Origin of the sequence: Kribbella voronezhensis (assembly GCF_004365175.1) — a bacterium.
Classification (GTDB): Bacteria; Actinomycetota; Actinomycetes; order Propionibacteriales; family Kribbellaceae; genus Kribbella; species Kribbella voronezhensis.
The window spans coordinates 3,999,614-4,111,803 of the sequence record NZ_SOCE01000001.1; the positions used below are offsets into that span (position 1 = coordinate 3,999,614).

A 112,190-nucleotide genomic window follows, 5' to 3' on the forward strand; every position below is an offset into this window, starting at 1 on the left:
ACATCGGCGAACTGCCGTCGCAGCAGCCACCCGACTGGTGGAACATCAACGGGCCGTGCAGCTCGGTGAGGCGGCGGAGCAGGTCCGCCGCCTCCTCGGTCAGCGCCACCCGCTCGGTCATCAGAAGAAGCCGAGCTTGTTCGGGCTGTAGCTGACCAGCAGGTTCTTGGTCTGCTGGTAGTGGTCGAGCATCATCTTGTGGTTCTCGCGGCCGATCCCGGAGCCCTTGTAGCCACCGAAGGCGGCGTGCGCGGGGTACGCGTGGTAGCAGTTGGTCCAGACCCGGCCGGCCTGGATCTCGCGGCCCGCGCGGTACGCGGTGTTCATGTCGCGCGACCAGACGCCCGCGCCGAGCCCGTACAGGGTGTCGTTGGCGATCTTCATCGCGTCGGCGTAGTCGTCGAACCTGGTCACCGAGACGACCGGGCCGAAGATCTCCTCCTGGAAGATCCGCATCTTGTTGTCGCCCTCGAAGATGGTCGGCCGGATGTAGTACCCGCCGCTCAGGTCGCCGCCGAGGTCGGCCTTCTCGCCGCCGGTGACCACCTTCGCGCCCTCGGCCTTGCCGATGTCGATGTAGGACAGGATCTTCTCGAACTGGTCGTTGCTCGCCTGCGCGCCCATCATCGTGTCGGTGTCCAGCGGGTTGCCCTGCTTGATCGCCTCGGTCCGCGCCGTCGCGTCGGCCAGGAACGAGTCGTAGATGCCGGCCTGGATCAGCGCCCGGGACGGGCAGGTGCACACCTCGCCCTGGTTCAGCGCGAACATCGTGAAGCCCTCGAGCGCCTTGTCGTAGAAGTCGTCCCGGGCCGTCGCGACGTCGTCGAAGAAGACGTTCGGGCTCTTGCCGCCGAGTTCCAGCGTCACCGGGATCAGGTTCTCCGACGCGTACTGCATGATGAGCCGGCCGGTCGTGGTCTCACCGGTGAACGCGACCTTGGCCACTCTGTTGCTCGAGGCAAGCGGTTTGCCGGCCTCGACGCCGAACCCGTTGACGATGTTCAGGACACCGGGTGGCAGCAGGTCACCGACCAGCTCCATCAGCACGTGGATCGACGCCGGCGTCTGCTCGGCGGGCTTCAGGACGACGGCGTTGCCGGCCGCCAGCGCCGGGGCCAGCTTCCAGGTCGCCATCAGGATCGGGAAGTTCCACGGGATGATCTGTGCGACCACGCCGAGCGGCTCGTGGAAGTGGTAGGCCACGGTGTCGTCGTCGACCTGCGAGATCGCCCCTTCCTGCGCGCGCAGCGCGCCGGCGAAGTACCGGAAGTGGTCGATCGCCAGCGGCATGTCCGCGGCCAGCGTCTCGCGGACCGCCTTGCCGTTGTCCCAGGTCTCGGCGACCGCGAGCAGTTCGAGGTTGTCCTCGATCCGGTCGGCGATCTTGGTCAGGATGTTCGCCCGTTCACTCGCCGAGGTCCGGCCCCAGGCGGGGGCCGCGCCGTGCGCCGCGTCGAGGGCGCGCTCGACATCCTCGGACGTGCCGCGGGCGATCTCGGTGAAGTTCTCACCGGTCACCGGCGTCGGGTTCTCGAAGTACTGACCTTTGACGGGCGGCACCCACTCGCCGCCGATGTAGTGGTCGTACCGGGATTTGTACTCGGCCGGGCTGCCGGCCTGGCCGGGGGCTGCATAGATCGTCATCGGTCCTCCTGCGGAGTTGTGCCAGGTCCGCAACGTAGAGCTGACGACGTTGCATCGACGTTGCATGAATTCGCTCTTGTACGCCGCACGCTTCCGGGCGACGCTGGAGCGTGGACCCACGCGAAGAGGCCCGGCGGCTCACCGAGCTGTACGACGAGGTGCTCGGCGCGGGCCGGGTGTCCGGTGCGCCACGCCCGCTGGTCGCGGAATCCTGGGAACGTTCACTGGCCGCGGCCGTCGACCCGGAGTTGGACTCGCCGCCGATGGTCATCTCGACCGAACTGCTGGAGTCGCTGCGGGAGAAGCACCCGTTGCGGGCCGTCCTGCCCTTGCTGCGCCAGACGCTGACCACGATCGCCGACGAGGCTTCGCACATCATGATCGTCACCGATGCGCAGGGCCTGATCCTGTGGCGTGAAGGCGCGGCCGACGTACGCCGGCAGGCCGACCGGATCGCGCTGTCCGAGGGCGCGAGCTGGTCCGAGGACTCGATCGGGACCAACGGCATGGGTACGGCGCTCGCCGCTGACCAGCCGGTGCAGATCCACTCGGCCGAGCACCTGGTCCGCAGGATCCACGCCTGGACCTGTGCGGCCGCACCCGTGCACGACCCGGATACCGGGAAGCTGATCGGCGCCGTCGACGTCTCTGGTCCGCTGCGCACGGTCCATCCCGCGATGATGGCGCTCGTGACGGCCGCCGCCCAGTTGGCCGAAGGGCAGTTGCGGGTCCGGATGGCGGCGGCCGATGAACAGCTCCGCGCGCGGAACATGCGGCACCTGATCGCCCTTGGCGATACGCCCGGCGCGTTGCTGACGCCGAGCGGCCGGGTGCTCGCCGTACAGCCTCTCGAGTGGCTGCCCGACCGGCTGGAGATCGCGGACGGCGCGGACCGGGTCGAGCTCGGCGACGGACGCGAGGCCGTGGTCGAGCAACTCGATGAGGGTTACCTGTTACGGATCCCAGGCGTCGTACGCCGAACGCGCGCGTCGCTGCGGCTCAAGTTGCTCGGCGCCGACCGGCCGAGCGCGACGATCGGCGGCCGGGAGATCGCTTTGACACTGCGTCGCGCCGAAGTCCTCGCGTTGCTGCTGCTCCACCCCGCAGGACTCACCGCCGAACAGTTGATGCTGCAGTTGTACGGCGACGACGGCAACCCGACGACGGTCCGGGCCGAGATGCACCGGCTTCGGAACGTGCTGGGCGAAGGCATCCTCGACACCAAGCCGTATCGGTTCCTTGCCGAAGTGACCGGCGACGTCACCGATGTCCAGGCCGCCCTCCGCACCGGTGACCTGGCCACAGCGATCACGCTGTACTCCGGTTCGCTGCTGGCGCGCTCCGATGCGCCCGCACTCCGCGCGGAACGCGACGAGCTCGACGCGACCTTGCGCGGCGCGGTCCTGGAATCGAAGGATGCCGAGCTGCTGTGGCGCTTCGCTCAGACCCCGGTCGGTGCCGAGGACCTGGAGATCTTCGAGACGCTGGCCGATGTGCTGCCCGGGGTCGACTCCCGCCGGGCCGCGGTGAGCGCCCGGCTGCACCGGCTGGCCGTCGAGAGCTGACCGCATGGTGGACGGCGTCCTTTAAGTCGACTGAATTAGTCTAGTTTAGCTCGGGTGGATGCTCTGGTCCGGAGGTCGTCGTCACGCCCGGCTGGGTGGGGCGGCGACCGAGCCGCGCTCGATCAGGGTCGGCTCGACGGTGGTGCGGCGGACCCGGCGGTTCGTGTCGACGGCGGAGGTGACGCGGGCGACGACATCCGCGACCAGCTCGTCGAGCGGCCAGTGGAAGGTGGACAGCGGCGGAGTCAGCAGCTGGGACATCGGCTGGTCGTCGTACCCGAGCAGGGACAGGTCGTCGGGCAGCCGGATGCCGAGCTCGGCGCAGGCCGCGTACACCCCGAAGGCCATCGAGTCGGCCAGCGCCAGGATGCCGGTCGGTCGCGGGCGCGCGGTCAGGATCGTGCGGGCGACGTCGGTCGCGCCGGCCAGATCGTGCGGACACGGGACGATGCGGATCTTGAGCTTCAGCCCGAACGCGATCCGCTGGGCGATCTCCTCGGCCGGCCGCTCCACCTCGAACCGGCGGGACGGGCTGAGGACGGCGACGCTGCGGTGACCGGCCTCGGCCAGCCGGCGGAGCGCCGTACTGACGCCGCTCTCGTTGTCGAACAGGACCTCGGACTTCGCCTTCGCGGCCGGCAGTGCGTCGCCGATCGCGATCACGGCCGCCTGCTGGGCGATCCTGGCCCAGCCCTTGGCGCCCGGGTCGATCGGAATCACCACGATCGCGTCGGCGCGGTGGTCGACCAGGTGCTGGGCGAGCTCCAGTTGACGGTCGGCGTCACCGGCCGAGTCGATGATCCAGGCATTGCGGTCCGGGGCGAGCAACTCCCGGCCGAGAGCGGCCGCCAGCCGTTGCTGCCAGAGGTCCTCGAGCGAGGCGCAGAGGACGCCGATCGAGCCGCTGCGGCCGGATGCGAGGGCGCGGGCGACGGGGTCCGCCTGGTAGCCGAGCCGCTCGGCGGCCTTGTGCACGCGCGCCTGCGTCTCCGGCGTCCCTTGCAGACCCCGCAGCGCATACGAGACGGCCGCCATCGAGAGGCCGGTCTCCGCCGCGATGTCCTTGAGAGTCGGTCGGCGGCTGGTTCCGGACATGGGATCGACCCTAGGGCAAGGCTGGGACAAAAGCTGGCCGGTGCCGGTCGTGGGCCGGCGGCGAAGTTGACAAAGCAGGCTTTGAAGCGCTTCACTGTGACTAGCTTGAAGCGCTTCAAAGCGGCGCGGACTGCCAAGTTGGACCGAGTCGAGATCGAGTGGGAGGGGTGCTGGTGACCGGCGTGATCGATGTCCACCAGCACCTGTGGCCGGCTGAGTTCGTCGACCGGCTGCGGGCCCGCACCGAGCCGCCGTACTTGGACGGCTGGACCTTGCACACGGCCGGCGAACCGGCGTACGAGGTGGATCCCGCGGCGCACGAGCTCGGCAAGCGGGTCGCGATCGAGCAGGATGCCGCGACGGCGCTGGCCGGGGTGTCGCTGTCGAGTCCGCTCGGGATCGAGCAGCTCGGCGATGGCGCACTGCTCGACGCTTGGCACAAAGGCGCGGCCGCGTTGCCCGAGCCTTTCAAGGCCTGGGCCGCTGTCGACCTTCTCGAGCCGGACTTCGACGGCCTGGAATCCCTGCTGGGTAAGGGTTTCCTCGGTCTGCAGCTACCCGCCCACGTGCTCGGTACGCCGGCCGCTTGGGCCGAGGCCGGCGAGTTGCTGGCCGTTGCCGAGCGGATGAACAAGCCGATTCTCATCCACCCGGGTCCTGCCGCGTCGCCAGTTGGAGCTGTGCCGGGGTGGTGGGCGCCGGTGGTCGACTACACGCTGCAGTTGCAGGCGGCTTGGTGGGCGTGGCATGCCTTCGCCGGCCGGACGGCTTTCCCGCGGCTCCGGCTGTGCTTCGCCGCCGCGGCAGGGCTGGCGCCCGTTCACCACGAGCGGCTCGCTGCGCGCGGCGGTCGCCTGGGGACCATCGATCCGAATCTCTTCGTCGACACCTCCAGCTACGGACCGCAGGGGATCGACGCGGTTGCCCGGGTGCTCGGGATCGACCAGGTCGTCCACGGCACCGATCGCCCGTACGCGGGCACCGTCGAGCTCCGCCAGGGAGCGGCCGCGACCGCGGTGATCCGCTACAACAACCCGCACCGCCTGCTGTTCGGCGTCGACCCGGCGGCGGCGGAGAGATGAACCAGTACAGACTTTCCGGCCGCGGTCGAGCCGGAGACCCCGCGCTCCGTCGTACGGGGAACCACTATCAACCATGCCGAGTGTTCGGCGTCTTCTCCGAGAGGGGAGTGCAGTGACTGTTCAGCAAGTTTCCGACGCACCCGTCGTTCCCGCGCGTCAGGCCAGCCGGCTCGTGGAGCTCAATGGCTGTCTGTCATTGGACAACCTGCCGGGACGAGACCTCGAGCCCAGTGAACTGGCCGAGCTGGCCGGCGGGATCGCGGCCCAGCCGCACCTGTGGGAGGACAAGGTCGCCTACAGCGACGAGGAGCGTGTCTTCGCCTCGCTGCACCGCGACGCCAACGTGGACGTCTGGCTGATCTGCTGGACTCCGGTCAACGACACCGGCTGGCACGACCACGACGTCTCCTCGGGCGCGGTCGCCGTCGCGCGCGGCAAACTCGTCGAGCACAACCTGGCGATCGGCGTCGAGTCGGTCGAGACCGAGATCGAAGCCGGCGACGTGTACGGCTTCGGCCCCGACCACATCCACCGCGTCGTCGGCCTCGACAAGGGCAGCGTGACCGTCCACGCCTACAGCCCACCGCTGTGGCGAATGGGCCAGTACTCCGTCAGGGACAACGTCCTGCGCCGGGTCTCCGTGTCGTACGCCGACGAACTGCGCCCGCTCGACTGACCCGTCCACGAGCCGCCCGTCTCCCCTCCGGAGCCGGGCGGTTTCGCTGACCCGGCAGGTCATCCCGCGAGCTGTGCCGCGAGCTCCTCGAAGTCGGCCACGACGAGGTCGGGCGCGGTGAACGTCTTCGGGTACGGCGTCCGTCGCCGGTCGATGTACCACCCCTGGAGACCGGCACGCTTGGCGCCGTCGATGTCCCACGGGTGAACGGCCGCCAGCGCCATTCGATCCAGCGGCACTTTGCACACCTCGGCCGCATACTCGTACGCCGCTCGGTGCGGCTTCCAGCGACCCGGCTTCGTCACGTCCAGCCGCTGCTCGAGGAGCGGCAACACTCCCGCGTCGGTGAACATCTGCTCCGACATCCGCGCGGCGCCGTTGGTCAGTGTCACGAGCCGGACCCCCGCTTCGTGCAGACGCCGAAGTCCCGGTACGACGTCGGGGTGAAGTTTCAGCTGGGTCATCCCGGACAGCACACTCCGGACCGCATCGTCGCCGGAGTCCACTCCGGCGGCGGCGAGCTGGCCGGTGAGAATGTCGGCGGCGATCGCGCCGAAGTCCGCGGACGTCTCGACAGCGGTCAGCGCGAACCCGTCCCGGAGCACGGCGGCGAACCAGGTGTCGAGGCTGTCGCCGGGCAGTCCGGCGGCCTCGAACCGCTGCCGCATCGGGGTCAGATCTGACAGCGTCTCGTTGACATCAAGTACCAATACCTCAGGGCGGCTTGCAGCCATCACGACCCCTTCCATAAACTTGGACCAGTCGTTCCAAGATAAGGGGTGCGCGGTGCCGGATGTCAAACACTTCGAACCGGAGGGAGTCCTCGGTGTCGCCGAGTTGCTGTTCTGGCGGCAAGGCGTTGCGGCGACCGGGATCCAGGACGTGGTGGCGGCGACCGGCCTGAGCCGGTCGAGTCTCTACAACGCCTTCGGCGGCAAGGACGCTTTGTACGTCGGCGCTCTGCGGCGGTACGTCGAGCACCGCTCGACGCCGATGTTCAGTCGACTCGCAGAGGATCGTCGGGGCCTCCCGGCCATCGAGGACTTCTTCAGCCGGCTCGTCTCGGTGCGCTGCAGAGGCGAGTTCGCCGGTTGGGGCTGCCTCGTGTCGAACGCCCACCTCGAAAACCCTTCCGGTGAAGCAAAGACAGTCCTGGACAACCACCAGGCCGGCCTGAAAGCCGCACTGCAGTCCGCCCTCGAAACCGCCGCCGAGCTGAAGCAGCTTCGTCCTGGCCTCGACTTGAGCGCAACAGCGGAACACCTCACGCTCCTCGCCTACGCCATCAACCTCCGCTCCCGCGCCGGCGCGTCGCCTGATCAGCTCAAGACCGCGGTTGCTGCCGCACTGAGCCCGCTGGCGCGCGACCCGCGTCGACAAGGCCGGTAACGGAAGCTGTGGATCCAGAAGCCTGATTCCCGGCGGATCGGATGAACTGATCTGCCCCGGGTTGCCCTGAGGTGCCCCGGGATCTGGCCTGCCGCGTCGAAGCCGGCGCCTCGAGACTCGGCGGTATGACGACTTCTGTTGATCTTGAGACGCACTACACGAGCCGGCATGACGAGGGGAGCCGGCTGAGCTCGACGTTGAAGGGGCAGTTGGAACTCGCGCGGGTGCGGGACCTGTTGGAGCGGTACCTGCCGGAGCCGCCGGCCGTCGTCGGGGACATCGGAGGCGGCCCGGGCGTCCACGCGAGCTGGCTGCAGGGCAGGGGGTACGACGTCGAGTTGCTGGATCCGGTGCAGCGGCATGTCGACCAAGCAGTGGCGGCCGGAATCGACGCAGTACAAGGGGATGCGCGGCGGTTGCCGTGGGAGAACGAGTACTTCGACGCGGTGTTGCTGGCCGGGCCGATGTACCACCTGCCCGAGGCCGCGGATCGGCGGCTGGCGTTGCGGGAGGCGGTCCGGGTGATCCGGCCGGGCGGGTTCATCGCGGTGATCGCGATCAACCGGGCGGCGAACCTGATCGGGGCGACGCTCGCGAACAAACTGCAGCAGCGGGAGAAGATCGTCCGCGAGATTCTCGAGAGCGGGTTCAGTCCCGACAACGAGCGGATGGCCGAGACGACGTACCACACCGTCACGCAGTTGCGGACCGAGTTGACCAACGCCGGGTTGCGGGCCGTCACGGTGCACGGGCTCACCGGGCCGGGCGGCTGGCTGACCGTCGCCATCGACGCGCACTTCAAGGATCAGCCGTTGCCGGCCTCGCTGAGCGACCCCGATCCGTTGCAGACCGCACTGGCCTGCACGCGGATGGCCGATCAGTACCCCGAACTGATCGCTTCCAGTTCGCTCCTCTTCGCCGTCGGCCAGCGTGCTTAGGGAGCGACTCCGGCGACGTGCAGTCCGGTACGTCGAGAACGGGTGGACCGTGGCGCCGCTGGTCGTCCCGAGAGACGGCGTGTGCCTCTGCATTCGTGGTGACTGCGTCGATCCGCACCTGGCCGGGTCGGTCGTCCGCAGCGTCCGGCAGGCCGATGCGATCTGGAGCGAGCATCCGTGGGACATCGCGTTGATCACCGACGCGTACGACGTGGTCGACGTGCCGGCGCAGTACGGCGCGTTGCTGAACCAGTTGCTCAAGGCAACGTGTCCGACAGCGATGGCGCCGGCTCGGCGACACTGGTGGTTCTTCGTCGTGGGTGGTTCGGTGCCGGCCGCCAAGGTCGCGGCGGCAGGCGGCGTACTGCGCTCCGGGCCGGGTGAGTGGGTGCCGGCACCTGGCACCTCCACCGAAGCCACCGGGCGCATCCGCTGGCTGGTTCATCCGCACGTCACCAAGTGGCGGCCGTACCAGCGCCGGGATCCGATCGATGTCGTCCTCCCGACCTGACGGTTCTCTGACTATAGTCAGAAAATGGGGATCGCCGATGTCCGGAGATTCAACCGGACCGTGACGCAGCGGATCGGTGCGCTCAACGACGCGTATATGTCGCGCGACCGGCCGCTCGGGCAGGCGCGGGTGCTGTGGGAGATCGGGCCGGACGGCTGCGACGTCCGGGCGTTGCGGGCGCGGCTCGATCTCGACTCCGGCTATCTGAGTCGTCTCCTCCGCGTGCTCGAGAACGACGGGCTGGTCGAGGTGAAGCAGAGCGGTGACGACGGCCGGGTCCGCATCGCCCGGCTGACCGAGCACGGCCGGACCGAGCGGGCTGTGCTCGATCAGCGGTCGGACGAACTCGCGGAGTCGATCCTCGATCCGCTCAGCGAGCGGCAGCGCCAACGACTGATCACCGCGATGGGCGAGGTCGAACGGTTGCTGATCGCCTCGACCGTCCAGATCGGCATCGTCGACCCGCGACGCCCGGAGGCGAAGTTCTGCGTGCAGTCGTACTTCGAGGAGTTGGGCACCCGCTTCGACGGCGGCTTCGACCAAGCGCGGACCATCTCGGCCGACGTCGACGAGTTGACCTTGCCCGCCGGGCTGCTCCTGGTCGCGACGCTGCATGCCGAGCCGGTCGGGTGTGGTGGGTTGAAGTTCCACGCGGGCGAGCCGGCCGAGGTGAAGCGGATGTGGGTCTCCCCGGACGTGCGCGGTCTCGGCCTCGGCCGGCGGTTGCTGACAGAGCTCGAAAAGCAGGCGTCGGCCCGAGGTACCGCAGTACTGCGGCTCGAAACCAACCGCAGTCTGACTGAGGCGATCGCTCTGTATCGCGCGGCCGGCTATGTGGAGGTCGAAGCCTTCAACGACGAGCCGTATGCGCATCACTGGTTCGAGAAGCGGCTGGCTGAGTAGTCCCCTGATACTGCTCAGCCAGCCGCGACGCCTCCAGAGCTAGGGGTGCCGCAGCACGCCCAGCAGCCCGTGGGTCTCGTCGTCGATGCCGGCGGAGAACCAGACGGCGTCCGTGCCACCGGTGGTCGCCGTACCGGGCAGCAGGGCCCAGAGTCCGGGGATCACCAGGGTGTGGCCGTGGGTGTCCTTGACCTGGCCGGCGATCTTGCCGGCGAAGCGGCCGTGGGACTTGGCCTTGACGACGTTGATGCGGCCGTCGCCGAAGTTGCCGATCAGGAGGGCGCCGGCCTGCTCGCCCCACGAAGCAGGCGCGATCGCCAGGCCCCACGGTGCGTTCAGCGAACCCCGGGAGGCGATCCGGTCGACGAAGTGACCGTCCACGGTGTACTCGTCGACGAATCCCAAGCCGCGACCGGCGGCTTCCTCACCGGTCTTCGGGTCCACCTTGGCGTAGGCGACGAAGATCCGGCCGTTGAGCGTCTGCACGTTGAAGGGCGCGTAGCCCTTCGGCAGGAAGAAGTCCCGGAACGCCCACCACGGTTGCTTGACCGGGTGGAAGGCGTTGTCGAAGACGTCGATCCGGCGCTGCGCGAAGTTCGCGGCGTACAGCTGGTCGCCCTTCTTGGCGGTGGCGATGGCGAGACCGGTGTAGACCGCGCCCGGCGTGGTCGCCTTGATCTCGGCGGCACCGATCAGCGGGCTGACCGGCGGGCCCCAGGCAGCGATCTGACCGGTCAGCGTGGCGAAGATGAACCGCGCCGGCGCACTGACCGTGCCGTTGGTGAGCACGAAGCCGGTGCCCGAGTTGTTCACCTGACCGGTCGGGTGCGGTACGCCGACGCGGACGGTGGGGACCTTCGTCGCGGTGGTCGAACCCGCGGCCGAGGAGTACAGCGTGGAGGACGAGGTGCCTTCGTTCGACGCCCAGATCGGCGTGGTCGCGCCGAGCGAGAGACCCCACGGGTTGACCAGATCGGGATCCTGCAACGCTGCCTTGCCCGGCAGGTCCGACACGAGGTTGACCTGCTGTACGGCGAGGTCGTGGTGGTGACCGTAGGACTCGTGCGCGCTGGCAGTGCTCGGTGCGACCAGGGCCAGTCCGCCGATCAAGGCGGTGGCGACGGCGAGTGGTCGGCCTTTGGTACGTAGCGACATGACACTTTCCTGTCGGTTGGGAAGTGGAACATCGCCTATACGGACGAAACGTGGCGCCGGTTCAGCCCTTTCGCAACGGAATGCCAGTCGGTCGGAACTGGGTATGGATCGTGCGCTCGCCGCCACTTAGCGTCAGGGAATGCGGATCAGGGTGGTGGATGCGTTTACCGATCAGGCGTTCGCGGGCAATCCGGCCGGCGTGTGCCTACTGGCGGCCGGCGACTGGCCGGACGAGACCTGGATGCGGGCGGTGACCGCGGAGCTGCGGCATTCCGAGACCGCGTTCGCCCGGCCGTCCGAGCAGCCGGACGTCGACTGGGATCTGCGCTGGTTCACGCCAGTGGTCGAGGAGAACCTCTGCGGGCATGCGACGCTCGCGACCGTCCACTCGATGGTCGCCGAGGGGCTGGTGGGTGAAGACGGGAAGGTGCGTTTCAGTAGCCGGAGTGGAGTCCTGATCGCGGAGGTCGGTGCGGACGGCTGGATCACGCTCGACTTCCCGATCGCGGAGCTCACCGAGAGGCCGGCGCCGGACGGACTGGTCGCGGCGCTGGGCGTAGTACCGGAGGCTGTCTTGGGGACCGGTGGGCTGCGGGATCTGCTCGTGGTGCTGCCGGACGAGCAGACGGTTCGTGGGTTGGCGCCGGACTTCGACGGGCTCACCGAGCTGACCGAGCGGGAGGACCTGCGCGGCGTCGTACCGACTGCGCCCGCGGCCGACGGAGCGGAGTACGACTTCGTCTCGCGGTTCTTCTCGCCGGGGGACGGGCTGCCCGAGGATCCGGTGACCGGGAGCGCGCACACCGCGCTGGCGCCGTACTGGGCGAAGCGCCTCGGGCGGGACGACCTGGTCGGTTACCAGGCGTCCGCCCGCGGCGGCCTCGTCCGCGCCGTCCCGGCCGGCGACCGCGTCTACCTCACCGGCCGCGTGGTCACCGTCCTGGACGGCGACCTGCTGGTTTAGTGCCCCGCACTAGGCCCAGGTCTCGGCGTGGGTGACCACGCCGTTCGGGGCGCTGATCTCGGTGGCGACGTCGTCGGCGTCGGCCTCCAGCGGCTCGAACGGATATTCCGGTACGACGTACGCGCGTGCTCCGGCGACCAGGTCGACCCCGGGGAGCTCGAACCACGCCTCGCCCATCTCGCGGCTGATCTCGTAGATCGCCTGCTCGGCGGTGTCCACCGGGTCCGGCTCGCCGGAGTGCTCCAGCTCGGCGGGGTGCCGCTCCTGGGCAGCCCGGCCGGCGTCGAGCAGCGCGTCCAGGTCGACCACCCGCAGGTCGAACCGCGACACCACGCTGATCACGTGGTCCTGCTCCTGCAGCTCCTCTTCCTCGTCGGCCTCCCCGGTCTCCTCCTCCAGCAGCAGCGGTGCCGTGCCGGTGTACTCGAAGACCGCGTCGTTCCAGCCCTCGACGAGCTCCTCCAGCGCGACGTTCTGCTCGTACAGCGCGTCCTGCTCGTCCGGACCGCCGTTCATCGCCAGCAGGGCCTGGGTGTGGGCCTGGAGGCGCTCGGCCAGCAACTGGCTTGCCTCGGCCAGAGCCTTGCGGCCCTCTTCCGAGAAGAACTGGTCCCCGGAGAACTGCGGCTCATCCACTTCAGTCACTGCGTCATTCCCTAACTATCCGAGGGCGTCTCATTGCCAGGCGTAAGTATGCGCAACTCCGGCCGGAGACCGAAGTCGAGTCCACGAACTGTCCGCATGAGAGGACTGTGAGAGCTGCCGCGGCCGGTGTGAGAGACCTGCGAGAAGACGGCTGACCGAGCAATCAGCGGTGTGCAGTGAAGGCATGAGTACTTCTGCCCAGCGGGAAACCCAGTGAGCGCCGAGAACATCGCAGGCCTCGTGGTCGCCACGGCCCTGGTCCTGTACCTGCTTGCCGCCCTGGTCTTTCCCGAGAGGTTCTGATGTCCGACACCGCCGCCGGCCTGCTCCAGGTCGGCCTCCTGATCGCGCTCCTGGCCGCCGCCTATCGGCCGGTGGGCGGCTATCTGGCCCACGTCTACACCACCGAGAAGGACTCCCGGACCGAGCGTGGCATCTACAAGCTGCTCGGTGTCGACGCGAAGGCGGAACAGACCTGGGCCGTCTACGCCCGGTCGGTGATCGCCTTCTCCGTCGTCGGGGTCGTCTTCCTCTACCTGCTGCAGCGACTGCAAGCACACCTACCGCTGTCCCTGGGGCTGCCGAACGTCGGGTCCGGCCTGGCGTTCAACACTGCCGCTTCCTTCGTCTCGAACACGAACTGGCAGTCGTACTCACCCGAGGCGACGCTGGGCCACCTGGCCCAGTTCGCCGGTCTCGCGGTGCAGAACTTCCTCTCCGCCGCCGTCGGCATGGTCGTCGCGGTCGCGGTGATCCGCGGCTTCGCCCGCTCGACAACGGACCGGCTCGGCAACTTCTGGGTCGACCTGGTCCGGACCGTACTGCGAATCCTGCTGCCGCTCGCCGTCGTCGGAGGCCTCGCTCTGGTCGCGATGGGTGTCGTCCAGAACTTCTCCGGCGGTCATGAGGTCACCTCGGTGATCGGCCAGACCCAGACGATCCCGGGTGGTCCGGTCGCCAGTCAGGAGGTGATCAAAGAACTCGGCACGAACGGCGGCGGCTTCTACAACGCCAACTCGGCGCACCCCTTCGAGAACCCCAACGGCCTGTCGAACCTCTTCGAGATCTTCCTCCTGCTACTCATCCCAGTAGCCCTGACCCGCACCTTCGCCCTGATGGTCAACGACAAGCGGCAGGGCTACGCGATCCTCGGCGTGATGGGCACCTTGTGGGCGGCCTTCACCTTCGCCGCCACCTTCTTCGAAACCCAGGGAGCCGGTACTGCGACGCAAGCGGCCGGCGCCGCGATGGAGGGCAAGGAGACCCGGTTCGGTGAGTGGGCCTCGGCCCTCTTCGCCTCCTCGACGACCGGCACGTCGACCGGCGCGGTGAACTCGGCCCACGACTCGTTCACCCCACTCGGCGGCGGCACTGCTCTGTTCCACATGATGCTCGGTGAAGTCAGCCCCGGCGGAACGGGCACGGGCCTGTACGGAATGCTGGTCCTTGCTGTCCTCACGGTGTTCGTGGCCGGCCTGATGGTCGGCCGGACCCCGGAGTACCTGAAGAAGAAGATCACCGTGCGCGAGATGAAGCTGGTCTCGCTGTACATCCTGGCGACGCCGACCGTCGTACTGGTCGGTGCCTCACTGGCGATGGGACTGGCGAGCGCGCGGGCGTCGATCTTCAACACCGGCAGCCCGCACGGGTTCACCGAAGTGCTGTATGCCTTCACGTCGGCCGGGAACAACAACGGCAGTGCGTTCGGTGGCCTCAGCGCGAACATCCCCTTCTACAACACGGCTCTCGGGCTCGTGATGCTGATCGGCCGGTTCGTGCCGATCGTCATCGTGCTCGCCTTGGCCGGCTCCTTCGCGCAGCAGACGCCGGTGCCGGTGACTCAGGGCACGCTGCCCACCCACAAGCCCCTGTTCGTGACGCTGCTGATCGGCGTCGTCCTGATCGTCACCGGGCTCACCTACTTCCCAGCACTCACCCTCGGACCCCTCGCGGAGGGACTGTGACCACCGCCCTGAAGACCCCCGCAACGCCGCCCCTGGCCGAGCAGGTCGCGACCAAGACGCTCTCTGGCCTGTTCGACCCGACGATGCTGCTCACCTCGCTGCCGGACGCCCTGCGCAAGCTCGATCCGCGGGTGATGGTGAAGAACCCGGTGATGTTCGTGGTCGAGGTGGGTGCCGTCGCGTCGACGGTTCTCGCCTTCACCGACTCCAGCGTGTTCGTCTGGTGGATCGTGGTCTGGCTCTGGCTGACCGTCGTCTTCGCCAATCTGGCCGAGGCCGTCGCCGAAGGGCGCGGCAAGGCTCAGGCGGCGACGCTGCGCCGTGCCAAGACCGAGACAACCGCCCGCAAACTGTCCGCGGACCGGCTGACCGAGCAGGAGGTGCCGGCCGCGTCGCTCCAGCTGGGCGACCTGGTGGTGGTCGAAGCAGGTCAGATCATCCCCGGCGACGGTGACGTGGTCGAAGGCGTGGCCAGCGTGGACGAGTCGGCCATCACCGGCGAATCGGCGCCCGTGATCCGCGAGTCCGGCGGCGACCGGAGTGCGGTCACCGGTGGCACGAAGGTGCTCTCGGACCGGATCGTCGTCAGGATCACCACCAGGCCGGGCGAGAGCTTCATCGACCGGATGATCGCCCTGGTCGAAGGGGCCTCCCGGCAGAAGACGCCGAACGAGATCGCCTTGAACATCCTGTTGGCGAGCCTGACCATCGTGTTCCTGATCGCGACGGCGACGCTGCCGACCTTCGCGGCCTACGCTCACACCGACCTGAGCCTCGTCATCCTGGTGGCCCTGCTGGTCTGCCTGATCCCGACCACCATCGGGGCCTTGCTGTCGGCCATCGGGATCGCCGGGATGGATCGGCTGGTCCAGCGCAACGTGCTGGCGATGTCCGGACGCGCGGTCGAGGCCGCCGGTGACGTGAACACCCTGCTGCTCGACAAGACCGGGACGATCACGCTGGGGAACCGGCAGGCCGCCGAGTTCATCCCGCTGGCCGGAATCACCGAGACCGAACTGGCCGACGCTGCACAGTTGTCCAGCCTGGCCGACGAAACGCCGGAGGGCCGCTCGATCGTGGTCCTGGCGAAGACGGGGTACGGGCTGCGGGCGCGGCACACCGGTGAGTTGCCGCAGGCAACGTTTGTCGAGTTCACGGCGCAGACCCGGATGAGTGGGGTGGACCTGGACGGCCGGCAGATCCGCAAGGGTGCGGCCGGCGCGATCGCTTCCTGGATCGACGACCAGGGCGGCGCTGTCGTGTCCGAGCTCGGGGAGATCGTCGACGGCATCTCGGCCTCCGGCGGTACCCCGCTGGTGGTTGCCATCAGCAAGGAAAGCGTGGCCCGACCGCTCGGCGTGATCCATCTCAAGGACGTCGTCAAGGAAGGCATGCGGGAGCGGTTCGACCAGCTGCGGGCGATGGGCATCCGGACCGTGATGATCACCGGTGACAACCAGTTGACCGCCAAGGCGATCGCCGAGGAGGCCGGGGTCGACGACTTCCTGGCGGAGGCGACGCCCGAGGACAAGCTGGCGCTGATCAAGCAGGAGCAGGAAGGCGGCCGACTGGTCGCGATGACGGGAGACGGGACCAACGACGCTCCCGCGCTCGCGCAGGCCGATGTCGGGGTGGCGATGAACAGCGGTACGTCGGCCGCCAAGGAAGCCGGCAACATGGTCGATCTGGACTCCAATCCGACCAAGCTGATCGAGATCGTCGAGATCGGCAAGCAGTTGCTGATCACCCGGGGCGCGCTCACGACCTTCTCGATCGCCAACGACGTCGCCAAGTACTTCGCGATCCTGCCCGCGCTGTTCGCGGCGGCGTACCCGGGGCTGGACGAACTGAACATCATGCAACTGCACTCGCCGGAGTCGGCGATCGTGTCGGCCATCGTGTTCAACGCGCTGGTCATCGTGGCGCTCGTGCCGCTGGCGCTGCGAGGCGTGCAGTACAAGCCGTCCTCGGCGTCCGCGATGCTGCGCCGCAACCTGCTGATCTACGGCGTCGGCGGCCTGATCACCCCGTTCATCGGCATCAAACTCCTCGATCTGGTGATCTCGCTGATCCCGGGTATCCGCTGACTGTGCCGAGCTGAAAGGGCAACAGACATGACAAGCAGACTCCCCGCGACGATGCGGCAGATCGGGGTGGCGACCCGGGCGCTGATCGTGTTCACGATCGGCCTGGGGGTGATCTACCCGCTGGCGATGACAGGAGTGGCGCAGGTGCTGTTCCACGGCAACGCCAACGGCTCGGTGATCCAGGTGAACGGCAAGGATGTGGCCTCCGACCTGATCGGCCAGGCGTACACCGAGCAGGCGACCAAGGACGGCAAGCCCGAGGTCGATGCCGACGGCAAGCCGGTGATGGTTGCCGACCCGCTGTGGTTCCAGACCCGGCCCTCCGCGGTGGACTACGACGCGATGGGCAGCGGCGCCTCGCAGTACGGGCCCAACAATGACGAACTGCTCGCCGCGATCCAGCAGCGCCGGAAGGCTGTGGCCGACCTGGAAGGGGTCGATCCGGCCCAGGTGCCGCCGGATGCGCTCACCGCCAGCGGCAGCGGGCTCGACCCGCAGATCAGCCCCGCGTACGCCGCGTTGCAGATCAACCGGGTTGCGAGGGAGCGCGGACTCGGCGTCGCCGAGGTGCGACAGTTGGTGAAGGAGAACACGTCGGGGCGCACCTTGGGCTTCCTCGGGGAACCTACGGTCAACGTGGTCACGTTGAACGCCGACCTTGCCGCACTGAGCTGAGACGATGGGGACATGAGTAGCAGCGGCCGTGGGCACCTGAGGGTCTACCTCGGTGCCGCGCCCGGCGTCGGCAAGACCTACAAGATGCTGGGCGAGGCGCAGCGCCGGCGGGAACGCGGGACGGACATCGTGGTCGGCCTGGTCGAGACGCACGGCCGCGAACAGACCGCCGCGATGCTCGATGGTCTCGAAGTGGTGCCGCGCAAGATCCTGGACTACCGCGGCGCGAGCTTCACCGAGCTGGACCTGGACGCCGTCCTGGCCCGCCGGCCCGAGGTCGTGCTGGTCGACGAGCTTGCCCACAGCAACGTTCCGGGCAGCCGGAACGCGAAGCGCTGGCAGGACATCGACGAGTTGCTGATCGCCGGGATCGACGTGATCTCGGCGGTGAACATCCAGCATCTGGAGTCGATCAACGACGTGGTCGAGAAGATCACCGGCGTACCGCAGCAGGAGACCGTGCCCGACCGGGTGGTCCGGGCCGCGGACCAGATCGAATTGGTCGACATGACGCCCGAGGCGTTGCGCCGCCGGATGGCGCACGGCAACGTCTACGCGGCGGACAAGATCGACGCTGCCCTGGGCAACTATTTCCGGGTCGGCAACCTGTCCGCGTTGCGCGAGCTGGCGCTGCTGTGGCTGGCGGATCGCGTCGACGCCGGCCTGCAGCAGTACCGCGCCCAGCACGACATCGACTCCACCTGGGAAGCGCGCGAGCGCGTCGTGGTCGCGCTCACCGGCGGGCCCGAGGGCGAGACCTTGATCCGGCGTGCCGCCCGCATCGCCGCCCGCTCGTCCGGCGGCGACCTGCTCGCCGTCCACATCGCCCGCTCCGACGGGCTGACCGGCGCCAACCCGGCCAAGCTGGCCCAGCAACGTCAGCTCGTCGAGAGCCTGGGCGGCACCTATCACCAGGTCGTCGGCGAGAACGTCCCGGAAGCGCTGCTGTCCTTCGCGCGAGCCGAGAACGCCACCCAACTGGTGCTCGGCGGCAGTCGCCGCTCGCGCTTGGCCGCGCTGTTCACCGGTCCCGGCATCGGCGCCAGTTCGCTTCGGGACGCGGGAGACATCGACGTCCACATCGTCACCCACTCGGAGATGGGCCGTGGCAGGCTGCCGCGGGCGCAGGGCAGCCTTTCCAAGCGCCGCCTGATCTACGGGTTCGTGCTGGCGGTGCTGCTGCCACCACTGCTGGCCGTGCTGCTGGGTATCGGTGGCGATGCGCTCAATCTGACCAGCAACGCGCTCGCCTTCCTGTTCGCGGTCGTTGTCGTCGCTCTGGTCGGCGGACTTTGGCCGGCGATCCTGACGGCAGTCGCGGGCACGTTCGTACTGAACTGGTTCTTCACACCGCCCGCGCACTCCTTGACGATCACCGAGCCGAACAACGTGCTCGCGCTCAGCATCTTCGTGCTGATCGCCGGCCTGGTCTCGTCGGTGGTCGACCGCGCGGCGCGCCGGACCCGCCAGGCGGCCAGATCAGCAGCCGAGTCCGAGACACTCGCGACCCTGGCCGGCTCCGTACTCCGCGGCGAAACCGCCTTGCCCGCCTTGCTCGAACGGGTCCGGGAGGCGTTCGGGATGACCGGTGCCTGCCTGATGGAACGACTCGAGACCGACGAGCTGACCGAGACCTGGCGACCCATCGCCTCAGCCGGTACGCCGACCTGCCGGCGCCCGGAGGACGGCGATGCCGAGATCCCGGGCCGGGACGACCTCGTCCTGGTCCTGCAAGGCCGGTCGCTGGCCGCCGACGAGCGCCGCCTGGTCGGTGCCTTCGCGGCCCACGCAGCAGCGTTGGTGGACAAGGCCCGGCTCAGCGAGGCCGCTGCCGAGGCGAAGCCGTTGGCCGAAGCAGACAAACTCCGTACTGCGCTGCTTCGTGCGGTGGGCCACGATCTTCGGTCCCCGCTGGCCTCCGCCAAGGCCTCGGTGACCAGCCTTCGCAGTTCCGACGTGGACTGGACTCCTGCGGAGCGGGAGGAGTTGCTCGAAACAGCAGACGAATCACTGGACCGGCTCACCCGGCTGGTGGACAACCTGCTCGACCTCAGCCGCCTGCAGGCCGGCGTACTGCCGGTGTTCACCCGGCCGATGGCGCTGGACGAGATCATGCCCGGCGTACTGGCCGAGGTGGGTGCTGTCGCCGCTGCGGTCAGCGTCGATCTGCCGCACACGCTGCCGTTGGTCGACGCGGACGCGGCTCTGCTCGAGCGGGTGATCGCGAATCTGCTGGCCAACGCGGTCCGGCACTCGCCGCAGGGACGGCCGCCGCTGGTCACCGGGAGTTCGCTGGGTGACCAGGTCGAGGTCCGGGTGGTGGATCGCGGGCCGGGGATCCCGCGGGTCGACCGCGACCGGGTGTTCGCGCCGTTCCAGCGGCTCGGGGACACCGACAACGCCACCGGGGTCGGTCTCGGCCTCGCGCTCGCGCGTGGGCTGACCGAGGCGATGAACGGCTCGCTGCAGCCGGAGGACACACCGGGCGGTGGGCTGACCATGGTCGTATCGTTGCCGGTGGCAACTGTGCGGCCCGGGGACGCGCCGGTCCCCGGCCGTCGTGAGCGGTCCGCGTCCGGTCCGGAGGTGCAGGGATGACCAGGATCCTGGTGGTCGACGACGAACCACAGATCGTCCGCGCGCTGCAGATCAACCTGAAGGCCAGACGGTACGAGGTGCACGTCGCCGGCAGCGGGACGGCCGCGCTCAAGGTCGCCGGGCAGTACCCGCCCGACCTGGTGATTCTCGACCTCGGGTTGCCGGACCTCGACGGCGTCGATGTGATTCGCGGGCTCCGTGGCTGGACCGAGGCGCCGATCCTGGTGCTGTCCGGCCGGACCGACAGCACCGACAAGGTCGAGGCGCTCGACGCGGGCGCGGACGACTACGTGACCAAGCCGTTCGGCATCGACGAGTTGCTGGCCCGGATGCGTGCGGTACTGCGCCGGAGCAACCTGGCCCAGGACCAGCCGGTGGTCGTCGTCGGCGGTGCCCGCGTCGACCTGTCGGCGAAGCGGGTGACGCTGGACGGCGGCGAGGACATCCGGCTGACCCCGACCGAATGGCACCTGCTGGAGGTACTGGTCCGGCATCCCGGCAAGCTCCTGTCGCAGCGGCAACTGCTGACCGAGGTGTGGGGGCCGGGGTACGAGTCGGCCGGCGGCAATCTACGCTTCTACATGGGCCAGCTCCGCCGCAAACTCGAAGCCGACCCGGCCCGTCCGGCCCATCTGCTGACCGAACCCGGGATGGGCTACCGCTTCGAGCCGTGAGAATCCGCTAGGCGCCGCGGCTGAGGAGTTCGTCGAGGATTTCGGGTTCGCGGCGGTAGGGCTCGAAGTGGCCGAGATCGCCGAGTTCGCGCAAAGTTGCTGTGGGCAACTTGTCGACCAGGCGCCGGGCGGCCGGGAACGGGCAGTTGCGATCGGCGACGCCGTGCCACCAGGTCAGACTGGTCTTGATCGCGGTCAGATCGATGTCGGCCCAGTCGCCGCCCATCGCAAGGGTCTCGTCCACCCAGCCGTCCATGCCGTGGGCGAAGGCCGCCTCGATCGCCTTGGTCTGCGCGAGCCGCCAGCGCGGGTCGCTCATCACCTCCAGGTCGGACGCCGGCGCGGTCTTCATCGCCGCCTCCAGCCCGGCCAGCGGTCCTGCCTGCATGGCCTCGTACGACGGAGTGAGTACCTCGCGTACCCCGGCCTCGTCGCCGGCCCGGGCGGCCCGGAAGGCGGCCGCGTTGAGCGGGATCATCGCGTCGTACTCGTGGTCCTCCAGTGGCGGCAGCCCGACCGTGATCGTGGCTGCGACGACCCGATCGGGGTGGTGCGCGGCGAACGCGAGCACGTGCGGACCGCCGCCGCTGCCACCGGTCAGGTAGACCCGGTCCAGCCCGAGGTGGTCGAGAATCGCGGCCAGGTCGTCGGAGTGCTCGCGAAACCGCCGCCCGGGAAGCCTGCTGGAGCGCCCGTAGCCGGGCCGCTCGGTGGTGATGACCTGCAAGCCACGGTCGGTCCAGGCCGACCGATCCGCCCGGATGCTCCAGCGCGACCCCGGCGTACCGGGCAGCCGCAGCAACGGCGTACCGGAGCCGGTTCGGGTCCAGGCGACGGGCCGGCCGTCCGGGCGAATCAGGTCCTCGTCGAGCACATCGGCGTACAGGTCGTCGGTCATGGGCGCGATCATGCCAACTCGTCGGGGTCGTGACGTGTCCGATTCGTTCAAGACTGAGCGCCGCGGGTGCGGGAAGGTGGGGGGCATGGACCTTTTCACTGCTGCCCGGGACTTTGTCCGTACCGACGCCCGACTGGTCGAGCGCCGGCTCTTCGCGACCCTTTTCGAAGGCGCCGATCCGGGCGGGGTGGTGGACGCGCTGCGCGGCTACCAGAACGCCGACGGCGGCTTCGGTCATGCGCTGGAGCCGGACAAGCGGTGTCCGGACAGCCAGGGACTCGACGTCGAGACAGCGTTCGACATCCTGCTGGCGGCCGGTGCCCGCGACGACGACCTGGTACGCCGCGCCTGCGACTGGCTGGCGTCGGTCGCAACCCCTGAGGGTGCGGTCTCGCTGTGCACCCCTGCGATCGAGAACTACCCGCGCGCCGAGCACATCAGCGACTGGACCTACCAGCCGGATCTCAACCCGACCGCCGGTCTGGTCGGCCGGCTGTACAAGCTCGGCGTCGAACACCCGTGGCGGGAGCAAGCAGCGGCCTGGTGTGCGAAGTCGCTCGCCAACGGTCTGCCCGGTGACGCCCACGCGCTGCACGAGGCGATGGAGTACCTCGAACACGCTCCCGGCGGAGTCGACCTGGACCCGATCCGTGCGCACCTGGCCAAGGTCTCCTACTACCGGGCCGACGCCGACGACCCGCAGTACGGCGTGACGCCCCTGCACCTCGCGCCGACGCCGGACAGCGTCTGGCGACCGTTGTTCACCGACGAACAACTCGCCGGGCACCTCGATCGCCTGATCGCCGACCAGCAATCCGACGGCGGCTGGGCCATCACCTGGGAACCCCCTGGCCCCGCAGCCGAACTCGAATACCGGGGGGTCGAGACCGTCCGCGCCCTCCGAACCCTGCAGGCCTACGACCGCTTACCGACCAGCTGAGCACCCCGGGCATAACGCGGCACGAGGCGGGCAGACTGATCGTGCGGTTGTGACAGAATCGGCGGTCGTGAGGAGGCCGGCGGATCGTGCTGATGGGTGACACCTGGGTGCAGTCGCTGATCTCTGCGATCGCCGCTGTGATGGCCGCCGCCCAGCCGATGGTGCCACCCACGCCGATTGCCGGGCAGCCGCCCGCGCAGGTCCGCAAGGCCGGGAACTGGGTCGGGAGCTGGGCGACCGCGGTCACGCAGGCCGACAGGACGGGGCTGTCCGCGACCGGCGTCGCCAACACGACGTTGCGGCAGGTGGTGCATCTTTCCGTCGGTGGCAACTCGGTGCGGATCCGGCTGTCCAACCGGTTCGGGACCCGGCCGTTGGTGGTCGGCCGGACCACCGTCGTGCCCAGCAAGGTCACGGCCGGCGCGACGCCGACCGTCGAGATCCTGCAGATCCTCCCGCTCACCTTCAAGGGCAAGCCGGCCGTCACCATCCCGGTCGGTGCCGACGTGATCTCGGACCCCGTCTCGCTGTCCGTCGCGGAGGACAGCGACCTGGTGATCAGCACCTACTTCCCGTCGGCGACCGGGCCGCTCACGCAGCATCCGGCCGGCTATGCGACCGCCTTCAGCGCGTACGGCGAGCAGACCACGGGTGGCGGCGCGCAGTACCGGAAGATTCCGGGGATGGCCCGATTCGTCGTGTCCGAGGTGGATGTGCGTGGCTCGGCGAAGGGCGCGCTCGTCCTGTTCGGCGACTCGATCACCGACGGGGCGGCGTCGCCGATGGACCGGAACCTGCGCTATCCGGATCAGCTCGCCGACCTGCTTCTCCTGCGCGGGGTCGGTGCCCTGAACGCGGGGATCGCGGGGAACCGGCTGCTCGCGAACGCCGGGTCTTCGGGTGAGGCCGCGATCGGGCGGTTCGAGCGCGACGTGGTGCGGCGTACCGGCGTACAGGCTGTCGTGGTGCTGGAAGGGATCAACGACATCCGGCTGACCAGGGGCGCGATCTCGGCGACCCAGGTGATCGCGGCCCATCGGCAGTTGATCGCACGGGCGCATGCGGCCGGCTTGAAGGCGTACGGTGCGACGCTCACGCCGTACTGGGCCTCCGCGCAGTACACGGTCGGTGGCGAGATCGCGCGGCAGGCCGTGAACCAGTGGATCCGGACCTCGGGTGAGTACGACGGGGTCGTCGACTTCGAGGCCGCGCTCCGCGACCCCAAGTCGCCGCTGCAGCTCCTGCCTGCTTACGACTCCGGCGACCACCTCCACCCGAACGCAGTCGGCTTCACCGCGATGGCCAAGGCCTTCGACCTCAACCTGGTCGGTTAGCCGGATTCGGCTGGGTGTTCCACCTGGCGGTCGCCCCATTGGGTGAGGAGGCCGCGGGCGATCTCGAGGTCGTCGCGGAGCGAGCGGTCGGTGAGGTCGTCGGGTAGCGCGGCCAAGGCGTCTGCGAGCCAGGGCCCGACCGCGGCCGGGGCGAGTTGTTCTGGTGAGATGCCGGCCAGCCGGGCTGCGCGGACCGCCGTGACGAGTTCGCAGGAGAGGACGTCTCGGAGCGCGTCCAGCAACTGCGCAGTGAGTACTGCGGCTTGCGGGGCGAAGCTTGCGTGGTGTTCGGCGCCCCGGCTGAGGGTCGCCGTGCCCAGCGTCGCCGGTTGCGCGGTGGACCGGACCGAGGCGAGCGCGTCGTGAGCGACGTACTCGATCATCATCACGCCGGAGCTCGCCTCGGCTCCGCTCGCCAGGAACCGGCTCAGTCCGGTGAACTCCGGATCGACCAGGTTCGCGACGCGCGAGGTGGACAGCGTCGCCACGCTGTGCAGGCTCAGCCGCAGTGAGTCCAGGGCGAGCGCGATCGGCATCGCGTGCCAGTTTCCGTTGTGCAGCACGGTGTCGCCGGCGACCAGCGGGTTCTCGGCCGAGGCGTTCAGGTCGATCATCAAAGCGTTGCCCAGGGCATCGACATGGTCGACGGCGGGTCCGAGCACCTGAGCGAAGGCGCGCAGACCGAAGGGATCCTGGATCCGGGCCGGCGGGAGCGGTAGCTCGTCCAGCAACCCACGCATCCGGCGGGCGACCCGGACCTGCCCTGGTTGCGGGCGCGCCTCGTGCACCCGCACGTCGTACACCTCGGCGTTGCCGCGGAGCGCGACGTGGGAAAGAGCGCCCACCAGCGGTACTACGTTGATCAGGGTGGCCGCTTCGACGTACGCGAGGCAGGTGTCGGCCAGCGTGAGTGCGTTGCTGGAGAGCAGGGGGAGTGCGCTGGTCCCGTCGATCACGTCGCCGAGTGCGAGCCCGAGCTCCGCGAGCGGGCCGAGGTCGCCGGTGCCGATCGCGCCACCGCGGTGCAGGTCGGGCAGGTTGTCGTCGTTGAGCAGGCCGACGATCGCGTCGGCGACCTCCGGTGCGAGCCCGGAGCCGCCGGTGGCCAGTTGGTTGACCCGGATCAGCAGGCCGAGGCGAACGACTTCCTTGGGGTACGACGTGGTCCCGGTGGTCGAGTGCGAGGCGAGCAGCCGGGCGCCGTGTTCGGGATCGTTGGTCAGCACGTCCCGGTTGGCGCCGACGCCGGTCGTCCGTCCGTACACCGGCCGACGCAGAGCGATCTCCGCGACGGCAGCGGCCGAGTCGGCCATCTTCTTGCGGGCGGTCTCGGCCAACTGCACCGGCGTCCGCCGCTGCCCGAGCGAGACCGCGTCCAGCGGCGTCAGCCCCACCCCGGAAATCTCGATCGGCTCCACTCGCTCAGTGTGCGACCTGTGACCCGCGCCACGAAGGACCTGCACCGCGCCGACGTCTGAAATCCGAGACGCCGAGGTCCTGACCAGTGGGAGGTGCGAGGGCGGGGGTGGTCAGCGCTGCCAGGGGATCGGGACGGCGATGACCTGGAAAGGTGCGGCTGCGGCGGCACCCTTGGCGGACTGGCCGTTCACGACCAGCAGGCGCTCGCCGTCGAAGGCCACGGTGGTCGGGGTGTCGAAGCGCGGATCGTCGTACTGCGGGAGCAGGGTGGCCGAAGTCGCGCCCGGGCTGAGCCTCAGAGCGGAGAGGAAGAACTCCGCGGTCTCGAGCACGTCGCCGCGATTGCAGACGCCGATCAGCAGGTCGCCCAGCAGGAGCAGCCCGTCCGCGGCCCACTCGGTCCGGAGCACCTGGGTGGAACCGTCCAGCTCGACCCGCAGCAGCACCTCTTCACCCGGATCGGCGACCAGCAGGACCGAGTCGTCGAAGGCGACGATGCCGTTGGGGTAGACCTTCGGCCCGGTGTCCTCCAGGTGGATCGGTTCCGGCGCCGCCTCGGTGTTCACCAGATCGAACCGCCAGACCACCGGCTGCGACGAATCGGTCGCATAGGCGTGATCGCCGATCACCCAGACGTCGTTGAGATAGCCCTCGACGCTGCGACGGGAGACGAGTTCGCGGGTGGCGAGGTCGTAGGAGTAGAGGGTGCCGCTTTCCGCGCCGCAGACGACCAGCTGCGCATCGGCGTACAGGGCGAAACCGAGCACGACGGTTCGGCCGTCGGTGCCGCCCGGCGACCAGATCTCCGCGATCTCGCTGGTCAGCTCGCAGCGGTAGATGGTGCCGTCCGTCCGGCTGCCGGAGAAGAAGTCGCCGGCCGGGCCCATCGTGATGCCCTCCGGCTTCACGAAGTCACCCGGGAGGTCGTACGCGTCGATGCTCATGGCGCCGAACCTAGAACGCGCGGGGCCGGCCGCCAACTGGGTTTTCGGAGACGCAAAAGCCCGCCACTCGCGGGGAGTGGCGGGCCTTGGAGCCTGCGGAGTTACGAAGCCTTGCCGTAGCGCTTGTTGAACTTCTCCACGCGGCCCTGGGTGTCCATCACGCGCTGCTGGCCCGTGTAGAACGGGTGGCTGGCGGACGAGATCTCGACGTCGACGACCGGGTAGGTGTTCCCGTCGTGCCACTCGATGGTCTCGGTGCTCTGGCGTGTCGAGCCGGTGAGGAAGCTGAAGTTGCCGGACTTGTCCCGGAAGACGACCCGGCGGTAGTCGGGGTGGACGTCCTTCTTCATGCTGCTGCACTTCCTTCCAGATAAGGGGCGAACGGATCGGTCAGCTGGCTTACCGATTCATCCGCACGAAGGACACAACCATCCAGGCGGCGCTCTAATTCCCAGATGTCCAGATCGATTCCGGTGATGGACAGGTACGACGCCCGGTCGCCGTGCTCGGGGTGCCACTCCAGTGCCGAGCGGGCCTGATGGGTCCGGCCCACCTCGGACCAGCGGTCCGCCGGCAGGTCCGCCAGCCAGCGGCCCAGTACGCCGAGGGAGATGTTCGTACCGAAGCTGTCCCAGCCGAGCCGGAGGTCCGGCCGCGAGGCGAGCCAGACCGTCCCCTTGCCGCGGGCCGTCCCGGCGACCAGGTCCTCGAGGGCGTCGTACAGGCGTTCGGGGTGGAACGGCCGGGTGGACTGCCAGACGAGCGTGCGGACCCGGCCGCCGTCCTGCAGTGGTGCCGTGATGGTGCCGGGCTCGACCCAGGTCTCCGCCGTGCCGGGATCATGCAGCCGTACGCCGAGCAGGCCGGCCGGGTCGGTCCGGACCAGCGCCTGCGGGTTGATCGCCCGGGCCAGCGCCGCGACCGTTTCGTCGGGGTTGCTCAGAATCACCGCGTTGGCGTACTCGAGCTGACGGGCGACCACTTCGGCGATCGCGCGGCCGTCCTCGGCGGCGGTCGGGATGCCGCGGTCGTGAATCAGGTCCTCCCCGGTCAGGTCGGTGACAACCGTCTCGGTGTCCAGAACGGTCAGTACGGCGTCCACCCGGAGCTCGTCGCTGCCGTCGCGGGCGATCTCCTCGGCCAGCGCCTGGGTGTCGCCTGCGCCGGGGACCGACACGATCACTGCTTCGTACTTGCCGGTCGCGGCGATGCTCAGGAGAAGCGAGACCAGCGAACCGCGCATCGCGCAGGAGACACAGGGGTGGCCCATCCGGATCACCTCCTCGTCGATCACGCCGGCCGAGCTCCGCGCGATCCGGATGACGGAGCCGCCGGCGAGACCGCTCACGTCGTACTCGACAAGTACTGCGCTGGAAGTCAGCAGGGTGGTCGCGACGGCGTTCCGGCTGGTCTCGTCGACCCCTGTCAGCAGGGTGACCGGCAGCATGGCGTCTCCCGTCTTATTGAAAATGATTACCAGTAGCGTACACTGCTCAGGACGGCTGGGAATACCGGACTCCACTCCCGGTGTTCACCGTACCCAAGCATTCGACGGCGTCCCGACGCCTGGAAGGAAAGGTCAGATGGCCAAGCGCGACGGAGTTCGCCCGATCATCAAACTGCGGAGCACCGCGGGCACCGGGTTCACCTACGTGACCCGGAAGAACCGGCGCAACGACCCCGATCGGCTGACCCTCAGCAAGTACGACCCGAAGGTCCGCCACCACGTCGAGTTCCGCGAGGAGCGGTAACGGGCGTGGCGAAGACCAGCAAGATCGCCAAGAACGAGCAGCGCAAGAAGACAGTGGCCCTGTACGCCGGGCGCCGGGCGGAGCTGAAGCGGATCATCGCCGATCCGGCCAGTTCGTTCGACGCCCGTGGCGAGGCGCAGCTGAAACTGCAGAGGCTGCCGCGGGACGCGAGCCCGATCAGGGTCCGCAACCGCGATGTCGCTGACGGCCGACCCCGTGGGTTCCTCCGCAAGGCCGGGATCTCCCGGGTCCGGTTCCGCACGATGGCGCACCGGGGTGAGCTCCCCGGGATCACCAAGTCGTCCTGGTAGTTCAGCCGTGCAGCCGGCGCGTCAGCGCGTCGGCTGCCTGTTTCGTCCGGCGGGCCAGCGCCGGGATCGCTTCGGGCGGGACGGATTCGGTCCGGAACGTGACGCTGATCGCGGCGACCGGGTGGCCGACATGATCGACGGCGGCGGTCGCCACCGAGGCGAATCCCGGCGTGATGTGGGATTCCTCGATGGCGTATCCCTGCCGCCGCTCGTCCGCCAGGAGGCGCCGCAACTGGCTCAGAGTCTGCGGGCCGGCGTCGGTACGCCGTACAAAGCTTTCCGGGGTTGGGAACAGGGCCCGCACCTGCGGAGCGGGGAGTTCGGCGAGGAGGGCGCGGCCGGATGCCGTCAACGTGGCCGGCAGCCGTACGCCGACGTCGGTGACCAGCGTGACCGGGCGGGGTGGCTGTTCTTTCAACAGGTACACGAGTTCGCGGCCGTGCAGGACGCCGAGGTGGGCGGTCTGGCCGACGTCGGCGACGAGCTGGGCGAGCAGCGGCCGGGCCAGTCGTTCGAGCGGATCGTGCCGTAGATAAGCGGATCCGATCTCGAACGCGGCGACGCCGAGCCCGTACCGCTTCTCCTCCGGCAGGTGGACGACGAAGCCCTCACTGATCATTGCCTTGAGCAAGTGATAGGTGGACGAGCGCGGCAGGCCGACCGCGGAGGCGATGCGCTCCATCGGTACCGGACCGGGCTGGGTGGCCAGGAACGTCAGTACCCGCAAGGTGCGGGTCGAGGCGGGAACGTTGCCGCTCACAACTGCGAGCGTAGTGCCCAGCCGTCAGAATTCGGCCGATTGGCGAGCCGGGGGCTCCGTGTCCAGCGCGGGCCGGCGTTTCCGCCGGATCCACAGTCGTAGGGCTTCGCCGAGCAACGCCAGGCCGAACAGGCCGAGCGCGACACCCCAGGCGAAGTCCTCCTCGCCGGACAGCAGGAAACCGACACCGGTGGCCAGAGCGGCGAAGACGGTGATCGCGATCAGGAATCTGGTCATGGTCTAGAGGTTCTTCTCCGCGGTCCAGGCCGACGCTGTCGTTTCGTACCCGAGCCGGCGGTTCACCGCGAGCATCGGCAGGTTGTTGCTGTCGTTACCGGTGAACGCGGTGACGAACCCGGCGTCGCGGCTGCGCGCGAGAGCGGCCGACTTCACCACCTTGGCCAGCCCGCGGCCGCGGTACGACGGGATCGTGCCGGTCAGGTTCGACCAGATCACCCGTCGCTCGGGGTCGGCCGTGGTACTCACGAACGACACCACCTGCTGGTCGTCGCTCAGCACGGCGATGCTCAGATCGCGCCGGAGATCCGGGTGGTTCCAGTCGGCCGCGAGCCATTCGTCGTACGCCGGTGTGTGCGACAGCCCGCTCGGATCGCCGTCCGCCACCGCGGCCCAGGCGTCCCAGAGCCGCTGCGGATCGACCTCGTCGAAGGTGACCAACCGCAGACCCTCTGGTACTGCGGCCGGCGCCGGTGCCTGGCTGAGCTCGGCCTTCGCGTGACTCATCCGCCGGGCGAGGGTGAACCCACGCGCGATCGCGAACCTCTTCGAATCGTCGTCGTCCGACACCACGACGAGCAGCCCGCCGGCACCCGCCTTCGCCGCTGCCTCCGTGATCGCCTCGGCCAGGGCACTCCCGATCCCACGCCGCCGCTCGGTCGGCGGAACCTGCACAGTGATCCGCAACCGCGGTGATTCCGCTCCCTGCTCAGGCAGATAAACGTTGCCGTAGCCAACGACCTCGTCGTCCTCGACGGCGATCAGCACGACCCGCGAGGTGTTGGTCCGCAGCTCGGCCTCGATCCCCCGCGCCGTCTTCACCAGATGCGGCATCGCCGCCGCCCACACCCCCGCGATCCCCACCGCGTCCCCGGGCACCGCAGCCCGAATCTCAAACCCCATCCCCCGACCCTACGACCGCGAAGGGTCGCCGATATCTGTTGGAACGTCGCTGTGCCCCGGCCTTAACGTCATCGCCATGACCATCACGGTGAAGCGCTCGGAAGACCAGGAAGGCTGGATCGCTTCCCGCGACGGCGCCGTGATCGGCGAACTGCACCCGTGGCCGGCCCCGGACCGCAAGCTCCGCCTCTTCTTCGGCGACACCGAGCCGGCGGCGTACGAGCCGTTGATCGACAAGGTCACCGGCCCGTGCTTGACCACCGTCGACGAAGCAGACCGGCCCACGGTCGACGCGTTGAGGGCGCTCGGGTTCACTCCCGTACGCCGAGAGGTGCGGCTGGAGATTCCGGTGACCCGGGCGAGCTTCGACGTACCGGCCGGATATCGGCTGATCAGCGCCGCCGACACCGGAGTACAGGACTTGATGGCGCTGGACGATGCGCTCCGGACCGACGTGCCAGGTGCTGAAGGATGGGAGTCGGACGAGGCCTCGTTCCGCGAGCAGACCTACGACTCGCCGTACTTCGATCCGGCCACCTACCTGGTGGCTGTAGACCCGGAGAACACCTACGCAGGATTGGTCCGGATCTGGAACGGGCCGCGTCCGCTGCCCCGCCTCGGCCTGATCGGTGTACTCCGGAACCACCGCCGTCGCGGTCTCGCACGGGCGCTGGTCTCCGCCGCGCTCACTGTGCTCGCCGACCGCGGCGCCTCTCTGGTCACTGCCGAGGCGGACGAGACCAATACCGCTTCTCTGACCCTGCTCGCCTCGTTCGGCGCCGTGCAGGTCGGCGCGGACCTGGAACTCGCCCGCTGACCACGCTGCACTTTCGCGCGGGGTGTCTCGGGTTTGAGACAGGAAGTGGGTGGGGGTGCTATCCGGCGGGGGTGGGGCGCGGTGCAATGGGCTGGTGCAGACAGCAGAGGTGATTGTGGGCGTCGGGCCGTTGAGTGCGGGCGACGTCGTGGCGGTGGCGCGGTACGGCGTGCCGGTGCGGATCGATGATCAGGCGCTCGAGCAGATCGCGAAGTCGCGGGCTGCGATCGAGGCGCTCGCCCATGCGGAGACCCCGCACTACGGCGTGTCCACCGGCTTCGGGGCGTTGGCGACGCGGCATATCGCGCCCGAACTCCGGGCTCAGCTCCAGCGCAGTCTGGTCCGGTCGCACGCGGCCGGTTCGGGGCCGGAGGTCGAGACCGAGGTGGTCCGAGCACTCGCGCTACTGCGCCTGTCCACGCTCGCGACCGGCCGGACCGGGGTCAAGGTCGAGACAGCGCAGGCGTACGCCGGGCTGCTGAACGCTCAGCTGACTCCCGTCGTGCACGAGTACGGCAGCCTCGGTTGCTCGGGCGACCTCGCTCCGCTCTCGCACGTTGCTCTCGCGGTGATGGGGGAGGGCCAGGTCCGCGATGCCGACGGCAACCTCCGCGATGCCGGTGAAGCGCTCCAGGCCGCCGGGCTCAAGCCGGTCGTGCTCGCCGAGAAGGAAGGTCTCGCGCTGATCAACGGCACCGACGGCATGCTCGGCATGCTGCTGCTCGCGCTCGCCGACCTCGACCGCCTGCTCAAGACCGCCGACATCGCGGCCGCCATGAGTGTGGAAGGCCAGCTCGGCACCGACCGGGTGTTCGCCGCGGACCTGCAGGCGCTCCGCCCGCACCCGGGGCAGGGCGCGGCCGCCGCCAACCTGCGCGCAGTACTGGCTGACAGTGCGATCGTCACCAGTCACCGTGGGCCGGACTGCAACCGGGTCCAAGACGCCTATTCCTTGAGGTGTTCGCCGCAGGTGCACGGTGCTGCCCGCGACACCTGTGCGCACGCGGCGACTGTGGCCGGCCGTGAGCTGGCCGCGGCGATCGACAACCCTGTGGTTCTGGAAGACGGTCGCGTCGAGTCCAACGGAAACTTCCACGGCGCGCCGGTCGGTTACGTGCTCGACTTCCTCGCGATCGCCGTCGCCGACGTGGCCAGCATCAGCGAACGGCGGACGGACCGGTTCCTCGATGTCGCCCGCAACCATGGGCTGAACGCCTTCCTGGCGGACGATCCCGGAGTCGACAGCGGGCACATGATCGCGCAGTACACGCAGGCCGCGATCGTGTCCGAGCTCAAGCGGCTCGCCGTACCGGCCAGCGTCGATTCCATCCCGAGCAGTGCGATGCAAGAAGACCACGTCTCGATGGGCTGGTCGGCCGCTCGCAAGCTCCGCAAGAGCATCGACGGTCTCCAGCAGGTGATCGCCGTGGAGATCCTGACCGCGGCGCGCGCCCTCGACATGCGGGCACCGCTGGAGCCGTCGCCCGCCACAGCCGCAGTACGGGCTGTACTGCGTGAGCATGTCGAGGGCCCCGGTACCGATCGGCACCTCGCGCCCGAGATCGCGCACTCCGTCCGGCTCGTTGCCGACGGCACCTACTTGTCCGCTGTCGAGGCCGTCACCGGCCCGCTGTCCTGAGCTGTATCTCTGAAGAGAGGCTGGATCACCCATGTCCGGACCACGTCCCGTTCGCGCCCCTCGCGGTACCACCCTCACCGCCCGCGGCTGGCAGCAGGAAGCCGCGCTGCGGATGCTGCAGAACAACCTCGACCCCGAGGTCGCGGAACACCCTGACGAGCTCGTCGTGTACGGCGGCTCGGGCAAGGCTGCTCGCGACTGGAACTCGTTCGACGCGATGGTGCGCACGCTGACCACGCTGAAGGACGACGAGACGATGCTGGTGCAGTCCGGCCGGCCGGTCGGCGTCATGCAGACGCACGAGTGGGCGCCGCGGGTGCTGATCGCGAACTCCAACCTGGTCGGCGACTGGGCCAACTGGGAGGAGTTCCGCAAGCTGGAGGCGATGGGGCTCACGATGTACGGCCAGATGACGGCCGGGTCGTGGATCTACATCGGCACCCAGGGGATCCTCCAGGGCACCTACGAGACGTTCGCCGCCGTCGCGGCGAAGAAGTTCGGCGGCTCGCTGGCCGGCACGATCACGCTGACCGCCGGACTCGGCGGCATGGGTGGCGCGCAGCCGCTCGCGGTGACGATGAACGACGGCGTCGCGATCTGCATCGACGTGGACGACTCCCGGATCAAGCGGCGGATCGAACACCGGTACCTCGATGTGCAGGCGACCTCGGTCGACGAGGCGCTCCGGCTGGCCGAGGAGGCCAAGGCGGCCCGCAAGCCGTTGTCCATCGGCGTTCTGGGCAACGCGGCGTCGATCGTGCCGGACCTGCTGCGGCGCGGCGCGCCGATCGACATCGTGACGGACCAGACCTCGGCGCACGATCCGCTGATGTACCTGCCGGTGGGAGTGGAGTTCGAGGACTGGACCACGGCCCGCGAGAAGGACCCGGCCGGTTTCACCGAGCGCGCCCAGGAATCGATGGCACGGCACGTCGAGGCGATGGTGGGCTTCCAGGACGCGGGTGCCGAGGTGTTCGACTACGGCAACTCGATCCGCGACGAGGCCCGCAAGGCCGGGTACGCACGAGCTTTCGAGTTCCCCGGCTTCGTACCGGCGTACATCCGGCCCTTGTTCTGTGAGGGGAAGGGCCCGTTCCGGTGGGCCGCGTTGTCGGGCAACCCGGCCGATATCGCCAAGACCGACCAGGCGATCCTGGAGTTGTTCCCGGAGAACGAGCATCTGACCCGGTGGATCAAGATGGCGCAGGAGCGGGTCGCGTTCCAGGGGCTGCCGGCCCGGATCTGCTGGCTGGGCCAGGGCGAACGGGACAAGGCCGGCCTGCGGTTCAACGACATGGTTGCCTCCGGCGAGCTCGAGGCGCCGATCGTGATCGGCCGGGACCACCTGGACACGGGCAGCGTGGCATCGCCGTACCGGGAGACCGAAGGCATGCTGGACGGCTCGGACGCGATCGCGGACTGGCCGCTGCTGAACGCGATGGTGAACGTCTCCAGCGGTGCCTCCTGGGTCTCGATCCACCACGGTGGTGGCGTCGGGATGGGCCGGTCGATCCACGCCGGTCAGGTATCGGTTGCCGACGGCACCGAGCTGGCCCGGCAGAAGCTGGAGCGGGTGCTCACCAACGACCCGGGGATGGGCGTGATTCGGCATGTGGATGCCGGGTACCAGCGGGCGGAAGAAGTCGCTGCTGAGCAAGGAGTCAGGATCCCGATGCGGGAAAGCTGACAGTTCGCACTGTGCGACCGAGGCAATCCATAGCGCTAAGGTGCACATTCATCACGAATGAGATTCGGTCAAATGGGGGTGGTGCCGGGCTCTCGTGACACTAGGATCGTTCGGGCGATCTCCGACGAGCGCGAAGGGGCGCCATGATCGAGTTCGAAGACGTCACCAAGCAGTATCCGGACGGCACCGTCGCCGTCGAGCAGCTGAGCCTGCGGATCCCGAGCAACGAGATCACCGTGTTCGTCGGGCCGTCCGGCTGTGGCAAGACGACCTCGTTGCGGATGATCAACCGGACCATCGAGCGCAGCAGCGGCCGGATCTCGATCGACGGTGAGGACATCAACGACAAGGACCCGGTCGCCCTGCGGCGCGGCATCGGCTACGTGATCCAGCATGCCGGGCTGTTCCCGCACAAGACGGTCGTCGACAACGTCGCCACCGTGCCGAAGCTGCTGGGCTGGGACAAGAAGAAGTCGCGCTCGGTCGCGATGGAGTTGCTGGAGCGGGTCGGTCTGGACCTCAAGCTGGCCGAGCGGTATCCGGCCCAGCTGTCCGGTGGCCAGCAGCAACGGGTCGGGGTGGCCCGCGCGCTGGCCGCCGACCCGCCCATCATGCTGATGGACGAACCGTTCAGTGCGGTCGACCCGATCGTCCGCCACCAGTTGCAGGAGGAACTGCTCCGGCTGCAGCGCGACATCGGCAAGACGATCGTCTTCGTCACCCACGACATCGACGAGGCGATCAAGCTCGGCGACAACGTCGCGATCCTCCGGGTCGGCGGCAAGCTGGCCCAGTTCGCGCCGCCGGCCGAGCTGCTCGCCAACCCGGTCGACGACTTCGTCCGCGGGTTCGTCGGACAGGACCGCGGTTACCGGGCCCTGACCTTCGTGCATCCGGACGAGCTGCCGGTGAAGCCGTTGCCACCGGAGCTCGCTTTGCAGGACGGCGTACCGATCGGGTGGCGCAACGGCAGTGCGTCCGCGGAGTTGCTGCCGGTCGGGGCGGTGTTCAAGCAAGGCGATTCACTGCGTGCCGCGCTCGACAGCGTTCTCACGTCGCCGCGCGGGCTGGGTGTCTGCGTCGACGACGACGGCCGTGCCATCGGGGTCGTCGACCAGGGCACCGTCGCGGAGGCGCTGCGCCCATGACCTGGATCGGTGACAACCTCGGGCTGATCTGGGAACAGTTGCGCGAACATCTCTATCTGGCGATCCTCCCGGTGCTCCTCGGGTTGATCATCTCGGTGCCGCTGGGCTACATCGCCACCCGGTACTCCTGGCTGGCGAACCCGCTGATCGCGTTCGGCGGCGTGCTGTACTCCTTGCCGTCGATCGCCCTGTTCATCGTGATTCCGGCGATTCTCGGCACCAAGGTGCTGTCCACGATCAACATCATCGTCGCGCTGACGATCTACACGGTCTCGCTGCTGATCCGCAACGTGATCGACGGACTCCGTTCCGTGCCGCCCGACGTCCGCCAGTCGGCGGTCGCGGTCGGGTACGGCACGTTGCACCGGGTGATCGCGGTCGACCTGCCGATCGCCGTACCGGTGATCTTCACCGGCCTGCGGGTGGTCACGGTGGCCAACATCTCGATGGTCAGCGTCGGCGCCGTGATCGGCATCGGCGGCCTGGGGGAGCTGTTCACGCTCGGCTTCCAGAAGGACTTCCTCACCCCGGTGGTGGTGGGCGTCGTGCTGTCGTTGCTGCTGGCCCTGCTGGCCGACCTGGTCCTGGTCACGTTGCAGCGGATCCTGACCCCGTGGGCGCGAGTCGCGACCCCGGTGGGAGAGGTGGCCTGACATGTGGGAGTACCTCACCGACTCGTACAACTGGTCCGGGAACGAGGGCATCTGGGCCCGGATCCTGGAGCACCTCTGGTACACGTTCGCCGCTCTCGGGCTGTCCGTGGTGATCGCTCTGCCGATCGGTCTGCGAATCGGGCACACCCGCCGGGGCGCGTTCCTGGCGATCAACCTCGGCAACGCCGCCCGCGCCCTGCCCAGTCTCGGCCTGCTGATGATCGCCGTCCTGCTGACCAACCAGATCGGCTTCCTGCCGGTGCTGATCGCGCTGGTCGCCCTCGGGATCCCGCCGATCCTCGCCTCGACGTACGCCGGTCTGTCCGGTGTCGATCCGGCCACGATCGACGCGGCGCGGGGGATGGGCATGACCGGTGGCGAGATCCTGACCAAGGTGGAGATCCCGATCGCGCTGCCGCTGATCATCTCCGGCGTCCGCAGCGCCACCCTGCAGATCGTCTCGACCGCGACGATCGCGGCGCTGGTATCGCTCGGCGGCCTCGGCCGCTACGTGGTCGACGGACTGAAGCTCCGTGACTTCCCACAGATGTTCAGCGGCGCGCTGCTGGTGGCCCTCCTGGCGATCCTGCTCGACGCGATCTTCGCGCTGATCGGCCGGGTCACCGTGTCCAAAGGATTGAAGATCGGCTGAACTGTCCGACGTAGGTGATGAACTTGGGAACCTGGAACATCCATCGGCACCCGTCGGTGGCTACGAGACTCTGGAGGCTCTCGTGTTGAGATCCACACTCATCCGTACTGCGATCGCCGGGGTGGCGGTGCTCGGCCTGGCTGGTTGTGGGGGTGGGGACCAGCTCGGTAGCGACAACGCGGGCAACTCGCCCGCTCCGTCGAAGGTGTCGAGCATCACCGTCGGCTCGGCCGACTTCTCCGAAAGCCAGCTGATCGCGGAGATCTACGGCCAGGCGCTCGCCGCCAAGGGGATCGAGGTGAAGAAGAAGCCCAACATCGGCAACCGCGAGACCTACATGGCCGCGATCAAGGACGGCTCGGTCGACCTGGTGCCGGAGTACACCGGTGCCGCACTGGCGTACTTCGACAAGAACTCCACCGAGACCGACCCGGACAAGGCGTACGACGCGCTGAAGAAGGCGCTGACGCCCGGGCTCGAGGTGCTGGACAAGTCACCGGCCGCCGACGAGGACACCATCGTGGTGACCAAGGCGACCGCGGACAAGTACAGCCTGAAGTCGCTCGGCGACCTGAAGGCCGTCGGCAAGGACCTGGTCGCGGGTGGCAGCTCGGAGTTCAAGGTCCGCTCAGCCGGTCTGAAGGGGCTGAAGGAGAAGTACGGCGTCGAGTTCAAGGAGTACAAGACGCTGGACGCCGGTGGCCCGCTGAGCATCAAGGCGTTGACGGACAACCAGATCCAGGTGACGAACCTGTTCACCACCCAGTCGGTCATCAAGGACCAGGGGCTGGTCCAGCTGGACGACCCTGAGCACATCCTGCCGCCGAACAACATCGTTCCGCTGATCCGGACCGACCACAAGTCGGACGACATCGCCGCGACGCTGAACGCGGTCGACGCCAAGCTCACGACCGATGCGCTGACCGACCTGGTCAAGCGCCTCGACGTCGGCAAGGAGAGCGCGGACGCGGTCGCCAAGGACTGGCTGTCGAAGAACCCGCTGTCTTGACCGAATCCTTCGAGGCGATGTGGGCGGACCTGGCCGCCATCGGCAAGGACCCCTCCTCCGGGGGGTACCACCGAGGCGGCTGGACCCCCACCGAGCGGGCGTGCACCGAGTGGTTCACCACCCAGTGCACGACCCGCGGCCTGTCCCTGGAATCCGACGGCCTCGGCAACCTCGTCGCCTGGTGGGGTTCTACCGATGTGCCTGGTGTGGTGACCGGAAGTCATCTCGACTCGGTGATCGACGGCGGGGCTTTTGACGGTCCGCTGGGTGTGGTGTCTGCGCTTGCCGCGGTGGATCGGTTGCGGGCGGAGGGGTTCGTGCCGTCGGTGCCGATCGGGGTGGGGGCGTTCGTGGAGGAGGAAGGGTCGCGGTTCGGGATGCCTTGTCTTGGGTCTCGAGTGGCGACCGGTGTGCTGACTGCTGACAAGGCGCTTGGCTTGAAGGACAGAAGCGGCGTGCCGTTGGCGGACGCATTGTCCGAGCTGGGGATCGACCCGGCCGGCGTGGGACCCTCGCCGTTGCTCGAGCGGATGGGGACGTTCGTCGAGTTACATGTGGAGCAAGGCCGCGCGTTGACCGCGCCCGTAGGAGTGGCGAGCGCGATCTGGCCGCACGGGCGGTTCCGGTTCACCTTCACCGGCGAGGCGAACCATGCCGGTACGACGTTGATGGAGGACCGGCACGACCCGATGCTGACGTATGCGATGACCGCGCTCGCCGCCAACAAGCAGGCCCGGCTCGCCGGTGCGCGGGCCACCTTCGGCCGGCTCTCGGTCGAGCCGAACGGCACGAACGCCGTGCCGTCGCAGGTGACTGCCTGGCTGGACGCCCGGGCGGCGACCGACGAGGTGCTCCAGTCGTTGCTGTCGGCAATTACCAGGCAGGCGGTCGAACGCGCCGAGCGGGACGGCACCAGCGTCGAGGTGACGCCCGAGTCGGTCTCGCCGATCGTGGAGTTCCCGTCCGGTCTGCGTGACCGGCTGGCCGCAGTACTGGATGATGCGCCGGTGTTGCCGACCGGGGCCGGGCATGACGCGGGGGTGTTCTCGGACGCGGGGATCCCGACCGCGATGCTGTTCGTACGGAATCCCACCGGCGTCTCGCATTCGCCGGCCGAGCACGCGGAGATGGACGACTGCCTGGCCGGGGTGGACGCGCTGGCCGCAGTACTGAAGGATCTCGCGAAGTGACGGCGTACTGGTGTGAGCAAGCGCTTCTGCCATCCGGGCTGGCTGCCGGCGTGCTCGTCACGGTGGTGGACGGACGGTTCGCTTCTGTCGAAGCAGACGCATTGCCTGGCGACGCGGTGCGCCTGAGCGGGATCGTGTTGCCTGGCTTGGCAAACTGCCACAGCCACGCGTTCCATCGTGCGCTGCGCGGTCGCACGCAGACCGAGCGCGGCACCTTCTGGACCTGGCGCGATCAGATGTACGGCGTGGCGTCGGTGCTCACACCGGACAGCTACTACCAGCTCGCGCGGGCCGTGTACGGCGAGATGGTGCTCAGCGGGATCACCGCGGTAGGGGAGTTTCACTACCTCCACCACGCCCCCGGCGGCAAGCGGTACGACGATCCGAACGCGATGGGGCAGGCATTGATCGCGGCCGCGCGGGATGCCGGGCTGCGGATCACCTTGCTCGACACCTGTTATGTAGCAGGCGGAATCGACCAGCCGCTGAGGGACGCGCAGGTGCGGTTCAGTGACGGCGATGCGTCGGCTTGGGCCTCCCGGGTGCTGTCGCTGACCCCGGGCCTCGGAGACGACGTGGTGATCGGCGCGGCCGCGCATTCGGTGCGCGGGGTGCCGGTCGACCAGCTCAGCGCGGTGGCCTCGGCGCTGCCGACTGCGCCGCTGCACATCCACTTGTCGGAGCAGGTCGCGGAGAACGCGGCCTGCCTGGCGGCGTACGGGCGTACTCCGGCGCAGGTGCTCGATGAGACCGGCTTCCTGGATGCGCGGACGAGCGCGGTGCACGCGACGCACCTGACGCCGGTGGATGTCGGGTTGCTCGGCAGTTCCGCGACGTACTCGTGTTTCTGCCCGACGACCGAACGCGATCTGGCCGACGGGATCGGTCCCTCGGTCGCGTTGCGGGACGCGGGATCGCGGCTGACGTTGGGCTCGGACAGTCACGCGGTGATCGATCTGTTCGAGGAGATGCGCGCGGTCGAGCTGGACGAGCGACTCGCCTCGCAGGAGCGCGGGCACTGGTCGGCTGCCGAGTTGCTGGCGGCCGCGACCGTGGACGGGCATCGGTCGCTCGGGTTCGAGGACGCGGGGGTGATCGAGGTCGGCGCACGAGCGGATCTGGTCGCCGTACGGACGTCGAGTGTGCGGACGGCCGGGACAGGATCGTCCTTGGAGACCTTGGTGTTCGCCGCCTCCGCGCTCGACGTCGCCGACGTGGTCGTCTCGGGGCGTCAGGTTGTTGCTGATGGCAATCATGTGAAGCTGGACGTGGCGGCCGAGCTGGCGGCCTCGATCTCGGCGGTGACTTCATGAGCTCGGTGGTGTTGACAGGCATCGGGTCGCTGGTCACCAACGACCCCGGACGCGGTGCGGTCTCCGGGGGCGCGCGTCCGGACGGAGTCGCTGCGCTCGGTGAGGTGACGGACGCGGCGATCGTGATCGAGGGCGGCAAGTTCGCCTGGGTCGGCCGGCGCGCGGATGCTCCGGCGGCCGATTCCGCGCTGGATCTCGGTGGTCGTGCGGTGATCCCGGGCTTCGTGGATTCGCACTCCCACTTGGTCTTCGCGGGCGACCGGGCGGAGGAGTTCGCCGCCCGGATGACCGGTACGCCGTACAGTGCGGGCGGTATCCGGACGACGGTGGCCGCGACGCGAGCCGCGACCGACGAGCAGCTGACCGCGAACGTGGCCCGGCTGGTGACCGAGATGCGCCGGCAGGGCACGACGACGGTCGAGATCAAGTCGGGGTACGGGCTGACGGTCGGGGACGAGGCGCGGGGCTTGGCGATCGCGGCGGAGTTCACCGACGAGACGACGTACCTGGGGGCGCATGTGGTGCCGCCTGAGTACGCGGACGACCCGGCGGCGTACGTGTCGCTGGTGACGGGTCCGATGCTGGATTCGGCGGCTGCTCATGCGAAGTGGGTGGACGTCTTCGTCGAGAAGGGCGCCTTCGACGCGGACCAGGCGCGGGCGATCCTGACAGCCGGTGCGAAGAAGGGGCTCGGGCTACGAGTCCACGCGAACCAGCTCGGCCTCGGCCCCGGCGTACAGCTTGCCTGTGAGCTCGGCGCTGCTGCGGCGGACCACTGCACGCACCTGTCCGACGCCGATGTGGATGCTCTGGCTTCAACCGGTGTGGTCGCGGGTCTGCTGCCCGCCGTCGAGTTCTCCACCCGTTCGCCGTACCCGGACGCCCGCCGCCTGCTCGCCGCCGGCGTCACCATCGCCCTCGCCAGCGACTGCAACCCGGGCTCCTGCTACTCGTCGTCGATCCCGCTTTGCATCGCCCTCGCCGTCCGCGAGATGCACATGACTCCCGCCGAGGCCCTATGGTCCGCCACCGCAGGCGGCGCCGCCTCCCTCCAACGCCCCGACCTCGGCCGCATCACCCCCGGCGCCCCCGCCGACCTCGCAGTACTCGACGCCCCCTCCTACCTCCACCTCGCGTACCGCCCCGGCGTGCCGCTAGTAGCCCAAACCTTCCTCAACGGCCGCCCGGTCTGAACCGCCAACACTCATCAATCCGCTCGCCGGTGCAGTTCTCACGCTCGGTGACACCGTCAGGCGGCTCGAAGGACCTGCTTGGTGAGTGTTGGAAGTCCGACCGCCCTCCGCACTGCCGTCACCACCCACTCCGGGTCGTACATGATGTCCTCCCAGCTGAACCTGAGCAGCGTCCAGCCCCTGACGCTCAGGGCAACATGCCGGCGGCAGTCCTTCACCAGCGCCTGGCGAGTGCCGTGATGCTCGAACCCATCAGCTTCCAAGGCGATCCGCAGACCGGGATGCCCGAGATCGATGCGGGCTGAGAACTCCCGATCGCGGACCACGACCTGAGGGACGAACCCCTCGATACCAGCCTCGATGAGAATGGCTCGCAGGGCGGACTCCAGAACCGATTCGGATCGTCCGTCCGCCAGCGAGACCGTTTGCTGGACACGCCGCCGGTGGGGCCCGCGCAGTTTGCCGGCCGCAACCATCAGGTCGTCATGGTCGACCAAACCTTGATGCAGAGCTGAGTCCGTGACCGCGAGCGCTTCGGTGAGCGGCAGGGTCCGGATGCAGTCGAGCACGGTTTGAACTGGCGTCGTCACCTCCCCGTCAACTGGCACGTAGGCCCAGTGCAGTACGCATGGCCGGCCGGTTCGCCGGCGAACCTTCCCTGGTCGCAGGGTGACGTGCGGGAGAGGGGCCGCAACGATGACCTTCATTCCCCAGTGCTCCGCGGCGCTGAGGTAGGACACGACTCCGCCATGGCTCCGCGCGGCAGTCAATGCGGATGGCGCCTTCGGTAATGCGTAGACGCCCTTCGCCACCCGCTGGATGTCTCCGTCTGTCAGCGCCTTCCTGATGTCCCGCGAGTGGACCAGCGCGCGAAGTTCGCCGAAGGTGGCGCTTCCGCCTCGCCGGCCGAGCACATCGACGACATCTCCCATCGTTACATCGTTGCCGAGTTCGGCGGACCGGAGCGGGCGTTGTCCACAGGCGTGGACCGCCAACACTCACCAACTCCTCGTCGAGTCCCTCGCACAGCACAAGCTGAGCGTGGATCGGATGATTCAGCCGCCGTTGGTGAGTGTTGGCGGTCCAGCTACCTTTGCCGCCATGTCGCGCATTGCTGTCGCTCGCACCATCCAGGGTCAGCTTCCGTACTTTCCGAGTGCGGTGCGGACGGGGGACGGGCGGGTCTTGGTGGTGTGGCGGGAAGGGCGGGGGCATGTGCGGAGTGTGGGGCGGATCGTGCTTGCCGAGAGTGCGGACGGGGTGGAGTGGTCGGAGCCTCGGGTGGTGGTGGACGGGGTGTACGACGACCGGGATCCGATGCTCGTGGAGCTTGCCGACGGAGACTTGTTGCTGAGCTGGTTCCAGATCGACTGGTCGGTGCGGCCGTACCTGTGTCCGGGGGTGCTGGTCGCGCGATCGACGGATGGTGGGGCGACCTGGGGAGAGCCGGTGGCTGTCGGGTCGCGGATGGTGCAGGAGACCGAGGAGGTCTGGCACGGGTTCCGGGCCGGGCACATCGTGGCGCACGGACAGCTCCTCGAGTTGCCGGGCGGGGATCTCCTCGCGCCTGTCTACGGGGTGTTCCCCGGGGACGCGCGCCACTCGGCGAGTGTGGTGAGGTCGACCGATGGTGGGCGGACCTGGCCGGCGGAGGGCGAGGTGGTGCTGGGGCGGCGCCCGGATCGCGAGTACGTCGAACCGGTGCTGACCCTCCTGCCCGGCGGCCAGGTGGTGGCGTTGCTCCGGACCGATCAGGAGGCCGAGCTGACCAGGTCGGACGACAACGGGCTGACCTGGTCCGAGCCGGAGCCGTGCGGGTTGTACGCGTCCTCGGCAGACACGCTGACCTTGTCCGACGGCGCCGTACTGGTTGCGTACGGCGATGTCTCCAAGCGCTTCAACCCCGGTCGGCCGACGGTCGCGACGATCGTCAAGGACCCGCTCGGCCGGTGGGACCTCGACCCTGTGCACCTGGTCATCGACGCCGGCCGGGACACCCAGGACCAGTCGAACCCGGCAGTCGTCGAACTCCCCGGCGATCGCCTGCTGATCCTCAGCTACGACATCTTCACCCGCGAGATCGTCGGCGAACTCCTGCCGCGCGCCGCTCTCGACTGAGAAAACCTGGTGCGCCACGGCCGCGCCCTCGTCACCCTTGGAGTATGTCCAGGACCGCGGTCGCGAGGGTCGACGGAGATCTCCGCCGGCGGCTGGTGGCTGCCTTCACCTGGACCTGGGACCGCGGCGTGTACGCCGGCTACGCCAACCTCACCGGCTGGTGGCGCGACGCCGACCTGATCCGCGAACTCGGCCCCGCCCTGGGCAGCCTGTACGACGTACGCCCCACCGTCGTCGTCGGCCCGGTCTCTCGCGGCGCCCTGGTCGGGGCGTTGACTGCGGCCGCGCTGGGAGTCGGGTTCGTCGAGGTCCGCAAGAACGCGGGACAGGCCACCGACAGCGATCGGTGGGTACTACGAACAACCGGCCCGGATTACCAGGATCGGCACGTCGTCTTCGGCTTCCGGCGCAACCTGATCCAGGCCGGCGACCGGGTGTTGATGGTCGACGACTGGGCTGCCACCGGCGAGACCGCCAGGGTGGTCCGCGCTCTGGTCGAGGACTGCGGCGCGCAGTGGATCGGTGCCGCGTGCATCGTCGACGGGCTCGACGACGCCCGCTTCCGGCACGAACTGCCGCTGCGCGCCCTGCTCGACGTACGGAATCTCTAGTCGGCCAGTTCCTTGGAGAGCATCGCGCTGGTGGTGTGGTTGGGGCGGCGGAGTTTGCCGACCTCGACGAAGCCGCGGGCCGCGTGGAAGGCGAGCGAGGCCTCGTCGGGTGGGTCGGACTGGACCCGGGCGACCAGCCGGTCGAAGGGCTTGGCGGCGCGTTCGACGGCCCGGTAGACGCTGGTGGCGATGCCTTGGCGGCGGTGCTTCTCGGCGACCACGATCCGGTCCAGGTGCAGGAACCGGTCGGCGTACGTCGCGTTGAACCACTGGAAGTCGAGGCTGTCGTGGGCGGAGCCGGGGGCGAAGGTGAGCACGAAGGCGGCGACCTCGTCCTCGATCTCCACCACGGCGGCGTGGGCAGCGATCAGCCGGAGCCAGTCCAGCCGGTCGGGGCCCAGCGGGTCCGTCTGCTCGACCGCGGCTGCGTTCAGCGCGAGCACGGCCGGCTCGTCGGCAGAGGTCATGGGGCGGAGTTTCACTCTCACACCCTCCCACGCGGGGTGCCTTCCGCGGCAGGGGTGTGGTGAGGGCTTGACCAGGCTCTTCCCCGATCCGGCCCCGAAAATCCGGGGCCGGGGTTGGGAATGACCCCGGGGTGCGGCAATGTTGAGCCAGGTGAACTCAAGTCTGGCGATCCGGTCGCCGATCCGATTTGAATCCGGATCCCCGGCGAGGCAACATTGAGTCTGCATCACTCAACTTCGTGGAGGTAACGCACATGGCCCGCGCGGTCGGTATCGATCTCGGTACGACGAACTCTGTCATCGCCGTACTGGAAGGTGGCGAGCCCACCGTCATCCCCAACGCCGAGGGAGCGCGTACGACGCCCTCGGTCGTGGCCTTCGCCAAGAACGGCGAGGTCCTGGTCGGCGAGGTGGCCAAGCGCCAGGCCACCACGAACGTCGACCGCACGATCCGTTCCGTCAAGCGCCACATGGGCGAGGACTGGAACGTCAGCATCGACGGCAAGAAGTTCACGCCGCAGCAGATCAGCGCGTTCGTGCTGCAGAAGCTGAAGCGCGACGCCGAGGCGTACCTCGGGGAGCAGGTCACCGACGCGGTCATCACCGTGCCGGCCTACTTCTCCGACGCGCAGCGCCAGGCGACCAAGGAAGCCGGCGAGATCGCCGGTCTGAACGTGCACCGGATCGTCAACGAGCCGACCGCGGCCGCGCTGGCCTACGGGCTGGACAAGGGCACCGAGCAGACCATCCTGGTCTTCGACCTCGGTGGTGGCACCTTCGACGTGTCGCTGCTGGAGATCGGCGACGGCGTCTTCGAGGTGAAGGCCACCAGCGGTGACAACCACCTCGGTGGTGACGACTGGGACCAGCGCATCGTGCAGTGGCTGGTGACCCAGTTCAAGAACAAGAACGGCACCGACCTGTCCGGCGACAAGATGGCCATGCAGCGTCTGCAGGAGGCCGCCGAGAAGGCCAAGATCGAGCTGTCCAGCGCTGCCGAGACCTCGATCCACCTGCCGTACCTGAGCCTGACCGACTCCGGCCCGCTGCACCTGGAGGAGAAGCTCTCCCGGGCCGAGTTCCAGAAGCTCACCAACGACCTGCTCGAGCGCGCCCGCGCCCCGTTCAAGGCCGTCATCAAAGACGCCGGCATCGACGTGTCGAAGATCGACCACGTCATCCTCGTCGGTGGCTCCACCCGGATGCCCGCCGTGGCCGAGCTGGTCAAGGAGCTGACCGGTGGCAAGGACCCGAACAAGGGTGTGAACCCGGACGAGGTCGTCGCCGTCGGCGCCTCCCTGCAGGCCGGTGTGCTGAAGGGTGAGGTCAAGGACGTCCTGCTGCTCGACGTGACCCCGCTGAGCCTGGGCATCGAGACCAAGGGTGGCGTGTTCACCAAGATCATCGAGCGCAACACCACGATCCCGACCAAGGGCTCGGAGATCTTCACCACGGCCGAGGACAACCAGCCGTCGGTGATGATCCAGGTCTACCAGGGCGAGCGCGAGATGGCCCGCGACAACAAGTCGCTCGGCAACTTCGAGCTGACCGGCCTGCCGCCGGCGCCGCGGAACGTGCCGCAGATCGAGGTCACCTTCGACATCGACGCGAACGGCATCGTGCACGTGAACGCCAAGGACCTTGCCACCGGCAAGGAGCAGCGGATGACGGTCACCGGTGGCTCCGCGCTGCCGAAGGACGACATCGACAAGATGGTCCGCGACGCCGAGCAGTACGCCGAGGAGGACCGCAAGCGCCGCGAGGCGGTCGAGTCCCGCAACCAGGCGGAGGGCTTGGTCTACCAGACCGAGAAGTTCCTGACCGAGAACGAGGACAAGATCCCCGACGACGTCAAGACCGAGGTCAAGGACGGCGTCAGCGAGCTGAAGAAGGCGCTCGAGGGTGACGACGCCGACGTGATCAAGAGCGCGTCGGAGAAGCTCGCCCAGTCCAGCCAGAAGATGGGCGCCGCGATGTACGCGAACGCCCAGGCCGCCGGCACCTCCGACGAGAGCGCCTCGGCCGACGGTGAGAGCGCCGGCAACGCCGACGACGACGTGGTCGACGCGGAGATCGTGGACGAGGACCGCCCGCAGGACTCCAAGCCTGAGGACACCAAGTGACCGATCGCCCCAATTCTGGCAGCGAGTTCGGCGACGGCGAGCCCGTCGTCCGCGACAAGCGCCGGATCGACCCGGACACCGGGAACCTGCGGGAGCCTGCCGAGGCTCCCGCGGGTGCCCCGCCGGCCGCACCCGGTACGCCGGGCGCCCAGCCGCCGCGGGATCCCTCGGACCTGATCGGGCCGTCGGCGCAGGAAGCCCTGCTGACCGAGGCCCTGGCGGAACGGACCGCCGACCTGCAGCGGTTGCAGGCGGAGTACGTGAACTACAAGCGCCGGGTGGACCGCGACCGGGAGGCGAACCGCGAGGTCGTCATCGGTTCGGTGCTGACGGAGTTGCTGCAGACCCTGGACGACATCGGGCGGGCCCGCGAAGCGGGTGAGCTCGAGGGTGCGTTCAAGGCGGTGGCCGAATCGGTCGAGCGGGTCACCGAGAAGCTCGGCCTGGTGAAGTTCGGCGAGGTGGGCGACCGCTTCGACCCGCGGATCCACGAGGCCCTGCTGCACAACTACTCCGACGAGGTGGACGGCCCGACCGCGACGCTGGTGATGCAGCCGGGGTACCGCCTCGGCGAGCGGATCCTGCGGGCGGCCCGGGTGGCCGTCTCGGAGCCGACCGAGCAGCTGCCGGAGCCCAAGCCCGACGAGTCCGGCGACAGTGAAAAGCCCGCTGAGTAAGCCGATCGGTGAGGAGGTGAGGCGTCGATGAGTACGAAAGACTGGTTGGAGAAGGACTTCTACAAGGTTCTCGGCGTCTCCAAGACCGCGGAGCCGGACGAGATCAAGAAGGCCTACCGCAAGCTGGCGCGCAAATACCACCCGGACTCCAATGCCGGGGACGCGTCGGCGGAGGCCAAGTTCAAGGAGGTCTCCGAGGCGTACGACGTCGTCGGGGACGCCAAGAAGCGCAAGGAGTACGACGAGGCCCGCCGGCTGTTCGGCAGTGGCGGCTTCCGGATGCCGGGCGGCGGCACGGCTGGTGGACAGGGCGGTTTCGGCTTCGACGTCGGCGACCTGTTCAACCGGTCGGGCTCGACCGGTGGCGGCGGCCTCGGCGACATCCTGGGCGGCATGTTCGGCGGCGGCGCCGGCCGGACCACGACCACCACGTCGACGGCCCGGCCGCGGCGCGGTGCCGACATCGAGACCGAGGCGACGATCGAGTTCGCCGAGGCCGTCAACGGTGTCACCGTCGCGCTCCGGATGACCAGCGACGAACCCTGCAAGACGTGCCGCGGCACCGGCGCGAAGTACGGGACTGTGCCGAAGGTCTGCCTCAAGTGCGAAGGCACGGGGATGCAGACCTCGGTCCAGGGCGGTGTCTTCGCGATGACCGAGCCGTGCACGGAGTGCAAGGGGCGCGGCCTGGTCGTGGACCAGCCTTGTGAGACCTGCCACGGCTCCGGCCGCGGTCAGTCGAGCAAGACCATGCAGGTCCGGATCCCGGCGGGTGTGCAGGACAACCAGCGGATCCGGCTGAAGGGCAAGGGCGCGGCCGGCGAGCGGGGTGGCCCCGCGGGCGACCTCTACGTCAGCGTGCACGTGAAGCCGCACCGGATCTTCGGCCGGCAGGGCGAGCATCTGACGCTGACCGTGCCGGTGAGCTTCACCGAGGCCGCGCTGGGTGCCGAGATCAAGGTGCCGACCCTGGACGGGCTTCCCGTCACCGTGCGGATCCCCGCCGGTACTGCGAACGGCAGCAAGCTGCGCGTTCGGGGCAAGGGATCGGTGCGGCGGGACGGCACCAAGGGCGACCTGCTGCTCACCATCGAGGTGCAGGTGCCGCACGAGTTGACCGACGAGCAGCGCGAGAAGCTGCAGGAGTTCAGCACCGCCTCGGCCCAGCCCGACCTGCGCTCCGGGTTGTTCGGGAGTTCGTGATGGGCGTTCCGTTCAACCAGGTGCCGACCTGGGACGACCGCACCCCGATCTACGTGATCTCGGTGGCGGCCCAGCTGGCCGGCATGCACCCGCAGACGTTGCGCCAGTACGACCGGCTGGGGCTTGTCACGCCCAGCCGGGCGTCCGGCCGCGGCCGGCGCTACTCGGCGTACGACGTGGCGAAGTTGCGGTACGTCCAGCACCTGTCGCAGGAGGAGGGTGTCAACCTCGCCGGGATCCGGCACATCCTCGAGCTGCAGTCGGAGGTGGAGGGCCTGCGCAGGCGGGTCAACCAGTTGCTGGCCGAAGTACAGCGCGGTGTCGGGGCGTCGCGTCAGCACACCAACAGCCGGGTCTTCTCGGCCGGTCCCGCCGGCGACGTGATCGCGATGGGCCGCCAGCAGACCACCACCCGCTGGATCCGAACCCAGCCGCTCGAACTAGGGCGGCACTGACCTCCGGAACCCCTTCTCCCAAAGGGTTTCCGGTTCCCCCGGACGCACCCCATCCCCCCAGGTGCGTCCGGGCCGGAGCGCCTCCCCAGGCGCCACCGAAACCGGAGCGAGTCCACCCCCCCGAGGACCGCTCCGGTAGACCGAAGGTTGTCGCTTCTTGCGGCGCCTTCGGAGGGCCGGAGGCGGTCCATCCCCCACGGATGCCTTCGGTTGTGCCCTCGGACCTTCCCCCGGGTCCGAGGGCTTCCTCGTATCGGGCCCGGAGCGAGTCCACCCAGGACAGCTCCGGTGGAGCGGAGGTGTCGTTTCTTGCGGCGCCTTCGGAGGGCCGGAGGCAATCCATCCCCCACGGATGCCTTCGGTTGTGCCCTCGGACCTTCCCCCGGGTCCGAGGGCTTCCTCGTATCGGGCCCGGAGTGAGTCCACCCAGGACAGCTCCGGTGGACCGGAGTGGGTCCGACTCCCGAGGACCGCTCCGGTGGAGCGGAGGTGTCGCTTCTTGCGGCGCCTTCGGAGGGCCGGAGGCAATCCATCCCCCACGGATGCCTTCGGTTGTGCCCTCGGACCTTCCCCCGGGTCCGGGGGCTTCCTCATGGAGTTCATCTTCTGATCACCTCGCGGTGGGCGATGGACCTGTTGCGCCATTGACCGGCCGCTTACGCTGGCGAGGTGACCCTCACCTTGCAGACGGACCGGTTGCTGATCCGGGAGTGGGAAGAAGACGACGCCGAGGCCGCGCAGGAGATCTACGGCTCGGCCGATGTGGCGCAGTGGTTGTCGCCGGCGATCGAGCAGGTCACCGACGAGGCAACGATGCGCGCCATCCTGCAGGCCTGGATCGAGGCCCAGCCGAACTTCGTCGTACCCGCCGGGCGCTGGGTCGTGGTCCGCAAGGAGGACGACGTGGTGATCGGCGGCTTGCTGATCCGCCTGCTGCCGCCGTACGAGGAGGACCTGGAGATCGGCTGGCAGTTCCGGCCGTCGGTCTGGGGCAACGGCTACGCCAGCGAGGCGAGCAAGGCGCTGATGGGCTGGGCCTTCTCCAGCGGCGATGTCGACGAGCTGTTCGCCGTCGCCCGGCCGAACAACAAGCGCGCGATCGGCACCGCCCGGCGGCTCGGGATGGAGTGGGTCGGCGAGACCGACAAGTACTACGACCTCAACCTGCAGGTGTACCGGATCCGCGCGGCCGACTTCAAACCCTGAACCACCAGGAAGGCCGCCCCGATCAGGACGTAGCCCGAGCCCAGGAGATGCTCGGGCACCGACCACGTGCGCCCCTCCGGGTTCAGGTATCCGTGCGGCCCGATCGCGAAGTCTGCGAGAACCACAATCGTTGCTACAAGCATCCACTTGCTGTGCCACGCGTACTTGACCAGCAACAGCGAAGCAGGCGCGATCCACACCCAGTGATGCGACCAGCTGACCGGCGACGCGAGCAGCCCCCAGACCGCGATCACCAGCAACGCCAGTACGTCGTTGCCAGCGCCCCGTGCTCGATAGGCAGCAACGCCCGCCAGTACGCCGGTCGCAAGCACCAACCCGAGCCACACAAGGGTCCTCGCCGCCCCGTCGCCCATCACCCGATGCAGCACGGCCTGAAAGCACTGGTTGTACGCATACGTCGCGCCGCCGATCCGATCCGGGTCGAACAACACACCGAACCAGTACTTCGTGGAGTCGGCCGGCGCGAGCGCGAACCCGACCAGGGCCAACCCGACGAAGGTCCCGAACGCGACGGCCGCCTCGCGGTACTGCCGGCGTACGAGGAAGTAGACGACGAACACGGCGGGGGTCAGCTTGATCGCGGCGGCCAGGCCGACCAGGATGCCCCGGGGCCAGCGGGTGCGGGGCAACAGACAGTCGACGGCGACCAGGCCCATCAGGATGAGATTGATCTGACCGAAGCCGATCGTCGACCGGACCGGTTCGAACGCGAACGCGGAGACCGCACCGAGCAGACCGATCGCGAGGGCCCGCCTGTTCCAGCCGAGCAGGCGCTGGAGGACCACGAGCATGGTCGCGGTCAACGCCGCTGTACTCGCAACGCACATCGCGAGATCGGCCAGCGGCATCGGCAGGAGGTGCAAGGGCACGAACAGCACCGCGGCGAGGGGTGGGTAGGTGAACGGGAGTGCGATCCAGGGGACAAGTTGGCCGAAGCCTTCGGAGTACAGGCTGACGTGGTGGAGTACGGCGAATCCACCGGTCCGGTAGACGTTGAGGTCGACGTTACCCGACCACCAGAAGTAGAGCAACGGTGTGAGGCCCACCGCCAGCACGAGGAGCTGGAAATGTCTGCGCTCCAGCCAATCGACGACCGCGCTCACCGGACGGCCTGGACCGGGTCGGATTGAAGGGCCGTCGCATTCGGTCTGGCTACTACCGTGATCACACTCGTGACCAGCAAGGCGATCCCGGCGATCAGGTACGAGTTGCCCATCAGTGCCTGCGGGAAGTTGTGATGGAACTCCTTGTCGTCCGCCCAGGGGGCCCACCACGGCAGGCCGAGGGCGAACACGAGCGTCCAGGCGGTAGCGAAGACCTTCATCGCGGTGCCACGGCCGACCCAGGACCACACGACAGCCGTGGCGGGCAAGGCCCAGACCCAGTGATTGGACCAGGAGATCGGCGAGACGAGCAGTCCGGTGAAGCCGGTCACCACGAGCGCGTCGAGCGAGCGTCCGGCGGCGTACAGGCGGCGGGCGACGGCGAGGCCGCCGGCGCCGACGATAGTGGCTGAGAGCAACCAAAGCGGGCCGGTGGCCCCGGAGTTCTCGGTGAGTCGGGCGATCGTGCCGCGCAGCGACTGGTTGCTGATGTAGTGGGCCGGCCCGGGACGGCTGGGATCGAAGATGTAGCGGGTCCAGAAGTCCACTGTCGGACCGGGCATGACGAGCCAGCCCAGCAGCAGGGTGCCCGCGGTCGCCGCAGTGGCGACGGCCGCCTCGCGGAAGCGCCGGGTCACCAGCAGGAAGACGATGAAGATTCCCGGCGTCAGTTTGATGCCGGTGGCAACGCCGACCAGCAGGCCGCGGAACCGGCGAGGCGTGTGACCGAGCAGGTCCACCATCAACAGGGCCAGCAGGACCAGGTTGATCTGCCCCATCCCGAACGTGGACGACACGGGCTCGAGGAGCAGTCCCGCCGCGGAGCAGAACAGCCCAGCTCCGATCAACCGGTCCCTGGACCACTGCGGCCGCAGCGCACGGGCCGTGACCGCGCCGACGGCCAGCAGCGACACGCCCGACAGCAACGTCATCAGCAGCCTGGCGAAGTGCTCGCCGATCGCCAGCGGCGCCATGATCATGGCCGCGAACGGCGGATAGGTGAAGCCGAGGCCCATGCCGGGGTACTTCTGGTTCACGGTGTAGATGTCGTCACCGTCGACGAAACCTCTGGCGCCGGCGAAGTACACGCGCAGGTCCGACATCGAGGACGACGGCGGCCAGAGCGCCACGCAGACAACGATGACGGCCGCTCCGGCGAGGGCGAACCAGGGCAGCAGGTTCCGGGTCTTCACCGCTGGGAGAACTGGACTTGTGGTCATGGTTCCGACCCTCGCTGCCGGACCCGGGTCGCCACATCGCCGTCAGGTGCCCACTGTGGTCACTGGATCGAATGACGCGGCACGAACGCCTGTCACTCCAAAGAGTGACGGCCTGGGCCGGACTGGGCAGCAGAATGAAGGGGTGAGCGGAGAGATCGCGCCGTACGGCGGAGCAGGCGGGCGCATGATCCGCGTCCGCGCCCTCGTTGCGAGCGGCAACTTCGACATCGTGCTCGCGGTGATCGGGCTGGCGATCACTCAGGTGCAGTTGGTCAGGCAACCCGGCGGCTGGCCCGACGCGGCCCTGCCGGTCCAGGTGTTCCTTGCCGCCGCCCCAGCACTACTCGCGATCCGGCGAGTGGATCCGGTGCTGGCGTCGGCGGGACTGGTCATCGGCGCATATCTGTCGGTGCTGGTGAACCGAGGGGACTTCGACTACGTCCTGCTGATCGGCGGCGCGCTCGCCCTGTGGTCGCTGGCCTCGCGCTGCCGTGTGCGCACGGTCCTGGTGGCCGGGGCGGTGATCACGGCCGTCCCGGTGGTCGCCAGAGTCCGCTGGGGAGTGTTCGAGTCCGCGCTCTTTCCGTCGATCTACCGCCAGGTGGCAAACGACCCACTGTGGGACGCGGCCGCGAGTGGGGGACCCTCCCTAGAGGACTACAACCGCGCGATGGCGTCGAGATGGCCGTGGTGGCTGTCAGTCGTGCTGTTCGCGGTCTGTCTGCTCTCCCTGCTCTACCGACGCCTCCGCCGGACCGCGGTCGTCGAGCGGACCGTTTGGGAACGTATCGAGGACCTCCGTACCTTTCTGCTGACCACGGCCGCGCTCGATGCCGTGCTGGCGATGGTGACCACCTCGCTGATGCTGGCGGACCTGGGCCGGGACATTGCCAGGGGCAACTGGTGGAGTGCGCCTGGCTGGATGCCGTACGTCATTGCCTTCTCCGCCCTCACGCTGGTCCAACGGCGCAAGTGGCCGGCCGTTCCGGTCGTGGTGCTCGCCATCGGCGCCTTGCTGGCCTACTGGCAGACCAGCACGAGCTGGAGCGTCCTCGTCGCGCTGTCGATCGCCCTCTTCACGATGGCGTCCGTGCGGCGAGTGAGGTACTCGATGCCGGTGGCCGCCGTGGTGCTGACTGCGCTGCCGGTGATCGCGGCCTTCGTTCGCTACCCGCAGATGGTGCTGATCTTTCCCGCGCTCGAGCATCAGCCGCAGACGTTCGGTGACATGCACAATCCACCGGACAACAGGATCCACAACGTCGTCTACGAAGGGATTGTGGACCGGCAGTGGCCGATCACGTTGTCGCTGATCCTCGTTCTGCCGCTGTGTGCCGGTGTTCTGGCCCGGCTCTACCGGCGGAACCGGTCTGCCGCGGCGCGGGAGGCGGAGCTTGAGCAGCGGGCGGTGGAGCAGGACGCTGCCCAGGTGGTGCTGACCGAGCGGTCGCACATCGCCCGGGATCTGCACGACGTGGTGGCGCACGCTGTGAACCTGATGGTCATCCAGGCGGAGACCGGGCCCGACCTGCTGAAACGGGGAGACGACGACGCGCTGGCGGGCTTTCAGCGGATCGGGGACGCCGGCCGCCGTGCGTTGGGCGAACTGGACCGGATGCTGTCGGCGCTGCGCGACGCCGAGGGTGTGCCCGACCCGGCGTTGACCCCGCAGCCCGGCCTCGCGGACCTCGGCCAGCTGGTGAAGAGCCTGTCGGACCAGGGTCTGCCGGTCGAGCTGGAGGTGCGGGGTGAGACCGACGGCGTTCCGGCGGGGATCCAGCTCACGGCGTACCGGCTGGTTCAGGAGGCGATGACCAATGTGGCCAAGCACGCGAAGGCACGCAGCGCCAGGATCCTGGTCGAGCGCAACGAGGCGGGTGTCGCGGTCCGGGTGATCGACGACGGGCAGGGGTTCGATCCGGGCCGCCGCCCGGACGGACGGCACGGCCTGACCGGTATGCAGGAGCGCGTCCGCATCCACGACGGCACATTGAGCATCAGCTCCAGCCCGGGATCCGGTACTACGGTCAGCGCGTGGCTGCCGGTGGGTGCGCGATGACCGTGAGCGCGTGGATCCCGGTGACGACGAAGGAGACCGAGTGATCAAGGTGATGGTGGTCGACGACCAGGACCTGGTCCGGGACGGGATCTCGATGATCCTCGACGGGCAGCCGGACATCGAGGTGGTCGCGCAGGCGGTCGACGGCGCCGACGCGCTGCACCAGGCTTCCGCCGTACTGGATCTCGGCGTGGTCCTGATGGACGTCCGGATGCCGGTGATGGACGGGATCGAGGCCACCCGGCGGCTGGTCGGGCGGCCGAACGCGCCCCGGGTGCTGATCCTGACCACCTTCGATCTGGACGAGTACGTGTACGACGCGCTCCGGGCCGGTGCGAGCGGCTTCCTGCTGAAACGGTCCTCGCGGGACGAGCTGATCAACGCGGTCCGGGTGATCGCCGACGGCGACGCCCTGCTGGCGCCACCGGTGACCCGGCGGCTGATCGACCGCTTCGCCGACAACCAGCTCGATCCCTCGATGGTGGCCCGGCTGGACGTCCTCACCGCCCGCGAACGCGAGGTTCTCGTCCTGGTTGCCAAAGGCAACTCGAACGCCGAGATCGCCGCCGCCCTGCACCTCACCGAGCACACCGTGAAAACCCACGTCAGCCGCATGCTCACCAAAACCGGCCTCCGCGACCGCGTCCAGGCAGTCATCCTCGCCTACAACACCGGCCTCGTCTCAGCCGGCCAACCCAGCTGACAACTCAGCTCTCGGTAATGGGCCCCAATGAGCGGCTGAGTGTTTCTGATTCGGCGGGGGACAGGAGGCGTTGGTCGGTCAGGTCGCTGTGTAGGCGGCTGCCGTCGGAGTGGAGTTGTACTTCGGTGAAGGTCTCTGGCGCGCCGGCTGCGTCGTACGACGAGAAGTCGCCGTGGTGGGCCAGCCAGCGGACCGACGTCGGGTCTACCCCGAACAGTGCAGCGGCCGCCGTCGCGGCGCCGGCATAGTCGCTCACCAGACCGACGGCGTCCGGGTTCCCGGCGAGCTCCGAGAGCACGACGACCGGGCGTTCGGGGGCGGACCGGGCGAGGCGACCGAGGCAGTAGGCGGAACCACCCGAACTGTGCTGCCAGCGAATCACCGCCGGCTCGCCGCCTCGTACCTCAGTTGGTTGTCCACTCCCACTGCTCACGTCGGAAACCCTATTCGACCGCTGGCCCCGGATGCTGGGTGAACCGCAGCGTGTACTCCGGCGGCGTGTGCCAGTTCGCTCTCGGGCCGAACCTATCAGTACTGAGAGGGGTGAAGCCGGGGGACGGCTCCACCCCTCTCTTAGCTACTACTTCAGGCCGTAGGCCTTAGTTATCTGCTGGTTCAACTTGTTGCCGTCGGCATCGACTGCGGTCACCCGCAGCGACGGTGCGTGTCCGGCCTGGGCCGGCGGATGAGTCACCGTCGTGGTGTAGTGACCGTCGGCTGTCTTCGTCAGCGGGAGCTTGGTCCAGTTGGTGTCGTCGTAGGACAGTTCCAACCCGGCCGTGGTGAACTTCGCGGTCGACGCCGATCCCGCCTGGTGCCGTAGCCCCAGCGTGAGCGTGATCGGCCGGCCGGTCGGCACCCGGTTCAGATCATCGGTCTGCGGTACGTCGAGATCGGCGATCACCACCGGCATCACCTCGTCCTCGCCGCCGCGCGCCTCGAACATCCAAGTGGAGTGGATCTGCGTGGAGTACTGCCAGAAGTCGGCCTCCCGCTTCGCATCCAGCGTGAACTTGTACTCCGCTGCGTCGGCCGGCACGTCGGCCCACAGTCCGGCCTCCTCGGACGTCGCCACCTTCACGCCGTTGCGCTCGAGCGAGGAGCTGTACTCCCCGTTGATGCCGAACACGTCGCTGAACTCGTCGGGTCCGTGCCGGAACGGGCTGATCGAGATACTCAGGCCGTCGTAGGCGCGGCCGACCCCGGCCGCCTCGGTCTGCTTCGCGGGTAGGCCGCTGTTCTCGACCGGTGCGACCCACCGCATGCTGGTCCGCTCCCCGGCACGATAGGTGTGCGGCGGTGCGGTGACGGCCGCGTTCTCACCGCCGTTGTCGAGGATGACCAGACTCGACCACGGGAGCCGGTTCCCCAGCACGTACGACGTGCGGTGGAACGGAGCGCTGATGACCGGCGCCAGCCAGCCGCTGAAGTCGGCGCCGCCCGGCGTCCGGGCCGTCCGGGCTTCCGACGTAGGCGTTCCGGCGGTGTGTGCGCCGAAGACCTCGTCCACTCGCGCGAACTGGTCCTGCCGGGCGTTGACGCCGACCGTGGCCGGGAGCTGGTTCGGCCACGCCTTCGCCAGGTCGTAGACCACCGGAGTCGAGGCGACGCCGGTGAGCCGCACGGTGACCGGCCCGGTCGCCAATTTCTCGAGCAGTTTCTGCGCGGCGATCCGAGTCGTCCGCGCGGCCGGGAGGGTCGCATCCGGTGCGTCGCCGTACGCCCAGTAGGCACCGACGCCACCTTGACCGGCACGATCGGGGTTGTAGATCAGGGCCGCGCCGGCGCCGGCGTGCTCCGCCGCCTTGACCAGTTCGCCGACGGGGCGAGGATCGCTGTCGACGTAGCGGATCAGTGCCAGCTTGCCGCGGACGCCATCCAGTTCGCCCGGGTTCGCAGCGCCCGCATCGGCCAGGCCGAGCGTCTTCGTCCCCGTGAGTCGCGGGCCGAAATAGAAGTCGAGCACGGTGAACGCGGAACCGCCGAGCACCTTCGCCCGGAACGGCGGAATCTCCAACCGGGCCGAGACCGCGAACTCACTGGTCCCGGTGACCGGCTTCGCGGTCGGCGTGGCGCCGAGGATCCGGGCCGCGCCGGTCACCTCGACCCCGACCGCGCCGGTGATCATCCCGTCGGTGTTCTTCCGGGAGTAGACGATGGAGCGCTGGCGTGCGGTCAGCTCGGAGTGGCCCTGCACGCTGGTCGGGACAGGTTTGGCCCGCCGGGCGTCGAGCGTCACTGTGATGTCCTTGGTGAGCGTCGTCTCCGGGCCCGTGACGACGTCGATCTTCTCCAGTTCGCTGTCGGTCGCGGCGGTGAAGAAGGTGGACATCGCCTGGTACTTGCCGGGTGGGATCCGGATCGTCGCCGTACCGTTCACCATCCGTACGCCGAACGGACCCAGGTCGAGCGGAGCTCCGTCCAGACGACTGACCGCCAGGCTCGCTGTGGCCGGGCTGCCGTCGCGATTGATGCCCTTGACCGTCAGGTTGTGCAGCTCCGGTTCGGCATACCAGCCGAAGGTCGTCACGATCGGGTCGGCGCCTGCCGCGGTGGCGGTCACGCGTCCCGAGAAGAAGCCGGTTCCGGCGGCCGCACGGTCGGCAGTCACGGTCACCTTGGCCTCACCACCAGCCGGTACTACGAGTTGGCTGCTGCTGAGCTCGGGAGTCGCAGCGACCGGATCTGCCGAAGCTGCGAGGTCCAGCGTCACCCCAGTACTGCCTGGGTTGCGGTAGGTCAGTTCGCGGCTGACCTTGTCGGAGGCGGGGTACGGCCAGCGCAGTACGCCGAGTTCGAGCTCGCTGGTGTCGACGGTGACGCTGTCGTCGGTGGCCTGGTCGGCGTCGACGCGGCCGGCGCCTTGCCCGTCGACCTTGCTGCCGGGCTGCGGGTCGGCCGTCGAGATCAGGCGCGCTTTGAGCTGGGCGGCCTTCCAGTCCGGGTGAGCCTGTGCGACCAGCGCGGCCGTTCCGGCGACGTGGGGTGTTGCCATCGACGTACCCGTGAGGGTGGTGTAGTTGTCGTCGACCGGGTCGCCGAGGCTGGTGCCGGCGGCGCGAGCGGCGACGATGCCCGTGCCGGGAGCGGAGATCTCCGGCTTCAGGGCGCCGTCACCCTTGCGCGGGCCGCGGCAGGACGAGTCGTTCAGCGATCCGTCGCGCTGAAGGTTGCCCACGGCAAGGGCATCGTCGGCCGCGGCGGGACTCGAGACGGTCTGCGGTTCCGGGAAGAAACAGTTGCCCGCAGCAATGACAAAGAGTACGCCGCTGTCCCGGCTGATCCGGTTGACCGCCTGGGACAGCTCGTCGGTGCCGTCGCTGGCGTCGCCGCCGAGGCTCAGGTTGATCACCGAGGCGCCCTGGGCGGCGGCCCATTCCATCCCGGCGATGATGCCGGAGGAGTCACCGAAGCCGTCGTCGTCGAGGACCTTGCCGTTCAGCAGCGTGGCCTCGGGGGCGACACCCTTGTACTTGCCGCCCGAGGCCGCGCCGTTGCCGGCCGTGATGCTCGCGACATGGGTGCCGTGGCCCTTGTGGTCGACCGCGTCCGGCGTACCGGAGAAGTTCTCCGTCGCGCCGATCCGGCCGGCCACGTCGGGGTGCGTCGGGTCGATGCCGGTGTCGAGGATGGCGACCTTGACGCCCTTGCCGGTCAGGCCGCGCTGCCAGGCGGCCGGGGCGCCGATCTGGGGTACCGACTGATCGAGGCTGGCCTTCACCTGACGATCGAGCGAGACGCGCTGGACGGTGCCGGCGACGCGACTGGACGTGCCGGGGGTGAGCGAGCGCCAGAAGTCGGTTGCGGCGGTCTTCGTGACCTTGGCGGCCTTGGCGCCGATGCTGGGGACTACCCGGGTCGAGGCCGCGCCCGGGATCGCGGTCTGCCTGGCTCGTGCGCCGGCCCCGTCACCGGCGTACCGGATGATCACCGGCATCGTCTTGGAGTGGTCGTCGTCGCGGTGCTCGGCGATCAGCGTGGTGACGTCGAACAGCGTGCGGTCGAGGCGGCCGGAGGCGACGTCGGCGACCGCTGCCGACGGTACGACGTACGTGTGGCCGCTCGTGTAGGTAATGGTGGCCGCGTCCGATCGGCTGCCCTTGGTCGGCTCGAAGACGACCTGTGCGGGCCGGCCGGGACGTGGGGTGACCCGGACCCGGTCGCCGGTGATCAGCGTGACGCGGGTGCCGCCGGGGGTCGGATCGGCGGGGGACGGTGGCCGGGGCGGCGCCCCGAGGGCGGGGGTGGTGGCAGCACTCAGCACCAGGCCGAGACTCACCACCGGTGGGATCCAGCGTTTGGACGGCAAGATGTCCTCCAGGCAGGCGGAAACAGCACTTGCCTCGAAGGACGGCGTCACCACCTCGGAAGGTTCGCTTTTCGAATCCCTTCGAAATGGGGGCTCTGACCCTGAGATCTCCCCCAGGTTCGGCAAAGTTGAGTGGAATGGACTCAACCTTGGGTACGTTGTATCTGGTGATCGCTGTTTTTGAGTGAAAGGCTGGAACCAGATGGACGTTCAGCGGTTGACGACGCTGGCCCGGGAAACCCTGTCGGTCGCGATCCGTCAGACCTCCGCGGCGGGCAATCCGACCGTGGAACCGATTCACCTGCTGTCGGCGTTGCTCGCGCAGCCCGAGGGGACCACGATCGGTCTGCTCGAGGCCGCCGGAGCCGACCTCGACGCGGTACGCCGCCGTACGGCGGAGCAGCTGACCCGGCTGCCCAAGGCCAGCGGTGGCAGTGTGCAGGCACCCAGCCTGTCCCAGAAGACGAGCGACGTGCTCAACCAGGCGGAGCAGCGGGCGCTGGGGCTCGGGGACGAGTTCGTCTCCACCGAGCACCTGCTGATCTCGCTGGCCACCGTCGAGGGCGTCGCGAAGTCGGCCCTCGACGTGACGCCGGAGGCGCTGTTGCAGGCGTTCGACGCCGCGCGCGGCAACCGGCGGATCACCTCGCCGGAGGCCGAGGGGACGACCAAGACGCTGGAGAAGTACGGCGTCGACCTGACCGAGCGGGCCCGCGAGGGCAAGCTCGACCCGGTGATCGGCCGTGACTCGGAGATCCGCCGGGTGGTCCAGGTGCTGTCCCGGCGTACCAAGAACAACCCGGTGCTGATCGGTGAGCCCGGCGTCGGCAAGACCGCCGTCGTCGAGGGCCTCGCGCAGCGGATCGTGGCCGGTGACGTGCCGGAGTCCCTGCGTGGGCGCCGGCTGATCAGCCTCGACCTCGGCGCGATGGTCGCCGGCGCGAAGTACCGCGGTGAGTTCGAAGAGCGGCTGAAGGCCGTGCTGACCGAGATCAAGGAGTCCGGCGGCCAGGTCATCACCTTCATCGACGAGCTGCACACCGTCGTCGGCGCCGGTGCGTCCGGCGAGGGCGCGATGGACGCGGGCAACATGCTGAAGCCGATGCTGGCCCGTGGCGAGCTCCGGATGATCGGTGCCACCACGCTGGACGAGTACCGGACGCGCATCGAGAAGGACCCGGCGCTGGAGCGACGCTTCCAGCAGGTGTTCGTCGGCGAGCCGTCGGTCGAGGACTCGATCGCGATCCTGCGCGGCCTCAAGGAGCGCTACGAGGCGCACCACAAGGTCGCCATCTCCGACTCCGCGCTGGTCGCCGCGGCGACGCTGTCCAACCGGTACATTTCCGGTCGGCAGCTGCCCGACAAGGCGATCGACCTGGTCGACGAGGCCGCGTCCCGGCTGCGGATGGAGATCGACTCGTCCCCGGTCGAGATCGACTCACTTCGCCGTACGGTCGACCGGCTGAAGATGGAGGAGCTCGCGCTGTCCCGCGAGGAGGACGCCTCGTCGCAGGAGCGGCTGGCCCGGCTGCGCGCCGACCTCGCCGACCGCGAGGAGGAACTGCGCGCGCTCGAAGCCCGCTGGGAGAAGGAGAAGTCCGGCCTGAACCGGATCGGTGAGATCAAGGAGCGGATCGACGAACTCCGCGGCCAGGCCGAGCGGGCCCAGCGCGAAGGCGACTTCGAGACCGCGTCGAAGATCCTGTACGGCGACATCCCCGAGCTCACCAAGGAGCTCGAGGAGGCCTCGGAGGAGCCGACGGCGGCCGAGACCGCCGACGCGATGGTGAACGAGGAGGTCGGGCCCACCGAGATCGCCGAGGTGATCGCGATGTGGACCGGGATCCCGACCGGGCGGCTGCTCGAGGGCGAGACCGGCAAGCTGCTCCGGATGGAGGACGAGCTGGGCCGCCGGCTGATCGGCCAGCGCGAAGCGGTGAAGGCCGTGAGCGACGCCGTACGCCGGGCTCGCGCCGGCATCTCGGATCCCGACCGGCCGACCGGGTCGTTCCTGTTCCTCGGCCCGACCGGTGTCGGCAAGACCGAGCTGGCGAAGGCGCTCGCGGACTTCCTGTTCGACGACGAGCGGGCGATGGTCCGGATCGACATGTCGGAGTACGGCGAGAAGCACAGCGTCTCGCGGCTGGTCGGCGCCCCTCCGGGGTACGTCGGCTACGAGGAGGGCGGTCAGCTGACCGAGGCCGTCCGGCGCCGTCCGTACTCCGTGATCCTGCTGGACGAGGTGGAAAAGGCGCACCCCGAGGTCTTCGACATCCTGCTGCAGGTGCTCGACGACGGCCGGCTGACCGACGGCCAGGGGCGTACGGTCGACTTCCGCAACGTGATCCTGGTGCTCACCAGCAACCTGGGTTCGGCGTACCTGGCGGACATGTCGATCGACGACGCGCTCAAGCGCGACCAGGTGATGAACGTGGTCCGGCAGTCGTTCAAGCCGGAGTTCATCAACCGGCTGGACGAGATCGTGCTGTTCGACGCGCTCGGCAGCGAGGAGCTGACCAAGATCGTCGGGCTGCAGATCGTCGGACTGCAGAAGCGGCTGACCGACCGGCGGATCACGCTCGACGTCGGTGACGACGCGATGGAGTGGCTGGCCATGACGGGGTACGACCCGGTCTACGGCGCGCGTCCGCTGCGCCGGCTGGTGCAGTCCGCGATCGGCGACGAGCTCGCCCGCGGCCTGCTCTCCGGAGCCATCCGCGACGGCGACACCGTGCACGTGCGGCTGAACGAAGCCAAGGACGCGCTCGAGGTCACCTCGGCCTGACGCATCGACGGCCGGGATCCTGTTTGCCGGGATCCCGGCCGTTCTGCGCGGGTGTGGTTGGGGCGATCTGGGAGGATCGGGGCAAGCGGCGCGGTCGGCGCGCCGGCGGAAGGAACTCCAGGCAATGAGCGACCAGTACGGCGAGCAACCGCCGCCGCGCGACCCGGATCGACCCGGCCCGTACGGCGGTGTCTTCGGGGGTCCGTCTCCGGCGCAACCCGGCTTGCAGCGGCCCAATCCGTACTCGCAGGTGCACGCGGGGCCGCCGAAGCAGGTGACCATCGCGTCGGTGATCTCACTCGCGCTCGGGGTGCTCACCATTCTGCTCGGCCTGTTCGCGTTGACCTCGGCCGGGCGGCCGATCACGCAGACGCTGACCGGGGACGAAGACGCGCAGAACGTGGTTCTGGTCGCGGCCGTGATCTGCAGCGCCCTCTACATCCTGCCGGCGATCTTCGTCCGCAAACAGCGCCCTTGGGCCCGGACGATGCTGATCGTCGTCGCCGTCTTCGGCATCGCCGGCAGCATCACCGCCCTCCCCGGCGGCCTGCTCGGCCTCGGATTGCACGTCGCCCTGCTCGTGCTGATGCTGCAGACCCCCACCAAGCTCTGGTTCCAGGAAGCGCGACGCTGATGGAGATCTGGATCAACCCCGCCTGCTCGAAATGCCGAACCGCCACCGCGGCGCTCGACGAGGCAGGCGTCTCCTACACAGTCCGCCGCTACCTGGACGACCCGCCCACCCTCGAGGAACTCTCCGAAGTCCTGACCCGCCTCAACCTGGACCCCTGGCACCTGGCCCGCCTGAACGAACCCGAGGCCACCCTGGTCGCCCACCTCCCGCGCGACGAGGCCCACCGTGGAGACTGGATCGCCCTGATGGCGGCAAACCCCATCCTCATCCAACGCCCCATCATTACCACCGACGACAACACCGCAGTAGTAGCCCGAGACCCAGAAACCCTGGCCACGGTCCTCAACACCCCTTGAAAACAAGGCCTCGCGATCTGCCCCAAGCTGCCCCGCAAAGCCCTGGCGTTTGGCCTCTGAAAGCGCTGCGGATTCCTCAAGAATCCTCCGGTGAGTGCCACCACGCCGTCCGATTTCAGCCTTACCGCCTGGGTCGACGAGTCGATCATCGTCGACCGCACAACAAGCCAGGGCAGCTACACCCTGGCTGCGGCAGTCGCCGACCCCACCACCTGCGATGACATCCGCGCTGGGCTGCGCTCGCTGACGCCGAGCCGCGCCGAGCGGCTCCATTGGGCTCACGAATCACCGAAACTCCGCGATGCCATCGCGGAGTTTCTCACGACGATCGATATCGCTGCTGTCGTGGTGGTCGGCTCACCGATGGTCGGGCCGAAGCAGGAGAGGGCGCGGCGGTGCTGTTTGGAACGACTGTTGTACGAGCTGGGCAGATGTGGGGTGACCGAGGTTTGGCTGGAGTCGCGGTCGGCTACACCGGATCGGCGAGACATCAAGCTCGTCGACAGTGCGCGGCGGAAGGGATTGATCCTCACGGGTCAGCGGGTGCGCTTCGGTCGGCCCAAGGCGGAGCCGATGTTGTGGATTCCGGATGCTGTCGCCGGCGCAGTGACGGCGGCCGAGTTGGGGGAGCCACGGTGGTTACTGGTTCTGTCCGAGATTCTCGAGCGGCACGACATCGAGGTTCGGTAGACAGCGCGAAGGCTGGGTCCCACCGTCCGGAGGGGTTCCCAGCCTCACTTCTCCACAAGGAGCCCTAGGGAGCTGGCTCAAGTCTTGCACAACGCCTGCGGGCATGTCAGTCCGTAACGGGATCTGCCCCAGGATGCCCCCGGATGCCCTCAGAGTTTGGTGAGGCGGGACAAAGCCTCTTCCAGGACGTGGGTTTGTTTGCAGAAGGCCCAGCGGACCAAGGGGCGACCGGCTTCTACGTTGTCGTAGAAGACCTGGTGGGGGATGGCTACGACGCCGGTTTTCTCCGGGAGCATGCGGCAGAAGTCGACGCCGTCGGTGTAGCCGAGGGGGCGGACGTCGGTGGTGACGAAGTAGGTGCCCTGGGGGCGGTGGACGCCGAAGCCGAGGGACGCCAGGCCGTCGCACAGAAGGTCGCGCTTCGCCTGCATGGTCGTGCGCAGCGAATCGAAGTACTCGTTGCCCAGAGCAAGCGCTCCGGCGACGGCGGGTTGAAAAGGGGCGCCCGAGACGTAGGTGAGGAACTGCTTGGCCGTGTTCACCGCGGTGACGACGGACGGGCTGCCGGTGACCCAGCCGATCTTCCAGCCGGTGACCGAGAACGTCTTGCCCGCACTGCCGATCGAGACGGTGCGCTCGGCCATTCCGTCGTACGCCGTGAGCGGGTGGTGCTGGAGGCCGTCGAAGACGAGGTGTTCGTAGACCTCGTCGGTGATCACCACCAGGTCGTGCTCGACCGCGATAGAAGCGATCCCGCGGAGTTCGGTGTCGTCGAGGACGGTACCGGTCGGGTTGTGCGGCGAGTTGATCAGCAGCACCTTCGACTTCGACGATACGGCGGCCCGGAGTTCGTCGAGATCGAGCCGGAAGTCAGGCGCGCGCAAGGTGACCGGCACCCGATGCCCGCCGGCCATAGCGATGCAGGCGGCGTACGAGTCGTAGTACGGCTCGAGGGCGATCACCTCGTCGCCGGGCTCGACGTACGCGAGTAGTGAGGCGGCGATCGCCTCGGTCGCGCCGGTCGTGACGAGCACCTCGGTGTCGGGTTCGTACGACAGTCCGTAGAAGCGCTGCTGATGGTCGACGATCGCCTGCCGGAGTGCGGGGATGCCGCGGCCGGGCGGGTACTGGTTGGCGCCGGCCCGGATCGCGGCGATCGCGGCCTCCAGCAGCGAGTCCGGTCCGTCGGTATCGGGGAACCCCTGGCCGAGGTTCACCGAATTGGTCCGGACCGCGAGCGCCGACATCTCGGCGAAGATCGTCGTCCCGAGCCCCTGCAACCGCTGAGCGTGATCGCGCATACCTCCGACCCTAACCGCTCCTCACGCTTCGTCGATGGGGACTTCGGTGTTGACCATGCGTTGGAGCCAGGCGCGGGCGGCTTCGCGGTCGGCGGCGCTGAAGTCGGCTTCGAGTTCCTGCTCGACCGCCCGTACGGCGGGCCTCGCGGCGGCGAGCCGGGATTTGCCGCCCGCGGTCAGGTGGACGAGCTGGGAGCGGCGGTCGTTCGGGTTGGCCTGGCGTTCGATCAGGCCGGCGCGTTCCATCCCGGTGATCAGCTCGTTGGCCGACTGCCGAGCGGTGCCGACCTTGCGGCCGATCTCGGCGATCGTGCAGCCCGGCTGGTCGCTCAGGATCAGCAGCGTTCCGTACTGCGGGACGGACAGCTCGTGCTCCGCGAGCGCGGCCGCGACGGCCGACCGCATGCTCAGCCAGGCGTGCCGCACCAAGAAGGTGACGCAACTGTTCTCGTCGACGTAGCTCATGCCGCCATTCTGCCCGGGCTCGGCAATGACCAGAAAAGATGATTGACAGGTTCCTGACGATCATGTCACGCTCATCGCGTCAGGAACCTGTCAATCATAGGGAGTCGGCATGGACCTTGTCGATCACCGGCGGCAACGCCGGATCCTTTCCATCCTCGTCGTGTCGGCGATCCTGATCTGGATCGACTCGACCGTGCTCGGCATCGCGCTGGAACGCCTTGCCGACCCGGTCCACGGACTCGGCGCCACCCCGAACCAGCTGCAATGGGCCCTCGGGATCTACTCGCTCTTCTTCGCCACCGCCCTGTTCGCCGCCGGCGCCCTCGGCGATCGCTACGGCCACCGGACCGTGCTGATGATCGGGATGGCCGTCTTCGGCGCGTCGTCCGCCTGGGCCGCCTGGTCGCCCGGGCCGGTCTCGCTGATCCTCGCCCGCGCGCTGATGGGCATCGGCGGCGCGATGATCATGCCGACGTCGATGGCCATCATCGGCGCCACTTTCCCGCCCGAGCGTCGCGCCGGCGCCATCGCGGCCTGGTCGTCCTCGGCCGGCGTCGGGGTCGCCACCGGGCCTGTGCTCGGCGGCCTGCTGATCGATCACTTCTGGTGGGGTTCGGTCTTCCTCATCAACCTGCCGCTGGTTGCCGCTGGCCTGATCGGTGCGGCGCTCGTCGTACCCAACCCACGCAGTCCGCAGCGGCGCCGGCTGGATCCGCTCGGGCTCGGCCTGTCCACCCTCGGCCTGCTCGGGGTCGCGTACGGCTTGATCGAAGGCGGTCAACGCGGCGGCTGGGGTCGCTGGCAGGTCTGGGGCAGCATCGCGGCCGGCGTCGTACTGATCGCCGCGTTCCTCTTCTCGGAGTGGAAGGAGAAGCAGCCGAGCTTCGATCCGCGGCTGTTCCGCAATCGGCGGTTCGCGGCCGGCAACTTCGCGCTCGCGGCCCTCTTCCTGACCATCACCGGGCAGAGTCTGTATGTCACCTTCTACTTGCAGGGCGCCCGCGGTATGACCGCCTTGCATGCCGGTCTCCTCTCGCTGCCCGGCGCTCTCGGTGTCGTCATCGGCGCCCCGCTCGGAGCGCGGTTGGCTCGCCGCTTCAGCATCGCGGCGGTCTCCGGCACTGCGCTGGCCGTCTTCGCGTTCTGCCACGCGATGAACCTGACCTACGTGATCGACACCCCGCTGATCTGGTTCTGCCTGGTCGGTTTCGTCGCCGGTACTGCGATCGGCGCGGCCGTCGCGCCGACGTCGGCGGCGATCCTGGCGGCCCTTCCGGTCGACCGGATCGGTGCCGGATCGGCCGTGAACAACGCGATCCGCCAGGTCGCGAGCGTTCTCGGTGTCGCCGTCCTCGGTACGATCCTCTCGAACGTCTACCAGCACTCGATCGCGTCATCACTGGCCGTTCTTCCTGCTGGAACACGCGAAACCGCGGCGGACTCGGCCGAAGCAACTCGGCGTACGGCGGTTGCGCTCGGCCGGCCCGAGTTGGTCCACGCGGCCAACGACGCCTTCATCCACTCGATGCACGTCGCCGCCGCGACGGCCGCCGTCTGTGCTCTGGTCGGCGCGATCGTGATCATCGTCGCCTTCCGAGCGCGACGCAGTACGGCGGTCGACGAACCCGCGACGCTGGAGCCGGCCACTGTCGAAGGCTGACCGGGCAGTGCGGTGGGTTGGGAGGCGAACCCACCGCACTGCAAGGGATTACGGCCAAGGACTGGGTGGTGGCGGCGGCATCACCGGCGGCCGGTCCTCGCAGTGACCGGGTGCACCGGCATCGGCCGTCCAGCCACCGTCGTTGCTGCTACCGATCAGCCGTACGTCGAACTCCGGCGTGCCCGTGAAGTGGAAAGTGCCGCAGTTGTTGACGAAAGGCGCGCCGACGTTCCGCGCGTCGACGTTCTCGAAACTGGCGAAGCCGCCGACCCGGGCGTTGACCACGTTGGTCCCGGTGCCGTCCACCTTGATGTTGCGGAAGGCAACGTTCGTCAGCGAGTAGGTGTCCTTGACCGGCCAGTCGACCACGAACATGATCGCGTTGTAGGTCGAGTCGAGGAACGAACTGTCGGTCACCTCGATCGTGCCGGACATGTCGGACTGCAGGGCGTACAGCCAGATCGAACCGAGGCCGAGGTCCCAGTTGAGATCCCGCGGGCCGCCTCGGACGGTGGTGTTCCGGGCGAACGACAACGTTCCTTCGAACGGCGTCGAGTTGAACCGCGAGCCCGCGTGCAAGGTGCTGCCCTCGCGGATCGGGTCGGCGACCAGGTTGTCCGTGACCGCGTTGTCCTTGCCGCCGTAGATGGCGATGTCGTTCGCCAGGACGGGAGTCTGCACGGTGTTGTGGTCGTAGACGTTGTCGTGGTTGGCCAGTCCGTCAGGGTTGGCCTCGGACCACATCGCGAGTCCGTCGTCGCCGCTGTTGCGGACGAAGTTGTTGGTCGCGCGGACGTGCGAGACACCCAGGTGCAGGTTCATCCCGTCGGCGACGGCGTCGGTGACGATGTTGTTGCGGATCAGCAGTCCGTCCAGCGGGCCGTCCAGCCAGATGCCGACCTTGGTGTGGTGCAGATAGAGGTTCTCGATCGTCGAACCGCCGCCGATCGCGCCGCCGATCCCGTTCACCTGGTCCGTGTCGATCCGCTCCCGGACGTCGCTCTCGATCGCGAAGTCCTCGAGGTGCACGTTGGTGCTGCCGCCGTCAGTTGCGTACTTGCCGTAGAAGCCGGGCGCGCTGTGCACCGACTTGTCCGGCGCGGGCTCGGCGAGCGGGAGCACCTTGCCCTTGATGATCGTCCACCAGTTCCCGGCGCCTCGGACGGTGACGTCGTCGACGACGATGTGCCGGTTCACCTGGTATGTGCCCGGCGGGATGTAGACGGTCCGGCCGAGCTTCTTCGCGACCGCGATGGTTCGGTCGATCGCCGGCGCCGCGTCGTACCGGCCGGTCGGGTCGGCGCCGAAAAGCCTTACGGACAAGGACTTCGGGGGCTGCTTGATCGGTGCGGCGACCTGCTCGAAGTCGGCGACGTCGAGCACCGTCCAAGCAGCCGGGGAGTTGGCGGGTAGCTGGAAGCGGACCTTGTCGCCGGCCCGGTAGGTCCTGCCGAGGAGCAGGCGCTGCTCGTCGTAGAAGTGGTTCGGCCGGAACGGCTTCGCGACCGGGTCGGGCTCAGGCTTCCACCAGCCGGGGGTCGGGTCGACGTTCGGGTCGTTGGAGAACGGATACATGCCGTAGAGCCACGCGTACTCCGACGTCAGCGTCATCGTCTGCTTGTGCCTGCCGTTGACGGTCACGTCCAAGGGCGCGCGCAGACCGCCGCCGGACGCTGTGTCGGGGATGCTGTAGCGCAGGGTCAACGCGTTCGCAGGCTGCGACAGGGTGAACTCGACGTACTGCCCAGGCGTGGTCAGCCGTACTGCGGTACGCCCGGAAGCCTCGGCCGGCAAGGTGTAGGCCTCGCGTCCGGGACCGAGTTTCTCGCCGGTGGTGAACGCGTTCTCCGCCTCCTGCTCGACGAACCGGACGCTGGCGCCACGGCCCTTCACCAATGCGGAATCGAGGCCTGCCCTGGTGATCTTCGGGAGCGCGCCCTGACTGCTCGCGGCGGCGGCAGCGCTGGAGGCGGGTGCGACAGTCGGCATGGCCGCGGCGGACAAGGCGGCGGTGGAGAGCAAGGCCCCGATCGCCAGGCTGGTCAGTGCGAGCCGGCGTCGGGACAAGGGCTTGTGGGACACGGGCGACATCCCCCTCAACTGAACGGCCGCACCTGCTCATCGAGGTACGACAGGCGTCACCGCTTGGGCCCGGACGATACGCATCCCGACGATTGGCTGCAAGATCTCGACAACGGGAAGTAATTTCCCGCGTCTGTCAGATCTGCGGTACTGGTCTGAGGGCTCGGAGCCAGAGTTCTGTCTGGGCGATGTGGGCGGAGGCGGCAGTGGCCGCGGCCGCCGGATCGCGGCCGGCGATCGCGGCGAGGATGGCGCGGTGGCCGCGGTCGCTGGTCTGCTTGATCGCGTCGAAGTCGGCGCCCGGTTCGAAGATCCGGTAGTGGCCGCCGCGGCCGCGGATCACCCCGGTCAGCGCGGTCACGGTCGGGTTGCCGCCCGCAGTACAGATGGCGTCGTGGAACTCGGCGTCGAGGGCTTGGATCTCCGCGGCGTCGGTGGTGGCCTCGAGGCGGTCGAGGATGTCGCCGAGGCGGGTCTCGAGGTCGTCGTCCTGCCGGGCGGCGGCCGCCGCGGTGGCATGAGCTTCGAGGACCCGGCGTACTTCGAGGAGTTCGAGCACTCCTTCGAGCGGGATCAGCTCGACCGACAGGGAGAAGCGGCTGATGATCTCGGCCGGGTCGAGGGCGGAGACGTAGGTGCCCGAACCGTGCCGGGACTCGATCACGCCGAGCGCGGCGAGCGAGCGGGTCGCCTCCCGGAGCGAGCTGCGGGACACGCCCAGGCGATCGCAGAGTTCCGGCTCCGGCGGGAACTTCTGTCCGGGGCCGAGGGTCCCGGATGCGATCATCTGCCGCAGTCCGGCCAGCGCCTTGTCCGTGGCTGCCATCGGCACCTCCCCTTCGGTCGCCCAGAGTATGTGCTGAGGATAAGTCCTCAGAGCACTTGCGGCCAGGCTGTCCGCAAGTGCTTGTCGAGCAAGCGTAAGTCTGGCAAGGTTCAGGGATCGGTTGACCGAGTCATCAGATGTCAGAGCAAAGTTTGGGCAGAACTCTGGCACCCCTGGCCCACATCCCCTGAGGAGAAGCGCCATGCGCTACCGACAGATGTTCGCATCGATCGCCGCGGCCGCCGTGGTCGCGGCGGTGGCGGCCTGCGGCCCCGGCCCGGCCGATAAGGCGAACGGTGAGGTCAAGCTGCAGATGGTCGAGAGTCTGACCAACCCGACCAGGACCGCGCTGCTGAAGAAGCTGATCGCCGACTTCGAGGCGAAGAACAGCGGCATCAAGGTGCAGCTCATCTCGCCGCCGACCAACCAGGCGGACCAGAAGATCCAGCAGATGCTCCAGTCCGGCAAGGGCGTCGACGTGCTGGAGGTCCGCGACACCACCGTCGGCCCGTTCTCCACCAACAAGTGGATCTACGACATGGCCCCCGAACTGAAGGGCTGGGACGGCCTGAGCGCGCTGACCGAGAACGCGCTCAAGGTGACCCAGCAAGGCGGCAAGTCCTACATGGTGCCGTACGGCTTCTACGGACTGTCGCTTTTCTACCGCAAGGACCTCGTGCAGCAGGCCGGATTCAGCGGCCCGCCGAAGAGCTGGGCCGAGCTGGTCGAGCAGGCGAAGAAGATCAACGACCCGGCGAAGAACCGGTACGGGTACTCGTTCCGCGGGGGACTCGGCGCGGGCGGCAACGCGGTCGCGATCATCTCGGGTTACGTGATCGACGAGCTCAACCACGACAACGCGTTCAAGCTGACCGACGGCAAGACCATCTTCTCCTCGCCGAAGGCCGTCGACGCGCTCAACCTGTACCTCGATCTGTTCAAGAACGCCTCGCCGAAGTCCTCGGTCAGCTGGGGCTATCCCGAAATGGTGCAGGGCTTCACCTCCGGCACCACCGGCTTCCTGCTCCAGGACCCGGAGGTGATCGCAACGGTCAAGGAATCCAAGACGATCAAGGAAGACCAGTGGGGTACCGCGCCGCTTCCGGTCGGTCCCACCGGCAAGGCCGCGCAGCCACTGGCCAACGCGGGCTGGGGCGTTGCCCAGGGCAGTGAACACAAGGCCGAGGCGGTGAAGCTGGTCAAGTTCCTCACCTCCGGCGACGCGGCGATGACGTTCTCGAAGGAGAACAGCCTGGTCCCGATCCTGAAGAGCGCGGCGGACGACCCGTACTTCAAGGACGGCCCCTGGGCGTCGTACGTCGCGATGAACTCGTCCCCGGACACCTACATCGTGGTGACGCAGCCGCGCGGGGTGCCGTGGTCGACCGAATGGGGCAACAAGTCCGACGCCGACGTACAGAAGCTGATCACCGGCAAGGCGCAGCCGGCGGAGATCCTGAAGGGCTGGGACGACTACTGGACCCAGAAGTGGGCCGGGAAGTGAGCTGATGGCTGTCCTCCAAACAGAGCGGCCGGTCCGCCGGCCGCCCGCCCGGACAAGTCACCGACGGCAGTTCACCGGCCGTACTGCGTTGGTCCTGCTCGCCTTCATGCTGCCCGCGATCGTGTTCGTGGCGCTGTTCACCTACTACCCGTTGCTGAACGGCATCCAGATGGCGTTCCGCAACTACAACCTGAACGACCTGTCGGACACCTCCTGGGTGGGCCTGAAGAACTTCCGCACCTTGCTGCACGACGACATGTTCCGCGGCACGGTGAAGAACTCGGTCGTCTGGGTGGTCGGTTCGCTGGTGCCGCAGTTCCTGATCGGCTTCGCGATGGCGCTCTGGTTGCGGCGCAAGTTCAGGTTCCGCGGCACCTACCAGGCACTGGTGTTCTTTCCCTGGGCGGTCTCCGGCTTCCTGATCGGCATCCTGTTCCGCTGGATGTTCAACGGTGAGTTCGGCGTGGTCAACGACCTGCTGATGAAGGCGCACCTGATCGACACCCCGGTGCCGTGGCTGGCCGACGCGAAGTACGCGATGGTCGCGGTGATCGTCGCGAACGTCTGGTACGGCGTGACGTTCTTCGCGATCATGATCCTGGCCGCGCTCCAGTCGGTGCCGGACGAGCTGTACGAGGCGGCCGCGATCGACGGCGCGGGCAAGGTGCGCACCCTGTTCGGTATCACCATCCCGTCGATCCGGACCACGCTCGCCCTGACGGTCCTGCTCCGGGTGATCTGGATCTTCAACTCGCCCGAGTTGATCTTCGGGATGACCGGTGGTGGCCCGGCGAACGCGACCCATACGGTCACGTCGTACATGATCCAGGTCACCCAGGAGGGCGACTACGGCCGCGCCTCGGCGATGGGGGTGATGGTGGTGTTCGTGCTGATCCTGTTCGCGATCTTCTACCTGCTCGCGATCCGGCCCAGAACACCCCGTACTACGGCACGAAAGGTGGCCGGATGATCCGCTCCGAAACCCTGGCCGGCCGGATCGCGAGGTTCGGCGGCCTCGGGATCTGCCTGCTGTTCACCGTGTTCCCGCTCTACTGGATCCTGGTCACGTCGTTCAAGGCTCCGGGCACGATCTTCGCCTACCCGCTGAAGTACTGGCCGGGTGACTTCTCACTGGACAACTACCGCGGGCTCTTCAGCCAGTCGAACTTCGCGGTCTTCCTGGTCAACAGCCTGATCGTCTCGACGGTGGCGGCGGCACTGTCGACAGTGATCTCGTTGCTCTCGGCGTACGTGCTGGCGCGGTTCGAGTTCGTCTCCAAGGGCGCGGTCATGGGCGCGTTCCTGGTCACCCAGATGATCCCTGGTTTCATCGCCCTGGGGTCGCTCTACATCCTGATGACGAAGCTGTACCTGGTCGACAGCAGGTGGGGTCTGGTGCTCGTCTACGTCGCGGTCTCGATCCCGCTCTGCACGGTGATGTTGCGCGGGTTCTTCGAGAACGTGCCGGCCTCGCTGGAGGAGGCCGCGATGGTGGACGGCTGCTCGCGGCTGTCGGCGCTGTTCCGGGTGCTGGTCCCGGTGATGACGCCGGGTTTGGCCGCGTCGTACATCTTCAACTTCGTGAACTGCTGGAACGAACTGTTCCTGTCGGTCACCCTGCTGAACAGCGACAACAACAAGACGATCCCGGCCGCCCTGAACGGCTTCATCAGCAGCTACAACATCGACTGGGGTTCGATGTCGGCGGCCGCGGTCCTGTCCATCGTCCCCACCATGGTCCTGTTCGCCTTCGCCAGTCGCTACATCGTCGAAGGCCTCACCGCCGGCGCCGTGAAGGAGTGACAGACTGAGGCCGGCGTCGACGGGAGGACCAGAGTTGTGACCGGGGTACGGCTCTACTCGGGCGGGTCGGCCGGCGGCGACGAAGCGATGCAGCTGGCTGTGGCGCATGCGCTGGTCCGGCGCGCCTCGAGCGGTGAGCTGACGGAGGCGTTGCGCATCTATCGGCCGGCCGCGCCCGTGGTCGTCTTCGGCCGACGGGACACACGGCTCCCCGGCTTCCAAGCCGCAGTACGGGCTGCTCGTTCAGCGGGTTTCGAGCCGCTGGTGCGAGCGGTCGGTGGGCGTCCGGTCGCCTACACGTCCGAGGCGCTGGTGGTCGACCACGTCAAACACGAGCCGCTGGCGCCCGACGGCCTCGAAACGCGCTTCCAGTACTACGGTTCGCTGTATGCCGATGTCCTGCGAGAGCTCGGCATCCACGCACGAGTCGGCGCAGTACCGGGTGAATACTGCCCGGGCGCCCACAGCGTCAACGCCCGCGGCGTCGTCAAGCTCGTCGGCACCGGCCAACGCGTGGTACGCAACGCCTGGCTCTTCAGCACTCTCGTTGTGGTCGGCGGCGACGACCTCCTCCGCCCCCTCCTGACCGACATCTACCACCGCCTCGACCTCCCTTTCGACGCAGCCTCGGTCGGCTCCTTGTCGACAGAACTCCCCGGCCTGACCGTCGCCACCGTCGAACACTGCATCCTCACCGCCTACAACGCAGAAGGCTCCGCACCACTGGAGGACGCAACCCTTCAACTGGCCGCCACCCTGGCCCCCGACCACGCAGCTGAGAGCGCCAACTAGTGACAGACTGGCTGGGTCATCGACGGGAGGAATGAGCTGTGGCGACAGCGCTCATCACTGGACCTACTGCGGGAATCGGCCGGGCCTTTGCGGACAAGTTGGCGGCTGAGGGGTACGACCTGGTCCTGGTCGCGCGGGACGAGGCGCGGCTGAAGGAGGTCGCCACGGAGCTCACCCAGTTGCACGGGGTGACTTGTGAGGTGCTGGCGGCGGATCTGACGGAGCCCGAGCAACTCGCCCGCGTCGAGCAGCGGTTCGGCACCGGGCCGATCGAAGTACTGGTGAACAACGCCGGCTTCGGGCAGAAGAAGCCGTTCTGGGCGAACCCGATCGAGGTCGAGGAGAAGCAGCTCGATCTCCTGGTCCGCGTGGTACTGCGGCTCACCCACGCCGCCGTACTGCCGATGATCGAACGCGGCTCCGGTGCGGTGATCAACGTGTCGTCGGTCGCGGGCTTCCTCCAGCGTGGCAGCTACAGCGCGCACAAGTCGTGGGTTACGAACTTCACCGCCGGGTTGGCGATCGAGCTGCACTCCAAGGGCGTCGCCGTGATGGCGCTCTGCCCCGGCTTCGTCCACACCGAGTTCCACGAGCGGATGGGAATGGACAAGACGATCATCCCGTCCTTCCTGTGGCTGGACGCGACCGACCTGGTCGACGAGGCCTGGTCCGACCTGATGCGCGGCAAGGCGATCTCCATCCCCAGCCGCCGCTACAAACTCATCGCCGCCGCCGCCCGCTACACCCCCCGAACCCTGATAGCCCGCCTCTCCACCGTCGGCCTGGACGGCCGCCGCCGAGCCTGAAGCCGCCATCCGCCCCAGATGAGCAGAAAAGAACCTTCGGCCGGCACTGTCGCGGGCGAACCAGCACCCGCCGGGACAGATTCGATCCAGGATGCACCAGTGGCGGATGTCGCGGGGCTGCTACGCCGCTTCCGGGTCCGGTCCGGCCTCTCACAAGAGGCGCTGGCCGAGGTCTCGGGCTTGAGCGTCGCAGCGATCCGCACCCTAGAAGGGGGCCGCCGACGATCTCCCCGACCCGAGACGATCACGGCTCTGACCAATGCCCTCCACCTTTCGGACACCGAGGGCCGGTTGCTGGAACTCGCTGCGCGCCGGCCCCTGGTGGCCGATCAGAACGGCGTACCACGCGAACTCCCAGCCGCCATCGCCGATTTCACCGGACGTGACCGGCAACTCGACGAACTGCTGCGACTCTTACGAGACCCGTACGTCGTTGCTCCGAGCATCGTTGTATCGGCTGTGTCAGGGATGGGTGGGATCGGCAAGACGACTCTCGCCGTCCAGGCCGGTCGATTGGCCGCCGACGAATTTCCGGACGGTCAGCTCTATGTCAACCTTCGCGGCGGTACGGGTCAGCCGCTCCATCCGCGGGATGCGCTTGGTCAGCTACTGCGATCGCTGGGCGTGCGGCCCGGCGGCGACACCGACGACGTTCAGGTGCTGGCACGGCGATTCCGAACGGCTCTGGCCGGTCGGCGGGCACTGATCGTCCTGGACGACGCCGCGGGAGTCAGTCAGGTTGAGCCTCTGCTCCCCGGAGCCGCCGGCGTCGCGGTCGTCATCACCAGCCGCCAGCGATTGTCGGTTCTGCCGGGTGTTCAGCACCTGGATCTCGGAGTACTCACGGAGGATGAGGCTCTCCGCCTGCTCGGCGCTGTCGTTGGACCGGGCCTGATAACGGGTGATCGTGTCGCCGCTCGCAAGGTGGTGCAACACTGCGGCTGTCTGCCGCTCGCCATCCGCATCGCCGGCGGCCAATGCCGACGAACCCCAGCAGGGCTCCGGGACCTGGCCCACCGGCTTGCCGACGACCGCCTCGCGGCGTTGACCGACGTCCACCGCAGCCTGAGTCTTTCTCTGACTGCACTTGCCGCCAGCAACGGGCTGGACATCGCAGCCGCCAAGGCTTTCCCGATGCTGACTCTGTTTGAGGGCGACCACTTCCCGCACCGCGCAGCAGCAAAGGTCCTGAACACCTCCCTGGCTACCGCTGAGACGCTGCTGGAACGCCTGGTCGACGTCAACCTCCTGCAGACTCCGGCACCCCGCCAATACAAGTTCCACGACTTGGTCCGAGACCTCGGCCGCTCAATGGCCCACGCCGAACTCACCGAACCTGAGTTGTCCGATCTGCGACTGCGCGAACTGCGTTGCTATCTCGGCATGTTGTGGCGGTACGCGGAACTGACCAGCAAGCTCGATCCGTACCAGGCCTTCGCCACTCCGTCGTGGTCAGCCGATGCTGCCGAACTCTCGGACCACCCCCGCATCCTTACGTGGCTGGATGCAGAACTACAGAACTTGGTACGCCTGATCCGTGCCGCGGTGAAGGGAGGCGACGACGAACAACTTCTCGCCGTGCAATTGGCTCTCGGCATGCCCCACCTGGCGGGGAGGCTACTACGTTTTGCGGAGGCTTCTGAGGCGTTGACGGCGGTGGCGACTTCCTCGATCGAGATGGATGTCCGTTACGAACAGGGTCTCCACTACTGGACGGGACACCTGCGGGCGGACCTTGGGTTCGAAGCGGAAGGAATCGAATGGCTGCGCTCCGCGCTGACTATGGCTCGCCGGATCAATGAGCCGTATCAACTGGCCGCGACGCTCCTCGACCTGAATTACTGCTTGGTCCGGGTGGGACAGGCAGCTGAGGCAACGCTCCTCATCGAGGAAGCGAGAGAGCCTGTGATCGAGTCGGGTCTCGAGTGGCTCGAGGTTGCCGCTGACATCGCCGTCGGAACTCTGGCTGGCGTTGCGGGCGAACTCGAGCTGCAACGGCAGGTCTTCAAGCGGGTAGTCGAGCTGCTCCCGACTCGGTACTCACCCAGTGTGGTGATCATCCACCTGTACACGATCGCCCAATCCTTCCTCGACAGTGGGCAAAGTGCTGAGGCTGCAGCCGTTCTCGCCGATGCTCTGGCCCGGTCCCGGGAGGGCAAGACGGTAGCCATCGAAGCGGACCTTCTCTACGAGCTAGGTCGGAGCTTCGCTGCAGTGACGGATTGGGAAAGGGCGGTCCAGGCGTTTGTGGATGGGGCGGAGGTGGCGGCGCAGTTTCCGGCTGAGCAGAAGGAGGCTGGGCTGCTGCATCAGCTCGGGGGTGCGCTGGAGCGGTTGGGGAAACACCTCGAAGCCGTGGAAGCGTGGGAGCGGGCGTTGCTGTTGTATGAGCGGGTGGCCGATCCGAAGGCGGCTGAAGTGCGTGGCTTGCTCGGTGGGGGAAGTTGATGATGACGGACGGCGTGGGAAGACGTTCCAACCAAAGTGCACTCGCTAGCGTCGGTTAGGTAGGCGGTGGTCACGCGGGAAGGTTGGTTGGGGATGGTTGTACGGGGATCGGCGCGTGGGCGGCTCGTGGCTGCGGTTGCTGCGGTGGGGTTGTTGGTGGGGGCTTGCGGCAACGATCAGAAGCCGGCAGGTGGGGCGGGGACGCCGAGTGATACTCCGACTTCGGTGCCGAGTGAGACGGTTGGTACGCCGAGTGTGACGCCGTCCAGTCTGCCGTCGAAGCCTGGTACTGCGACGCCTGGTGGTGGGCCGAGTCGGACTCCTGGTGGGCCCACGCCTACTTCCTCGCCGAGTCAGCCGGTCAGGCTTGATGCCTCGATGCTGCTTGCTGGGGTCGAGGTGGCCAAGGCGGATCCGAATCGGCACTGGGCGGAGACGTCCGGGAATGCCAGTACGCCGGTGTGTGGGCGTGGGTCGACGCGAGGGGACGGGGTTGCGGGGAGTCTGAATCGCAACTACGCCAACGGGTTGGATGCCTCCGGTGGGCAGTGGCTCACCCGCTACAAGACGCCGGCCGCGGCGAAGGCGGCGTACGAGTCGATCGTGAAGACGGTCAAGTCCTGCAAGGCGGCGAGGCCGGCGCCGACGCACGCGCGGAAGCTGACCGAGAACCGGACACCGGCGGTGGGTGACGCGACCTCGATCCTGCGCTGGTACGACTATCCGTTGCCGTCCGATCCGGGCAGCGAGGACGGCGGGTTCCCGTACGCCGTGACGCTCAAGGGCAGCGTCGTGAGCGTGATCGCCTTCCGCGAGATGGGCAAGGGCGTCAAGCCGGCCAACTTCGAGAAGTTCGCCCGCCTCGCCGCTGCCCACCTCCCATAACGTCCGTACGCCGGGTCAGCTCGCGGCGAGCTCGGCGGCGATGGTGTCGGCCAGCGGGGTCGTCGGGCGGCCGATCAGGCGGGACAGGTCGCCCGGCGTACCGGACAGGGCGCCGCGGCTGATGGCGTCGTCCACGTCTGCGAGGATCTCCGCGAAGCCCTCGGGGATGCCGTAGCCGACCAGGCGGGCGAGGTTCTCGTCGTGGCTGATCGTCTGGTGCACGACCGGCTTGCCGGTCTGCCGGGTGACCTCGGCGACGAAATCGCCGAAGGTCCAGGCCGTGTCGCCACTGAGCTCGTAAGCCTTGTTCAGATGACCATCGGTGCTCACGGCAACGGCCGCCGCTGCCGCGTAGTCGGCCCGTGTCGCCGTCGCGAGGGTGCTGTCCGGTGCGACGCCATTGACGACCGCGCCATGCTCGACGACGCCGGCGAGCCCGCCGGTCAGCATCTCGGTGTACCAGTTGTTGCGCAGGAACGTGTAGGGCAGACCGGAGTCGAGGATCAGCTGCTCGGTCGTCCGGTGGTCCGCCGCCAGCAGGAAGTCGGCCTTCGGGCCGCCGAAGATCCCCGTGTACGCGAGTTGCGCGACACCCGCCGCCTTCGCCGCGTCGATCACGGCCTGGTGCTGGGGAACTCGCCGGCCGGCCTCGCTCGCGGAGATCAGCAGCACCCGGTCCGCGGCGTCGAACGCGCCCTCGAACGTCTCCGGCCGGTCGTAGTCGGCCTCGAGCACGTGAATGCCCTGCTCGGCCAGGTCCGCTGCCTTTTCCTTGCTCCGGGCAACGGCCGTGATCTCGTCGGCGGGGACGCCGGCGGCCAGCAGGTCGGCGATGACGAGGCGGCCGAGGTGTCCGGTCGCGCCGGTGATGACGATGCTCATCAAAAAAACTCCTGAGAGGTAGGTCGCTGAGTTGTGACACTAACTGTAGGGTGGGTACTACCTTCACAGAAGTACCCACTTTGAAGTAAGGTACTGGTTCTCAGGTGAGCAAGAGGAGACCGACGATGACCGAGCTGCTGATCCCCGACGTGAATCGCGTCAACTGCCCGTCGCGCGCGATCCTCGAGCACGTCACCAGCCGCTGGGGTGTCCTGGTCCTCGCGGCCCTCGGCGAGCGCTCGTACCGGTTCAGCGAGCTCCGCCGTCACGTCGGGGGCGTGAGCGAGAAGATGCTCGCCCAGACCCTCCAGGCCCTGGAGCGGGACGGTTTCGTACTACGGGACGCCAAGCCGGTCATCCCGCCCCGCGTCGACTACTCCCTGACGCCGCTGGGCCGAGAAGCCGCCGAGCAGGTCTCCAGCCTCGCCCGCTGGGTCGAGCACAGGGTCCCCGAGGTGCAGGCCGCCCGCGTCGCGTACGACGAAGCCAAGGCCTGACTCATCGCACCGGGTCACCGTTCGCGCCGGTCAGCTTGATCGAGGCCGCGATGGCGGTGAAGTTCGTCAGGTACGACGAGAGCGGCGACTGCTCGGCGATGGCGAGATAGCCCTTCGTCAGGCTGAACCGGGTGTAGTTGTCGTCGGCATGGACCTCGGCCGGTCGTCCGTTCACGGTCGTCGTGGGCGTGAAGGCGGGTGGCGGCGTGGTGATGCCGACGGTGAGCTGTGGCTGCCGTTCGGCCGGCGGCACCGGCCCCGAGCCCACCGATTCGATCACGGACCCGCTCTCGGTCCCGGCCCCGACGTCGAGCCCGAGCAGGTACTCCGTGGGCGTCGCATCGGGCGTGCCGGTCCCGATGGGGGCCGAGACGCTGGTCACCTCCAGTTCGGAGCCGATCGCCGCGCGACTGACGGTGAACGGAACGGTCACCGGCCGCCCGGCACCGCGATGCACGCTCTCGGCGATCTGCCGCGCCCGATCCACCTGAGCGGCCGAGGAGCCGGTCACCGTGACAATTCCCCAGCTGTTGTCGGCGTACTGCCAGGCGATCCTGACGCCGGCCTTGGCCTGATCGAGAAGGAAGGCCGGCCGGCCCTCGATGTTCGCGATCGGGCTCTTCTCGGCCCAACTGTTGTCGCTCGTCCCGGGCTCGATCCCTTGCGCCAGCATGGTCACACCGGCCCACGCCTCTTTGCCCAAGCCGGCCGTGACGGGCCGCAGGGCGATGTCCTGCCAGTACCTGCCAGTCTTGTAGCGGTACGGCGTGAAGCCTCCCGCCGACCCGGCCTCGAAGGCCTGGGACCAGACACCGAAGAACTGCACGGATCCGGGCGACGGCGCGACGGCGACCCCGTCGTCCGGGTTGCCGATCCCGTTCAGGAGCAGGGGAGCAGTGGACACGGCGGCGATCACCGCGATGACCGCCGCACCGCCGGCGACGCGGCGCCGGCGTACGGTCCGGCGGCCGTCCTGGATCGCGCGGTCGATGCTGATGCCGTCGGTGTCCGGAGCGTTGTCTTCACGGAGTGCCTGCAGCAGGCCGGTGTAGTCCTCCTCGGTGTTCACTGTGCTACTCCCTTCCCTGCTTGAGGTTTGAGGTCTACGCGATCGCCGAGCGACTGCCGCAGTACGGCGAGGCCTCGGGCGGTCTGGCTCTTCACGGTGTTCTCCGAACAGCCGAGGGTGGTGGCGGCGTCGCGGACGGACAGGTCGTAGAGAAAGCGCAGTACCAGTACCGCGCGCAGCTTCGGAGGCAGCCGGCGAAGGGCTTCCGCGATCACCAGGCGGGTCTCGACCTCGCGTGGCTGCTGCGCGGGCAGCTCGGTGAGCTCCTCGGTGAGCCGGACCCGCGACCAGCGCAGTCGCTGGTCGTTGAGGAACGTGCGGACGACGATGGTTCGTACGTAGGCGTCGAGGTTGTCGGCAGTCCGGGCGCGATGCCAATGCACGTAGAGCTTGGTGATCGCGTTCTGTACGACGTCGTCGGCCCGGTGCGCGTCCTTGCAGAGCGACCCGGCGAGGCGGCGCAGCTCAGGCAGTCGCGCGGTCACGTACTCGACGTAGTGCCGCTCGTCCTGCGCCCGCACGACCCACCCCCTCTCAGTTCGAGCCGAGGTGATCGGACCAGCGCACCGGGACCTCGACGACCTGCAGCCCGAGCCGGCGGAACAGGTGGAGTACTTCGGCGTCCGAACTGCCGTCCAGTCTGGCCCGCTGGAAGACCAGCCGGGCCCGCGGACCGTCGTACAGCTTGAATCCGGTGCTGGCGTCCTGGATGCCCGGCAGCGTGACGAGCTGGATCAGGCCGGTTCCGATTCGGCCGCACCACTCGCGCAGTGGATGCTTCCGCACCGGCGAAGGCGGCTGACGCGACCCGATCGCGACACTCGCGCCACCTTCGAGCGCATCGTGCAACCGCGGCAACTCCTCGAGAGGCGTCGGGCTACCCGCGTCACACATCAGCACTCGTGCACCGCGAGAAGCCAGTACTCCGACCCGCGCCGCGTGCCCCTTGCCGCGGCTGACCGGCCGCCGGATCAGCCGCACGCGGTCGTCCCCGAGCACCGCCACCGCGCGGGCGACCTGATCGGACGAGCCGGCGTCGACGACGAGGACCTCCCAGGCCTGCTCCTGCTGCTGCAAGTGGCTCAAGAGGCCGCGCAAGGTCGCCGGCAACCGCGCGTCCCCGTCACGCGCGGGGACGACGACACTCAACTGAACGCTCACAACCCACTGACCACCGCACCCGCTGGATGCGTTGTGTGACGTGGGTCACCTCGTGGTGGGCAGCGGGAGCGCGGTGGCCGTCTCGGACAGGGCGCTGATGGTTGCCTTGATCAACGGATGGTCGGCGCGGCCGGTGCGGGTTGCGGCGTAGACGCGCCGAGTGGGAGTGGGTGGCGCGAGCGGACGCAGTACGGCGGTGCCGGGGTGGGGGAGGGCCAGTTGGGGGACAAGCGAGACGCCCGCGCCCGCGGCTGCCAACGCGGCCACGGCGCTGAAGTCGTCGGAGTGGTGGGCGATGCGGGGCGCGAAGCCCGCCTGTTCGCAGGCGAGCAGGACGACGTCGCGGATCGGGTTGCCGATCGAGGTCATGATCCAGTCGTCGTCGGCCAGCTTCGCGAGGTCGACCGCGGCGTCCGCGGCGGCCGGATGCCCGGCCGGAAGCAGGGCCACGAAAGGCTCGGCGTACAAGGGGATCCGGGTCAGCCGGTGGTCGTCGGAGCGGAGCGAACCGCGGTGCTCGACGGCGACGGCCAGCTCCACCTCGCCGTCGAGCAATTGGGTGATGCCCTGATGGCCTTCGGCATCGCGTACTACGAGGCGCAGGCCGGGCGTGGTCGTCCGGAGCCGGGCCAGCGACGGGGCGACCAGGAGGTTGATCGCGGTCGCGAAGGCGGCGATCCGGAGCTCGCCGGTAGCGCCCTCGGCGTACAGGCGCATCGCGTCCTCGGCCCGTTCGACGTCGGTGAGGATGGTGTCGGCGTGGCTGAGCAGGAGGCGTCCGGCCGAGGTGATCGCGACCCGGCGGCCGCGGCGTTCCAGCAGCTCCTGGCCGACCTCGGACTCCAGCGCGGCCAGTTGCTGGGAGACGGCCGACGGGGTCAGGTGCAGCACCTCGGCGGCCGCCGTCACGGTGCCGTGATCAGCAAGTGCGCGGAGCACCCGCAACCTTCGGACTTCGATCACGATGCTCAGCTTGGCACACCGCCGCCGTCGGCCGGCGGTGCAGCCGGCGGCTGAACCACCGCGGGCGGGGCGGGTCGTAGGGGACGACCGGGGCATCGGCGAAGCCCGACCTGGACTCCTTGGCGACCTTGGCGATAACGGTGATCGGGAAGACGTACATCTGCGGTTCCTTTCGTCGGTTTCGACGCTACGGAGCCGCCGTTGATACGTCCAATGAGAGTTTTCAGCAGAGTTGATGCATGTGGTGCATGATGAGGGTTATGGAGCTTCGCCAGCTGAAGTCGTTCGTCGTGGTTGCCGAGGAGCTGAACGTGGGACGCGCCGCGATCCGGCTGCATCTCACCCAGCCGTCGCTGAGCCGGCAGATCGCGGCCCTCGAGCACGACCTGGGTGTCGAACTGTTCGCCCGGGTGAAGCGGCGCTTCGTACTGACTGCCGCCGGTGCGGCCTTTCTCGCCGATGCGCAGGAGTTGCTGCGGCGGGCGGACGAAGCGGTTCGTACTGCGCAACGGACCCACCGCGGGGAGTTGGGGACGCTGCGGTTGCGGTTCGTCCAGTCGGCCACCTTCGAGGCGCTGCCGCGGTTGCTCGGGGCGTTCCGTGCGGCGTACCCGGAGGTCGTGCTCGATCTGGAGACGATGACGACGTTGCGCCAGGCGGATGCCTTGCGGGACGGGCGGATCGATGTCGGGCTGCTCCGGTTGCCGGCGGCCGAGCCCGGGCTTTCGTCGCGGGTGGTGTCGCACGATCCGTTGGTGGTGGCGCTGCCCGCGGGACATCGGCTCGCGAAGCGGAAGCGGATCGGCCTGGCCGACCTGGCCGAGGAGACCTTCGTGCTCTACACCCAGGCGAGCGGGCCGTCGGTGCACGAGACGATCGTCGGGTACTGCCGGGCCGCCGGGTTCGTGCCGCGGATCGTGCAGGAGGGCGCCGACGTCCAGACGATCGTGGCGCTGGTCGCCGCCGGGCTCGGGGTGTCGCTGCTGATCGCGCCGACACCGCCGATCGACCCGGAAGCCGTCGTCTACCGCAAGTTGTCCGACGACCTACCGCCCTGGCAACTCTCCGTAGCCTGGTCGCCGGACAACCATTCACCGGTCCTGGAGCGCTTCCTCCAGCTGGTCTGAACCGCGGCGATTGATCCCGTACTGCGGCCGGGCGGCGCTGAGCCGCGGCAGATGCCCGGCCCTCCGCCGACCTGGCGCCCGCAGTACGAGGCCTCCGCCTCAGCCGAAGGTGTCCGGGTCGCCGCCCGTGCGGACGCCGGTCTCCAGGTCGGCGATGGCGGCCATGTCCTCGTTGTCCAGGGCGAAGTCGAAGACGTCGATGTTCTCCGCGACCCGGCTCGGGGTCTGCGACTTCGGGATCACCACGTTGCCGAGCTGCAGGTGCCAGCGGATGACCACCTGTGCCGGGCTCTTGCCGTGCTTCTCGCCGAGCCTCGCCAGCGTCGCGTCGCCGAGCAGCTCACCCGACGCCAGCGGGCTCCACGCCTGGGTGACGATGTCGTTCTCCGCGTTGAACGCGCGCAGTTCGTCCTGCGGCAGGGCCGGGTGCAGCTCGATCTGGTTCACCATCGGGCGTACGTCGGTCTCGTCGAAGAGCCGTTGCAGGGCAGGGATGTGGAAGTTGGAGACGCCGATCGAGCGCACCCGCTTGTCGGCGTACAACTGCTCGAACGCCTTCCAGGTCTCGACGTACTTGTCCTTCTTCAACGCCTGCCAGTGGATCAGGTACAGGTCGACGTGGTCCAGGCCGAGACGCGCGAGGCTCTCGTCGAACGCCTTGAGGGTGGAGTCGTACCCCTGCTCGCTGTTCCACACCTTGGTGGTGACGAAGAGCTCGTCGCGGGGCAGGCCGGCGGCGGCGATCGCGCGGCCGACGCCCTTCTCGTTGCCGTAGATCGCGGCGGTGTCGACGTGCCGGTAGCCGGCCTCGAAGGCCGACTCGACGACGCCGGTGACGACGTCGTCCTCGATCTGCCAGACCCCCAGGCCCAGCTGCGGGATCTCGACGCCGTTGTCCAGAGTGATGGTGGGGACTGTGCTCATCTGTCTATTCCACTGGTACCGGCGGTCGTAGCCCAGTCATCCGACGTGTGACAACAACCTCATCAACTGCCCGTAACCACCTCGTAGGTCTTCGCATCCGGCTCCAGGAACCGCAGCAACGCGCTCCCTTCCCGCTCCAGCTCGGCCGCTGTCTTCTTCGTCGTCCGGCCGAACGGGGTGAGCGTGAGAGTGGCCACACCACGCTTCTTCTCGGTCGTCCACAGGCCCGCGACGATGCCGTCGACCGTGTAGGTCGACTTCACCCGCAGGTTCTTGGTGAAGACGGCGGGGCGGTGCTCGTCGGCGATGATCCGCTCGCGTTTCGCGTGGGCGAGCAGAAGGTTGTCGAACTCCGGCAGGAACCGGACGGGTGCCGGTGTGTCCGGATCGGGGCGCGGCGCATCCGGTACGTCGTACAGGGTCCTGCCGTTGTCGTCCTTGAACTGCTCGAGGTCGAGCCCGTCGAACAACGGCTTCGCCTTCGGGAGCCCGGACCAGGTCTGGAAGTCGGCCGGGGTCGCCGGCCCGAACGCGGCGAGATACCGCAGGACAAGCTCCTCCGGTACTGCGGTGGGGTGGATCTTGTGCTTCAGCCACTCCTCGGCGGGGGTGAACCGGGCGTTGGCCGGCCAGCCCCAGCGGGTGTCGGTCGGGTACATCACCAGCGGCACCATCATCCGCGTGCAGAACCCGAGGGCGCGGTCGTTCACCTCGGGAAACTGCTCCTGCAACCCGTCGCGCACCTCGGTGAACGTCAATGGCTCCTTCGCCAGCAGCTTCTTCGCAGCCGCCACCACCTTGCCGACATCCAGCCCCTCGGCCCGCTCCCCGAGCATCTTCAACCCACCCTCGAGAATCGGCCCCATCGTGCTCCGGAACCGCAGATAATCCCCCGCCACCACCACATGCAACGTCCCCCGAAACAGGGTCGCCCGCACAACCTCCCGCTTCCCCACCGCCACGGTCAGCTGCTCATCGCTGAACCCCTCGACCCGACTCCACAACCCCACAAACGGATGCTTGGCCTCCTGCCCCTGCATCCCCACCAACCGCTCGACCGTCCCCACAACCCCGACAGCAGAACGCTCCAACAACATCTGCCGAGCAAGCGTCGCCCGATTGACCGCTCGCCCGCTCAACGTCGCCATGCCCGCATCCTGACACCACCCACCGACAACTGTCAGGCGAGGTGCCGGGCTTCAGTCACGGCCGGGCATTGTTACTGGGAGCGCGTTGCGGCGGCAGGCGTCGGCCAGGCGATCGTCGTAGGTGACGACCAGATCGGCGTCGATCAGCACGGCGGTCGCGAGGTGGATCGCGTCGAGGGTCCGCACGAGTGGCTCGACCCGGCGGGCGACGCTGACGACGTCGGCCGACATCGACCGTTCGTCGACACCAGACATCGCATCCTCGATCAGCTGTCCTGCGGTGGCCGACCTCGCCCGCGCAAGCACCGCACGCGAAACCTCGACCCATGCCAACGAGGACGACGCCAGCAGATCCGCCTGCTCGTAGTGGGTATCGAGAAACGTCACCAGTGCTTCGGACTCCTGCTCGTCGATCACACGCTTGATCAGTGCGCTGCTGTCCAGGTAGACGCGCATCAGAACCGGTCGTCCCGATCCAACAGGTCCAGACTGTCCGTCCCCTCCGGCAGGCGAAGGCGCGGTTTCACCTTGCGATAGGGCACCCTGGCCGGCCGTACGACGTGAGCCGCCCTCGCCTGATCGCGATCGCCGGCCGACTGGTCTTCCTCAACCAGGTGGAGATGCCGGCTGACCGCCTCCCGGAGGATCTCCTGCTGCGACTGTCCTGTGCGCTCGGCCTCCGCCTGGAGCGCCGACGCCATTTCCGGGGTGAGTCTCAGGTTCACGGCCATACCGCCCACGGTACCACTTCTGGTACCGCAGGTGGCACCGCTCAGCTGAGGGCGGCTCGGGCCTGGATGAAGGCGGCTATGGCGTGTTCTACGTCTTCGGTGGAGTGGGCGGCGGAGAGTTGGGTGCGGATTCTGGCTTTGCCGTGCGGGACCACCGGGTAGGAGAAGCCGATGACGTAGACGCCGAGGTCGAGGAGTTTGTCGGCGAGGCGGGCGGCCTGGGCGGCGTCGCCGATCATCACCGGGGAGATGGGGTGGTCGCCGGGGAGGATTTCGAAGCCGGCCTCGGTCATCTTGGTGCGGAAGAGTTTGGTGTTGGCGGCGAGTTTGTCGCGCAGGTCGCTGGTGGAGCCGATGAGTTCGAGCGCCTTCAGGGAAGCTGCCGTGACCGAGGGGGCCAGCGAGTTGGAGAACAGGTAGGGGCGGGAGCGCTGGCGGAGGAGTTCGACGATCTCCCGCCGGGCAGCGACGTACCCACCCGAGGCGCCGCCGAGTGCCTTGCCGAGGGTGCCGGTGAGGATGTCCACCCGGTCCTTCACGCCGAACAGTGACGGCGTACCGGCTCCGTCCGGGCCGACGAAGCCGACCGCGTGCGAGTCGTCCACCATCACGAGCGCGTCGTACCGGTCGGCGAGGTCGCAGATCTCGTCCAGGGGCGCGACGTAGCCGTCCATCGAGAACACGCCGTCGGTGGCGATCAGCCGGTACCGCGCGTCCGCGGCGTCCTTCAACTGCGCTTCCAGGTCGGCCATGTCGCGGTTCTTGTACCGGTAGCGGCGCGCCTTGGACAGCCGGATGCCGTCGATGATGCTGGCGTGGTTCAGCTCGTCGGAGATCACCGCGTCCTCGGCGCCGAGCAGCGTCTCGAAGAGGCCGCCGTTCGCGTCGAAGCAGGAGCTGTACAGGATGGTGTCCTCGGCGCCGAGGAAGTTGCTCAAGGCCTCTTCCAGGTCCTTGTGGATCTGCTGGGTGCCGCAGATGAAGCGCACCGACGCCATCCCGAAACCCCAACGATCCAAGGCTTCCCGCGCGGCCGCGATGACGTCGGGGTGGTCGGCCAGGCCGAGGTAGTTGTTCGCGCAGAAGTTCAGCACGTTGCCTGAGGCAACAGTGATGCCGGCGTTCTGCGGTGACGTGATCACCCGCTCGGACTTGTACAGCCCCGCGTCGCGGATCTCACCGATCGTGCCTGCCAGGTCTTCGCGCATCTTGCCGAACATCAGACATTCCCCTCGAAGCTAGCCTTGGTCCAGTCCAGGATCACCTTGCCGCAGTGCCCTTGCCGCGCCACGTCGAAGGCGGCCTCGAAGTCGGCGTACCCGAACCGGTGCGTGATCACCGGGGCGAGATCCAGCCCGCGCTCCAGCATCACCGACATCGAGTACCACGTCTCGAACATCTCGCGGCCGTAGATGCCCTTGATCGTCAGCATGTTCAGTACGACCGTGCCCCAGTCGATCGCGATCTCGTCGGCGGGCAGCCCGAGCATCGCGATCTTGCCGCCGTGGTTCATGTTCGCCAGCATGTCGCGCAGCGCGGCCGGCTGCCCCGACATCTCCATCCCGACATCGAAACCCTCACGCATCCCCAGTGAGCGCTGCGCGTCGGCGATGCTCTGCTCGCCGACGTTCACCGCGTGCGTGACGCCGATCTTGCGGGCCAGTTCCAGCCGGAAGTCGGACAGGTCCGTGATCACCACGTTCCGCGCTCCCGCGTGCAGGGCGACCGCGGCGGCCATGATCCCGATCGGGCCCGCTCCCGTGATCAGCACGTCCTCGCCGACGACCGGGAACGACAGCGCGGTGTGCACGGCGTTGCCGAAAGGATCGAAGATCGCGGCGACATCCAGGTCGAGCGGGTCCCGGTGCACCCAGACGTTGAGAGCCGGCAGACTCACGTACTCCGCGAACGCGCCCGGCACGTGCACGCCGAGCCCGCGCGTCTTGATGCACAGGTGCCGGCGGCCCGCACGGCAGTTCCGGCACCGCCCGCAGATCAGGTGCCCCTCGCCGCTGACGATGTCACCGACGGCGACATCCCGTACGCCGGCGCCGATCTCCACCACCTCGCCGCAGAACTCGTGCCCGGTCACCATCGGCACCGGCACGTTCTTCTGCGCCCACGGGTCCCAGCTCTGGATGTGCAGATCGGTCCCGCACAGCCCCGTCCGGAGGACCTTGATCAGCACCTCGTCCGCCTCGATCCGCGGCTCCGGGACGTCCTGCAACCACAGTCCCGGCCTGCTCTCGGCCTTGACCAGCGCTTTCACCGCGTACCTCCTCAGGAGATTGCCTTCCACATCGTTATCCCGAGCAACCACCGGCGTCCATCGACACGTCGTACACAGGCTTTGCAGTTCCCCTGCACGAAAGGTCGCGGGGGCTCGCAGGGATACTGGGCGGCATGGCACGGGGCGTAGTACGGGGGCTGGGCACTGCCTTGCTCGTGACCGGCATCGGGCTGCTCGGCTGGGTCGGCTGGCAGTACTTCGGAACGGCCGTCACCGCCAACCACACGATGGACCAAGGCAAGCGGGACCTCCGCGACCGCTGGGCCGCCGAAGTCCCTGACAAGGCACCAAGACCAGCCGGTACGCCGGAAGTGCTGCTCCGGATCCCCAAGTTCGGCAAGGGGTGGGAGAAGCCGGTCGTCGAAGGCGTCGGCAAGGACGACCTCGCGAAGGGAATCGGCCACTACCCGGGCACCCAACTGCCGGGGGAGCCCGGCAACTTCGCGCTCGCGGGGCACCGAATCACCCACGGATCGCCGTTCGGGAAGCTGCTCGACCTGGTCAAGGGGGACGAGGTGATCGTCGAGACCGCAGACGCCGTCTACACCTACGAACTGGACGCCTCGCCGCGCGACCTGACCGTCAAGCCGGCCGACACCTGGGTCCTCGACCCGGTGCCCGGCGAGCCCACCGAAGTACCGACCGCCTCGGTCCTCACCCTCACCACCTGCCAGGACCTCTTCCGCTCCCCGGACCGATCGGTCGCTTTCGCCCACCTCACCAAGGTGACCAGGAAGAGCTGACCCGTATGCTCGACGCTCATGAGCTTTGATCGGGATGGGTTGCTGGAGCAGGTCAAGTCCAAGGCGATCGTGCACGGGCGGGTGACGTTGGCCTCGGGCAAGGAAGCGGACTACTACGTCGACCTGCGCAGGATCACGCTGGATGCCGAGGCGGCTCCGCTGATCGGGCCGGCGATGCTGGAGCTCACCGCTGACCTGGAGTACGACGCGGTCGGCGGGCTCACGCTGGGTGCCGACCCGGTGGCGATGTCGATGCTGCACGCGGCGGCTCAGCAGGGGCGCAAGCTGGACGCGTTCGTCGTACGGAAGACCGAGAAGACGCACGGGCTGCAGCGGCGGATCGAGGGGCCGGACGTCAAGGGCCGCCGGGTGCTCGCGGTCGAGGACACCTCGACCACCGGCGGGTCGGTGCTGACCGCGGTCGAGGCGTTGCGCGAGGCGGGTGCCGAGGTGGTCGCCGTCGCGGTGATCGTCGACCGGTCCACCGGGGCGCGGGAGAAGGTGGAGTCGGAAGGCCTGGAGTACCGCACGGTGTTCGGGCTCGAGGAGCTGGGCCTCGACTGATGGAGATCGCCCTCGTCGTCGTCGCCGGTCTGGCGATCGGCGGGCTCGTTGCGTACGTCAACTACGTGAACGCGAAGAAGCGCCGCGAGGCCTTCGCCGCGTTCGCCGCGCAGCAAGGCTTCTCGTACCTGCCGGAGAACGACGCGCTGGCGAACCAGTGGGGCGGTACGCCGTTCCGGACCGGTGATCACTGGCGGGTGCGGAACGTGCTGAACGGGCAGTTCCAGGGGCACCCGATGGTTGCCTTCGACTACAGCTATCAGACCCACACGACGAACGGGAAAGGCCAGCGTCGCACCACGACGCACAAGTTCGGCGTCGTGGTGATGCAGCTGCCGGCGCCGCTGCCGAACCTGGAGGTCGGCCACGAAGGCATCTTCGGCGGCGCGGTCGCGAAGGCGCTCGGCTTCGGTGACATCCGGTTCGAGAGCGAGCAGTTCAACCGGGCCTTCCGGGTGACCGCGGCGGACCAGCGCTTCGGGCACGCGGTGATCCATCCGCAGATGATGGAACTCCTGCTCGCCCGCGGCGAGATCGCCTGGCGGATCGAGGGCAACTCCCTGGTCGGCTGGGATGCCGGACCGCACACCCCGACCGAGGTGATGAACCGCCTCCAGCTCCTGCAATCGGTGATCGCCAACATCCCGCCGTACGTCTGGCGCGACTACGCCGGGGTGGACCCACGGAGTCGTTAGCCTGCAGCGATGGACGGTACGACGCTGCTCTCGCTGCTGGTGATGGTTGTCGCCGGCGCGTTCCTCGTACGGCGTTGGCGCGCCGCCCAGGCCCGGGCGAGTCTGGTGAGCGAGTTGGCGGCGGCCAAAGGGTGGTCCTTCAACGCCAACGAGCCGGGCCTGGTCGGCAAATGGCCCGGTGAGCCGTTCGGCCGTGGTGAGGACCAGTCGGCCAGGAACGTACTGCGTGGGTCGCGGGGCGGCCACAAGTTCATCGCGTTCGACTACAGCTACCAGCCGTTCAGCGTTCGGTCGGGCCAACCGCCGCGCCGGTTCGGGGTGATCGCCATGCAACTGCCGGGTGCGTTGCCGTGGCTGGAGGTCGAACACGAGAACCTGATCGTCAACCCCGTCGAGGCACGCCACGACATCCGGTTCGAGAGCGAGCTCTTCAACCGGACCTTCCGGATCACCTCGACCGACGAGCGGTACGCCCGCGCGGTGATCCATCCGCGCCTGATGGAACTGCTGCTCGACCGCGGCGAGATCGGCTGGCGGATCACCGACGAACACCTGCTCGGCTGGTACGCCGGCAGCCACACCCCCGCGGGCCTCGAGCGCCGCCTGACCCTGCTCACCCAGATCGCCGACCTCATCCCACCCTTCGTCTGGCGCGACTACTCGAACACCGATCCCCGGGGTTCAGCTGACTGACGCGGACCCGGGGCGGCGTTAGAGTCGCGGGAGCATCATCGAGACTCGGGAGCAGGGAATGACGCTTGTCATCGTGGTGGTTGTCGCGATCGTGGTGATCGTGGCGATCGCGCTGATCGTTTCGTACAACCGGTTCGTCAAGCAGCGGAACCTGATCCAGGAGTCCTGGCGGCAGATCGACGTCGAGCTGCACCGCCGCTACGACCTGATCCCGAACCTGGTCGAGACCGTCCGGGCGTTCGCCGCGCACGAGCGGCACGTTTTCGAGGAGGTCGCCCGGCTGCGCACCCAGGCGGTCAGCGCGGAAGGCGCGTCGCCGGAGCAGCGGGCGGCCGCCGAAGGGCAGCTGTCGGGCGCGCTGCGGCAGATGATGATCTCGGTCGAGGCCTACCCGCAGATCCAGTCGAACCAGAACTTCCTCAACCTGCAGCGCGAGCTGACCGACACCGAGGACCGGATCGCGGCCGGCCGCCGGTTCTACAACGCGAACGTGGGCGACTACAACACCCGGGTCGAATCGTTCCCGTCGAACCTGATCGCGGGCGGCTTCAAGTTCGAGAAGGCCGGCTACTTCGAGGTCAAGGACGAGTCGGTCCGCTCGGTCCCGCAGGTCTCGTTCGGCACCATCGGGTCGGTCGCGGGCGAGCAGGCGCCGCCGCAGATGCAGCCGGGCCACCAGTCGTCGGGCCAGATCCAGCCGCAGATGCCCGGTACCGAGCAGGGCGGCTACCCCCAACAGGGTCAGCCGCAGTTCCCGCCGCAGGGCCAGTCGCCGTACGCCGGTCAGCCGCCGGTGGGTGGGCCGCCCGCGGGTGCCCCCGGACCGCAGGACGGCCAACCGCCGTTCACCGGTGGGCAGTAACACCCCCGCACTGCCACCGGTGTTTTTCCGGATTCCCTGAGCTTCGGCCGGGATCGTGTCGCAAGGCGCGGTTCCGGCCCTTTCGCCGTCCCCCGAACCGCTCTCGCGAACTCCCCCCGGCCCCGCCCCCGCGGCCGAAGCTCAGTGAACCCAGGTCATTTCCAGGCCCGGGTGCGACGATGGTCGTTCGTCACTCCCGGGCCTGCCCTCCCCCCGGTACCGAGGACAACAGTGCCGGGGCCGGATACATCCGCCGTACATCGCGACGTACATCGCAGCGCCGGGCGCTTCACGGCGGGTGGGCCGGGATGTGACGATGGGGCCGTTCACCGTCGGAGAGGGTCGCCAAGTGGAGAATCTGAAGTACCAGATTCTCGGTCCGCTGCGCCTCAGTCAGGTCAAAGGCGAACCTCTCAAGGCCAGCAAACCCCGCCAGTTGCTCGCCACCCTGCTGCTGCACCCGAACCGGTTCGTCTCCACGGACCTGATCGCGGACGCGCTCTGGGAGGGCAGCCCGCCCCGCTCGGCGACGGCGAACATCCGCACCTACGTCCGGGCCCTGCGCGGTGTCCTGCAGGAAGCCGGGTTGCCGGCGCCGATCGACACCTCCGCCGCCGGGTACAGCATCGAGGTCGGTGTCGACGAGCTGGATTCCAGCCGGTTCGAGTCCCTGCTGGCCGAAGGCGGGCACCTCCGCGACGTCGGTGAGGGTCGCCAGGCCATGGAGGTGCTGTCCCACGCCTACACGCTGTGGCGAGGTCATCCGCTGGAGGACCTGACGACGTCGGCGGCCTGGGAAGGCTCGATCGCCCGGCTCGAAGCGCAGTACCGCGGACTGGTCGACGGGTTGCTGGACCTGCGGCTCGAGTACGGCGACGCGACCGGCGCGGCCGTGCTGCTCAGTGGGCGCCTCACCGAGGACCCGTACGACGAACAGCTCTGGCGGCGGCTCGTCGACGCGCTGGTGGCAGCCGGCCGGACCGGTGAAGCGCGGGCGGCGTACCGCAAAGCCGTCCAGACCCTCGCGGACGAGCTGAACATCGAACCAGGGCCCGAGCTCCAGGCCGCCGGCGCCCGCGCCGAGAGCGGCCGGTCGGCGAACTGGCCCGACCCAGGCATCCCAGCAGCCCGTACGGCGAACCGCCCGTCGCCGGGCGAGGACGTAGTACCGGGTCCGATGGCAGCGCCGGTGCTCTCGGATCCGCAGCGGCCGCCGAGTCAGTTGCCGCTCGACCTGCCCGACTTCAGCGGCCGGAAGCAGAAGCTCGAGCAGTTGCGGGATCTGGTCTGTGGACGTGATCCGGTCCGTCCGCCGGTCGCGGTGATCTCGGGAGCGCCCGGGACCGGCAAGACCTCGCTGGCCGTCCGGCTCGGTCACCTGGTCAGGGACTCGTTCCCGGACGGGCAGATCTACCTGGACATGCGCGGTGCCACCCAGCCCCGCGACGCCGGTGGTGCGTTGACGGACCTGCTGCTCAGCCTGAACATGCCGGACTACGCCGTACCGACCGACCCGGATCGGCGGTCGGCGATGCTGCGGTCGGAGCTGGCCAGCCGCCGGGTGCTGATCATCCTCGACGACGTGGCTTCAGCCAGCCAGGTCGCGCCACTGATGCCGGGAACCGGTGCCTCGGCGGTGGTCGTCACCAGTCGCAACCGCTTGATCGACCTCGCCGGGGCGGACAGCATGCCGCTGGACACCTTCAACGACAGCGAGGCGTCCGAGCTGCTGGAGCGCGTCGCCGGCAGCGGTCGCGTCGACACCAAGTCCCTGGCGGCCGAGGAGATCCTGTCGGCCTGCGGGAACCTGCCGCTGGCGATCCGGATCGTTGCCTCGCGCTTGGCGCAGCGCCCCGACCTGAGCCCGACTGAGCTCGCCCGGCGGTTGCGGGACGAGACCCAGCGGCTGGACGAGCTGAGCATCGGGGAACTCGCAGTACGGACCAGTGCGGACCTGAGCTACGGCTCGCTCAGCGCCGAGGAGGCCCGGCTCTACCGGCTGATCGGGCGGTTCGCGGTCGGCGTCTTCTCCGCTCGCGTGCTCGAACCGGTCGCCTCGCCGGCTTCGGTACGCCGAAGTCTGGATCGCCTGATCGAGGTGAACCTGGTCCAGATCAGCTCGGTCGACGACAGCGGCAAAGCGCGGTACAGGGTGCACGATCTGCTCCGGCTGCACGCGATCGGGGTCGGCGACGACGAGCAGAAGGCGCAGGCGGTCAAGGACCTCACGACGGTCCTGGATGCCCTGCTGCACAAGGTCAGGCGGGCCGGCGCCGCCTTGCCGGTCGTGTACTTCGGGGTGCTCGATCAACCCGGTCCGGCGCCGTCACCAGGTCCTGCGCCCTTCACGGACGCGGACGCGATCGCCTGGTTCGACAGTGATCGGAGCACGTTCGTCCCGGCGATCCGGGCCGCGGCGCAGAACGGGCTGCACGAGTACGCCTGGCGCATCGCGGCCGGCTGGGGGCCGTACCTCGACATGCGGGCCGGCTTCGACGACTGGAACGAGTCGCACCAGGCCGGGCTGGCCAGCGCGATCGAGTCCGGGAACCGGCACGGCGAGGCGATCATGCACCGCAACCTCGGCCAGCTCGCGCTCTACCGCGACGACTGGGAGCCCGCCTGGTACCACCTGAACGAGGCGGCGACGATCTTCGCCGAGGTCGGCGACCGACTGGGTACGGGCGTCAGCGCCGTCGGGCTCGGGACGTGGTTGCGCGAACGGGGTCGGCCGGACGAAGCGCTTGCGCAGTACGAGCGGGCTTTTGACGCCTTTGTCGAGGTGCAGAACGCCAACGGCGAGGCGGTCGCCCGGACGGCCGCGGCGTCGATCTGGCGGGCGCGCGGCGACCTGGCGATGGCCGGGCGGTATCTGGCCGAGGCGTACCTGATCGGCGTACGCCGAGGCGATGTGCACCGGGTCGCCAAGGTACGCCGCGGGATCGCGGGGCTCCGGGTGCAGCAGGGCAACCCCGCGCAGGCGGTCCGTCAGTTGCAGGCGTCGCTGGCGATCTTCAACGGACTCGGTGACGACCACTGCGCGGCGTACACGCGGGCCGAACTGGGGCACGCCCTCATCCTGGTCGGCGAAGGAGCAGCAGCGCGCCGGATGCTGCTGGACGCGATCGAGATCGGCACCCGGCTCGGCGATCGCAGTGTCGAGGGTGCCGCGGCGCTGCACCTCGGCCGGCTGCACGCGAGCACCGGCAACGAAGACTTCGCCCGCCGCTACCTCAGCCGCGCGGTCCGTGCCTGGCAACAGGTGGGCAACGACACCAAACTCACCGAATCCCGCCACGCCCTCGCGGCCCTCACCTCCGCCAACCAGGCCACCGGCTGATCCACCACAGCTCTTCGTGTGGTGATGGTTGGAATGTATCGGCGGTGTATGCGCGCGGGTGAAGATTCTGCATGCCTCGGCAACGGCCGGCGGATGGGGGAGCACGGCCATGGGGGAGATCGCGGTGGAGCGCCGGACTGTCGAGTGGGTCTCGAACCCGCGGGACACGGAGTCCGCGTTGAGCTGGCAGCTGGAGCGGGTGGGGTCGGCGGCCTGGCAGGACTGGTCGCTGAAGTTCCAGCGAATGGCGTTCGGATACGCGCAGGACAGCGGCTGGCACGATCCGGCCGACGCACTGCGCTGGCTCGACCATCACGCCCTGCTGCACGAAGGGGCGGTGCCACGGGGGGCACTGGTCTGGTACCAGGCGGCGGACCGGATCCGGGTGGCGTGTTCACTCGGGTCCGGCCAGGTCGTCGGCCCGCTACCGAGTGGTCAGGTCGGCGTAGCGGAACTGAGCGAGCTCAGCACCGACTACGTCTGGTCAGACGCCCACTTCCCGTTCGCCCATTGAGTTCCGCCCGCGGCGGCGGGCCAGCAGGTACTCGATCAGCATCGGCACCAGCGAGATCAGCACCAGCAGGACCAGGGCCGGCTCGAGGTGGTCGTGGATGAACTTCACCTTGCCGAGGGCGTGCCCGAGCAGCGTGATGCCGGTGGCCCACAGGACGGCGCCGATCCCGGTCCAGAGGAAGAACTTGCGCGGGTCCATCCGGCCGGCGCCGGCCACGATCGTGATGAACGTGCGCACGATCGGCACGAACCGGGCCAGCACCAGCGCCCGCGGCCCGTACCGCTCGAAGAAGTCGTGCGTCTGCTCGATGTACTTCGGTTTCAGGAACTTCGCGTCCGGGTTCCGGAACAACGACGTACCGAGCGCCCGGCCGATGTAGTAGCCGGACACGTTGCCCAGGAACGCGGCGACGGTGAGGATGACGCAGGCCAGCCAGAGCGGCACGCTGATCGCGTCGCGCGCGATGAACAGCCCGACGGCGAACAGCAGCGAGTCGCCGGGCAGGATCGGGAACAGCAGCCCGCATTCGATGAAGACGACCGCGGCCGTGCCCCAGAGTGACCAGTCACCCAGCCAGTTCAGCAGGTATTCCGGGTCCATCCAGTTCGGCATCAGCATCGCGATCTGTAAGAGCACGGGCACAGGGTAGCGTCCCGACCCATGCAGGAAGCCAATCGCGAAAAAGCCCGCGACCTGATCGGAACCGATCTGGTCGCCGCGCCGGAGGTCGGGGTGGGCCCTTGGCAGGGTGAGCTGCCGGACGATCCACGCCTCGATCCCGAACTGCTCGCGACCGGCGATCGGCGCAACGTGGTGGACAAATACCGGTACTGGCGGCTGGAGGCGATCGTCGAGGATCTCGACGCGCACCGGCACCCGTTCCACGTCGCGATCGAGAACTGGCAGCACGATCTGAACATCGGCTCGGTTGTCCGTACTGCGAACGCCTTCCTCGCCGAGGAGGTGCACATCGTCGGCAACCGGAAGTGGAACCGCCGGGGCGCGATGGTGACGGACCGCTACCAACACGTGCGGCACCATCCCGAACTGGCCGGCCTCGCGGCGTACGCCGAAGAGCGCGAGCTGCCGGTGATCGGGATCGACAACCTGCCCGGTTCGGTCCCGCTGGAGACGTACGAACTGCCGTCGTCCTGCGTCCTTCTGTTCGGCCAGGAGGGCCCCGGGCTGACCGAGGCGGCGCACGCGATCTGCACCGACGTCCTGTCGATCGCGCAGTTCGGCTCCACCCGCTCGATCAACGCCAGCGCGGCGGCGGCCATCGCGATGCACGCGTGGATCCGCCGCCACGCCTTCGGCCAAAAGCCCTAACGCCCCGTCGCCAGAGCCGCAGGCACACCCAACCTGCTGAAGCCGACGTAGGCGGCATTGTTGTCGGCTGCCTTGCCGGCAATCCAGAGCCGCCCGCCGGTGACGGTCGAGCTGAAGAGCAGCCCTGCTCCGGCCGGGTCAGGCTGCCGGACGAATCCCGTCCCGGTCATCCGCAACAAGTACGGTCCGTGCGGGCTCTCACCGACGGCCACCGGTTGGCCTTTCACCAGGTTGACCGACCAGAGTTCGCCCGAATCAGCAGGTGTCGGCACCTCGGACCACACTTTGCCGTTGAAGTGGTAGACGAGCGGACGCCTCCGCAACACGGGATCTTCTCGATGGCCGACCGCCCAGATGTCGGACGGGCTGACCGCTGCGAGACCGCGCAGATGTACCGCGGGGGACGGACCACCGGGCAGCGCAGCGTCCTTCCAGCCTTGCCCGTCGTAGTGCTTGATCCCGTTCTCGGCAGCGATCCAGACGTCGGTGCGGCTGAGCGGGGCGATGTCGTAGATGAACAGCGATGCGGCGCTGATCGCGTCGTTGACGCCCATCCACCGCTTCCCGTCGTACCGGTAGACGATGCCGTCGCTGGAGCCCTCTGTCGGCCCTGGCGCGCTGCCGGCCGCCCACACCTGACCGCCCTGGGTCGCGACGGTGTAGAACTCGCTGCCGCCCTCCCTGGCGAGGGTGGGACCGGGGACCTGCTTCCACGCCTTCCCGTTCCAGTGCTGGACGAGTAGCTGTGACCACAGCTCGCCTGGAGCCCACCGGGCGCCTACCGCCCAGGCATCGTCGGCTGTCCTGACGGCGACATCGCTCAGTCGACCGTGGCCGGCCGGCTGAGGGGTTGTCTGCCATTTCCCGTTCACCCAGCGTGCTGCGACTGGCTGGAAGTCGTCCCTGGTGTCGATCGCGCCCACGGTCCAGAGGGCGCCGCCGCCGGCCGAGATGCTGTAGGGGAGCAGCGCGTCCACTCCGGTCGGTGTTTCATGCCAGTCGCTGGCTGCCGCGATCGCAGGGCCGGTGGTGAGGACCAACGCGGTGGCGGACAAGCCGACGGTCAGGGCGAGCTTCATCAGTTGGCTCCAGGGGAGTTGATGGACTGCGGTATGGACGGTTCGGTGACCAGGCGTGGCCGGAACAGGTGCTCGCTCTTGGCAACGAAAGACTGGTCCAGACGGGGTTGCCAGCGCGTGCTGGTCGCGATCGCCTGCAACTGAACAAGCGTGATTGCCGGTTGGGCCGGTGCGTTGTTGTAGGCGATCAGGTCGAGGCTGAACCCGTCCTCGCGGCTCAGATTGGCCTGCAGTTGCTGGATGTCCTTCTCGCCTTGACCACCGCCCACGATCGCGGTGAGCAGGCGAAGCTTCGATCCGTCCCGAAGGCGAACCACCTTGCAGCCGGCTTCGTACGCGGCACACGAGTACGGGACCGTGTTCTTGACGATCTCAAGCCGCAGTACGGCGGTGCCGTAGTCGGCCGTCGCATAGATCCCACGGACCGTGCCCATGCCGTCGAAGCCCCCGCGCCGGTTGACGGCGAGGTCGGAGTTGGGCAACAACTCGAGCAGTACCGCGAGCGCCGCCTGCGGAGTGATCGGCACCTGCTTCTCGGGGCGGGTCGCGGTGACCGTTGCGGCCGGAGGGATCTTGCCGCCGGCAGGATTGTTCAGCGTCCCGGCGTAGGCGAAGGCTCCGCCCAGCGCGGCGACACAGGCCGCACCCGCGACGATCCGGGTCACCCGCCGCCGGCGTACGAGCTTGGTGCCATAGGCAACGCTTCCGGTCAGGAGTTGATCGAGATCGACGACGGCGTCATCGGTCTCGGCGTGCAGCCGCTCGCTGAGTTCGGTCTCGAAACCCATCAGAGGTCCTTCCGGTCCCGGGCTCATCGCCCGCTCAATTCGCTGATTTCGGTGCCGAGCCGCTGCCGCAACTTGCCGAGGGCTCGCTGACTCCTGGTTCGGACCGTGCCGGAGCTGACGCCGAGGATCGTGGCGGTGTCCTCGACGCTGTGGTCCTCCCAATAGCGCAGTACGACGATCGCCCGGTCGCGGCCCGGCAGCTCGGCCAGCGCGCTGAACAGGGTCAGTCGCAGCGCGGTGTCCTCGCCGTGCCGGCCGCTGTCCGGTACTTCGGCGGTCGGTCGCTCCAGCCTTGTCCTGCGCTGGGAGGCGACGTAGGTGCGGACCATCACCGTGCGGCTGTAGGCGACCGGGTTGTCGGCGCGGCGGACCCTTGACCAGGAGGCGTACAGCTTGCCGAGCGTGGTCTGGGTCAGGTCCTCGGCCGCATGCCGGTCACCGGCCAGTAGATACGCCATCCGGAACAGTTGCGTACCGCGTGCGGCGGCGAATTCGCTGAACTCTTCGAGATCGGCACTCACGATCACCCTTCCGTCGCCGAACTGCTGTCGAAGGGGTAAGAGTCCGCGGTGCGCGGTCTTGTTGCAGTCGGTGCCGAGAAAGTTGCCGGCTCAGGGGCCGTAACTCCGAGGTGCCGAGCGCCGTTGGAGCAGCTAGGTACGAAGGATTGGGGAGTTCTTCGAGCTGTGAGGCAGTTGAGGCAACTATTCCCAATGGGGGCAATCCATGAGTTCGAATCTGCATGTCCGCCGTGCGTCGGAATTCGACGAGATCCCGCAGGTCGCCTACGCGCGCCCGGCGTCCATCGAGCAACTACAGGAGATCTGGGGCGCACTCGTCCACGAGGTCGCCACCGTCCAGGCCATCTCCACCGCCGCCGCCACGGCCCGCACCGACGAGTCCCGACTCGCCTACCTGAAACTCCTGGAAGCCGAAACCGCCGAAATGGCCGCCCTGGTAGAGGAGGCCCGCCCCAACTTCCTCAACGCCGCCAGCTGACGCTTGCCCTCCTGCGAGGTTTGCTCGGGTCGGCGCTGGTGGATGTGCGATTGCCGCAAACGAGCACCAGCCGATCCCAGCGGCTGCAACGGATAGCTCTCCCACGGGTGAACTACAACCTGGTGCCTCACGGGAAACGCTTGAGCAAGGCAGCGGAAGGTGCGACGGAGGAGCGCCGTGGCTGGGGGTGGGGAGCAGTGACGCAGGAGTTGCGTGGGTGGGTGACTACTGTGGTGTTCTCGTTCGGGAGGAGCTGGGATGCCGCTGTGGGCTGATCATGCGATCTGGTGGCATGTGTATCCGTTGGGGTTCACCGGCGCCGAGGCGACCGCGCCGGCGGGTCGGCGGGTCGTGCATCGCCTGCCGCGCCTGGAGAACTGGCTCGACTACGCGATCGAGTTGGGTTGCTCCGGCCTGCTCCTCGGCCCGGTCTTCGAGTCGGAGACGCACGGGTACGACACGGTCGACCACTTTCAGATCGATCCCCGGCTGGGTGATTACGCGGACTTCGACCGGCTCGTCGCGGCAGCCAAGGCGCGCGGCCTGCGCATAGTCCTGGACGGCGTGTTCAACCACGTCGCGAGATCGTTCGCGGCGAAGCCGGAGTGGTTCCGCCGCCACCCCGACGGCGCACAGGTCTTCTTCGAGGGCCATGAGCACCTGCTGGTCCTCAACCACGAGCTGCCTGAGATCCGCGAGTACGTGGTGGACGTGATGTGCCATTGGCTCGAGCGCGGCATCGACGGCTGGCGGCTCGACGCGGCGTACGCGGTGGCGCCGGAGTTCTGGGCGGGCGTGCTGGCGCAGGTGCGCGAACGTTACCCCGAGGCCTGGTTCGTCGGTGAGCTGATCCACGGCGACTACGCCGGCTATGCCGCGACGAGCACGCTCGACTCGGTCACGCAGTACGAGCTGTGGAAGGCGATCTGGAGTTCGCTGAACGACGGCAACTTCTTCGAGCTCGCCTACGCGCTGGAGCGCCACCAGGCCGTGGTCGACCCGATGGTGCCGCAGACGTTCGTCGGCAACCACGACGTCACCCGGATCGCCACGAAGCTCGACGACGACCGGCATCTCGGGCACGCGCTCGCGATCCTGTTCGGTGTCGCCGGGATCCCGAGCGTCTACTACGGCGACGAGCAGGCGATGACCGGACTCAAGGAGGACCGGGTCGGTGGTGACGACGCCGTCCGGCCCGAGTTCCCGGAGAAGCCGGACCAGCTCGCGGACGCCGACTGGACGACCTACCGGCTGCACCAGCGGCTGATCGGCGTACGGCGTCGCAACGCGTGGCTGACGCGGTCGCGGACGAAGGTCGTCCACCTGACGAACAAGGCGCTCGCCCTGCGATCTGGTGACGCACGCGGCCAGCTACTGCTGCTCCTGAACGTCGGCGACGAGGCCTACCACTTCCCGGTCGAAGTGGCGGGCCTCGTCATCGCTGCTCAACCAGACCATTCGCCGCTACCGGAGGAGCCGCTACTGGTCGCTCCGCACAGCTGGCGGATCCTGACGTCGCCCTAGCAGTCCTTCGAAGGCCTCGGTCAGTGCAGTGGTCGGGTCCGCATCGACAGTGCTTGCCCGGTAGGCGATGTGAGCATCGGGCCGTACTACGAGGCAGCCGGTGTCCGTGATCTCGCGAAGCCGGGCCCAGTCGCCGTACAGGTCCTCCAGGTCGCGGCCGGGACCGATCACGAACGGCTCGAGCTCCACTCCGAGCTGTTCGGAGACGACCTCGGCGGCCTTGATCCAGGCGTCACCGCCGATGCCTGTGAGCAAGGTGAAACGACCCTTGCCGACCACGTCGAGCGTGCTCACGGTCTCGGTCCCGCGGGTCAGCCAGCAGTGCGGGATGCGTGCGCCGGGCCAGGTCGTCGGGTGGTAGTAGAGCTCAGGATCCTTATCGTACAAGGGTTCCGGCGTACCGTCCGGAATCACCGCCGCCGACTGGTAGCGCTGCCCGAGCTCCACCCCGTGCGCGTTGAACTCGTAGTCCTTGAGCTTGATCGCCTCCCGCAGTTCCTCCCGCTGGGCGGCGCCTTCGGCCGTGTCGTCCTTGCGCGAGTCGATCGTCCGCCCGGCCGGGGCGTCCGGCGTCATCCCGAGCGCGCGGAAGATCTGACCGAACTGGGTGCGACTCTTGTTCGCCCGATCGACGATCTGCTTGGCGATCGGCGCGCGCTCCGCGTCGTACGTGTCGAGCAATCGAGGCGAGGCCTGGCCTTTGAGGACGAGCGCCAGCTTCCAGGCCAGGTTGTAGGCGTCCTGGATCGAGGTGTTCGAGCCGAGGCCGTTGCTCGGTGGGTGCCGGTGGATCGCGTCGCCCATGCAGAACACCCGGCCTACCGACGTCTGCTCGGCGTACATGTGATTGACGCTCCAGACCGACGTGCCCTTGAGCTTGACGTCGATGGTGTCGTCGCCGACCAGGTTGTGCACGATCTCGGTCGCCATCGCCTCGTCGACCACGGGCGCGGGCTGGCTGATGTCGTAGCCCCAGACGACCAGCCACTCGTTCCACGGCCGGACCATCCTGACCAGGCCGGCGCCGATCCCGCCGATCTGGGCACCCGGCTGGAGCACCCAGTAGAGCACGCTCGGCCGGTGCGCGACGTACTTCGACAGGTCGGCCTCGAAGACGATGTTCATCGAGCCTTCGAGATCCATCGCGCCCGCCATCGGCAACCCGATGTCCTGGGCAACCTTGCTCCGGCCGCCGTCCGCGCCGATCAGGTACTTCGCCCGGATCTCGTACTCCGAACCGCTCAGCCGGTCCCGCACTCTCGCGGTGACGCCGTCCGCGTCCTGCGTCAGCGACAAGTACTCCGTGTCGAAGCGGATCCGGGCACCGCGGGCGGCCGCGGTACTGACCAGGATCGGCTCGAACAACGTCTGCGGCAGGTCGCACGGCAACGTCGGCGACGCCTCGGTGTAGTCCGCGAGCCGCTGCGGATGCGTGCCCCAGGTACGGATCCGGCCGATCTCCTCACCGGCGAGGCTGGTGCAGAAGGCCGTCTGGCCCATCAGTTCGTGCGAGGTCCCCTTGCCGGTGATCTCGTCCTCGATGCCCATGTCGCGCATCAGTTCGACCGTGCGCTGGTTGGTGATGTGGGCGCGCGGGGTGTTCGCAGTCCAGCGGTAGCGAGTCAGGACGACGTTGTCGATGCCGTAGCTGGACAGGAACAGCGAGGCGGCCCCACCCGCCGGGCCACTTCCGATGATCAGGACATCGGTCTCGAATCCTTCGGTCATAGCGCGTGAGTCTCCTCGGTGGTGGCGACCACGAGGTCGTACCGGACCGTGCTGAAAGGCTGCTGGAGCTCACGGCCGTCCGGAGCGGTCCCGGCCGGATGCTCGGTGAACTCGGCGATCAGCGAGTCCTTCACGCCGAACACGGCGTCGTCGTGCAGATGCTCGTCCCCGGCCGCGAACACATGTGTGATCAGCCGGGAGAACCCAGGCGCGGTCACCATGAAGTGGATGTGCGCAGGCCGCATCGGTCCGCGACCGCCGGCCCGGAGCAACTCGCCGACGGGTCCGTCGTCGGGGATCGGGTAGGCGACCGGGCGGACCGCCCAGAACGAATAGTTGCCCGCGGCATCCGTTGTCAGATGCCCACGGTTCTGCGGGCCGTCGGTGTCCTTCTGTACGTCGTAGAAGCCGTCTTCGTCGGCCTGCCAGGTCTCCACCAGTGCACCCGCGATCGGCCGGCCCTCGGTGTCCAGGACCCGCCCGCTCACCAGGCACGGCTGTCCGGGAGCCCCGTTGGACAAATCGCCGCCGAGTTCGATCTCCGGCGATCCCTCGACGAAGAAGGGCCCGAAGACGGTCGACTCGGTGACGCCCGGCGGAGTCCGGTTGGCGAGTCCGACGGTCAGCATCGACAGGCCCAGCACGTCGGACAGCAGGACGAATTCCTGCCGGGTGCCGGTCGACTTGTGTCCGGTTCGGGTGAGGAAGTCGATGCCCTTGAACCATTCCTCCTCGGTCAGATCGACTTCCCGGGCGAACGCGTGCAGGTGCCGGACCAGCGCGCCCATCACGACCTTGGTGCGGTCATCGGGGCTGCCGTCGAAGCTCGCCACCACCGCGTCGGTCAGGTCTTTGCCTTCCAGGTCCATCCAGTTGCTCCTCATGCCTCGATGACCATCGCGAGGCCTTGGCCGACGCCGATGCACAGCGTCGCCAGGCCGTAGCCGCCACCACGCCGGCGCAACTCGTGCGCGAGCGTGGTCAGAATCCTGGTACCGGAGCTGCCGAGGGGATGCCCCAGCGCGATCGCTCCGCCGTTCACGTTCACCTTCTCGCGGTCCAGCTCGGGCCATTCCCCCAAGCAGGCAAGGCTTTGCGCCGCATACGCCTCGTTGAGTTCGACGAGCGTCAGGTCGTCCCAGCCGATCCCGGCCTTGGCCAGTGCCTTGCGCGACGCCTCGACCGGACCGATCCCGAAGTACTGGGGTTCGACCCCGTGCACCGCCCGGCTGACGATCCGCGCCAGCGGCGCGATCCCGAGCCCCTGCGCTGTCGCCTCATCGGCAATCAGTACTGCGGAAGCTCCGTCGTTCAGTGTCGACGAGTTTCCGGCCGTCACCGTGCCGCCCTCTTTGAAGGCCGGCCTGAGCTTCGCCATCACCTCAGGGGTGCCGCCGTCGCGGATCGACTCGTCCCGTTCCAGGGCGCCGGCTCCTCGGGGGAGGATGGGCGCCAGGTGCTCCCACGGAACGACCTCGTCCTCGAATCTGCCGGCTGCCCAAGCCTTTCCGGCCTTCTCGTGGCTCTCCAGCGCGAAGAGGTCCTGCGCCTCGCGCTCGACGTGATAGCGCTCGGCCAGTAGTTCGGTCGCCTCGCCGAGGGAGATCGTCCACTCCGTCGGCATCCGCGGGTTGATCAGTCGCCAGCCGAGTGAGGTCGACTCCGCGGTGACGCTTCCGTGCGGGAACGCCCTGTCCGGCTTGGGTAGGACCCACGGTGCCCGGCTCATCGACTCCACGCCGCCGGCGATCACCAGCTTCGCGTCGCCGGTCTCGATCGCGCGGGCCGCCTGGATCGCTGCCTCCAGTCCGGAGCCGCAGAGCCGGTTGACCGTCGTACCGGGAGTGCTCGTCGGGAAGCCGGCCAGCAGGGCCGCCATCCGGGCGACATCGCGATTCTCTTCACCGGCGCCGTTGGCGTTGCCGAGGAAGATGTCCTCGACCGTCGCAGGGTCGAGCCCGGGGTTGCGGAGGAGGAGCTCCTGCAACGTCACGGCCGCCAGGTCGTCCGGCCGCCCCCCGGACAACGCGCCCCCAAGCTTCCCGACAGGCGTCCGCACGGCGTCCAGCAGGTAGGCGGATTTCATCGGGTGCCTCCTTCAGGTCTGGTACCCGACCAAGCGCGCAGGAGGATGTCGGTGATGACCTTCTTGTCCTCCTCGGGATGGGCTGCCGCGAACCTGTCGGCTGCGTCGCGAGCCTGGTCCTCGGTCAATCCGAGCTCTTTCAGGCTGGTCGGCACCCGCGCCTCGGTGAACAGGTCGAAGAGTCCAGCGGCCAGGTCCTCGGCCTTGAGTGCGGCTTCGAGTCTTTGCTTCGCCCGTCCGATCGCCTTGTGTCGCGCGACCTGCGGAAGGACAGCGGCATGCGTCTCGGCGTGGGGCAGGTTGTAGGCGCCCCCGAGCAGGTGGCAGAGCTTGTGGTGGATCCCGGTCCCCGCACTAGCCAAAGCCGAGCCGGCCAGCGAGGCGCCGTACAGAAGGTTGCTGCGGGCATCTAAATCCGTCGGCATGGTGAGGACGGCTTGCAGGCCTTCGCGGAGAGCCCGGACTCCTTCTACCGCGGTGACTTCGGTGATCGGGTCGGCCTTGGCAGTCCAGGTCGCTTCGACACAGTGGGCCAACGCGTTGGCGACGCTGGCAGCGGTGATGTCGAGGGGGAGTCGCCGACTCAGCAACGGATCGTAGACAACGGTCTTCGGCAGTACTGCGAGGTCGGTGCCCGTCGTCTTGTCGCCGTCTGCCGTCTCGCCCCACACCGGTGTCATCTCAGAACCGGCGTAGGTGGTCGGGATCGCGATGATCGGCAGCTGGGAGGTCAGCGCGATCGCCTTCGCCAGGCCGATCGCCGAACCGCCGCCGATCGCGATGATGCCCGTTGCATCAACCTCTCTGGCTTTGGCGCGAGCAGCCTCCGCTCGCTCCGCCGGGACGTGCTGCTTCACTCCGTCGATGCGGCCGGCGAACCGGTCCTGCAATGCAAGTTCGAGCAGATCCGCCTCGTTGCGCACCGATTTCGTGGCGATCAACAGCACTTTGGCGATCTTGAGCAGGTCCACCTCGTTCGGGACATTGTCCAACGCGCCAGGGCCGAGCACGATCCGGCTCGGCAGTCCGACGTGTACGAAGGGCTCAGGCATCGGCGGTCTCCCGGTTGCGGAGGCTGCGCAGGGCGGCCAGTTCGGTCTCGGTCGGGGGAGGGACGTCTTGGATGCCGTCGGCAACCTTCAGCTGCCAGCCGGTCGCTTCGCGAGCAGCCTCGACGGTCACGCCTTGATGCAGGCGCGTCATCGTCAACTCGTTGGTCTCCGGATCCGGCTCCAGTACGCCGTAATCGGTGATCACCAAGGTCGGCCCAGCACCCCTCGGCCCGTCACCCGTTAGCCCGGCACCCGTTAGCCCAGCACCCATCGGCCCGGCGCCCGTTAGCCCGGTACCCATCGGCCCGGCGCCCGTTGGCCCGGTACCCATCGGCCCGGCGCCCGTTGGCCCGGCACCCATCGGCCCGGCGCCCATCGGACTGGCGGCGGTTGGCCCGGTGCCGGCTGGACCGGCGATCCGGTCATCGCCGTTGGGGGTGCGACGCTCTCGGCCGGTCGGGCCGTAGCCGACCGAGGAGACGAAGTCGACCTGTTCGACGAACGTCCGTGGCGACTGCTTCACGATCACGATCACCCGGCCCGCCGCGGCCGCTATCTCCGGCGCGCCACCCGCACCGGGCAGCCTGGTGGTCGGATGGGCGTGGCTTCCGATGACGGTCGTGTTGATGTTGCCGAACCGGTCGATCTGCGCGGCCCCCAGGAACCCGACGTCGATCCGCCCGGCGCCCACCCAGAAATTGAACATCTCGGGGACGGACACCACCGCGATCGCGGTCGCGGCCAGATCGTCGTCCCCGATCGACAGCGGCAGCCGCCTGGGCTTCGCGTCGATCGCGCCCGACTCGTAGACCAGCCGGCAGTTCGGCGCGTGTGTCCGCCGGGCCAGATTCGCCGCCAGGTTGGGTGGTCCGACCCCGACCAGACAGACGTCGCCGTTCTTCAGCTCACGTGCCGCGGCGACATTCATCATGTCGGCGCTGTCCCAGTCAGACATGCGTGTCCTCTTTCCCCGCGGGAAGCCCGTTGGCGGCAGCCCAGTCCAGGAAGGCCTCGCGATCGCGGGAGATCTTGTCCCACTCCAGATAGAAGTCGTTGTCGCGCACCGAGTAGCCGGCCGCATACGAAGGCCAGGCGCCGTTCGGTACCACGCAAACAGCTGCCAGCACCCAGTTCGGCAGAATCACCGCGCCGGTGTGCTCTGGGAAGTTGTCGACCACTTCCTCCACCGTGACGATCGCGCGCTTGGCCGCCAACGCCGCTTCTCGCTGCACGCCGGTGATACCCCAGAGCATCACGTTGCCATCGCGGTCCGCGAGCTGTGCGTGGATCACCGTGACGTCCGGGTTCACAGCGCGTACGGCGGCCAGCTCCTCTCCGGTGAACGGGCAGGTGACCCGGGAGATGATGTCGCGCTGCTCCTCGAGATCCGTGCCGCGGTAGCCGCGCAGTACGGCGAAGGGCAGGCGGGCGGCTCCGGCGGAGTACGCATTGGCGAGCCCTGCGTGGCTGTGCTCCTGTACTGCGAGTCGGTGCGGCCAGTGGTTCTCCACCGCGTCGCGAAGCCGGTGGAGCGAGCCGACGCCCGGGTTGCCGCCGTAGGAGAACACCAGCTTGTCAGCGACGCCCAGACCGATCAGCTGGTCGTACACCAGGTCCGGCGTCATCCGCACCAGGGTCAGCTGCCGCCGCCCCTGCCGCGCGATCTCGTGGGCTGCGGCGAACGGGATCAGGTGCGTGAAGCCTTCGAGCGCGACGGTGTCGCCGTCGTGCACGTGCTCGGCAATGGCATCAGCCAGCGGAACTGTCATAGCTGGACGCGGCTCCCTGTTCTCGGTTACCGTCTGAGTAGATTTCGCTCAGCGAAAAGTTTTTCTTTCAACGAAAAGAGCGTAGCTGATGGCTGCTGAGGCGTCTATGGGGACTTTCCTGCAGGGGCTCGAGCGTGGGCTGGCGGTGATCCGGGCGTTCTCGGCGGATGCGCCGTCGCTGACGCTGAGCGAAGTGGCCAGAGATGTGGGCATCACTCCGGCCACTGCCCGGCGGATCTTGCTGACGCTGGAAGAGCTCGGCTATGTGCGCAGCGACGGGCGGCGGTTCTCGCTGACGCCGCGGGTGCTGGCGCTGGGCTGGGCGTACCTGTCATCCCTGGACCTCGGCGACATCGCCGGCCCGTTCATGGAGGAGCTGAGCGCCAAGACGCGGGAGTCGTGCTCGATAGCGACGCTGGACCTGCCCGACATCGTCTACGTCGCCCGGGTGCCCACCAGCCGGATCATGACGGTCGCGCTGGGCGTGGGGGCGCGCCTCCCGGCGTACGCGACTTCTATGGGGCGAGTGCTGCTCGCGGGGCTGCCGGAGGAGGAGCTGTCCGCGTACCTGGAGTCACTGGAGGCTGAGGCGCATACGGAGCACACGGTGACGTCGGCAGACGAGCTGCGGGAGGTGGTGGCCCGCGCCGGGGTCGACGGGTATGCGCTGGTGGATCAGGAGCTGGAGCTGGGACTGCGGTCGATCGCAGTACCGATCAGAGACTCCCGTGGCCGACCGGTGGCCGCACTGAACGTCTCGGCCCACGCATCCCGAACGTCACGAGCAGCCCTCCGTTCCGACGTACTGCACCCTCTACAGGAGTGCGCGGAAAGCATCAGCACCGCGCTACGCCGCCGCGGCCGGATCTGACCGCAGCGACGCGTGCCGACGTCAGTCGGTCTGGGTGACCTTGCGGAGGCCGCGGGGGGCGTCGGGGTCGAGGCCGAGCTTGCGGGCCAGGGCCTCGATGGCGCGTTGGGCGGGGATCACCAGGGCGAGCGGGGACAGCGTCTCCGGCAGGTCCGGGCCGGGTAGGTTCACGTCGCAGCGGGAGGCGAAGGTCGCGTCGCCGCCGATACCGAGGATCTTGCTGCCCTTCTCGCGCACGATCGCGGCCAGCTCGGTCATCCCTGGCAGTGCGGGCCCGTCGGCGGCCGCGACGAGGATGGTGACCAGGTCCGCGTCGACGACGGCGATCGGGCCGTGCTTGAGGTCGGCGTACGAGAGTCCGCGGACCGGCTGCAGGCAGGTCTCCTCGAGCTTGAGGGCCACCTCGAGCGTCGTACCGAAGGTGAGGCCGCGACCGCTGGACAGTACGTCGTGCGCACCGGCGAGCAGGTCGGCGGCGGCCTCGACCGAGCCCTCGAGCATCTTCGCGGCTGCGTCCGGAACCCGGGCGATGTCGGCGTCGAGCGTGCCCGGCTTCTGCGCCAGCGCGTCGACGGCGACAGTGATCGCGGCCAGCTGCGTGGTGTAGGTCTTGGTCGCCGGGACCGCGAGTTCCTTGCCGGCCTGGGTGATCAGCGCGACGTCGGCGGTCGAGGCCAGCGGGCTGTCGCCGTCGTTGGTGATGCCGACGACGGCCGCGCCGTTGCGCTTGGCCCACTCGGCCGTGTCGACGATCTCCTGGGTGGCACCGGACTGGCTGACCGCGACGACCAGGGAGTTCGACAGGTCGAGGTTGGCGCCGTACAGGGTGGCGACCGACGGTGCCGCCAGGGACGCCTGCCGGCCGGCGTGGATCTCGGTCAGGTAGCGCCCGTAGACGCCCGCGTTGTCGGACGATCCGCGGGCCACGAAGATCACGTTCCGGCGCCCCGCGGCCAGCCGGGTGACGTCGTGGCGCAACGGCAGCAGAGAATCGAAGGTCGCGGCCAGCGCCGCGGGCTGTTCGGCGATCTCGCGGGCCATCTGGGTTGCCGGGGCGGGGACGGGCGTTGACACCACAACGATCACTGGTCCTATCTGGTCTTAACAGGTATGATGCGCACGATAGCAGTGCGCGGCGTACCGGGGCACCCCCTGTGTGGCCGCCCAGGTCTGGAGGATCGAGATTCGATGGTGGCTACCAAGCGGGCCCAGGTCCGATCGGTGCTCGAACGGCTGATCGACGTCGAGCTGCACCCGGGTGACCCGATCCCCTCCGAGCGTGCCCTGGTGGACAAACTGAACGTCTCCCGGGTCACCGTCCGGCAGGCGATCAGTGACCTGGTCGAGTCCGGCGCGCTGGAGCGCGTGCACGGCAAGGGCACCTTCGTCACCGGTCCTCAGGTCGACTCGCAGCTGCACCTCACCTCGTTCTCCCGGGAGATGCGGGCCCGCGGGCTCGAGCCGGGCACGGTGGTGCTGTCGGCGACCGAGATCGAGGCCTCCGACGAGACGGCCAAGGGCCTGCGCGTTCCGAAGGGCACCAAGGTGATCCGGGTCGAGCGGCTGCGCACCGCCGACGCCTCGCCGATGGCGTACGAGATCGGCTACTACCCGTCCGCGCTCTTCCCCGGCCTGCTCGGCCGCGAGCTCGGCACCCTGTACGACGTCTTCGCCAGCGAGTACGACGTCGTCGTCACCTCGGGTGAGCAGACCGTCCGGGCGGACAACGCCGACGGTCATGTCGCCCGGGTCCTCGGTGTGGCCAGGCGGGCACCCCTGCTGGTCCTCGAGCGCACCACCTTCGCCGGCCGTAAGGTCGTCGAACTGTCCTGGTCGGCCTACCGGGCCGACCGTTATCGCCTGCACATGGCCCTGACACCGCGTGGCCCGCGGACCGGATCGGCCTGATTCCCCGGTGCCGGTGACGCAACAGAGCCGACCCGGCGCCGCAACGAACTGGATCAGTCCTCTTCATGAACTGGTCTCTCAGCCAGCTGTTCGCTCCCCGGCTACCTGGCCGGCCCGGCAAGGAGGCCGCCGCGTACGACGACGTACGCGACGGTGATACTGGAGCTCGACCCACACGT

At 68.4% G+C, this 112,190-nt stretch carries 109 protein-coding genes (1 of these 109 cut by a window edge); 63 read left to right on the top strand and 46 right to left on the bottom strand.

The features are described 5' to 3' along the window. Both EV138_RS18495 and adh read right to left on the bottom strand, forming a co-directional pair. Positions 1-121 carry the 5' end (the start) of a DUF779 domain-containing protein gene (locus EV138_RS18495; protein WP_133980126.1) on the bottom strand. The gene continues 257 nt to the left of window position 1, outside the view, so the window shows 121 of its 378 coding nt (coding positions 1-121); its start codon is at positions 119-121; its stop codon lies off the left edge, out of view. After that, complete coding sequence (adh, locus tag EV138_RS18500; protein WP_133980127.1) at positions 121-1,644, bottom strand: aldehyde dehydrogenase; 1,524 nt, start codon at positions 1,642-1,644, stop codon at positions 121-123. Before adh ends, EV138_RS18495 begins: the two co-directional genes overlap by 1 nt. Positions 1,645-1,754: 110 nt before the next feature. Here adh and EV138_RS18505 point away from each other — a divergent pair, with 110 nt between their 5' ends. After that, positions 1,755-3,209: a GAF domain-containing protein gene (locus EV138_RS18505; protein WP_133980128.1), complete on the top strand. Its 1,455-nt coding sequence runs from the start codon at positions 1,755-1,757 to the stop codon at positions 3,207-3,209. Between the two features lie 81 nt (positions 3,210-3,290). Here the strand turns inward: EV138_RS18505 and EV138_RS18510 are convergent, their stop codons facing one another. Continuing rightward, positions 3,291-4,304 carry a LacI family DNA-binding transcriptional regulator gene (locus EV138_RS18510; RefSeq protein ID WP_133980129.1) on the bottom strand — a complete coding sequence of 338 codons (1,014 nt, stop codon included), beginning with the start codon at positions 4,302-4,304 and terminating at the stop codon, positions 3,291-3,293. Positions 4,305-4,477: 173 nt separating this feature from the next. On the opposite strand from EV138_RS18510, the gene EV138_RS18515 reads away from it, so the two are divergent. Continuing rightward, the gene (locus EV138_RS18515; RefSeq protein ID WP_238158216.1) at positions 4,478-5,386 is read left to right on the top strand and encodes an amidohydrolase family protein; all 909 of its coding nucleotides are present in this window, start codon (positions 4,478-4,480) and stop codon (positions 5,384-5,386) included. A gap of 112 nt (positions 5,387-5,498) precedes the next feature. Next, positions 5,499-6,062, top strand: a complete 564-nt coding sequence (locus EV138_RS18520) for a cysteine dioxygenase (RefSeq protein WP_133980130.1) — start codon at positions 5,499-5,501, stop codon at positions 6,060-6,062. Positions 6,063-6,121: 59 nt separating this feature from the next. Here the strand turns inward: EV138_RS18520 and EV138_RS18525 are convergent, their stop codons facing one another. After that, positions 6,122-6,796, bottom strand: a complete 675-nt coding sequence (locus EV138_RS18525) for a haloacid dehalogenase type II (RefSeq protein ID WP_238158217.1) — start codon at positions 6,794-6,796, stop codon at positions 6,122-6,124. A 52-nt stretch (positions 6,797-6,848) separates the two neighbouring features. Between EV138_RS18525 and EV138_RS18530 the strand changes: the two genes are divergently transcribed. From EV138_RS18530 to EV138_RS18545, 4 genes are all read left to right on the top strand, one after another. Further along, the gene (locus tag EV138_RS18530) at positions 6,849-7,451 is read left to right on the top strand and encodes a TetR/AcrR family transcriptional regulator (RefSeq protein WP_133980132.1); all 603 of its coding nucleotides are present in this window, start codon (positions 6,849-6,851) and stop codon (positions 7,449-7,451) included. A 125-nt stretch (positions 7,452-7,576) separates the two neighbouring features. Further along, a complete protein-coding gene (locus EV138_RS18535; RefSeq protein WP_133980133.1) occupies positions 7,577-8,389 on the top strand; it encodes a class I SAM-dependent methyltransferase in 813 nt (270 codons plus the stop codon). Next, positions 8,382-8,900 (top strand): bifunctional DNA primase/polymerase, encoded by a 519-nt coding sequence (locus EV138_RS18540; protein WP_133980134.1) that lies wholly within the window; start codon positions 8,382-8,384, stop codon positions 8,898-8,900. Before EV138_RS18535 ends, EV138_RS18540 begins: the two co-directional genes overlap by 8 nt. 24 nt (positions 8,901-8,924) lie before the next feature. After that, a complete protein-coding gene (locus EV138_RS18545; RefSeq protein ID WP_133980135.1) occupies positions 8,925-9,803 on the top strand; it encodes a MarR family winged helix-turn-helix transcriptional regulator in 879 nt (292 codons plus the stop codon). 39 nt (positions 9,804-9,842) lie between these two features. Here the strand turns inward: EV138_RS18545 and EV138_RS18550 are convergent, their stop codons facing one another. Next, positions 9,843-10,958 (bottom strand): TIGR03118 family protein, encoded by a 1,116-nt coding sequence (locus EV138_RS18550; protein WP_133980136.1) that lies wholly within the window; start codon positions 10,956-10,958, stop codon positions 9,843-9,845. 139 nt (positions 10,959-11,097) lie between these two features. Between EV138_RS18550 and EV138_RS18555 the strand changes: the two genes are divergently transcribed. Beyond that, positions 11,098-11,922 carry a PhzF family phenazine biosynthesis protein gene (locus EV138_RS18555; RefSeq protein WP_133980137.1) on the top strand — a complete coding sequence of 275 codons (825 nt, stop codon included), beginning with the start codon at positions 11,098-11,100 and terminating at the stop codon, positions 11,920-11,922. Between the two features lie 9 nt (positions 11,923-11,931). On the opposite strand, the gene EV138_RS18560 is transcribed toward EV138_RS18555, so the two are convergent. After that, entirely contained in the window at positions 11,932-12,567 is a 636-nt protein-coding gene (locus tag EV138_RS18560; protein ID WP_133980138.1) for a hypothetical protein, read from the bottom strand. Between the two features lie 213 nt (positions 12,568-12,780). Between EV138_RS18560 and kdpF the strand changes: the two genes are divergently transcribed. The 6 genes from kdpF (at position 12,781) to EV138_RS18590 (ending at position 20,565) form a co-directional block, all read left to right on the top strand. Beyond that, positions 12,781-12,870 (top strand): K(+)-transporting ATPase subunit F, encoded by a 90-nt coding sequence (gene kdpF, locus EV138_RS18565; RefSeq protein ID WP_133980139.1) that lies wholly within the window; start codon positions 12,781-12,783, stop codon positions 12,868-12,870. Further along, complete coding sequence (gene kdpA, locus EV138_RS18570) at positions 12,870-14,531, top strand: potassium-transporting ATPase subunit KdpA (protein ID WP_133980140.1); 1,662 nt, start codon at positions 12,870-12,872, stop codon at positions 14,529-14,531. Before kdpF ends, kdpA begins: the two co-directional genes overlap by 1 nt. Positions 14,532-14,599: 68 nt before the next feature. After that, complete coding sequence (kdpB, locus tag EV138_RS18575) at positions 14,600-16,618, top strand: potassium-transporting ATPase subunit KdpB (protein WP_255513752.1); 2,019 nt, start codon at positions 14,600-14,602, stop codon at positions 16,616-16,618. A gap of 27 nt (positions 16,619-16,645) precedes the next feature. Then, entirely contained in the window at positions 16,646-17,293 is a 648-nt protein-coding gene (gene kdpC / locus EV138_RS18580; protein WP_133980141.1) for a K(+)-transporting ATPase subunit C, read from the top strand. A gap of 12 nt (positions 17,294-17,305) precedes the next feature. Beyond that, complete coding sequence (locus tag EV138_RS18585) at positions 17,306-19,891, top strand: sensor histidine kinase (protein ID WP_133980142.1); 2,586 nt, start codon at positions 17,306-17,308, stop codon at positions 19,889-19,891. Then, positions 19,888-20,565 carry a response regulator gene (locus EV138_RS18590; RefSeq protein ID WP_133980143.1) on the top strand — a complete coding sequence of 226 codons (678 nt, stop codon included), beginning with the start codon at positions 19,888-19,890 and terminating at the stop codon, positions 20,563-20,565. The genes EV138_RS18585 and EV138_RS18590 overlap by 4 nt, the downstream gene beginning before the upstream one ends. A 7-nt stretch (positions 20,566-20,572) precedes the next feature. Here EV138_RS18590 and EV138_RS18595 read toward each other — a convergent pair whose 3' ends face one another. Continuing rightward, on the bottom strand, positions 20,573-21,463 hold the full coding sequence (locus EV138_RS18595; RefSeq protein WP_166678634.1) for an alpha/beta fold hydrolase: 891 nt from the start codon (positions 21,461-21,463) through the stop codon (positions 20,573-20,575). An 85-nt stretch (positions 21,464-21,548) separates the two neighbouring features. Here EV138_RS18595 and EV138_RS18600 point away from each other — a divergent pair, with 85 nt between their 5' ends. Both EV138_RS18600 and EV138_RS18605 read left to right on the top strand, forming a co-directional pair. Further along, the gene (locus tag EV138_RS18600; RefSeq protein ID WP_133980145.1) at positions 21,549-22,403 is read left to right on the top strand and encodes a prenyltransferase/squalene oxidase repeat-containing protein; all 855 of its coding nucleotides are present in this window, start codon (positions 21,549-21,551) and stop codon (positions 22,401-22,403) included. Between the two features lie 92 nt (positions 22,404-22,495). Next, the gene (locus EV138_RS18605) at positions 22,496-23,737 is read left to right on the top strand and encodes an SGNH/GDSL hydrolase family protein (RefSeq protein ID WP_133980146.1); all 1,242 of its coding nucleotides are present in this window, start codon (positions 22,496-22,498) and stop codon (positions 23,735-23,737) included. Here the strand turns inward: EV138_RS18605 and EV138_RS18610 are convergent. From EV138_RS18610 to EV138_RS18625, 4 genes are all read right to left on the bottom strand, one after another. Then, the gene (locus tag EV138_RS18610) at positions 23,734-25,155 is read right to left on the bottom strand and encodes an aromatic amino acid lyase (RefSeq protein WP_238158218.1); all 1,422 of its coding nucleotides are present in this window, start codon (positions 25,153-25,155) and stop codon (positions 23,734-23,736) included. The genes EV138_RS18605 and EV138_RS18610 overlap by 4 nt on opposite strands. A gap of 111 nt (positions 25,156-25,266) precedes the next feature. Continuing rightward, positions 25,267-26,100: an SMP-30/gluconolactonase/LRE family protein gene (locus EV138_RS18615; RefSeq protein ID WP_133980147.1), complete on the bottom strand. Its 834-nt coding sequence runs from the start codon at positions 26,098-26,100 to the stop codon at positions 25,267-25,269. A gap of 101 nt (positions 26,101-26,201) precedes the next feature. Next, positions 26,202-26,450 (bottom strand): type B 50S ribosomal protein L31, encoded by a 249-nt coding sequence (locus tag EV138_RS18620; protein ID WP_112248623.1) that lies wholly within the window; start codon positions 26,448-26,450, stop codon positions 26,202-26,204. Further along, entirely contained in the window at positions 26,447-27,547 is a 1,101-nt protein-coding gene (locus tag EV138_RS18625) for a CobW family GTP-binding protein (protein WP_133980148.1), read from the bottom strand. The genes EV138_RS18620 and EV138_RS18625 overlap by 4 nt, the downstream gene beginning before the upstream one ends. 136 nt (positions 27,548-27,683) lie before the next feature. Here EV138_RS18625 and rpmG point away from each other — a divergent pair, with 136 nt between their 5' ends. After that, positions 27,684-27,851, top strand: a complete 168-nt coding sequence (gene rpmG / locus EV138_RS18630; RefSeq protein WP_112248621.1) for a 50S ribosomal protein L33 — start codon at positions 27,684-27,686, stop codon at positions 27,849-27,851. A 5-nt stretch (positions 27,852-27,856) separates the two neighbouring features. Continuing rightward, the gene (rpsN, locus tag EV138_RS18635; RefSeq protein ID WP_133980149.1) at positions 27,857-28,162 is read left to right on the top strand and encodes a 30S ribosomal protein S14; all 306 of its coding nucleotides are present in this window, start codon (positions 27,857-27,859) and stop codon (positions 28,160-28,162) included. Position 28,163: 1 nt separating this feature from the next. On the opposite strand, the gene EV138_RS18640 is transcribed toward rpsN, so the two are convergent. From EV138_RS18640 to EV138_RS18650, 3 genes are read right to left on the bottom strand one after another with little or no spacing between them, the layout of a single operon-like run. Then, complete coding sequence (locus tag EV138_RS18640; RefSeq protein WP_133980150.1) at positions 28,164-28,922, bottom strand: IclR family transcriptional regulator; 759 nt, start codon at positions 28,920-28,922, stop codon at positions 28,164-28,166. Between the two features lie 24 nt (positions 28,923-28,946). Beyond that, complete coding sequence (locus tag EV138_RS18645; protein ID WP_133980151.1) at positions 28,947-29,159, bottom strand: hypothetical protein; 213 nt, start codon at positions 29,157-29,159, stop codon at positions 28,947-28,949. Between the two features lie 3 nt (positions 29,160-29,162). Continuing rightward, positions 29,163-30,062: a GNAT family N-acetyltransferase gene (locus EV138_RS18650; RefSeq protein WP_238158219.1), complete on the bottom strand. Its 900-nt coding sequence runs from the start codon at positions 30,060-30,062 to the stop codon at positions 29,163-29,165. Positions 30,063-30,138: 76 nt separating this feature from the next. On the opposite strand from EV138_RS18650, the gene EV138_RS18655 reads away from it, so the two are divergent. The 10 genes from EV138_RS18655 (at position 30,139) to hutI (ending at position 41,363) form a co-directional block, all read left to right on the top strand. Further along, positions 30,139-30,879, top strand: coding sequence for a GNAT family N-acetyltransferase (locus EV138_RS18655; RefSeq protein WP_133980152.1), 741 nt, complete (start codon positions 30,139-30,141; stop codon positions 30,877-30,879). Positions 30,880-30,973: 94 nt separating this feature from the next. Further along, on the top strand, positions 30,974-32,518 hold the full coding sequence (gene hutH / locus EV138_RS18660) for a histidine ammonia-lyase (RefSeq protein ID WP_133980153.1): 1,545 nt from the start codon (positions 30,974-30,976) through the stop codon (positions 32,516-32,518). Positions 32,519-32,549: 31 nt separating this feature from the next. Further along, positions 32,550-34,205 carry a urocanate hydratase gene (gene hutU / locus EV138_RS18665; RefSeq protein ID WP_133980154.1) on the top strand — a complete coding sequence of 552 codons (1,656 nt, stop codon included), beginning with the start codon at positions 32,550-32,552 and terminating at the stop codon, positions 34,203-34,205. 143 nt (positions 34,206-34,348) lie between these two features. Continuing rightward, entirely contained in the window at positions 34,349-35,353 is a 1,005-nt protein-coding gene (locus EV138_RS18670) for an ABC transporter ATP-binding protein (RefSeq protein ID WP_133980155.1), read from the top strand. Next, positions 35,350-36,006 carry an ABC transporter permease gene (locus EV138_RS18675; protein ID WP_133980156.1) on the top strand — a complete coding sequence of 219 codons (657 nt, stop codon included), beginning with the start codon at positions 35,350-35,352 and terminating at the stop codon, positions 36,004-36,006. The genes EV138_RS18670 and EV138_RS18675 overlap by 4 nt, the downstream gene beginning before the upstream one ends. A gap of 1 nt (position 36,007) precedes the next feature. Then, the gene (locus EV138_RS18680; RefSeq protein WP_133980157.1) at positions 36,008-36,658 is read left to right on the top strand and encodes an ABC transporter permease; all 651 of its coding nucleotides are present in this window, start codon (positions 36,008-36,010) and stop codon (positions 36,656-36,658) included. Positions 36,659-36,740: 82 nt separating this feature from the next. Continuing rightward, on the top strand, positions 36,741-37,667 hold the full coding sequence (locus EV138_RS18685; RefSeq protein WP_133980158.1) for an ABC transporter substrate-binding protein: 927 nt from the start codon (positions 36,741-36,743) through the stop codon (positions 37,665-37,667). Then, complete coding sequence (locus tag EV138_RS18690; RefSeq protein ID WP_238158220.1) at positions 37,664-38,857, top strand: allantoate amidohydrolase; 1,194 nt, start codon at positions 37,664-37,666, stop codon at positions 38,855-38,857. The genes EV138_RS18685 and EV138_RS18690 overlap by 4 nt, the downstream gene beginning before the upstream one ends. Next, positions 38,854-40,170, top strand: coding sequence for a formimidoylglutamate deiminase (locus EV138_RS18695; protein WP_133980159.1), 1,317 nt, complete (start codon positions 38,854-38,856; stop codon positions 40,168-40,170). Before EV138_RS18690 ends, EV138_RS18695 begins: the two co-directional genes overlap by 4 nt. Continuing rightward, positions 40,167-41,363 (top strand): imidazolonepropionase, encoded by a 1,197-nt coding sequence (hutI, locus tag EV138_RS18700; protein ID WP_133980160.1) that lies wholly within the window; start codon positions 40,167-40,169, stop codon positions 41,361-41,363. Before EV138_RS18695 ends, hutI begins: the two co-directional genes overlap by 4 nt. A gap of 56 nt (positions 41,364-41,419) precedes the next feature. Here hutI and EV138_RS18705 read toward each other — a convergent pair whose 3' ends face one another. After that, complete coding sequence (locus EV138_RS18705; RefSeq protein WP_133980161.1) at positions 41,420-42,295, bottom strand: DUF559 domain-containing protein; 876 nt, start codon at positions 42,293-42,295, stop codon at positions 41,420-41,422. A gap of 169 nt (positions 42,296-42,464) precedes the next feature. Here EV138_RS18705 and EV138_RS18710 point away from each other — a divergent pair, with 169 nt between their 5' ends. Together EV138_RS18710 and EV138_RS18715 are read left to right on the top strand one after the other, a co-directional pair. Next, positions 42,465-43,481: a sialidase family protein gene (locus EV138_RS18710; RefSeq protein WP_166678635.1), complete on the top strand. Its 1,017-nt coding sequence runs from the start codon at positions 42,465-42,467 to the stop codon at positions 43,479-43,481. A 44-nt stretch (positions 43,482-43,525) separates the two neighbouring features. Further along, complete coding sequence (locus tag EV138_RS18715) at positions 43,526-44,092, top strand: phosphoribosyltransferase family protein (protein WP_166678636.1); 567 nt, start codon at positions 43,526-43,528, stop codon at positions 44,090-44,092. Here EV138_RS18715 and EV138_RS18720 read toward each other — a convergent pair. Then, complete coding sequence (locus EV138_RS18720; RefSeq protein WP_133980163.1) at positions 44,089-44,559, bottom strand: GNAT family N-acetyltransferase; 471 nt, start codon at positions 44,557-44,559, stop codon at positions 44,089-44,091. The genes EV138_RS18715 and EV138_RS18720 overlap by 4 nt on opposite strands. Positions 44,560-44,813: 254 nt before the next feature. On the opposite strand from EV138_RS18720, the gene dnaK reads away from it, so the two are divergent. The 5 genes from dnaK (at position 44,814) to EV138_RS18745 (ending at position 50,223) form a co-directional block, all read left to right on the top strand. Further along, on the top strand, positions 44,814-46,682 hold the full coding sequence (gene dnaK, locus EV138_RS18725; RefSeq protein WP_133980164.1) for a molecular chaperone DnaK: 1,869 nt from the start codon (positions 44,814-44,816) through the stop codon (positions 46,680-46,682). Continuing rightward, positions 46,679-47,359: a nucleotide exchange factor GrpE gene (grpE, locus tag EV138_RS18730; protein ID WP_133980165.1), complete on the top strand. Its 681-nt coding sequence runs from the start codon at positions 46,679-46,681 to the stop codon at positions 47,357-47,359. The genes dnaK and grpE overlap by 4 nt, the downstream gene beginning before the upstream one ends. Before the next feature lie 27 nt (positions 47,360-47,386). Further along, a complete protein-coding gene (gene dnaJ, locus EV138_RS18735; protein ID WP_133980166.1) occupies positions 47,387-48,562 on the top strand; it encodes a molecular chaperone DnaJ in 1,176 nt (391 codons plus the stop codon). After that, on the top strand, positions 48,562-49,017 hold the full coding sequence (locus tag EV138_RS18740) for a heat shock protein transcriptional repressor HspR (RefSeq protein WP_133980167.1): 456 nt from the start codon (positions 48,562-48,564) through the stop codon (positions 49,015-49,017). Before dnaJ ends, EV138_RS18740 begins: the two co-directional genes overlap by 1 nt. Positions 49,018-49,686: 669 nt before the next feature. After that, a complete protein-coding gene (locus EV138_RS18745; protein ID WP_133980168.1) occupies positions 49,687-50,223 on the top strand; it encodes a GNAT family N-acetyltransferase in 537 nt (178 codons plus the stop codon). Here the strand turns inward: EV138_RS18745 and EV138_RS18750 are convergent. Both EV138_RS18750 and EV138_RS18755 read right to left on the bottom strand, forming a co-directional pair. Next, positions 50,169-51,347: a glycosyltransferase 87 family protein gene (locus EV138_RS18750; RefSeq protein WP_166678637.1), complete on the bottom strand. Its 1,179-nt coding sequence runs from the start codon at positions 51,345-51,347 to the stop codon at positions 50,169-50,171. The genes EV138_RS18745 and EV138_RS18750 overlap by 55 nt on opposite strands. Beyond that, positions 51,344-52,567, bottom strand: a complete 1,224-nt coding sequence (locus tag EV138_RS18755) for a glycosyltransferase 87 family protein (RefSeq protein WP_133980170.1) — start codon at positions 52,565-52,567, stop codon at positions 51,344-51,346. The genes EV138_RS18750 and EV138_RS18755 overlap by 4 nt, the downstream gene beginning before the upstream one ends. A 142-nt stretch (positions 52,568-52,709) precedes the next feature. On the opposite strand from EV138_RS18755, the gene EV138_RS18760 reads away from it, so the two are divergent. Together EV138_RS18760 and EV138_RS18765 are read left to right on the top strand one after the other, a co-directional pair. Next, the gene (locus tag EV138_RS18760) at positions 52,710-54,626 is read left to right on the top strand and encodes a sensor histidine kinase (protein ID WP_166678638.1); all 1,917 of its coding nucleotides are present in this window, start codon (positions 52,710-52,712) and stop codon (positions 54,624-54,626) included. A 40-nt stretch (positions 54,627-54,666) separates the two neighbouring features. Further along, the gene (locus tag EV138_RS18765; protein ID WP_166678639.1) at positions 54,667-55,329 is read left to right on the top strand and encodes a response regulator transcription factor; all 663 of its coding nucleotides are present in this window, start codon (positions 54,667-54,669) and stop codon (positions 55,327-55,329) included. 4 nt (positions 55,330-55,333) lie between these two features. On the opposite strand, the gene EV138_RS18770 is transcribed toward EV138_RS18765, so the two are convergent. Together EV138_RS18770 and EV138_RS18775 are read right to left on the bottom strand one after the other, a co-directional pair. Continuing rightward, positions 55,334-55,762, bottom strand: a complete 429-nt coding sequence (locus tag EV138_RS18770) for a hypothetical protein (RefSeq protein WP_133980172.1) — start codon at positions 55,760-55,762, stop codon at positions 55,334-55,336. A 147-nt stretch (positions 55,763-55,909) separates the two neighbouring features. After that, on the bottom strand, positions 55,910-59,692 hold the full coding sequence (locus EV138_RS18775; protein WP_305000173.1) for a S8 family peptidase: 3,783 nt from the start codon (positions 59,690-59,692) through the stop codon (positions 55,910-55,912). A gap of 148 nt (positions 59,693-59,840) precedes the next feature. Between EV138_RS18775 and clpB the strand changes: the two genes are divergently transcribed. From clpB to EV138_RS18795, 4 genes are all read left to right on the top strand, one after another. After that, positions 59,841-62,423, top strand: a complete 2,583-nt coding sequence (gene clpB, locus EV138_RS18780; protein WP_133980173.1) for an ATP-dependent chaperone ClpB — start codon at positions 59,841-59,843, stop codon at positions 62,421-62,423. Between the two features lie 124 nt (positions 62,424-62,547). Further along, positions 62,548-63,057: a hypothetical protein gene (locus EV138_RS18785; protein ID WP_133980174.1), complete on the top strand. Its 510-nt coding sequence runs from the start codon at positions 62,548-62,550 to the stop codon at positions 63,055-63,057. Beyond that, a complete protein-coding gene (locus EV138_RS18790; protein WP_133980175.1) occupies positions 63,057-63,413 on the top strand; it encodes an ArsC/Spx/MgsR family protein in 357 nt (118 codons plus the stop codon). Before EV138_RS18785 ends, EV138_RS18790 begins: the two co-directional genes overlap by 1 nt. Positions 63,414-63,503: 90 nt before the next feature. Then, on the top strand, positions 63,504-64,103 hold the full coding sequence (locus tag EV138_RS18795; protein ID WP_133980176.1) for a hypothetical protein: 600 nt from the start codon (positions 63,504-63,506) through the stop codon (positions 64,101-64,103). A gap of 149 nt (positions 64,104-64,252) precedes the next feature. On the opposite strand, the gene EV138_RS18800 is transcribed toward EV138_RS18795, so the two are convergent. Beyond that, entirely contained in the window at positions 64,253-65,404 is a 1,152-nt protein-coding gene (locus tag EV138_RS18800) for a pyridoxal phosphate-dependent aminotransferase (protein WP_133980177.1), read from the bottom strand. A gap of 21 nt (positions 65,405-65,425) precedes the next feature. Beyond that, positions 65,426-65,869 carry a MarR family winged helix-turn-helix transcriptional regulator gene (locus EV138_RS18805; RefSeq protein ID WP_133980178.1) on the bottom strand — a complete coding sequence of 148 codons (444 nt, stop codon included), beginning with the start codon at positions 65,867-65,869 and terminating at the stop codon, positions 65,426-65,428. Positions 65,870-65,978: 109 nt separating this feature from the next. Between EV138_RS18805 and EV138_RS18810 the strand changes: the two genes are divergently transcribed. Beyond that, complete coding sequence (locus tag EV138_RS18810; protein ID WP_202866762.1) at positions 65,979-67,529, top strand: MFS transporter; 1,551 nt, start codon at positions 65,979-65,981, stop codon at positions 67,527-67,529. Positions 67,530-67,577: 48 nt separating this feature from the next. Here EV138_RS18810 and EV138_RS18815 read toward each other — a convergent pair whose 3' ends face one another. Both EV138_RS18815 and EV138_RS18820 read right to left on the bottom strand, forming a co-directional pair. Beyond that, a complete protein-coding gene (locus tag EV138_RS18815) occupies positions 67,578-69,620 on the bottom strand; it encodes a glycosyl hydrolase family 28-related protein (protein ID WP_133980179.1) in 2,043 nt (680 codons plus the stop codon). A gap of 127 nt (positions 69,621-69,747) precedes the next feature. Then, positions 69,748-70,437, bottom strand: coding sequence for a FadR/GntR family transcriptional regulator (locus EV138_RS18820; RefSeq protein ID WP_133980180.1), 690 nt, complete (start codon positions 70,435-70,437; stop codon positions 69,748-69,750). A 202-nt stretch (positions 70,438-70,639) separates the two neighbouring features. Between EV138_RS18820 and EV138_RS18825 the strand changes: the two genes are divergently transcribed. From EV138_RS18825 to EV138_RS18855, 7 genes are all read left to right on the top strand, one after another. Further along, positions 70,640-71,941 (top strand): ABC transporter substrate-binding protein, encoded by a 1,302-nt coding sequence (locus tag EV138_RS18825; RefSeq protein ID WP_133980181.1) that lies wholly within the window; start codon positions 70,640-70,642, stop codon positions 71,939-71,941. Between the two features lie 4 nt (positions 71,942-71,945). Continuing rightward, on the top strand, positions 71,946-72,911 hold the full coding sequence (locus EV138_RS18830; RefSeq protein WP_133980182.1) for a carbohydrate ABC transporter permease: 966 nt from the start codon (positions 71,946-71,948) through the stop codon (positions 72,909-72,911). Next, the gene (locus tag EV138_RS18835; protein ID WP_133980183.1) at positions 72,908-73,744 is read left to right on the top strand and encodes a carbohydrate ABC transporter permease; all 837 of its coding nucleotides are present in this window, start codon (positions 72,908-72,910) and stop codon (positions 73,742-73,744) included. Before EV138_RS18830 ends, EV138_RS18835 begins: the two co-directional genes overlap by 4 nt. Before the next feature lie 36 nt (positions 73,745-73,780). Then, the gene (locus EV138_RS18840; protein WP_238158221.1) at positions 73,781-74,536 is read left to right on the top strand and encodes a lipoate--protein ligase family protein; all 756 of its coding nucleotides are present in this window, start codon (positions 73,781-73,783) and stop codon (positions 74,534-74,536) included. Between the two features lie 38 nt (positions 74,537-74,574). After that, positions 74,575-75,342 (top strand): SDR family NAD(P)-dependent oxidoreductase, encoded by a 768-nt coding sequence (locus EV138_RS18845; protein ID WP_133980184.1) that lies wholly within the window; start codon positions 74,575-74,577, stop codon positions 75,340-75,342. Positions 75,343-75,360: 18 nt separating this feature from the next. Further along, complete coding sequence (locus EV138_RS18850; protein WP_133980185.1) at positions 75,361-77,790, top strand: XRE family transcriptional regulator; 2,430 nt, start codon at positions 75,361-75,363, stop codon at positions 77,788-77,790. Positions 77,791-78,168: 378 nt separating this feature from the next. Continuing rightward, a complete protein-coding gene (locus EV138_RS18855; RefSeq protein ID WP_133980186.1) occupies positions 78,169-78,675 on the top strand; it encodes a hypothetical protein in 507 nt (168 codons plus the stop codon). 15 nt (positions 78,676-78,690) lie between these two features. Here EV138_RS18855 and EV138_RS18860 read toward each other — a convergent pair whose 3' ends face one another. Next, on the bottom strand, positions 78,691-79,557 hold the full coding sequence (locus EV138_RS18860) for an SDR family oxidoreductase (protein ID WP_133980187.1): 867 nt from the start codon (positions 79,555-79,557) through the stop codon (positions 78,691-78,693). Positions 79,558-79,682: 125 nt separating this feature from the next. On the opposite strand from EV138_RS18860, the gene EV138_RS18865 reads away from it, so the two are divergent. Further along, positions 79,683-80,054, top strand: a complete 372-nt coding sequence (locus EV138_RS18865; RefSeq protein ID WP_133980188.1) for a winged helix-turn-helix transcriptional regulator — start codon at positions 79,683-79,685, stop codon at positions 80,052-80,054. Position 80,055: 1 nt separating this feature from the next. Here the strand turns inward: EV138_RS18865 and EV138_RS18870 are convergent, their stop codons facing one another. The 4 genes from EV138_RS18870 to EV138_RS18885 are packed head-to-tail and all read right to left on the bottom strand — an operon-like array spanning position 80,056 to position 83,247. Further along, positions 80,056-81,123 carry a hypothetical protein gene (locus EV138_RS18870; protein WP_133980189.1) on the bottom strand — a complete coding sequence of 356 codons (1,068 nt, stop codon included), beginning with the start codon at positions 81,121-81,123 and terminating at the stop codon, positions 80,056-80,058. Further along, the gene (locus tag EV138_RS18875; protein ID WP_133980190.1) at positions 81,120-81,644 is read right to left on the bottom strand and encodes a SigE family RNA polymerase sigma factor; all 525 of its coding nucleotides are present in this window, start codon (positions 81,642-81,644) and stop codon (positions 81,120-81,122) included. The genes EV138_RS18870 and EV138_RS18875 overlap by 4 nt, the downstream gene beginning before the upstream one ends. A 13-nt stretch (positions 81,645-81,657) precedes the next feature. After that, positions 81,658-82,284 carry a glycosyltransferase gene (locus tag EV138_RS18880; protein ID WP_133980191.1) on the bottom strand — a complete coding sequence of 209 codons (627 nt, stop codon included), beginning with the start codon at positions 82,282-82,284 and terminating at the stop codon, positions 81,658-81,660. 45 nt (positions 82,285-82,329) lie between these two features. Then, positions 82,330-83,247: a LysR family transcriptional regulator gene (locus EV138_RS18885; RefSeq protein WP_133980192.1), complete on the bottom strand. Its 918-nt coding sequence runs from the start codon at positions 83,245-83,247 to the stop codon at positions 82,330-82,332. Positions 83,248-83,507: 260 nt separating this feature from the next. On the opposite strand from EV138_RS18885, the gene EV138_RS18890 reads away from it, so the two are divergent. Next, positions 83,508-84,374 carry a LysR family transcriptional regulator gene (locus tag EV138_RS18890; RefSeq protein ID WP_166678641.1) on the top strand — a complete coding sequence of 289 codons (867 nt, stop codon included), beginning with the start codon at positions 83,508-83,510 and terminating at the stop codon, positions 84,372-84,374. A 99-nt stretch (positions 84,375-84,473) separates the two neighbouring features. Here the strand turns inward: EV138_RS18890 and EV138_RS18895 are convergent, their stop codons facing one another. The 6 genes from EV138_RS18895 to tdh all read right to left on the bottom strand — a co-directional run bounded on the left by EV138_RS18895 (position 84,474) and on the right by tdh (position 89,446). Beyond that, entirely contained in the window at positions 84,474-85,298 is an 825-nt protein-coding gene (locus EV138_RS18895) for an aldo/keto reductase (protein WP_133980194.1), read from the bottom strand. 62 nt (positions 85,299-85,360) lie between these two features. After that, positions 85,361-86,446 carry a winged helix DNA-binding domain-containing protein gene (locus EV138_RS18900; protein WP_133980195.1) on the bottom strand — a complete coding sequence of 362 codons (1,086 nt, stop codon included), beginning with the start codon at positions 86,444-86,446 and terminating at the stop codon, positions 85,361-85,363. Between the two features lie 51 nt (positions 86,447-86,497). Further along, positions 86,498-86,902 carry a type II toxin-antitoxin system VapC family toxin gene (locus tag EV138_RS18905; protein ID WP_133980196.1) on the bottom strand — a complete coding sequence of 135 codons (405 nt, stop codon included), beginning with the start codon at positions 86,900-86,902 and terminating at the stop codon, positions 86,498-86,500. After that, a complete protein-coding gene (locus tag EV138_RS18910; RefSeq protein ID WP_133980197.1) occupies positions 86,902-87,177 on the bottom strand; it encodes a ribbon-helix-helix protein, CopG family in 276 nt (91 codons plus the stop codon). Before EV138_RS18910 ends, EV138_RS18905 begins: the two co-directional genes overlap by 1 nt. A 41-nt stretch (positions 87,178-87,218) precedes the next feature. Next, positions 87,219-88,397 (bottom strand): glycine C-acetyltransferase, encoded by a 1,179-nt coding sequence (locus tag EV138_RS18915; protein ID WP_133980198.1) that lies wholly within the window; start codon positions 88,395-88,397, stop codon positions 87,219-87,221. Further along, positions 88,397-89,446, bottom strand: a complete 1,050-nt coding sequence (gene tdh, locus EV138_RS18920; protein WP_133980199.1) for an L-threonine 3-dehydrogenase — start codon at positions 89,444-89,446, stop codon at positions 88,397-88,399. Before tdh ends, EV138_RS18915 begins: the two co-directional genes overlap by 1 nt. 134 nt (positions 89,447-89,580) lie before the next feature. On the opposite strand from tdh, the gene EV138_RS18925 reads away from it, so the two are divergent. The 7 genes from EV138_RS18925 to EV138_RS18955 all read left to right on the top strand — a co-directional run bounded on the left by EV138_RS18925 (position 89,581) and on the right by EV138_RS18955 (position 96,878). Continuing rightward, on the top strand, positions 89,581-90,210 hold the full coding sequence (locus EV138_RS18925; protein WP_133980200.1) for a class E sortase: 630 nt from the start codon (positions 89,581-89,583) through the stop codon (positions 90,208-90,210). An 18-nt stretch (positions 90,211-90,228) separates the two neighbouring features. Continuing rightward, complete coding sequence (gene pyrE / locus EV138_RS18930; protein ID WP_133980201.1) at positions 90,229-90,774, top strand: orotate phosphoribosyltransferase; 546 nt, start codon at positions 90,229-90,231, stop codon at positions 90,772-90,774. Next, a complete protein-coding gene (locus tag EV138_RS18935) occupies positions 90,774-91,469 on the top strand; it encodes a hypothetical protein (RefSeq protein ID WP_133980202.1) in 696 nt (231 codons plus the stop codon). The genes pyrE and EV138_RS18935 overlap by 1 nt, the downstream gene beginning before the upstream one ends. Positions 91,470-91,478: 9 nt before the next feature. Next, complete coding sequence (locus EV138_RS18940; RefSeq protein WP_133980203.1) at positions 91,479-92,162, top strand: type III secretion system chaperone family protein; 684 nt, start codon at positions 91,479-91,481, stop codon at positions 92,160-92,162. A gap of 58 nt (positions 92,163-92,220) precedes the next feature. Next, entirely contained in the window at positions 92,221-93,024 is an 804-nt protein-coding gene (locus tag EV138_RS18945) for a LemA family protein (protein ID WP_133980204.1), read from the top strand. 349 nt (positions 93,025-93,373) lie between these two features. Next, on the top strand, positions 93,374-96,364 hold the full coding sequence (locus EV138_RS18950; RefSeq protein ID WP_133980205.1) for an AfsR/SARP family transcriptional regulator: 2,991 nt from the start codon (positions 93,374-93,376) through the stop codon (positions 96,362-96,364). Between the two features lie 109 nt (positions 96,365-96,473). Beyond that, positions 96,474-96,878, top strand: coding sequence for a hypothetical protein (locus EV138_RS18955; RefSeq protein WP_133980206.1), 405 nt, complete (start codon positions 96,474-96,476; stop codon positions 96,876-96,878). Here EV138_RS18955 and EV138_RS18960 read toward each other — a convergent pair. Continuing rightward, the gene (locus EV138_RS18960) at positions 96,849-97,514 is read right to left on the bottom strand and encodes a DedA family protein (RefSeq protein ID WP_238158223.1); all 666 of its coding nucleotides are present in this window, start codon (positions 97,512-97,514) and stop codon (positions 96,849-96,851) included. The genes EV138_RS18955 and EV138_RS18960 overlap by 30 nt on opposite strands. A 24-nt stretch (positions 97,515-97,538) precedes the next feature. Here EV138_RS18960 and EV138_RS18965 point away from each other — a divergent pair, with 24 nt between their 5' ends. Then, a complete protein-coding gene (locus EV138_RS18965; RefSeq protein ID WP_133980207.1) occupies positions 97,539-98,207 on the top strand; it encodes a TrmH family RNA methyltransferase in 669 nt (222 codons plus the stop codon). Here the strand turns inward: EV138_RS18965 and EV138_RS18970 are convergent. The 3 genes from EV138_RS18970 to EV138_RS18980 are packed head-to-tail and all read right to left on the bottom strand — an operon-like array spanning position 98,204 to position 100,595. Continuing rightward, positions 98,204-99,286, bottom strand: coding sequence for a hypothetical protein (locus EV138_RS18970; protein ID WP_133980208.1), 1,083 nt, complete (start codon positions 99,284-99,286; stop codon positions 98,204-98,206). The genes EV138_RS18965 and EV138_RS18970 overlap by 4 nt on opposite strands. Then, entirely contained in the window at positions 99,286-100,074 is a 789-nt protein-coding gene (locus EV138_RS18975) for a hypothetical protein (protein WP_133980209.1), read from the bottom strand. The genes EV138_RS18970 and EV138_RS18975 overlap by 1 nt, the downstream gene beginning before the upstream one ends. A 23-nt stretch (positions 100,075-100,097) precedes the next feature. Next, complete coding sequence (locus EV138_RS18980; RefSeq protein ID WP_133980210.1) at positions 100,098-100,595, bottom strand: SigE family RNA polymerase sigma factor; 498 nt, start codon at positions 100,593-100,595, stop codon at positions 100,098-100,100. Positions 100,596-100,800: 205 nt separating this feature from the next. Here EV138_RS18980 and EV138_RS18985 point away from each other — a divergent pair, with 205 nt between their 5' ends. Both EV138_RS18985 and EV138_RS18990 read left to right on the top strand, forming a co-directional pair. Continuing rightward, positions 100,801-101,073, top strand: coding sequence for a hypothetical protein (locus tag EV138_RS18985; RefSeq protein ID WP_133980211.1), 273 nt, complete (start codon positions 100,801-100,803; stop codon positions 101,071-101,073). 258 nt (positions 101,074-101,331) lie between these two features. Continuing rightward, positions 101,332-102,597: an alpha-amylase family glycosyl hydrolase gene (locus EV138_RS18990; protein WP_133980212.1), complete on the top strand. Its 1,266-nt coding sequence runs from the start codon at positions 101,332-101,334 to the stop codon at positions 102,595-102,597. Here the strand turns inward: EV138_RS18990 and EV138_RS18995 are convergent. From EV138_RS18995 to EV138_RS19025, 6 genes are read right to left on the bottom strand one after another with little or no spacing between them, the layout of a single operon-like run. After that, the gene (locus EV138_RS18995) at positions 102,553-104,325 is read right to left on the bottom strand and encodes an FAD-dependent oxidoreductase (RefSeq protein ID WP_133980213.1); all 1,773 of its coding nucleotides are present in this window, start codon (positions 104,323-104,325) and stop codon (positions 102,553-102,555) included. The two genes, EV138_RS18990 and EV138_RS18995, sit on opposite strands and share 45 nt — an antisense overlap. Continuing rightward, entirely contained in the window at positions 104,322-105,209 is an 888-nt protein-coding gene (locus tag EV138_RS19000) for an intradiol ring-cleavage dioxygenase (protein ID WP_133980214.1), read from the bottom strand. The genes EV138_RS18995 and EV138_RS19000 overlap by 4 nt, the downstream gene beginning before the upstream one ends. Then, entirely contained in the window at positions 105,206-106,411 is a 1,206-nt protein-coding gene (locus EV138_RS19005; RefSeq protein WP_133980215.1) for a thiolase family protein, read from the bottom strand. Before EV138_RS19005 ends, EV138_RS19000 begins: the two co-directional genes overlap by 4 nt. After that, positions 106,408-107,463 carry a maleylacetate reductase gene (locus EV138_RS19010; RefSeq protein ID WP_133980216.1) on the bottom strand — a complete coding sequence of 352 codons (1,056 nt, stop codon included), beginning with the start codon at positions 107,461-107,463 and terminating at the stop codon, positions 106,408-106,410. Before EV138_RS19010 ends, EV138_RS19005 begins: the two co-directional genes overlap by 4 nt. Beyond that, the gene (locus tag EV138_RS38665) at positions 107,456-108,418 is read right to left on the bottom strand and encodes a CoA-transferase subunit beta (RefSeq protein ID WP_202866763.1); all 963 of its coding nucleotides are present in this window, start codon (positions 108,416-108,418) and stop codon (positions 107,456-107,458) included. Before EV138_RS38665 ends, EV138_RS19010 begins: the two co-directional genes overlap by 8 nt. Then, positions 108,411-109,232, bottom strand: a complete 822-nt coding sequence (locus EV138_RS19025) for a CoA transferase subunit A (protein ID WP_133980217.1) — start codon at positions 109,230-109,232, stop codon at positions 108,411-108,413. The genes EV138_RS38665 and EV138_RS19025 overlap by 8 nt, the downstream gene beginning before the upstream one ends. 88 nt (positions 109,233-109,320) lie before the next feature. Here EV138_RS19025 and EV138_RS19030 point away from each other — a divergent pair, with 88 nt between their 5' ends. Next, entirely contained in the window at positions 109,321-110,103 is a 783-nt protein-coding gene (locus EV138_RS19030) for an IclR family transcriptional regulator domain-containing protein (RefSeq protein ID WP_133980218.1), read from the top strand. 21 nt (positions 110,104-110,124) lie between these two features. Here EV138_RS19030 and EV138_RS19035 read toward each other — a convergent pair whose 3' ends face one another. Further along, on the bottom strand, positions 110,125-111,177 hold the full coding sequence (locus tag EV138_RS19035) for an SIS domain-containing protein (protein ID WP_238158224.1): 1,053 nt from the start codon (positions 111,175-111,177) through the stop codon (positions 110,125-110,127). 114 nt (positions 111,178-111,291) lie between these two features. On the opposite strand from EV138_RS19035, the gene EV138_RS19040 reads away from it, so the two are divergent. Continuing rightward, entirely contained in the window at positions 111,292-112,011 is a 720-nt protein-coding gene (locus EV138_RS19040) for a GntR family transcriptional regulator (protein ID WP_112248548.1), read from the top strand. Positions 112,012-112,190 lie beyond the last annotated feature (179 nt).

What these genes read in the sequence shown, in the direction of transcription:
- EV138_RS19010 (WP_133980216.1), bottom strand. Translation starts at nt 107,463, where the DNA reads ATGCCTGAGCCCTTCGTACACGTCGGACTGCCGAGCCGGATCGTGCTC.
- EV138_RS18555 (WP_133980137.1), top strand. Translation starts at nt 11,098, where the DNA reads ATGCGGATCAGGGTGGTGGATGCGTTTACCGATCAGGCGTTCGCGGGC.
- EV138_RS18535 (WP_133980133.1), top strand. Translation starts at nt 7,577, where the DNA reads ATGACGACTTCTGTTGATCTTGAGACGCACTACACGAGCCGGCATGAC.
- EV138_RS18975 (WP_133980209.1), bottom strand. Translation starts at nt 100,074, where the DNA reads ATGGGTTTCGAGACCGAACTCAGCGAGCGGCTGCACGCCGAGACCGAT.
- EV138_RS18545 (WP_133980135.1), top strand. Translation starts at nt 8,925, where the DNA reads ATGGGGATCGCCGATGTCCGGAGATTCAACCGGACCGTGACGCAGCGG.
- EV138_RS18890 (WP_166678641.1), top strand. Translation starts at nt 83,508, where the DNA reads ATGGAGCTTCGCCAGCTGAAGTCGTTCGTCGTGGTTGCCGAGGAGCTG.
- EV138_RS18995 (WP_133980213.1), bottom strand. Translation starts at nt 104,325, where the DNA reads ATGACCGAAGGATTCGAGACCGATGTCCTGATCATCGGAAGTGGCCCG.
- EV138_RS18835 (WP_133980183.1), top strand. Translation starts at nt 72,908, where the DNA reads ATGATCCGCTCCGAAACCCTGGCCGGCCGGATCGCGAGGTTCGGCGGC.
- EV138_RS18860 (WP_133980187.1), bottom strand. Translation starts at nt 79,557, where the DNA reads ATGAGCATCGTCATCACCGGCGCGACCGGACACCTCGGCCGCCTCGTC.
- clpB (WP_133980173.1), top strand. Translation starts at nt 59,841, where the DNA reads ATGGACGTTCAGCGGTTGACGACGCTGGCCCGGGAAACCCTGTCGGTC.
- EV138_RS18945 (WP_133980204.1), top strand. Translation starts at nt 92,221, where the DNA reads ATGACGCTTGTCATCGTGGTGGTTGTCGCGATCGTGGTGATCGTGGCG.
- EV138_RS18655 (WP_133980152.1), top strand. Translation starts at nt 30,139, where the DNA reads ATGACCATCACGGTGAAGCGCTCGGAAGACCAGGAAGGCTGGATCGCT.
- EV138_RS18675 (WP_133980156.1), top strand. Translation starts at nt 35,350, where the DNA reads ATGACCTGGATCGGTGACAACCTCGGGCTGATCTGGGAACAGTTGCGC.
- EV138_RS19005 (WP_133980215.1), bottom strand. Translation starts at nt 106,411, where the DNA reads ATGAAATCCGCCTACCTGCTGGACGCCGTGCGGACGCCTGTCGGGAAG.
- EV138_RS18940 (WP_133980203.1), top strand. Translation starts at nt 91,479, where the DNA reads ATGGACGGTACGACGCTGCTCTCGCTGCTGGTGATGGTTGTCGCCGGC.
- EV138_RS18985 (WP_133980211.1), top strand. Translation starts at nt 100,801, where the DNA reads ATGAGTTCGAATCTGCATGTCCGCCGTGCGTCGGAATTCGACGAGATC.
- EV138_RS18955 (WP_133980206.1), top strand. Translation starts at nt 96,474, where the DNA reads ATGGGGGAGATCGCGGTGGAGCGCCGGACTGTCGAGTGGGTCTCGAAC.
- EV138_RS18625 (WP_133980148.1), bottom strand. Translation starts at nt 27,547, where the DNA reads ATGCTGCCGGTCACCCTGCTGACAGGGGTCGACGAGACCAGCCGGAAC.
- EV138_RS18965 (WP_133980207.1), top strand. Translation starts at nt 97,539, where the DNA reads ATGCAGGAAGCCAATCGCGAAAAAGCCCGCGACCTGATCGGAACCGAT.
- EV138_RS18810 (WP_202866762.1), top strand. Translation starts at nt 65,979, where the DNA reads ATGGACCTTGTCGATCACCGGCGGCAACGCCGGATCCTTTCCATCCTC.
- EV138_RS19040 (WP_112248548.1), top strand. Translation starts at nt 111,292, where the DNA reads ATGGTGGCTACCAAGCGGGCCCAGGTCCGATCGGTGCTCGAACGGCTG.
- EV138_RS18680 (WP_133980157.1), top strand. Translation starts at nt 36,008, where the DNA reads ATGTGGGAGTACCTCACCGACTCGTACAACTGGTCCGGGAACGAGGGC.
- EV138_RS38665 (WP_202866763.1), bottom strand. Translation starts at nt 108,418, where the DNA reads ATGTCTGACTGGGACAGCGCCGACATGATGAATGTCGCCGCGGCACGT.
- dnaJ (WP_133980166.1), top strand. Translation starts at nt 47,387, where the DNA reads ATGAGTACGAAAGACTGGTTGGAGAAGGACTTCTACAAGGTTCTCGGC.
- EV138_RS18620 (WP_112248623.1), bottom strand. Translation starts at nt 26,450, where the DNA reads ATGAAGAAGGACGTCCACCCCGACTACCGCCGGGTCGTCTTCCGGGAC.
- EV138_RS18990 (WP_133980212.1), top strand. Translation starts at nt 101,332, where the DNA reads ATGCCGCTGTGGGCTGATCATGCGATCTGGTGGCATGTGTATCCGTTG.
- EV138_RS18900 (WP_133980195.1), bottom strand. Translation starts at nt 86,446, where the DNA reads ATGGCGACGTTGAGCGGGCGAGCGGTCAATCGGGCGACGCTTGCTCGG.
- EV138_RS18865 (WP_133980188.1), top strand. Translation starts at nt 79,683, where the DNA reads ATGACCGAGCTGCTGATCCCCGACGTGAATCGCGTCAACTGCCCGTCG.
- EV138_RS18970 (WP_133980208.1), bottom strand. Translation starts at nt 99,286, where the DNA reads ATGAAGCTCGCCCTGACCGTCGGCTTGTCCGCCACCGCGTTGGTCCTC.
- EV138_RS18805 (WP_133980178.1), bottom strand. Translation starts at nt 65,869, where the DNA reads ATGAGCTACGTCGACGAGAACAGTTGCGTCACCTTCTTGGTGCGGCAC.
- EV138_RS18590 (WP_133980143.1), top strand. Translation starts at nt 19,888, where the DNA reads ATGACCAGGATCCTGGTGGTCGACGACGAACCACAGATCGTCCGCGCG.
- EV138_RS19030 (WP_133980218.1), top strand. Translation starts at nt 109,321, where the DNA reads ATGGCTGCTGAGGCGTCTATGGGGACTTTCCTGCAGGGGCTCGAGCGT.
- EV138_RS18830 (WP_133980182.1), top strand. Translation starts at nt 71,946, where the DNA reads ATGGCTGTCCTCCAAACAGAGCGGCCGGTCCGCCGGCCGCCCGCCCGG.
- EV138_RS18645 (WP_133980151.1), bottom strand. Translation starts at nt 29,159, where the DNA reads ATGACCAGATTCCTGATCGCGATCACCGTCTTCGCCGCTCTGGCCACC.
- EV138_RS18915 (WP_133980198.1), bottom strand. Translation starts at nt 88,397, where the DNA reads ATGTTCGGCAAGATGCGCGAAGACCTGGCAGGCACGATCGGTGAGATC.
- kdpC (WP_133980141.1), top strand. Translation starts at nt 16,646, where the DNA reads ATGACAAGCAGACTCCCCGCGACGATGCGGCAGATCGGGGTGGCGACC.
- EV138_RS18910 (WP_133980197.1), bottom strand. Translation starts at nt 87,177, where the DNA reads ATGGCCGTGAACCTGAGACTCACCCCGGAAATGGCGTCGGCGCTCCAG.
- EV138_RS18585 (WP_133980142.1), top strand. Translation starts at nt 17,306, where the DNA reads ATGAGTAGCAGCGGCCGTGGGCACCTGAGGGTCTACCTCGGTGCCGCG.
- EV138_RS18510 (WP_133980129.1), bottom strand. Translation starts at nt 4,304, where the DNA reads ATGTCCGGAACCAGCCGCCGACCGACTCTCAAGGACATCGCGGCGGAG.
- EV138_RS18825 (WP_133980181.1), top strand. Translation starts at nt 70,640, where the DNA reads ATGCGCTACCGACAGATGTTCGCATCGATCGCCGCGGCCGCCGTGGTC.
- EV138_RS18895 (WP_133980194.1), bottom strand. Translation starts at nt 85,298, where the DNA reads ATGAGCACAGTCCCCACCATCACTCTGGACAACGGCGTCGAGATCCCG.
- EV138_RS19025 (WP_133980217.1), bottom strand. Translation starts at nt 109,232, where the DNA reads ATGACAGTTCCGCTGGCTGATGCCATTGCCGAGCACGTGCACGACGGC.
- EV138_RS18670 (WP_133980155.1), top strand. Translation starts at nt 34,349, where the DNA reads ATGATCGAGTTCGAAGACGTCACCAAGCAGTATCCGGACGGCACCGTC.
- EV138_RS18850 (WP_133980185.1), top strand. Translation starts at nt 75,361, where the DNA reads ATGAGCAGAAAAGAACCTTCGGCCGGCACTGTCGCGGGCGAACCAGCA.
- EV138_RS18605 (WP_133980146.1), top strand. Translation starts at nt 22,496, where the DNA reads ATGGGTGACACCTGGGTGCAGTCGCTGATCTCTGCGATCGCCGCTGTG.
- EV138_RS18905 (WP_133980196.1), bottom strand. Translation starts at nt 86,902, where the DNA reads ATGCGCGTCTACCTGGACAGCAGCGCACTGATCAAGCGTGTGATCGAC.
- EV138_RS18855 (WP_133980186.1), top strand. Translation starts at nt 78,169, where the DNA reads ATGCTGCTTGCTGGGGTCGAGGTGGCCAAGGCGGATCCGAATCGGCAC.
- EV138_RS18935 (WP_133980202.1), top strand. Translation starts at nt 90,774, where the DNA reads ATGGAGATCGCCCTCGTCGTCGTCGCCGGTCTGGCGATCGGCGGGCTC.
- EV138_RS18595 (WP_166678634.1), bottom strand. Translation starts at nt 21,463, where the DNA reads ATGACCGACGACCTGTACGCCGATGTGCTCGACGAGGACCTGATTCGC.
- EV138_RS18710 (WP_166678635.1), top strand. Translation starts at nt 42,465, where the DNA reads ATGTCGCGCATTGCTGTCGCTCGCACCATCCAGGGTCAGCTTCCGTAC.
- dnaK (WP_133980164.1), top strand. Translation starts at nt 44,814, where the DNA reads ATGGCCCGCGCGGTCGGTATCGATCTCGGTACGACGAACTCTGTCATC.
- EV138_RS18600 (WP_133980145.1), top strand. Translation starts at nt 21,549, where the DNA reads ATGGACCTTTTCACTGCTGCCCGGGACTTTGTCCGTACCGACGCCCGA.
- EV138_RS18800 (WP_133980177.1), bottom strand. Translation starts at nt 65,404, where the DNA reads ATGCGCGATCACGCTCAGCGGTTGCAGGGGCTCGGGACGACGATCTTC.
- EV138_RS18650 (WP_238158219.1), bottom strand. Translation starts at nt 30,062, where the DNA reads ATGGGGTTTGAGATTCGGGCTGCGGTGCCCGGGGACGCGGTGGGGATC.
- EV138_RS18820 (WP_133980180.1), bottom strand. Translation starts at nt 70,437, where the DNA reads ATGGCAGCCACGGACAAGGCGCTGGCCGGACTGCGGCAGATGATCGCA.
- EV138_RS18720 (WP_133980163.1), bottom strand. Translation starts at nt 44,559, where the DNA reads ATGACCTCTGCCGACGAGCCGGCCGTGCTCGCGCTGAACGCAGCCGCG.
- EV138_RS18715 (WP_166678636.1), top strand. Translation starts at nt 43,526, where the DNA reads ATGTCCAGGACCGCGGTCGCGAGGGTCGACGGAGATCTCCGCCGGCGG.
- rpmG (WP_112248621.1), top strand. Translation starts at nt 27,684, where the DNA reads ATGGCCAAGCGCGACGGAGTTCGCCCGATCATCAAACTGCGGAGCACC.
- kdpA (WP_133980140.1), top strand. Translation starts at nt 12,870, where the DNA reads ATGTCCGACACCGCCGCCGGCCTGCTCCAGGTCGGCCTCCTGATCGCG.
- EV138_RS18705 (WP_133980161.1), bottom strand. Translation starts at nt 42,295, where the DNA reads ATGGGAGATGTCGTCGATGTGCTCGGCCGGCGAGGCGGAAGCGCCACC.
- EV138_RS18525 (WP_238158217.1), bottom strand. Translation starts at nt 6,796, where the DNA reads ATGGCTGCAAGCCGCCCTGAGGTATTGGTACTTGATGTCAACGAGACG.
- EV138_RS18790 (WP_133980175.1), top strand. Translation starts at nt 63,057, where the DNA reads ATGGAGATCTGGATCAACCCCGCCTGCTCGAAATGCCGAACCGCCACC.
- EV138_RS18785 (WP_133980174.1), top strand. Translation starts at nt 62,548, where the DNA reads ATGAGCGACCAGTACGGCGAGCAACCGCCGCCGCGCGACCCGGATCGA.
- EV138_RS18925 (WP_133980200.1), top strand. Translation starts at nt 89,581, where the DNA reads ATGGCACGGGGCGTAGTACGGGGGCTGGGCACTGCCTTGCTCGTGACC.
- hutU (WP_133980154.1), top strand. Translation starts at nt 32,550, where the DNA reads ATGTCCGGACCACGTCCCGTTCGCGCCCCTCGCGGTACCACCCTCACC.
- EV138_RS18550 (WP_133980136.1), bottom strand. Translation starts at nt 10,958, where the DNA reads ATGTCGCTACGTACCAAAGGCCGACCACTCGCCGTCGCCACCGCCTTG.
- hutI (WP_133980160.1), top strand. Translation starts at nt 40,167, where the DNA reads ATGAGCTCGGTGGTGTTGACAGGCATCGGGTCGCTGGTCACCAACGAC.
- EV138_RS18615 (WP_133980147.1), bottom strand. Translation starts at nt 26,100, where the DNA reads ATGAGCATCGACGCGTACGACCTCCCGGGTGACTTCGTGAAGCCGGAG.
- EV138_RS18740 (WP_133980167.1), top strand. Translation starts at nt 48,562, where the DNA reads ATGGGCGTTCCGTTCAACCAGGTGCCGACCTGGGACGACCGCACCCCG.
- EV138_RS19000 (WP_133980214.1), bottom strand. Translation starts at nt 105,209, where the DNA reads ATGAGGAGCAACTGGATGGACCTGGAAGGCAAAGACCTGACCGACGCG.
- EV138_RS18755 (WP_133980170.1), bottom strand. Translation starts at nt 52,567, where the DNA reads ATGACCACAAGTCCAGTTCTCCCAGCGGTGAAGACCCGGAACCTGCTG.
- pyrE (WP_133980201.1), top strand. Translation starts at nt 90,229, where the DNA reads ATGAGCTTTGATCGGGATGGGTTGCTGGAGCAGGTCAAGTCCAAGGCG.
- EV138_RS18815 (WP_133980179.1), bottom strand. Translation starts at nt 69,620, where the DNA reads ATGTCGCCCGTGTCCCACAAGCCCTTGTCCCGACGCCGGCTCGCACTG.
- adh (WP_133980127.1), bottom strand. Translation starts at nt 1,644, where the DNA reads ATGACGATCTATGCAGCCCCCGGCCAGGCCGGCAGCCCGGCCGAGTAC.